Origin of the sequence: Pseudomonas sp. WP18, assembly GCF_036689585.1 — a bacterium.
GTDB classification, from domain to species: Bacteria; Pseudomonadota; Gammaproteobacteria; order Pseudomonadales; family Pseudomonadaceae; genus Aquipseudomonas; species Aquipseudomonas chlororaphis_E.
Map to the genome: position 1 here is coordinate 4504781 of NZ_CP144758.1, position 112424 is coordinate 4617204.

Below are 112424 nucleotides of genomic sequence, written 5' to 3' on the forward strand. Positions count from 1 at the left end.
TGGTCATCGGGATCGCCTGGCTGGCCCATCGGCGCACCGCCCCGTTGCCCGCACTGGGCATCGTCGCGGTCTACCTGCTGGCCATGGGCATTTTCAGCCACGCCCCCGGGTGGCTGATGCTGGTTCTGTGGGTGATGCTCGCCGCCGTCGCGGCTCCCCTGCTGCTGCCAGACCTGCGTCGCCGGTATTTCAGCGCGCCGATGTTCGACTGGTTCCAGAAAACCCTGCCGCCCATGTCCCAGACCGAACGCGACGCCATCGACGCCGGCACGGTGTGGTGGGATGGCGAACTGTTCAGCGGTCGCCCGGACTGGGACCTGCTGCTGTCCTACCCCAAGGTGCAGTTGACCGAGGAAGAACAGGCGTTCCTCGACGGCCCGACGGAAGAACTCTGCGCGATGGTCAGTGACTGGCAGATCGGCCAGGCCATGGACCTGCCGCCCGAAGCCTGGGCCCATATCAAGACGCACGGTTTCTTCGCCCTCATCATTCCCAAGGAATACGGCGGCAAGGGCTTCTCCGCCTACGCCCACTCCCAGGTGGCGATGAAGCTGGCGACCCGCAGCGGCGACCTGGCGTCCACGGTAATGGTCCCCAACTCCCTCGGCCCGGCGGAACTGCTGCTGCACTACGGCACCGATGAACAACGCGACCACTACCTGCCACGGCTGGCCCGGGGCGACGATATCCCCTGCTTTGCCCTGACCGGGCCGCTGGCCGGCTCCGACGCCGGGGCGATGCCCGACACCGGCATTATCTGCAAGGGCGAATGGCAAGGCCGGGAAACCCTGGGCCTGCGCCTGAACTGGGAAAAGCGCTACATCACCCTCGGCCCGGTGGCCACCCTCCTCGGCCTGGCCTTCAAGGCGTACGACCCCGACCACCTGCTGGGTGACGAAGAAGACCTGGGCATCAGCCTTGCGCTGATCCCCACCGACACCCCGGGCGTACACATCGGCCGCCGCCACCTGCCACTCGGCGCGGCGTTCATGAACGGGCCGAACTGGGGCAAGGACGTGTTCATCCCGCTGGACTTCCTCATTGGCGGCCAACCGATGCTCGGCAAAGGCTGGATGATGCTGATGAACTGCCTGTCGGTCGGGCGTTCGATTTCCCTGCCCGCGGTGGGCACCGGCGCCGCCAAGTTCACCAGCCTGGTGACGGGCCAGTACACCCAGGTGCGCGAGCAGTTCAACGTCCCGCTGTCAGCGTTCGAAGGCATCCAGGAAGCCATGGCGCGCATCGGCGGCAACGCCTGGCTGATGGACGCGGCCCGCATGCTGACCGCCAACGCCGTGGACCTGGGGGAGAAACCCTCGGTACTGTCGGCGATCCTCAAATACCACCTGACCGAGCGCGGTCGTGAATGCATCAGCCACGCCATGGACGTGCACGGTGGCAAGGGCATTATCATGGGCCCGAACAACTACCTGGGCCGCAGCTGGCAAGGGGCGCCGATCTTCATTACGGTCGAAGGCGCGAACATCCTCTCGCGCAACCTGATGATCTTCGGCCAAGGCGCCATCCGCTGCCATCCGTTCGTGCTCAAGGAAATGGCCCTGGCCACCCGTGAGGACAAGGACCAGGCCCTGGTGGAGTTCGACGACCTGTTGCTCAAGCACATTGGCTTCGCCATCAGCAATGCCGCCAGCACGCTGGTGTTGAACCTGGGCCTCGGCCGCTTTGAACACGCACCGGGCAATGCCTTGAGCCAGGGCTACTTCCGCGCCCTCAACCGGCAGGCGGCGGCATTCGCCCTGCTGGCGGACCTGAGCATGATGCTGCTGGGAGGCGAGCTCAAGCGTCGTGAACGACTGTCGGCACGCCTGGGGGATGTGTTGAGCAATCTTTACCTGGCGTCCGCGGCACTCAAGCGCTACCACGACCTGGATTCGCCGGACCACATGGCGCCGCTGTTCACCTGGGCCATGGAGGAAAGCCTCGGCCAGTCGGAACGTGCGCTGGACGAACTGCTGGCCAACTTCCCGAATCGGGTATTGGGTTGTCTGTTGCGTGGAGTGGTGTTTCCGTTCGGCCGTCGCCACAAGGGCCCGAGCGACAGGTTGGATGCCGAGGTGGCCGCGGTGATAGGCCGGGCCAAGGGTGATCCGACCCTCGAAGAACTGCTGCAGGGTTGCTACCGTCCACAATCGGCGGACGATCCGGTGGGTGCCCTGCAACACGCCGCCGACCTGCTGGGCGCCGCCCATCCGGCGCAGAAAAAACTCCACGTCGCGCTCAAGCAAGGTCAGCTCGACCCGGCGCCAGGCGAACCCCTCATCGATGCCGCCCTCGAAGCCGGGGTGCTGCAAGCCGGCGAAGCCGAGGCCCTGCGCGTGGCCGAAGCGGCGCGGCGCAAGGTCATCGACGTGGATGACTTCGACAAGGAGGCGCTGACACTGGCCGAAGCCAAGGTCCGCTGAGTCCGTGACGAGGGGCCTGCTGCACCGTCCCGCGGGAGCAGGCGCCCTCGCCGCGATGTCCCACTGATCCGCGGCCATGTAAAAGCCGGCGCGGGGGCTTTATACTCCTGCGCCCGTTTTGCTCTTGAGGACTTATCTCGTGTCCAATGTCGTTGCCGATCATCTTGTCCTGCTCGACCACTTGCGCAGCATCCTGGTCGCCGTAGGTGAGGCCGAACAGGTTCCCGAAGAAAGCCATGCCCTGTTCCTGGAGCGCTTCGACGAACTGCGTGCCCAGTTGCCAGTCGACCCGATCGAAAGCCAGTACCTGGGCCAGGACCTCTTGTGCCAGGTGATCGTGCGCTATCCACAGATCGCCCACCTGGTGCCACGCGACCTGCTCTGGTACTTCGGCGGTGATTGCCTGCACTACATGCCCGATGAAGAAATCGACCTGTACCAGGCCCTGGAGGAGCGTCGTTTCGAAGCCGAACAAAACGACGAGCCGTTCGACTGGAACCAGGAAAAGCAGTTGCTGGCAATGTCCGACCAGGACAGCAAGCATTGATTGCGCCGTGACACACAAAGGCCCGCCTGGATCACTCAGCGGGCCTTTTTTTATGGCTTGTCGGCGGCGATGGTCATGGGCCCGCTGGCGAGCAGGATCGCTCCCATAACCACTCGCCCCCCTGCTCGCGAAGCGCTCCCAAAGATCCCCACCTCACCAAAAAGACAGTTTATTGACGCGCAATCTGTCATGAATTTCACCACCGCCACTTTTCAGACGTTTTTTTCATTTTTGACGTGGCGCTTTGCCATAGGTGAACTACCGTCAACAGAACCGAGCACGGTGGCTGGCAAATTGCCCTTCAAGGGAGCCGTCCATTGCAGCCGTCCGCTCGTCCACCCGGCCTTGTCCCGGGTGATGCGATAGGGGGCAGCCCGGGCCCATCGATGATCCGAGGCAATTGGTTAAGCCTAGGGACGGCCAGTCTGTCGAGGATCATCCTATGAACCAGCGTACCGCGCTTGCTTTGAAACACGTTATCCATGGTCTGTTCTGGATGGGCTTCGGCCTGGAAACGGCGCAGGCCGTTGCCGCCGATTGTTCCCAGTTAGACAGCCTGCCAGCGACCTTCGAGGTCGGCCAGGGTTTGCAGAACGAACTGCGCATCCTCGCCCCCGTGACGAAGTTGGCGGTGGGTGACCCGAAAATTGCCGATGTACAACCCAGTGGCAGTGACGCTTTCATTCTCACCGGCCTGGCACCGGGCGCCACCAGCCTGATGGTCTGGACGGATTGCTCGAAAATACCCCGCCAGAGCATGGTTTTCGTCAAGGGTCGGGCCACGGCCGCGCTGACCAGCGTGGCGAGCGTGCCCTCCGAAGACCCGATGCTGCTTGCCCAGGTCCAGACCGACATCCGTTTCGTCGAGGTCAGCCGGACCAAGCTCAAGGAAGCCTCGACGTCGCTGTTCGGCACCCGTGGCAACTTCCTGTTCGGCTCGCCGAGGACCCTGCCCACCATCGGCGGGGTGGTGCGCCCTTCCCTGCCGGTCAACAACGACATGTTCAACTTGTCGTTCGCCACCGGTAAAACCCTGCTGATGATCAATGCCTTGGAGGGCAGCGGTTTTGCCTACACCCTGGCACGGCCGAGCCTGGTGGCCCTCAGCGGACAGAGCGCCAGTTTCCTGGCCGGCGGCGAAGTGCCGATCCCGGTGCCCAGTTCCGGCAGCGATAACGTGTCCATCGAGTACAAGGAGTTCGGTATTCGCCTGACCCTGACCCCCACTGTCATCGGCCAGAACCGCATCGCCCTGAAGGTCGCGCCGGAAGTCAGCGAGCTGGATTTCACCAATGCCGTGAACATCGCCGGGACCCTGGTGCCAGCGCTCACCGTGCGCCGTACCGATACCAGCATTGCCCTGGCCGACGGCGAAAGCTTTGTCATCAGCGGCCTGATCAGCACGCGCAACAGCTCACAGGTGAACAAGCTTCCGGGGCTGGGTGATATCCCGGTGCTGGGCGCGTTCTTCCGCGACCACTCTATCGACCGCGAGGAACGCGAGCTGTTGATGATCGTCACGCCGCACCTGGTCCAGCCCTTGGCCGCCAATGCACAACTGCCGACATTACCGGGCGAGCAACTGCGCAACTACGACCCGAATTTCTATCGCATGTATTTCCTCGAACATGGCGAGTTCGATAACCGCAGCGGGCTTTCCCAATGAGCCGGCGCCCTAAGTACCTAGCGCCTGGCGTCCAACCCATTGCGAGGGGATATTCCATGAAAGCAGCAATCGCGGTAGCCGCAACATTGATGCTGGCCGGCTGTTCCAGCCATGGCGTGGTGGCGTCGGACCCGTCCCATTGCGCCAAGCCCAGCGCCGATCAGGAGCTGGCCCTCAACATGGCCGACGACATGGCCAACGAGGGGCGCTTGTACGCCAGCCTGGCGAACCTGGAACGCCTGCCCGAGGACCTGGTCCAGGTGCGCCTGCGCAAGGCCCGGGTATTGCGCCTGATGGGGCGCAGCGAGGCGGAGCCCTTGTATAGAAGCCTGCTCGGAACCTGCCTGGCCGCCGACGGCGAACATGGCCTGGGCCAACTGGCCGCCGTCAAGAACGACAACGCGAGCGCCACGGAGCACCTGGAGCGGGCCGCGAAAATGGCCCCGACCGAAGGCAAGATCCGCAATGACCTGGGGGTCGTCTACCTCAATCAGAAACGCATTCCCCAAGCGCGCTTCGAGTTCATGACCGCCATGGAGCTCCAGCAATCCGACGCCCTGGCGGCGCTCAACATGGTGACCCTGTTGATCTACCAGGACAACTGGAAGCAGGCGGCCGAACTGGCAAGCATGGCCAAGCTCAGTCCCCAGCAGATCGCGGACGCCCAGGCCCGCGCCGAAAGAATCAGAGGCTCGGCCCCCAACGCAGCAACGTCGCAAGCGAACCGCCTGGAAGAGGTCGTCGATGCCTCATCCGGCGCGGTCAAGTAGAGCGTGACGAGGAGTCCATGAGATGAAAACCCAACAACTGATGATCGTGTGCACGCTGTGCCTGTCCACCCCGGCCTGGGCGATCGACCCGGGCCCCTCCTCGACAGCCCAGCAAGGTACCGAAAGCTGGATGCAACTGCAGATCCGCGGCGTGGTGGCGTCCACCCACTTGCAGACCGCCTCGGCCGCCGAGCGCGAACTGGCCATGCAGCGCTGGCTCAATAGCTTCAACTATCCCATTCCGGAATTCTTTGACCAGGACACAGGCGGGGACATCAGCAGCAGCAGCAAATGAAGTACGAGGTGGGTTGAACAAAGGTTTCAAACCGTACCGTGGCGAGGGCGCTTGCTCCCGCTCGGGTGCGCAGCAGCTGCCAAAAGCAAGGGCCGCTGCGCCGCCCGAGCGGGAGCAAGCGCCCTCGCCACATGTTGTGTTTAGCCGGGATAGGTCTGTTGTCACTCTACTTTGTAGCGAGGGGATTCATCCCCGTTGGGCGCGCAGCGGCCCTGAACCTGGGCGCTCGGGGTATCTGTTCGAAGGGGATTGGCATCGAGGGGTGGCTGCGCACCCCAGCGGGGATGAACCCCCTCGCCACGGGGGCATGCTGAGTCCTGGAAACAGGAGGTACGCCGTGGCGAGGGCGCTTGCCCCCTCGGGTGCGCAGCCGCCGCCAAGGAGCGAGGGCCGCTGCGCTGCCCGGCGGGAGCAAGCGCCCTCGCCACAACTGTTCGGCTAATGAAGGATCACCCGCCTACATGTTCCCGAACGCCCTGAACACGCCAATCATCGCAGGGCCGATGGCGACCAGGAAGAAGCTGGGCCACAGGCAGAAAATCAGTGGAAAGATCAGCTTGGTGCCAATTTTCGCCCCCATTTCCTCGGCGGCCTGGGTGCGCCGGTCGCGGAATTCGTCGGCATAGATGCGCAAGGTATCGGCCACGCTGGTGCCGAAGCGAATGCTCTGCGCCAACAGGCTGACCAACCCCTGGATGTCTTCAAGCCCAGTGCGCATGGCCAGTTGCCGGAGGGCCTCGGTGCTGGTGATGCCGGCGCGGATCTGCGCGTTGACCAAGGCCAGTTCTTCGGCCAGTTCGGCCTGGCTGACCGCCATTTCTTCGGCCACTCGCTCGATGGTCGTCGGCAAGGCCAGGCCTGATTCGACGCACACCACCATCAGGTCCAGTGCATCCGGGAACGCGGCACGCAGCCGGCCCTGGCGCGCCTGCTTGCGCTTGCCGACATACAGCGACGGCAGCAGCCAGCCGAGACCGGTCACCGTCGTCACCGCCAGCAGCACGACCACCCCGGACACCTTGATCAACGGCATCACCAGTACCGCCAGGCCGAGCAGCGCCAGCGGCATCATCAGGCGCACGGCCCAGTAGACCTGCACCGCCGATGCAGAGCGGTAACCGGCATGGGTCAGCAGGGTCTGGGTCGCCGAGGTACGGGCCGGGTCGGCCGAAGCGAAGCGCTGGCCCACCCGCTCCAGCAGCAGTTGCAGGTTACCCGGTGCCTCCTGCGCCGCCGAACTGCCCGAATAACCCCGCTTGATCAGCGCCAGGCGCCGCTGCACCGGGTCTTGCAGGCCCACCAGCAGCAGGAGCACGGCCACCGCCGCCAGCACGGTACTCACGCCAATCGCAGTAATGAACAACAGGCGCGCCAGTTCCTCGCTCCCGGTAAACCGACTGAACAACCCGAGCAAATAATCCATGACTGATACCTCGTGTCAGGGCAGCGATCAGACCTGGATCCGGATGATTTTGCGGATCCAGAAAATCCCGACCAGCATGGCGCAGAAGGCGCCGATGATCAGCTTGTGGCCGATCGGATCATTGAGCAGCACCGGCATGTAGCTGGGGCTGGTGAGCACGATGGCGATCGCCAGCACAAAGGGAATCGCCACCAGCACCCAGGCCGACATGCGACCTTCGGCCGACAACGTGCGGATCTTGCGCTGGAAGCGGAAGCGCCCGCGAATCAACCGACTCAGGCGTTCCAGCACTTCGGTGAGGTTGCCGCCGGTCTCGCGGTGGATGAGGATCGACGTCACCAGCATCATCACCGTCATGCTCGGCATGCGCTCCAGCAGGCCCAGCATCGCCCGGCGTACGTCGTTGCCATAGTTGATGTCGGCGAAGGTCAAGCCGAACTCCTGGGCGACCGGCCCTTTGTGCTCGTCGGCAACCAGGCGCAAGGTTTCGTTGAACGGATGGCCGGCGCGCAGGGCCCGGCACATGGCGTCCAGCGCGTCCGGCAGGCCTTCCTCGAACGCGTTGAAGCGCTTGCTGCGGTCACGCAGGATCTTCAGCACCGGCAACCAGGTGACGGCCAGCGTGGTCAGCAGCGCCACCCACCAGAGCGGCGTCACCATCAGCACCGACGCTCCCGCCACCGCACCCAGGACCAGGCCCAGCAGCATCACCCGGTAGGCGCGGTACTCGTGGCCGGCCTGCTCGATCAACTGCGTCAGGCTGGCCATGAACGGCAACTGCTCGAGTCGAGCTTCCAGGGGCGACAGGCGTGTCAGGTACTTGTGCCGCAACACGGTCTGCATATTGGGCAAATGGTTGGCCTTCTCCAGCACGTGCAAGCGCCCACGAATGCGTTTGCGCATCTTGCCGGCCTCGCCGAACACCGGCACCACCACGCCCTGGGACAGCAGAAAGACCGCGATGAAGACCATGCCAAGGAAAATCAGGATGAATTCGCCGGGAATACCGTTCATGACTGCCGCGCCTCCATCCATTCAGGGCGGAACAGGCTCAGTGGCAACTCGATGCCGCGCTTGGCCAACACCTCGCGGAACGCCGGGATCATGCCGCTGGGTCGATAATCGCCGAGCACTTCGCCGTGTTCACCGATGCCCTGGCGCACGAAAGAGAAAATCTCGGTCATGGTGATGACCTCCCCTTCCATGCCGTTGATCTCCTGCATGCTGACCACCCGTCGCTTGCCATCTTCTTGACGCTCCAGTTGGATCACCACGTCGATGGCCGAGGCAATTTGTTGACGCATCGCCTTGATCGGAAACGTAGCCCCGGTCATCGACACCATGTTCTCGATGCGCCCCAGGGCATCGCGAGCCGTATTGGCGTGGATGGTGGTCAGGGAGCCGTCGTGACCGGTGTTCATGGCCGTGAGCATGTCCAGCGCCTCGGCGCCGCGCACTTCACCGATCACGATGCGATCGGGGCGCATCCGCAGGCTGTTGCGCACCAGTTCACGCTGGCTCACCTCACCCCGCCCCTCGATGTTCGAAGGCCGGGTTTCCAGGCGGACCACGTGGGGTTGCTGCAGTTGCAGTTCGGCGGAGTCCTCGATGGTGACGATCCGTTCGTTGTGGGGAATGAAACTGGACAGCACGTTGAGCATGGTGGTCTTGCCACTGCCGGTTCCGCCGGAGATCAGCACGTTCAGGCGTCCACGGACGATGGCCTTGAGCAGCAAGGCAATGGCCGGGGTCATGGTGCCCACCTGGATCAGGCTGTCGGTGTTGAGCAGGTCCACCGCGAAACGCCGGATCGACATGCTCGGCCCGTCGATGGCCAACGGCGGGATGATCGCGTTGACCCGCGAGCCATCCTTGAGCCGGGCGTCCACCAGCGGCGAGGATTCGTCGATGCGCCGGCCAAGGCTGGAGACGATCCGGTCGATGATGTTCAGCAGATGCTGGTCATCGCGAAAGCGCACATCGGTGCGTTGCAATTTGCCGAAGCGCTCGACGTACACCGAGGCAAAGCCATTGACCAGGATGTCGGACACGCTGTGGTCGGCCAACAGCGGTTCCAGCGGGCCAAGGCCCAGCACCTCGTCGGTGATCTGCTTGATGATCAGTTGCCGGCTGGCGGAACTCACCGGCGCCGAATGTTCGTCCAGCAGGCGCTGGCAGATGTCGCGAATCTGCCGCGTGGCCTCGACCTGCTCGAGGGCATCGAGCAGTGACAGGTCCATCACCTTGAGCAACTGTTGGTAGATTTTTTCCCGCCACTCGGCTTCCACCGGTGTCACCTGGGTGCGGGTTTCGTAGAGCACGTCCGGGACGGCCTGTTCCCAGGCCATCAAGGCTTCGGCCGGCTCCGCGAGGCTGTCGCCGTGGACGCTGGAAGGGCCGGGTTTGGCGGGCTGTTTGCGCAAGCGGGTGCGGAAGTCGCTGATCATGGGTCATCCCCCGAAGAAACGGTTGAAGGCGCGTTTGAACAGGCCTTTGTTCGTGGCCATCTGGTGACCGACCAGGTCTTCGGTCAAATCGCGCAAGGCGGCGGTGATCGCAGCTTTCGGCGCATGCAGCCCCAACGGCACGCCAGTGTTCTGACTCTGGCTGACCAGGTTGAAGTCATTGGGTAATTTCGACAGGTTCGCGCAGCGCAGGGCCTCGCCGATATCCTTGAGGCTGATCGTCGTCGACTTGTCGTAGCGGTTGACCACGATCTGCAACTGGTCGCCGCGCACGCCCAGGTCCTCGCGAAGTATCCGCACCAGGGCGCTGGCATCGCGCAGGTGGCTGACGCTCTGCTGCACCACCACGTAGACCCGGTCCACCTGCTCCAGCACAGAGCCGGTGAGCGAGTCGATCTGGCGCGGCAGGTCCACCACGATCCAGTCGTAGCTGGCGCGGGCCAATTGCAGCAAGGCATCGAGTTGTTCGGGTTGGGCGTCCTGGGGCAGGCACAATTCGCCGGCCCGGCCACCGAGCACGTGCAAGGTCGGGCTGAAATGACTGCAGAAACCCCGCAGGGCAAGGCTGTCCAGATCTTCGACCTGTTGCAGCACTTCCAGGTGGCTATGGGTCTGTGCCACGTCCAGGTAATGGGTCACGCTGCCGAACTGCAGGTCCATGTCCAGCAACAGGGTATTGCCCGCCCGGGCGCTGAGTTGCTGGGCCAGGTTGCACGCCACCAACGTTGCGCCGGAACCGCCCTTGGCACTGATCACGGCGACCAGCTTGCCTTCGGCGCCGTTGCCCAGGCGCACCTCCGCCACCAGGCGATTCAGGGCGGCCACCAACTCCGTTTCGGCGACCGGTTCAGGCAGCACATCCCGGGCACCGGCCTGCATCGCCAGGCGCATGCCGTCCTGTTCGCCCAGCGGCCCGCACACCAGCATCGGTGGGCGTTCATGGGCCGGGCGTTGCAGCAAGGCCGCCAACTCCTCGCGCCACAGGTGGCTGACCCGCAACAGCAACAAGTCGGGCATCCGGTCCAGGCCGTAGAGTGGGTCGACATGCCCGTTGCTCACCAGCCGCGTGCTGACTTCCAGGCAGGGCATGCGTTGGCAGACACACTGCAGGTCGCGCAGAGACGTGGCGTCGCGGCTGCTGATCAGTAACCGCAGCCCGGCTTTGCCGGTAACGGTCGCAAGTGGGTTTTCCCTGGTACTCAGCATGGTGTGATCTCCGCGGAGTCGGAATGACGCCCAAGGCTTTCGCGTGGCAAGGTTGCCTGGAACGCAGGCAAGGTAATGGGCACGCCCAGCCCGGGAATGAACAGATTGAAAACGTAGTTCTGCACGCTCAACCGGACGTAGCGAATGGCCCGGAAGCCGGTGGCGCTGACCGTGTCGGCGGGGTTCGCCACCACGGCGCCGTTGACATCCAGGTAGGTCAGCGCCAGGTTCGAGGTCGCCAGGCTGCTGATCAGTTGGCTGGTGCCGGCGTCGGTCGCGGCATTGAAGATCGCCCGGCGCAGCACCACCGGGTCGCTGATGTTGCACACCGCTGCCAGGCGCGCACCGCGTCGCGCGGCCTCGTCCAGGGCATTGGCGGTGAAGTACAGCCGGCCCATCTCCACCACGCCGAACAGCAGGACGAACACCAGCAGGCCGACGAAGGAAAACTCCACGATGTATGTACCGCCCATGTGCTTGCCGTTCATCACAACGCCCTCATGACAGTGGTCGCCACCAGCGGGATGGCGGCGCCGAACAACCCCGGGATCGACCCGGTGCAGTTGCCCGCGCCAATCACCGGGCAGAAGGTGTAGGTGATGGTGACGCGCACGTGGTCGGTGCCGACGGCGGCGACCTGCACGTTGGCCGTGGTCAACCCCGACAGCACGGCGCTCCCGGCCTGGCTGGGCACGCCATACACCGCCACGTTCCGGGTCTGGGTCTGGAGCGTGTTGCTCAGGGCGACGCCACCAAGGGTGCCATTCCAGGCCTGGCTGGCGACGAAACGATCAGCATCGCGGCTGGCCTGCAGCAGCACGTTGTACTGGTAGAGCATCCGGCCGAACTCGCCGAAGGCCAACAGCAACAACAGCAACACCGGCAGCACCAGGGTGAACTCCACCAGCGCCACCCCTTGCTGGGCGCGGGGTGATTGAAATCGGGCAAGTCCCATGGCGCCTCCTACGAGTCGGTGCTCGGCGTGCCGCTGCCGTTGAGATAGGTCTTGTAGAGCTGGATGATCTGCGGCCCGGCATCGCTCGAAGGCGTGGGGCCCGGTACGCCGTCGCCTTCGCACTCCCGGACGAATTGACCGAACACCAGCGAGTCCGAGCCGCCGCCATCCACCGGCTGCACGACGAAATAGCAACCGAACCCCAGCACCGGGATCGACGTCGAACCACCCTGCTTGCCGGTGCAGTTGCCGACCACGATCTTCAGCATCCGGCGCTCGAACACGCCGTTGCTCTGGCAACCGCTCGCGCCACCGGCCACACAGGCGGCAACCTTGGTCCGCCAGTCGTTGTAGTCCTGGATCGCCTCGCCACCGGCCGAGAGATCGCCGTTGCTCGACGTCACAGGCTTGCCTTTGTATTGCGCCTGGGAGAGCGTGTCGTTGTAGGTCATCGCCGGGGTGCTCGAGGCGGTGACCAGGTCCGGTGGATAGTCCGACGCACTGACCGGGCCGTTGTAGATCCCAAAACGTGTATTCATGCCTTGGGACGTCGGGCCGGCCTTGTTACCGGGCGCGGTCTGGACGTTGTCCCCGACGCTGCGGCAGACCGAACCACCGCCCGCCAGGTCTTCGCGCACCGCGCTGCCGCCTGAGCCGAAATCGAGCAACTGGAAATTGCCGGGGCCGATGGGCGACGTGTTGCCTGCGGCCGTCTTCAAGACTTCCAGGTCACCGAAGTGATACCCCCAGAAATTGCCCGCCCCCGGGTTGTACTGCGTGGGGTCGCCGCAAACCATCAGCGGGGCCAGGTCGCAGGGCGCGGTGGGACTGGGGCCGGCAGTGGCGATGGCGGCCACGCTTTTGGCGCCCAGGCCGGCGCTGCCCATCGACTGCACGAAATTCCAGAAAAAACCATTCAGCTGATAGCTGGACACCGACACCCGCACGTACTTGGCATTCGCCGGGCCGGGATAGGAAAACGGTCCGTAGACACTGCTGGCCAGCTCCACCACGGCAAAGGCACCCGGATTACCGCCAACAGCGGTGGCCAGTTCAGCGTTGCCCGAGGCCTGGGCGTTCTTGTTCAAGGTGTCCAGGGCCGCTGTCCGGGTCGTGCTGGCCATGTTGAGGCCGCCGCTGACCTGGCTCAGGGTCTTGGCGCCGCTCAGGGCGGCGGCGTCCACCGCATTTTGCAGGCGCGTCTTGTTCAGCAACATGTGTCCGCCGTCCAGGGCCAGTGCCGCCATCATGGAAATCGCCACCAACGCGATCACCATCAACACACTCACCGCCCCTCCCTGGCGCCGAGGCACCGTGAAAGGCTGCCGGATACTGGGTTTCATCGTCGCATCCTCGCTGACTGAGGGAGAGGATCGGCATTGCCATCGCCTGGCCAGCCCGATGGCGCCGGGGCCTGCTAGCGAAGGTTGATGACGCTGCGCTCGACCCCACGGATCACCGTGATCGAACTGTCCTGCGCCTTGGCGATGCGTTGCACCACAGGCCTTGGAGCCAGTGCGGCCACCGCCACGACCGGTGCGGCCGGTGTCGGCGCCACGGCCACGGCTTTTTTCTCCAGGTTCAACGGGTTGCGCAGGGCCAGTTGCAGCTTGCCTTCGGTCTGCGCGGTCACCAATGCCTCGGCTTCAGTGGTCGTCATCTCCAGCGTCACCGCCCGCACCACCACCGGCTGGGTCTTGTCGGTGCCGGCCGTCTGGTCCACCGCCAGTACCCGCAGATTTTCCAGGAGCGTGCGGGACACGGCGTTGTTGCTGCCGGCCGCGGTGTTTTTCGTCGCCAGGACGTCGACCCGGTTACCCGGCAACAGGAAACCGCCCACGCCGACCACATCATCCACCCGTACCGAGATGGCACGCTTGTCGGGGGCGATCAGCGAGGCCAGGGTGCTGCCGCCCAGGTGCTCGCTCAAACGGGCACTGCGCACAATGTCGCCGCGCAGGATGTCGAACGTGGCGATCTTGCCTATGGCCTGCTCGCTGGAGTCGAAGGCGTCGTCCGGAATCGTGTCCATGGGCATTCGCACGGTCGTGACCTGCTGGGCCTCGACCATCTGCCCGAAGGGGATTTCCACCGTGGCCACCACCACGCTGCGCAAATGGTCATCGGGGGTGGCATTGAGTCGTGCGCTCAGCCAGGAATCGGCCATCCATGCGGCACCAAGGCCCATTACCAGAGAAACGCCTATCAGCGAAAGCGTACGGGAGCTCATGTCGGTATCTCCGAATCAAAGAAAGTCGAGCTGGACAAAATAGTTGTGCCAGGCCCATTCCAACTCCTGCGGCAACAGCGGTCCGGAACCGCCCAGGTAACGCTGGCGATCGAGCGCCATGTTCAGCAGATCGCGAGGATGGCAAGGCACCAGCGGCATGCCTTCACCGGCGTACAAACGCTGCAGCACATAGCGCACCAGCAACGGGTCATGGGCGATGCCCAGGCGCTCGCATTCCTGGCGCCAGATGCGCTCGTACTCCTCGGGCCTGAGGTAGCCGAACTGCACCTTGTAGCCAATGCGCCGCAGGAAGGCCTCGTCGGCCAGTTCCAAGGGATTGAGGTTGGTGGAAAACACCAGGACCAGGTCGAACGGCAGCTCACAGTGCCGGCCACCGCCCAGGTTGATGAAGTCGCGCTTCTCTTCCATGGGCACGATCCAGCGATTGAGCAGCTCGGCCGGCGCCATGCGCTGGCGGCCCATGTCATCGATGATGAACAACCCATTGCTGGCCTTGAGCTGCAAGGCCGCCTGGTACTGGCGGGTAAAGGGGTCATAGCGCACGTCCAGCTGTTCCATGCTCAACTCGCCGCCGGTGATGACGATCGGGCGTTTGCAGCAGAGCAACCGGCGGTCGATGCCCTCATTGAGCATCAGGTTGTTCGATTGACGATTGTCATCCAGGCGCTGGTGCACTTGCGGGTCGTAGATCTCGATCACCGACTCGTTGATGACGATGGCGCGGGGCACCCAGATCGCTTCGGCAAACAGACGGATCAGCCGGCTGCTGACATAGGTCTTGCCGGTGCCCGCCGGGCCATAGATCATGATCGCCCGGCCGGAATTGAGCGCCACGCCCAACTGGTCGAGCATCCCCTGGGTCAGCACCACGCCTGCCAGGGCGCGATTCATGTCAGTGACGGTGATGCGGCCGTGGTGAATGGTCTGGATCTTGATCAGCGAACGATAGGTGCTCACCGGAAACGGCGCCGCCCCGATGTAGCCGCTGCGCGCCAGGGCGTCACGGGCAAAATTGCGACCGCGCTCGGTCAGGCCGTAACGCAACGACTGCACACTGGCCTGGCCGACCTGGCCGAGGACTTCGACACGACCGTCCTTGCGCAGGAACGCCAGGACTTCTTCCAGCACGGCGCCCGTCAGGGCCAGGCGCTCTACCAGCCGAGGCAGGTCCAGCACGCCGGCGTCATGCAGGTGCTTGCACACCAACTCACCCAGGAAACTGTCGCTCAGGCCGGTGTCGCGGATGGTGCACGGCTGGGGTGCCAGGCGTTGCACCGCCTCCCGCTCGCTGGGGTAGGCATCACTATCATTGATGACGTGCATGACTACACTCCCCAGCCGCCGGCGACCAACTGCCAGTAAACGCTGTTCAAGGTGCCGATCAGGATCGCGATCGAGTAGGGAAACGGCTTGCCGGCCACCTCATCCGAGCCAGGCGCCAGGTACGCCTGGGCCCGCAGGATCAACCAGTAGCGCCCGAGGGTCTGCAACAACTGACCGCGGGCCAGCACCATCAGCAAGCCACACACGCCACCGGCAATCAGGCTGAACAGCGCGGCCCACAGGGCGTAATGAAAGGGCAGGAAACTGCCGACCATGGTCATCAGCTTGACGTCGCCGGCCGCCATGCCGCCGACGGCATACATGGGCAGGAACAGCGCGAAGCAGATCAACATGCCCAGCACACTGTCGCCCACTGCACCGAGCCCGCCTGCATTGGCCTGGCTCGCCAAACCCAGGGCCAACCCTGCCAGGACCAGCGCGTTGGGGATGCGATGGCGACGCAGGTCGCTCACCATCGCCAAACCCAGCAACCCCAGCAGCAGTAACGTCGACACCAGCAACTCCATGGACATGATGCGTCTCCCTCATCTAATGATCATTGGCAGGCGACACTGCACCTGAGGAAACCTATCAAGCGGTCATCCGCCGCGTGGGTCGGCGAAAACGAAAACCGGTGGCCTCGATAGGCTTCACTGCACGCTTGGTAGCAATGACGGTCAGCAAGCCGCACCTTTCACGGCGGCACACAGTGCAGTGATCCGGTCATTCACGGCTCCGCCCAGCAGGACGAACATGGCGGCCACCGCCACGGTGATCAGCCCGCCGGCGACGGCGTACTCGACGATGGTCAGGCCATCTTCATCCCTGGCGAACTTACTGATCGAAGTTCTGATTGTTTGAAGGGTCATGTCAGTTACCTCACATCAATCGCAACACATCGCGGGAAGGAGCGGCGTAAAACCCAGCAAGACGTCATCGAAGCTTCAACCCTCGACGAAACCAGCGCCTCGATGGGCTTCACCGCGCTTCCCGACCGGGGTGGCCGTTAGCACGCAGCGCCTTTGACCGCCGCACACAGGGCGGTGATCTTGGTGTTCACGGCGCTGCCCAGCAGGATGAACATCGCGGCCACGGCCACCGTGATCAACCCACCGGCCACGGCGTATTCCACAATGGTCAGGCCGTCTTCATCTTTGGCGAACTTCAGTACCGAAGCCTTGATTGTTTGAAGAGTCATTTCGCGCACCTCATCGGGTTGTTTTCGCAAGGGGGCAGCACATTGCGAACTGCCTGATGCAACCCTAGTCATGAGGGGTGGAGGGTCGTTAGGAGGATTTTGCACATCCCTAGGATTATTTTGCGCCCCAGGCCAGGTGTGGGTCGGCGGGGGGCGCAGGCGGTCCGCGGCCTGGCGCCAAGGGGGGCGGGCTTATGAAAATTTATTCGGCGAAGTGATAGCACATTGGCAATACTGCTAGCTAAAGGGCAGCAAGAACCGCTGGGTAGTCGTCCTATGGCGCCACATCTGACTGGAAAGCCAAAGCTGTTGTGGTTCGATCTGACGCACGATCGCTCCACCCGGGAACTGGTCGCCCAGTTCGAGGACGCTTGCGACTGCACGCTGGCCAAGAACGCCATGTTGCCCAGTGGCGAACAGGTCGACATGATCTGCATCCATTTCGACCGGCCCGACACGCCGGGGCTGCGCCGGCTGCTGGAGATCAAGCGCACCGCGCCCACGATTCCCATTACCATGTTCACCGTGCAGCACTCCGAAGAGCTTGCGGTCTGGGCGATGCGCTCCAGCGTCTGGGAATACATGGTGCTGCCCCTGCCCGCCAACGAGCGCAAGCGCTACCTGACGGCCGTGGTGCAATTGTGCGAATTGCGCCGTACTGCCAATGGCCGGGGCAAGACCTCGCAGATCGACCACGCCCCCACCCTGCCCGACAGCATTCGCCTGACCTCCGGACACCAGAAGCACCAGGCCCTGAGCCACATCATGCTGTACATCGACCAGCATTTTCGCGAAAGCATCGACCAGCGCGATCTTGCCAAACGTTGTGGCATGACCACCTTTCGCTTCAGCCGCCTGTTCAAGGAAGCCAACGGGCTGGGCTTCACCGATTACGTGCTGAACAAACGCATGAGTTTCGCCAAGGAACTGCTCGACAACAGCCAGATGCCGATCACCAGCATCGGCTACGAGGCCGGTTTCAAGGACCCGTCCTATTTCGCCCGGGCGTTCAAGCAATACGCCAGTTGCACCCCCAGCGAATACCGCTCGGCACAGCAACTGCGCGTCGCGAGCCCATCGCAAGCAGTGCCCGACGAGGCCAGCACAGCGGCGCTCGACAGCTTGGTGCAGAGCCTGGAGGGATGACCCCGGCACGCCCCAGGGCTCATTGGGTTATCCACAGTCGGCTCGATGACTTTTCTCCAGGCATAAAAAAACGCCGCTCAATGAGCGGCGTTTTCTTGAATTTGGAGCGGGAAACGAGACTCGAACTCGCGACCCCGACCTTGGCAAGGTCGTGCTCTACCAACTGAGCTATTCCCGCAAATGGCGTCCCCTAGGGGACTCGAACCCCTGTTACCGCCGTGAAAGGGCGGTGTCCTAGGCCACTAGACGAAGGGGACACGCTGCCCGGAACACATGGTGTGTGTTCCAGTGCCCAGACCCGCATCCGAAGATGACGTTTCTGGTTTCACTCAGCCCTGCCCGAAAGCAACGCTGTTTAAAATTGGAGCGGGAAACGAGACTCGAACTCGCGACCCCGACCTTGGCAAGGTCGTGCTCTACCAACTGAGCTATTCCCGCATTGGCGTCCCCTAGGGGACTCGAACCCCTGTTACCGCCGTGAAAGGGCGGTGTCCTAGGCCACTAGACGAAGGGGACACACGTACAACATTCACTGCTTATCGCGTTTCGCTGAGTGCTTTACGCTGTAAGTGGCGCGCATTCTATGGATGGATTGGAGGGTCGTCAACCCCCAGATATAAATTTATTTAAATCAATGACTTCCCAGGGTTTGAGGGCGATTTGCCGATTTTGCTCGCCCGGTCTCTGACGTCTATATTCTGTCGCCCGCCAAGGCGCTATAGTCGCATCCGGCAAATAGTGGCAATGTGCAGCCATTGAGCCGCATTCCCTATAAACAGCACGACGCCCGTCTAATCGCGCCGCTCAGGCCTATGCGCTTAAAAGCCAAGCCACTACACTCATGACATGCGTACCCCAATAAAGAGGTCTTACCGGTGACACCACTCATGATCACCCTGCTCGTCGTAGCCGGGATCGCACTGTTGATCGCCATTGGCTACATGAACCATGTGGTGGAAAACAACAAGCTGGAAAAGGTCCGCACCAAGGTTGAACTCAACGACCGGATGCGGCGCTGTGGCGAGCTCACCGAAACCTTCCCCGGGCAATTGATGACGCCGGCCTTGAAACTGCTGCTGACGCGCCTTGAGATGAACGTCTGCCAGCGCCTGCTGAACCTGGACAAGACCAATACCGCGGTCAAGGCACGCCTGGACGAACTGACCGCATTGGCAGCACAAGGTGAATCGATCCCGGTGGGCAATCCGCCGGCACCGATCCTGACCGAAGCCAAGGCCAAGGACGTTCGCTTCCTGCTCGAAGCCCTCCACGGCCAGATCACCCGTGCCGCCCAGGACGGCTTCCTGCCGCCCAACGAAGCCAAGCGCTGGGTCCGCGAAGTGCGGCATATCCTGGTCCTGCTGCACATCGAGTTCTTCAACAACCTCGGCCAGCAAGCCTTGCAACAGGAACAACCGGGCCAGGCCCGCCTGGCGTTCGAACGCGGCGTGCAGTATCTGCGCAAACAGCAGGAGCCCCAGGTCTACGCCGAACAGCTCGACTACCTCGAAAAGCTCCTGGCCCGCGCCAACGCAATGGTCCTGGCCAGCACCAAGCCGGTCGAAGGCGAGGTCAACCAGTTGACCGAAGGCTTGAAGGAAGACGAAATGAACGACGAGTGGAAGAAGAAGAAGGTCTACGACTGAGACCTCGTCGAACCTCAGGGTGACGAGGGGATTTATCCCCGCAGGGCTGCGCGGCAGCCCTGAAATGTACGAGCGCTGCGTGCTCGACAGTGGATCCCCTCCTCGCTACGTGCTCCTCCATCGGTGAGCCAGCTATGGCGGCTCACAGCCTGAAATGCCCCACCATCCCCTTCAACTCAACCCCCAACTGCGCCAGCTCGATGCTGGAAGCGGCATTGCCTTGCATCGCCAGGGACGATTGATCGGCGCTGGCACGGATACTGGTGACGCTGCGGTTGATCTCTTCGGCCACCGAACTCTGCTGTTCGGCGGCCGCCGCGATCTGCTGGTTCATCTGCTGAATCAACGACACCGCCGCGGCAATACTGCCCAAGGCACTTTCGGTTTGCAGCGCATCGCTGACAGCCATCTTCACCAGCTCGCCGCTGCTCTGGATCTGCTGCACGGAAGCCTGGGCCGCTGAACGCAATGCGCTCACCAACCGCTCGATCTCTTCGGTGGACTGCTGCGTGCGTCTGGCCAGGGCCCGCACCTCGTCAGCCACCACCGCAAACCCCCTACCCTGCTCGCCAGCGCGTGCGGCCTCGATGGCAGCGTTGAGCGCCAGCAGGTTGGTTTGTTCGGCGACGCTCTTGATCACGCTCAGCACCGTGCCGATGTTCTGGATCTCGGCACTGAGGCTTTCGATACTGGAACTGGCCGACGTGGCCGAGTCGGCCAACTGCTCGATACGCACCATGCTCTGGCGCACCACCTGCTGACCGCTCTCGACCTTGTCATCGGCCGTCTGCGCCGCCAGGGCCGCTTCCTCGGCATTGCGGGCCACGTCATGCACCGTGGCGGTCATCTGGTTCATGGCCGTGGCAACCTGCTCGGTCTCCTCTTTCTGGCTGCTGACTTCCAGGTTGGTCTGTTCGGTCACGGCCGACAGCGATTGCGCGGAGTTGGCGAGCTGTTCGATACCCGCCTGCAAGCCGCTGACGATGCCGCTCAGCCCCGCGCCCATCTGCTGCATGGCGAGCATCAACTGGCCGATCTCATCCCGGCGCGTCACCTGCACCGTGGCGCTCAGGTCCCCCGCCGCGATCTGCTGGGCCACGCGGATGACGCTGCGCAGCGGCGCAACGATCAGCCGGGTAATGACCCAGGCGGCAATCAACCCCACCAGCAGGGCAAGGGCCGACGAGCCGATGATCAACAGCGAGTTCTTTTTCAACTCCGCCTGCATGGCATGGTCTTCGGCGGCGTAGGCCTGGTTGACCCGCTCCACCACTTGGCCGGCACGCTCGTGAAGTTCCTGGTAGACGCCTTTTTCCTTCGCCAACAGGCCGGTGTACTCGGCCAGTTGCGTGTTGAAACCGGCAATGTGCCCGGCCACCTCGTTGAGCACGGTCTGGTAGCCCGGATCCTTGACCTGGGTCTTGAGCGCCTCGGCCTGCTTCATGGCTTGCTCGGCCTGCTCGATCGGGCCTTGCCCGGCGTCCTCGCTGCCTTTGCGGCTCTGGTCCAGGCGTACGCGCGCTTCGTTCATGGCCTGCAGCATCAACCGTGACACTTCGCTGACCTGGTTGGCCTGCTCGATGAACTCGGCGCCCTCCTTGCCCTCGGAATCCTTCAGGGTGTAGGCGCCGTCGTCCGCCAGACCGGCCTGCAACACGTCCAGGTTGTTGGCGACACTGGACACCGACCAACTGGCCATTTCCAGCGCCAGGTCCTTGCTCTGGCTCAACCCGACGAATTCATCGAACGCCTTGCGGTAATCCGCCAGCGCCTGTTGCACATCGTTCATCACCGACAGGTTTTCAGGTGTCTGGGCCTTGAGCGCATCGGCCTGGGCCACCAGGCCGTCGACCCCCTTGCGCAGGGTGTCGGCCGTCTTGGGGTCGGAGCGCAAGGCGTATTCCTGCTCGAGCAAGCGCACCTTCAGCAGTTCGCTGTTGAGGGAGGACATCTGCTTGAGTCCGTCGAAACGCAGGCTGATGGTGCGCAAGGACCACACGCCAATGGCCGCGACCACGGCCGTGAGCAACAATACCAGGACAAACCCGATACCCAGTTTCTTTGCCATACCCAGGTTGGCAAAACGTCCTTGCACGGCCGAAATCATTGCGCTCAGTCCTCTGCCAGTGTGTGTTGTTCGCAGATTCGCAACGAGACGCCCTGCAACACAAGATGCTGGCGTCGGAATAATGGCAAAAAGCTACAGCCGCGTCGTTTTCAGGACACTCGAGGTCGATCCAGGGCCGCGCCCCGGAAAAACGCCAACGCCCTCGGATCACAGGCATAAGCCACATTGATCCGCAGCCACTGGCTGTCGGCGCCTGAAGGGCTGAAGGCCGTGGGCGAAGACAGCTGCACACCGAACCGTTTGGCCAGACGCCGCACTCCAGCGTAGTCGCATAACGGTGGGCGTGCCCAGATGAACAGCCCCCCGGTCGGCTTGCCGAACACCTCCCAGTCGGCCTCCTCCAGCACCTGCAACACAGCCGCCATGTCGCCCCCCAAACGCTGCCGCTGGCGCTGCACCAGCTTGCGATAGGCACCGTTGGCCAGGAGATTGGCCAGCACCGCTTCGCTGAACCGTGAAACGCCCAGGCTCGTGACCTCCTTGACCTCACTGAGCCGGGCGATGATGGGCGCAGGCGCCACCACGAACCCGACTCGCAACGAACTGCTCAGGGTTTTTGAAAAACTGCCTACATAGATCACATCGGCGTCCAGGGCCGCCAGGCGGGTGCGTGTCGAACCCTGGAAATCGGCGTAGACATCGTCTTCGATCACCAGCATCCCGTGTTCCCGGGCCAGCGCCAACAAGCGTTGCGCCACCCCCAGGGACAGGCTGCTGCCGGTCGGGTTATGGCAGGCGCTGTTGACGAACAGCGCACGGGGCCGATGCGTCGCCAGCAGGGTCTGCAAAGCCTCGACGTCCGGACCTCGAGGGGTCCTGGGCAGTTCGAGCATGTCGATGCCGTGCAGCCTCAGCAGCTCGAACAGTTTCGGGTAGCCGGGGCTCTCCACCACCACGCAACTGCCCGGCGCCAGCTGTGTCCGCACGATCAGGTCCAACGCCTGGGTAGCGCCGTGGGTGGTCAGGATAAGGTCTTGCGCGGCCACGATATTGAGTTGCTTCAAGCGCCGGGACAGTTGCTCACGCAGGGCGGGCAAGCCCAACGACGTGCTGTAGCTGAACAGCCCCGCCATGTCGGTGCGGGTGACCTGGCGGATCGCATAGCCCAGGTCGTCGCTTTCGCGCCAGCGCTCAGGCAGCCCGCCGGCCCCCAGCTTCAGCGCCCACGCCGAGTTGTCGGCAAGGCCGCCGCGTGCCAGCGGCGGGTGTTCCGGGCTGGTTCCGTCGTTGGATGCGAGGCCGAGGGAAGGCGGTGGCGCGACGAAGAAGCTTGAGCCATGCCGAGACGCCAACACCCCTTGGGCGACCAGACGCTCACAGGCCTCGTTGACACTCGACTGGCTGAGCAGGTTCTGCCGTGCCAGTTGCCGGATAGACGGCAAGCGCGTGCCCGGTTGCACGGCGTCCTGGCGGATCCAGCCGGTCAGCGCGTCGACAATTTGCTGCACGACAGGCACCAGGGCCTGTCGGTCGATTCTCAATTCCATGAGTGACCAGACTCCTAAGCGTTTGTTTATTTCCGGAAACAGTTAAGCACAGGCGGCCCTGCGGCGATGTACGACAAACCCGCCAAAGCAGCCGTTTCACACCCTTTGAAATACTTTGATGGACCGCGTCGGTGCTTTTTCGACCAACCAAGAAAAAGCCCGCAACCAGTGCGGGCTTTTTCCTACAAGCCAGGTGACACGTCCTCAGAACGCCGTGACACCGCCGTCCACCGCCAGGGAATGGCCGGTGGTAAAGGCCGCGCCATCGCTGCACAGGTACAGCACGGCGCTGGCAATCTCTTCGACTTTACCGATCCGTCCCACCGGGTGCATGGCATTAGCAAAGTCAGCTTTCTTCGGGTCCGCTTCATAGGCTCGCCGGAACATGTCGGTGTCGATCACGGCCGGGCACACCGCATTCACGCGGATTTTTTTCTTGGCGTACTCGATGGCCGCCGATTTGGTCAGGCCGATCACCGCATGCTTGGAGGCCGCATAGATGCTCATTTTCGGTGCCGCACCCAGGCCCGCCACCGAGGCCGTATTGACGATGGCCCCGCCGCCCTGGGCCAGCAGCAACGGCAACTGGTATTTCATGCACAGCCAGACGCCCTTCACGTTGACCCCCATGATGGCGTCGAACTCATCGACGGTGCCGTCGGCCAGCTTGCCCTTCTCGATCTCGATCCCGGCGTTGTTGAAGGCGTAGTCGAGACGACCGTAGGCTTGGATCACCTCATTCATCAGGTTCTGCACATCGCTTTCCTGCGTCACGTCACAACGCACGAACACCGCCTCGCCGCCCGCCTCGCGAATCGCCTGCACCGTGCCCTCGCCGCCCGCCACATCCAGGTCGGCCGCCACCACCTTCAAGCCTTGCGCGGCGAAGGCCTGGGCGGTCGCCCGGCCAATGCCTGCGGCAGCGCCCGTGACCACGGCGACCTGCCCGGAAAACGTCATGCTCATTGTCAGTTCCTCGAAGAATGCGATGTTTCGCCAGTGTAGCCACGGCCCCGTGCAGCGCGGCAGCACTATCCAGGCGCCGGTGGGTGGCTCATGGGCGCCAGTGATAACGAGCCCGGCGCCACTATCACTGCGTTGGATCGAAGTGCATTCGCTGGGCCGGCAAACCTTGCGGCAATCGTCTCGAAGGGCTATCAACAAGGCTTCATTCATCGTGAGTGCCAGCCATGACTGCCCAGACCAATCGCCAATTCCTGCTCGCCAAGCGCCCGGTGGGCGCGGCGACCCGCGAGACGTTCACTTATCAGCAAGTACCGGTCGGCGAACCGGCCGCCGGCCAGATCCTGGTGAAAAACGAATACCTGTCCCTGGACCCGGCCATGCGCGGCTGGATGAACGAGGGCAAGTCCTACATCGCGCCGGTGGGCATCGGTGAGGTGATGCGGGCCCTGGGGGTTGGCCAGGTGATTGCGTCGAACAACCCGGGGTTTGCGGTGGGGGACTACGTCAACGGCGCGCTGGGGGTGCAGGATTACTTCCTCGGCGAGCCACGGGGTTTCTACAAAGTCGATCCGAAACTGGCCCCGCTGCCGCGCTACCTGTCAGCGCTGGGCATGACCGGCATGACGGCCTATTTCGCCCTGCTGGATGTGGGCGCGCCAAAGGCCGGCGAGACGGTCGTGCTGTCGGGCGCCGCCGGTGCGGTAGGCAGCATTGCCGGGCAGATCGCCAAGCTCAAGGGCTGCCGCGTGGTGGGGATCGCCGGCGGGGCCGACAAATGCAGGTTCCTGATCGATGAACTGGGCTTCGACGGGGCCATCGACTACAAGAGCGAAGACGTCCAGGCTGGCCTCAAGCGCGAATGCCCCAAGGGCGTGGACGTGTATTTCGACAACGTCGGCGGCGACATCCTCGATGCCGTGCTCAGCCGCTTGAACCTCAAGGCCCGCGTGGTGATCTGCGGCGCCATCAGCCAGTACAACAACAAGGAAGCGGTCAAGGGCCCTGCCAACTACCTGTCGCTGCTGGTCAACCGGGCACGCATGGAGGGCTTCGTGGTCATGGACCATGCCGCGCAATTCGCCGCCGCCGGCCAGGAAATGGCGGGCTGGATAGCCAAGGGGCAACTCAAGAGCAAGGAAGATATCGTCGAAGGCCTGGAGACGTTCCCCGAAACCCTGACCAAACTGTTCAGCGGGGAGAACTTCGGAAAGTTGGTACTCAAGGTCTGACACAAAACACCTGATGTGGGAGCGGTCTTGCTCGCGAAGGGGCCCTGTCAGTCAACATTGATATTGACTGACATACCGCTATCGCGAGCAAGCTCGCTCTCACATCAGGGATCTTCGGTATCAGGTCAGGCCAGTTCGGCCACGACCGCCGCCAGCGCCTGGGCCGGATCGACGGCCTGGCTGATCGGACGGCCGATCACCAGATAGTCGGAACCGGCGTCCAGCGCCTGGCGCGGGGTCAGGATACGGCGCTGGTCGTCCTGGGCGCTGCCCGCCGGGCGAATCCCCGGGGTCACCAGTTGCAGCGACGGGTGCGCGGTCTTCAGTGCATTGGCTTCCAGGGCCGAGCAGACCAAACCGTCCAGACCCGCTTTCTGGGCCAGCGCTGCCAGGCGCAGCACTTGTTCCTGAGGCTCGATGTCCAGGCCGATCCCGGCCAGGTCCTCGCGCTCCATGCTGGTCAGCACGGTTACGCCGATCAACAGCGGTTGCGGGCCACTGCGCTGGTCCAGCACTTCGCGGCAGGCCGCCATCATGCGCAGGCCGCCGGAACAGTGCACGTTGACCATCCAGACGCCCATCTCGGCCGCGGCCTTCACGGCCATGGCGGTGGTGTTGGGAATGTCGTGGAATTTCAGGTCCAGGAACACCTCGAACCCCTTGTCACGCAGGGTGCCGACGATTTCAGACGCGCAACTGGTGAACAGTTCCTTGCCGACTTTGACCCGGCAGAGCTTGGGGTCCAACTGGTCGGCCAGCTTAAGGGCGGCGTCACGGGTAGGGAAATCCAGGGCGACGATGATGGGCGTCTGGCAGGCGGACATGAGCGGGCTCTCAGGCAAGTCGAAATCGGCGCGCATTGTAGCGGAACCAGCGCCGCTGGGGGACCCGATGATCGGTAAATCTCACCGCGTCCACCCCGAGCATGGACGATCCCGGCCTTTGTGTCGAAGTCGATACAGGGCTGATACGCCCCCAATACGCCGGCACGCTACCGTCTGCCGCCGCACCCCGTCCTTTCAGCGCTTCACGCCTCACGGTCCGAAGCCTATGCTGAAGCCTCAACCTTGCCGCCTCCTTTGCGATTGGCAGCTTACCTGGCAGATGATGCATCCATGCAGAACACCCCTGTTGCAAATGCCGATGATCACAAAGCGTGCGACGACGACAAGCGCTGGAACACCCGGGCGCTGATCGTCGACGACGATGTGCCGATCCGCGAACTGCTGATCGATTACCTGGCCCGCTTCGGCATACGCGCCAGCGGTGTGACCGATGGCGCGGCCATGCGCCAGGCGTTGCAGGCCGAGCACTTCGACGTGGTCGTGCTCGACCTGATGCTGCCCGGTGAAGACGGCCTGCAATTGTGCCGCTGGCTGCGGGCCGAATCGGACATCCCGATCCTGATGCTCACTGCCCGCTGCGAACCCACCGACCGCATCATCGGCCTGGAACTGGGTGCCGATGACTACATGGCAAAACCGTTCGAGCCCAGGGAGCTGGTGGCCCGTATCCAGACCATCCTGCGCCGGGTACGCGACGACCGCAGCGAACAACGGGCCAACATCCGCTTCGATAACTGGCGGCTCAACAGCGTGCTGCGCCAACTGATTTCCCTCGACGGGCTGGTGGTGCCGCTGTCCAACGCCGAGTTCCGCCTGCTATGGGTGTTCATCGAACGACCGCGCCGGGTGCTCAGCCGCGAACAACTGCTGGACGCCGCCCGTGGACGCTCCATCGAGGCGTTCGACCGCAGCATCGACCTGCTGGTCTCGCGCCTGCGCCAGAAACTGGGCGACGACCCGAAGGCCCCGCAATTGATCAAGACCGTGCGTGGCGAGGGCTATCTGTTCGACGCCCGGGACATCGGTTGATGCGGCTGCGCCTCGACTCCCTGTTCGGCCGGCTGTTTGGCGTCCTGCTGCTGGCGATTGTCCTGGCGCACCTGTTGGCCTTTGCCTGGTTTTCCGTCTACGACAAACCGCCGCCCGGACCGCCACCCGGGTTTACCCAGCATGGCGACGGCCCTCCGCCCTTCGGCCCACCGCCCGAGCATGCCGAGCGTCCGTGGTTCGGCGGCCCGGTGGTGCCGCTGACGTTGCAGTTCGTGTTCCTGATCGTGGCCGCCTGGTATGGCGCCAAGCTGTTGACCCGGCCGATCCAGCGCCTGAGCAACGCCGCCGAACGCCTGAGCGAAGACCTCGACAGCCCGCCGCTGGCCGAAGACGGCCCACGCGAGGCGCGCCAGGCCGCCCATACGTTCAACCTGATGCAGCAACGGATTCGCGAGCAGGTGCAGCAGCGTTCACGCATGCTCGGCGCGGTGTCCCACGACCTGCGCACGCCGCTGTCGCGGCTCAAGCTGCGCCTGGAGCAGATCGACGACGTAAAGCTGCAAGGCCAGATGCGCCAGGACCTGGACGACATGATCGGCATGCTCGATGCCACCCTCACCTACCTGCATGAACAGCGCACCAGCGAAGCCTTGCAATGGATGGACGTGCAGGCCCTGGTGGAATCGCTGAGCGAAAACGCTCAGGACCAGGGCGCCGACGTACAGGCCAGTGGCGCGTGCGCGCCGCTGCACGTGCAGCCGATGGCGCTGCGCTCGTGCGTCAACAACCTGATGGACAATGCCCTGCGCTATGCGGGCCACGCCTTGATCACCCTGGACGACCAGGGCGACCGGGTGCTGATCCGGGTCATCGACCACGGCCCCGGCATTGCCCCAGACAAGCGTGAAGCGGTGTTCGAACCCTTCTATCGCCTGGAAGGCTCGCGCAACCGCAACTCCGGCGGCGTCGGCCTGGGCATGACCATCGCCCGGGAAGCCGCCGAACGCCTCGGCGGGCAGTTGAACCTGGAAGAAACACCGGGCGGCGGATTGACGGCCGTCATCCACCTGCCACGCACCTGAGCCCCCAGCTCCCACAGGGTTCAAGGGTGAGCCGGGGCTGTGTATGGCCTGCGATACAAACGCCACACACCCACGACAACTGGCCCGCCGACGCTGCTTGAGCCGGTGCACCCGCCGGCAACACCAGCCCAAGGAGAGTGCCCATGATCGGCAGCGTCAGCGCCAGCAATTACGCGTCATACACCAGCACCAGCAATACCTCGACCCACAGTGCCCACGGCCAGTCATTCCAGAAGGAACTGCTTGGCCGGCTCGACAGCAACGACGACGGTTCGATCGACCAGGATGAACTGAGCAGCGCCCTGTCGCAAAAAAGCGACGACGGTATCCTGGTCAGCCTGAGCGACAACTTCGACGACCTGGACAGTGACGGCAGCGGTGACTTGAGCAGCGAGGAAATGGCGGCGATGGCCCCGCCACCACCGCCACCGCGGAGCCAGGCGCCCGATACCGAACTGGCCGATGCGTTGCTCAGCGCCCTGGACACCGACGGTGACGGCGTGGTCAGCAGCGACGAATTGAGCAGCGGTCTGGCCAGTGCCGGCAGCAATGCCGACAGCCAACAGGTGTTCTCGGCCCTGGACAAGAATGAGGACGGCACCGTCAGCGCCGACGAACTCGCCGCCAGCCTCGCCCCACCGCCGCCCCCTCAACAGGCCTCCAGCGACGAGCTGTTCAGCCAGCTCGATGCCGATGACGACGGCAGCATCACCGCCAGCGAACTGACCAGCGCCTTGCAGGCGAACCGCGACAGCGACAGCACCACCGACCAGGACAGTGCCAGCGAGGCCTTGGGCAGGATGATCGCCAACCTCAGCCGGCAGTACTCGCTGGACAGCGTCGCGACCGTGGGCAAGCACCTGAACGTGGCGACCTGAGACGACGGCGAACCTGGCGGCGAGGGCGTCAGGCTACGCGTCGACCTCAGGGCTTAGAAGACTCCGTGGCGAGGGCGCCGGCGCCCGCTGGGCCGCCCGATTCGCCACGGTTTTGGGTTCCGGAAGGTGCTGTTCAAGCTAGCGTGCCTGGCTTTTGCTCCAGTCCGTCAACAGGCTGTACGCCACCGCCAGCAAGGTCGGGCCGATGAACAGGCCGATGAAGCCGAAGGCAATCAACCCGCCGAACACGCCCAGCAGCACGATGACCAACGGCAGGTTCCCGCCCCGGCTGATCAGGTAGGGCTTGAGCACGTTGTCCACGCCGCTGATGATGAACGTGCCCCAGATGCCGAGGAACACCGCCATCCCGTACTCGCCTTTCCACGCCAGCCAGGCCGTGGCCGGAATCCAGACCAGCGGCGGGCCCATGGGGATCAGGCTCAGCAGGAACGTGACGATCCCCAGCACCAGCGCGCCCGGCACGCCAGCGATCAGGAAGCCGATCAAGGCCAGCAGGGCCTGGGCCGCCGCAGTGCCGATCACGCCATTGACCACCCGTTGTACCGTCCCGGCCACCAACTCGATGTAGTAACCGGCGCGGTCGCCGATCAGGCGCTCCAGCAATCCATGGACGAACGCCGCAAGGCGCGGGCCATCGCGATAGAAGAAAAATACGAACACGATGCTCAGGGTCAGTTCGAGCATGCCGCCACCAATCTGCTTGCTGCGGGCCAACAACCAGTTGCCGACCTGTCCCAGGTACGGCTTGAGGGTGACCATCATCGCCGCGCCCTGCTGGTCGATGCTGTTCCAGATCGCCACCAGCCGCCCACCCACCAGCGGCAAGCCGCCCAGCCAGGCCGGTGCGTCGGGCAGGCCATCGACCTGCACGTCGCGGATGAACGCCGTGGCATCGCGCACATGATCGGCCAGGTTGAACCCCAGCCACACCAGCGGCCCCGCCACCAACAGCATCCACCCCACCGTCAACAGCCCCGCCGCGAGGGACTCGCGACCATTGACCCAGCGGGTCAGCAGGCGCATCAACGGCCAACTGGCAAACGCCAGCACCGCCCCCCAGAACAGCGCCGACCAGAACGGCGCCATCACCCAGAGGCTTGCGCCGAACAACACCAGGAGCAGAATCTGCACCAACAGCCGATCGTTATTGAGCATGTAAGGTCTCGAAAAATGTCCAGGGCGGGCCACGGCGTGAGGCCCGCGACCCGCCACAGCTTATCGCAGCAGTTCCAGGTGCAGGCCCGCCGCGTCGCCACTGGCGGTTTCCAGGCGCGCGGCCCGCACCCCCTGGCCCGCCAGCGCCTGCCGCCACGCTTCGGCCCGAGGGCCGGCAATACTGACCCGCAGCCCCGTATCCAGGTTCAATGCCCGGGACAACAGGCGCAGCCAGGTATCGTCCGGCTCACCGCCAAGGCGCGGCAAGTCGAGCACCCCGGTGTCCTTGAGCTGGCGCAGCAGGGTCGCCGAGGTGGGCAGCAAATCCCCCAGCGCGGCATTCGCCGCAAACTGTTCGACGTGCAGGTAGGCCTTGCGATTGCCGCGGGTGATGCCATAGAGCGCAATCAAGGTGTTGTCCGCCGGGGGCGCCAGGCGCAACAGCAGGTAGGCCTGGCCGTTGTCGGCACCGTAGAGCTTGGCGTTGCCGAAGACCTCGTTGGCCCACAGGCTGCTTTCTCCGCAATCGCGGGCCTGGCACCAGAACAACAGCTCGGCACCCTGCTTCTGCAACGCTTCGCGCGCCGCCGTGAAGGCCTGGGTCGCGGAATGTTCGGGCGGCAGTTCGTAGGTGACCGAGGTCACGTTGCCCCGGGCGTCGACTTGGCCGTCGAAACGCAACTGGCCACTGATTCGGCGGATCGAGCCCATGGGATAGACGCGTTCCAGGTCATTGGTTTGCCGGTAATCGACGATCTGGGCATCGGGCATGCGTGGCACGCCCTCCAGGTCGCGACTGCCCGGCACATCGGCAGCGAACGATGCCGGGCCCAAGCAGGCCAGCGCCAGCAGGACGAGTGAATGGACGGATGATTTCATCGGATCGACGTGGCCTGGAGCGCCCGGACGCGACAAGCGTCGTCGGTGCACCACGGGGCGGGTAAGCAGCGGTCTGTCATGGTTGTCTCCCTTTCAACCCGCCCAGCCTCGACAGTTGCCCGGCGCAAGTCAAGAAACGCTGAAGAACCGATTGAAACAGTCTGCTACAAGCGCGGCGCCGCCTTCGTCATTCAGGTGCAAATGATGGCCGCCCGGCAACTGCTCATGACTGAAGGGTAGACGCTCCAGCAACTCCGGGTGCCGGGCCAGCATGCCGTCGGCCGCCACCACCAGGTGCGCGGGACAGGCGACCCGTGCCACGAACGCCATGGCCTGCTCGTCGGTCAGGCGCAGCGGCGATGGCAAGGTCAGGCGGTTGTCGGTGCGCCACGTGTAGCCACCAGGCACCGGCATCAGTCCGCGCTGGGCCAGCAGCTCGGCCGCCTCGCGACTGACCGCCACCAGGCCTTTCATGCGTGCCTCGATGGCCCGGTCGAGGGTTTTGTAGACCGGTTTGCGTTTGTGCTGCAAATCCATTTGCGCTTGCAGGGCCATGCCCATGCGTTCGGCCGCGCCATCGCCCTGGGCGGTGGGCGGGATGACGCCGTCGATCAGCCCCAGGTGCGTCACCCGCTCCGGCAAGGCGCCGGCCAGCACCAGCGAAACAATGGCGCCCATGGAGTGCCCCAACAGGGCGAAACGTTTCAAGCCCAGTTGTTCGGCGACGTGCAGCACGTCATGGGCATAGTCCCAGAGCGCGTAACCGGCACCGGCCGGCCGATGCCCGGAATGACCATGGCCGGCCATGTCCAGGGCGATGACCCGCAAGCCCGCCAGCCGCGGGGCCAGCCGGGCGAAACTGTTGGCGTTGTCCAGCCAGCCGTGCAGGGCGATCACCGGACGGCCCTCTTCCGGGCCGAACAGGTGGGCTGCCAACTCGATATGCGGCAGGCTCAGGCGGACCTCTTCGACCGTGCTCATGGGCGATGCCCCTGCCAACGCTGGAACAGGTCCTTGAGCAGGTTGGCCGTGTCTTGCGGCCGCTCCAGGGGGAACATATGGCCGCCGGGCATGCTCAGGGCTTCGCCATGGGGCATGCGCCGCACCGATCGAGTGTGATGGCGCATCACCACGCGACTCTGCCGGCCACGCACCACTGCCAGCGGCACCTGGAGCGTGCGGGGCCGGCCCGGGCTGGTGTGCGGCACGCCGCGATAGATGCTGATTTCCGTGGCCGGGTCGAAGCGCAGCCGCAAGCGGTCGCCCACCGGCTGCAGGCCGTGTTGCAGGTAAGCGTCAAAGCAATCCGGGTCGAAGCCGCGGAACAGCGTCTTGCCGGCGAAATACTGCCGCGCCGAGGCCAGGTCGGCGAACTCCTCGCGCCGGCCCAGGGTCCGGCCGGCTGGGGTCAGGCGATCGATGAAGCCCAGGCGCTTGGCGGCCAGGATCACCCACCGGTCGGTGCGGGTCAGCACCGGCGAATCGAGCATGACCACGCCTCGGTACAAGTGCGGGCATCGCAACGCCGCGTGCAGGTGCAGCACGCCACCCAGAGAATGGCCGACACCCCATACCGGCGCCGGTTGGCGTTCCAGGTGATGGATCAATTCGTCCACCAGGTTGTGCCAGTTGTCGTCCACCGGAAAGCGCGGATCGTGGCCGTGCAGCTCCAGGTGCGCGACCTCGTACTGCGGCGCCAGCGCGGCGAACAGCTTGCCGTAGGTGGCCGAGGGGAAACCGTTGGCGTGGGCGAAAAATACCTGTTGCGACATGACAGCCGATCCATTGGGGGAACTGGCACCGATTCTGCGCACAAGCCCCCGACGCGGCAATGACCGTAACTGCCAGGAATGATGACAGTCGAGCTTGGGCTATAGACAGAAGCTGCAAGCCTCAAGTTGATAGCTTGCAGCTCCCAGCGCTTCACCGCGCCGGCGGTTGCTCGCCGAGCGGCACCACCGCCATGGTCAGGCGCGATACGCAGTTGAGCTTGCCGTCGTCGTTGGTCAAGCGGATGTCCCAGACCTGCGTGGTGCGGCCCAGGTGGACCATCCGTGCCGTGGCGGTGACCCGTCCGCTGCGCACGCCACGCAGGTGGTTGGCGTTGATCTCCAGGCCCACGCAGTAGAACTTGCTGGTGTCCACGCACAGGTAAGCGGCCATGGACCCGACCGTCTCGGCCAACACCACCGACGCGCCGCCATGCAGCAGGCCGAAGGGTTGGTGGGTGCGGTGATCGACCACCATGCTCGCGGTCAGGGACTCGTCGTCGAACGACTCGAAACGAATGTCGAGCACTTCGCTGATGGTGTTTTTACCGGCGGCGTTGAGTTGTTCGAGGTTGGGGGTGTTGCGCCACAGACTCATCGTGTTCATTCCTTTATCGTTGTTATTGTGGCCGCTTGCATTTCGTACACAGCCTAGGCTCTGTCTGAAAAGCCTTGATACTCGTTCATGCTGCGTTGAAAACCGGCTCGGAATGCTCATTTACTCCAGTAAAGTCGAGCGCGACCCCGGCCGTTCCTCGCCGGTTTTCGCCTTGCCTGACCTTCGTCTCAAGACTTTTCAAACACAGCCTAGGGGTGCCGCAGGGCCTTGAGCGTCATCGCCCCGGCCAGCGGCAGGTCGCCTTCCAGTTCGGCCAGGCCGGCGGTCTGCACCTGTTCGGGTTGTTGCAGGTGGCCGTGTTGCAGCAGGCCCAGCAGGCTGCCCACCAGCGGGTTGTGGCTGACCAGCAGCACCGGGGCCTGGTCCGCCAGGTGTTCCAAAACCTTTTGCGGCCGTGTCTCCGGCGTGAGCCAGTTGACCGTGATCAGCTGCGGCTCGAACCCCAGCGCTTGGCGCACCAGTTGCGCGGTCTGCTGGGCACGCCGGTACGGGCTGACGTAAATGGCCGCCAACGGCTGGCCGATCAGGTGCGCGGCACTGTGCAGCACTTGCTCGCGCCCGTGTTCGGTCAGGGCCCGCTCGGGATCGGGACAGTTGCCGTAGGGCTCGGCCTCGCCATGACGCAATACCCAGAGTTTCATAGCTTGGGCTCTTCGTCCCGGACCGGATGCGCGGCCGGCGCCACGACGTGCGGCGCTTCACCTTCGGGCGTGCGCGGAGTGGGCCAATCGGCGAACGGCCATGGCTTCTGGTCGCTGTGGAAAGTGCCAAAACGGCCGATCTGCGCCAGGAACTGGCTCAGGCTGTCACCGAAATTCATCAGGCTGGCGCTGGGCGCGCCGTAGATCAGCCGATAGATCAACTGCACCAGCACCACGGCGCCCAGGATGAACTGCGCCACCTGCCAGACCAGCAGGTAGATCACCATCCACAGCACACGCAGCAGGATGGATTCGTATTGGGGTTGTCCTTTCGGATCGTTCATGGCTCGCTCCTGCTTGCGGTCAAAAGACTCAGTTGAAACCGCTGGTGGAAATGAAATCGACGTCGGTCTTCGGCTCGCCGCGCATCAGCAATTCGATCACCTGTTCCAGCGTACGCCCCTCGAACAGAATTGCATGCAACCCGGCCACCAGCGGCATGTACACCCCGGCCTCCTGGGCCTTGGCCTTGAGCACCTTGAGGGTGTTGACCCCCTCGGCCACTTCGCCCAGGCGCGAGACGGCTTCTTCAAGGCTCAGGCCCTGGCCAAGGGCAAACCCGACCTGATAGTTGCGGCTCTTGGGTGACGAACAGGTGACGATCAGATCGCCGACCCCGGCCAAGCCCAAAAACGTCATCGGGTTGGCGCCCTGGCTGACGGCAAAGCGGGTCATTTCCGCCAGCGCCCGGGTGATCAGCATGCTCTTGGTGTTCTCGCCCATGCCCAGCGCCACCGCCATGCCGGCGATGATCGCATAGACGTTCTTCAGCGCCCCGCCCAGCTCCACGCCAAAGCGATCGGCACTGGCATAGACGCGAAAGGTGCGGCCATGGAGCGCAGCCTGGACCTGCTGGCACAGCGCTTCGTCTTCACTGGCCACCACCGTCGCGGTGAGCGCGTGTTCGGCGATCTCGCGCGCCAGGTTCGGCCCGGAAATCACCCCGATGCGGGCCTTGGGGGCGATGTCTTCGAGAATCTCGCTCATCAGCTTGAACGTCTGCGCCTCGATGCCCTTGGTCAGGCTCACCAACGACTTGCCGCTCAGGCGTTCAGCGTGGGGCGCCAGGACCGCGCGCAAGGCGCTGGACGGCAAGGCGACGAAAAACAGCTCGCTGTCGTCGAGGGTCGCCTGCAAGTCGGTGACCGGTTCCACTTCCGGGCGGATCTTGATGCCCTTGAGGTAACGCGGGTTCTCGCGGTTGACCCGGATGGCCTCGGCCTGCTCCGGGTCACGCATCCATTGGCGCACCGGGTGGCCATTCTCGGCCAGCAGGTTGGCCACGGCGGTTCCGAAGCTCCCGCCTCCCAGGACCGCAATCGGGCGCTGATCAGTCATATGCAATCCGTTCATCCATACCAAGTGGCAATGCGGGGCATTATACGGAGCGGCCGCAGCGCGACCAGCCCCGGCAACAATTACCGACGACTGTAGGAAGCTGACCATCAATTCCTAGGAAAATGCTGTCAACGTGAATGGAAAAGTCGTTCAGCTCAGTTACCATGCGCGCCATTCTCCTATTATCAAAGGCTGCACCGTGCCCGTTGGCCCTTCCCGCTCCGGTTCGACCCTGCTATTGGCGCTGATCATCAGCCCGCCAGTGCTGGGCGACGACCTGTTCGTGGACAGCCAGCCCCTGCCCCAGGTGCTGACGGCCACCCGGCTCAAGCAATCGCCGGCGGCCGTGCCCGGCAGCATGACCGTGCTCGACAGCGAATTGATCAAGGCCAGCGGCGCCCGCGATATCAGCGAGCTGCTGCGGCTGGTGCCGGGCATGATGGTCGGCAACATCAGCGGCAACCAGGCCGCCGTGAACTACCACGGCACCAACGCCAGCGAAGCCCGGCGCATGCAGGTGCTGATCGACGGCCGCTCGGTGTACCGCGCCGGCCTGGCCACCGTGGACTGGAGCGACATTCCGGTGGCCATGGAAGACATCGAGCGGATCGAAGTCTTCCGGGGGCCCAACACCGTCAGCTACGGCGCCAACGCGCTGATGGCCGTGGTCAACATCATCACCCGCGCCCCGGCCGACAGCCACGGCACCCGCCTGAAGATCACGCGCGGCCAGCGCGGCATCAGCGACTGGTACGCCAGCCAGGGCAGCGGTTGGGAAGGCGGCGACCTGCGCCTGTCGTTGTCCGGCCAGGAAGACGACGGTTTCGACAGTGACCGCAACGGGGCCGACTACCGCGACAGCCGTCGCCTGGAGCGCTTCAACCTGTCGGTCAGCCAGACCCTGGACGAACGACAGAGCATCGACTGGCAATTGAACGCCAAGGACGGCACCAACCAGCGGCCCTACACCTACCACCCGGTGTTTGCCGGGATCACCGCCGCTGGGGATAACTCCGACGTCATCGCCAAGGACTACGCCGGTTCGCTGCGCTGGAACCTCGACTTGGACCCCGACCACAGCCTTTATGTACAAGGCTCGATCCAGCACTGGGATCGCCAGCAGACCTGGCGGGCCTGTGACGCCGAAGTCTCCTTCAGCCCGCAACTGACCGACCTGTGGCAGCTCAACCCCAACTACGCCGAGAAGCTGGCGCGCAACATGCCGTCCTTCACCCGCACCGGCGCGCCACCCGGCGGCACGCCGCAGGAACAGGCACTGGCCAACCAGGTGATCGACCAGTGGCGCAACGGCGCCTCGCAAACCCTGTGCGGGGACATCGACCAGAGCACCCGTGAATCGCGCTACGACCTGGAAATCCAGGACACCCTGAGCCTGTCCGACAGCCTGCGACTGGTGACCGGGGCGAATTACCGCTACGACCGGGCCGACTCCGAGACGTACTTCAACGGCACGCTGGACGACACCACCTGGCGCCTGTTCGGCCAACTCGAATGGCGGGCCAGCGAACACTGGCTGCTGCAGGGCGGCGCCATGTTCGAGGACGCGCGCCTGACCGGCAGCTCGCTGACGCCCCGGGTGGCCGTCAACTACCTGATCACCCCGCGCCATGGCCTGCGCGCGGTCTACTCCGAAGCCGTGCGCTCGCCGGACATGTTCGAGAACAACGTCAACTGGAGCTACCAGGTCACCAATCTGCAGCCGTCCGCCTTCGGCCAGCGCAGCGCCCGCTATTTCGTCGTGACCCGTGGCCCGGGCAACCTGGAACAGGAACACATGCGTTCCCGGGAGCTGGGCTACAACGGCTATTTCATGGACCTGGGCCTGACTGTCGACGTCAAGCTGTTCCACGACGAAATCACCGGCATGATCAGCGAACCGCTGCGCAACAACCAATACATCGCCAGCAACAGCAACCAGTCACAGTTCTCCGGGGCTGAAACCCAGTTCGACTGGCGCATGACCGGCGCCGACCGCTTGCGTCTGACCTACGCCTACGTCGACGCCCAGGCGAGCAACCCCCTCGATGAGCAACTGACCGCCCGCAACAGCGGTTCGGCCGGCTGGCTGCGGGACTGGGGCCAGGGCTGGAACAGCGCGGTGTTCTATTACGCCGCCAACGCCCTGGACGGCTACCGCTTCGAACGGGTCGACACGCGGGTCGCCCGGCGCATTCCCCTGGGCAAGGCCAGCCTGGAATTGGCGGGCACCCTGCAACAGCGCCTGGACGACGAACCGACCACGTTCGTCGACAACCGCTACGATTCCCGCCATGTGCTGTATTTCAGCGCAGAGTTGTCCTTCTAAATGTGCCGGGCCCCTGCACGAAGGACGCCATTGCGTGGCTGCCGAAGGCTGGCGCTGGGGCTGTTGCTCATGGTCGGGCTGACGGCGATCCAGGCCCGGGCCGCCGAGATCGTGCTCACCGGCGCCGAGGACAGCCCCGGCGTGCAGTCCTTTACCCAGGCCCTGAAAGCCCTGCGTCCGGAAGACAGTGTGCGATTCACGCCGCTGGCCAGCCTGCCGACGCCCGATAAGCTGCCCGCCAATGTCCGCCTGGTCCTGCTCGACCTGCCCAGCCTGGACTGGCGCCTGCAAGACACCCGCGGGCCGGCCACACTGGTTCTGCGCATCAGCCGGCTGCAAGCCCGCGACCGCCTGGGCGAGGCAACGCCCAATCACCTGAGCCTGCTATGGAGCGACCCGCCGGTGGCGCGGCAGTTGCGCCTGATCCGCGCGATCCTGCCGCAGTTGCGTCGGGTCGGCGTGCTGTACGACGGGCACAGCGAGTTTTTGCTCAACGACATCCGCCAGGCCGCCGCGCCGCTGGGCCTGGAGATCGTCACCGAACGCTGGGACGACACCGCTGACAGCCGCCCCCTGCAAAACCTGCTGGGCCAGAGCGACGTGCTGCTGGGCCTCGACGACCCCGACCTGTACAACCCCAAGACCGTGAAAAACCTGTTGCTCAGCAGCTACGCCCGGCAACGACCGTTGATCGGCCCCAGCGCCGCCTTCGTCAAGGCCGGCAGCCTGGCGAGCACCTACAGCGACCAGGACGACTGGCTGGCGATCCTCGACGAACTGCTCGATCGCCCCGCCACGACCTGGCCGCGCACGTTGTACCCGGCCCGTTTCAAAGTCCTGGGCAACCGCCAGGTCACCCGCTCGCTGGGGATCGAACCGATTGATGCCGAATCCGTCGCTGCAACGTTGGCCGAAGGAGAACACCGCCCATGACCTTGCGTCGCCGTTGGGACATCAACACCCGCACCCAGCTCATCGCCCTCGGCCCGGCGTTGCTGCTGACCGTCCTGTTGATCAGCTTCTTCACCTTCGTGCGGATCCAGGACTTGCGCCAGGAACTCAATCACACCGGGCAACTGATCGCCAACCAACTGGCGCCGGCCACGGAGTATGGCGTCATTTCCGGTAACAACGATGTCCTCGAAAGCTTGCTCACGGCGACCCTGGCGACGCCCCACGTGCGCTTTCTCGAAGTGCAGGACAGCACCGGCAAGGTGCTGGTGTACGTCGAACAACCCGAGCAGGCCCGCAGCCACTCCCAGCAGATCGAGGTCTTCCAGTCCCCGGTGCGCCTGCAACGCATCACACTGAACAATGACTTCCTGCAGGGCAACAGCACATCCGTCGAGGCGCCGGTGGAGGATTACCTGGGCCGAGTGATCGTCGGCATGTCCAGCGACGCCTTCAGCCAGCGGCAACAGGAGATCCTGTTCAAGGCGGCGATCCTGGCGCTGTTCGCCCTGCTGTTCACCTTCCTGGTGGCACGCCGCCTGGCGACCGACCTGTCGCAGCCGATCCGTGACATCGGCAACGCGGTCAAAGCCATCCAGCAAGGGGACTACAGCACCCCGCTGCCCGTCGTCGACGACGCGGAACTGGGGGCCTTGTCACGGCACATCAACAACCTGGCCGACGGCCTGGAGCAAGCCAGCCGGGAACAGCACCAGACCATCGCGCAACTGATCCAGACCCGTGAGGAAGCGGAAAAAGCCAACAGCGCCAAGTCCGAGTTCCTGGCGATGATGAGCCATGAATTGCGCACGCCCATGAACGGCGTGCTGGGCATGCTGCAACTGTTGGAAACCACCCGCCTGAGCGACGAGCAGCACGAGTACACGACCCTGGCGTCGGAGTCCACCGAGCACCTGCTCAAGGTGATCAACGACATCCTCGACTTCTCGCGCATCGAACGCTCGGCCCTGGAACTGGAACACATTGCGTTCAACCTGGCGGAACTGGTGGGCAGTTGCGCCCAGTCGTTCCAGCACAGCGCCGCACAACGCCAGCTGGGCCTGGAGTTGCTGATTCCCGAGGACATGCAGGCCTTGCAGGTCCAGGGCGATCCGACGCGCATACGCCAGATCCTGGTGAACCTGATCGGCAATGCCCTGAAGTTCACCGAGCAAGGCCAAGTGACCGTGCAATGCCAGTGGCAGGCCCTCGACCACGAGCTGCTGTGGTTCACCTGCACCGTGCGCGACAGCGGCATCGGGATTGCCGCCGAGACCCTGGAGCGCATGTTCGACGCCTTCCAGCAGGCCGACAGCTCGATTTCCCGGCGCTACGGCGGCACCGGCCTCGGTCTGCCGATCGCCCGCACCCTGGCCGAACGCATGGGCGGGACGCTGCGCGCCCAGAGCGAGGAAGGCCACGGCTCGGTGTTCACCCTGGAGATCCCGCTGGCGCTGTCGCGGCAGACGCCGCCGGTGCTGGCGGCGCAGCAGCCGGCCGACAAAGGCGACGGCGCGGGCCGCAACATCCTGCTGGTGGAGGACAACCCGGTGAACCAGACCGTCACCCAGGCCATGCTGCGCAGCCTGGGCTTCACCGTCAGTGTCGCCACCGACGGCGCCCAGGCCGTGCGCAGTGCCGAAAGCCAGGCATTCGAGGCGATCCTCATGGATTGCCGGCTGCCGATCATCGATGGCTACGAGGCCACGCGCCAGATCCGCCGGTTGCCGGGGCGCGACGCAGTACCGATCATCGCCCTGACCGCCAACGCCTTGCAGGGCGACCGCGAAGCCTGCCTGGCCGCCGGCATGAACGACTACCTGGCCAAGCCGTTCAAACGGATTGACCTGCAGCAGATTCTGCAGCGCTGGGTGGGCTAGGACCATCTGCGACTGGCGTGAAAGGCGAAAGTGCGGCAGTCTTAGGCACCCGAACATGCCTCGATTGGGGCTTGAATAAAAATTTCAGTGCACAGGTGTACATTCATTTCCCGTGTGCTGTGACTTTCACTACAACGCAATAGTCTATGAGTAGGCTGTCGATTCGAGGCATGACCGCTTCGATCGACCGGGAAGATTTGCCCCACCCTGCCGCAGGGGACTATTGAGGAGCTCGCATGACCAAACAAAACGCCTTTACCCGGGAAGATCTGCTGCGCTGCAGTCGCGGTGAGCTGTTCGGCCCAGGTAACGCGCAACTGCCCGCCCCGAACATGCTGATGGTGGATCGCATCACCCATATCAGCGAAGAGGGTGGCAAGTACGGCAAAGGTGAATTGGTCGCCGAGCTGGATATCACTCCGGACCTGTGGTTCTTCGCCTGCCATTTCGAAGGCGATCCGGTGATGCCGGGCTGCCTGGGCCTCGATGCCATGTGGCAACTGGTCGGTTTCTTCCTCGGCTGGCAGGGTCTGCCGGGCCGTGGTCGCGCCCTGGGTTCGGGCGAAGTGAAGTTCTTTGGTCAGGTCCTGCCGACCGCGAAGAAAATCACCTATAACATTCATATCAAACGCGTCCTCAAGGGCAAGCTGAACATGGCCATTGCCGATGGTTCGGTGGCCGTGGACGGGCGCGAGATCTACACCGCCGAAGGCCTCCGGGTTGGCGTTTTCACCTCCACTGACAACTTCTAAGGGTTATCCGCATGCGCCGCGTCGTTATCACTGGTCTGGGCATCGTTTCGTGCCTGGGCAATGACAAAGAGACCGTCACCGCTAACCTGCGTGCAAGTCGCCCTGGCATCCGGTTCAACCCGGAATACGCCGAAATGGGTCTGCGTAGCCAGGTTTCCGGCTCCATTGACCTCAATCTCGAAGAACTGATCGATCGCAAGATCTACCGTTTCGTCGGCCACGCGGCGGCCTACGCCTACCTGGCCATGAAGGACGCCATCGCTGACTCCGGACTGACCGACGAGCAGGTGTCCAACGTGCGTACCGGCCTGATCGCCGGCTCCGGCGGTGCATCGACCCTGAACCAGATGGAAGCGCTGGACATCCTGCGCGAAAAAGGCGTCAAGCGCGTGGGCCCGTACCGCGTCACCCGCACCATGGGCAGCACCGTTTCGGCGTGCCTGGCCACCCCGTTCAAGATCAAGGGCCTGAACTACTCGATCTCCTCGGCCTGCGCCACCAGTGCCCACTGCATCGGCACCGCCATGGAGCAGATCCAGATGGGCAAGCAGGACATCGTGTTCGCCGGCGGCGGTGAAGAAGAACATTGGAGCCAGTCGTTCCTGTTCGACGCCATGGGCGCCCTGTCCAGCCAGTACAACGACACGCCGGACAAAGCCTCCCGCGCCTACGACGCCAAGCGTGACGGTTTCGTCATCGCCGGCGGTGGCGGCATGGTGGTGGTCGAGGAGCTGGAACACGCCCTGGCCCGTGGCGCGAAGATCTACGCCGAAATCGTGGGCTACGGCGCCACGTCCGACGGCTACGACATGGTCGCGCCAAGCGGTGAAGGCGCCATCCGCTGCATGCAGATGGCCATGTCCACCGTAGACACGCCAATCGACTACCTGAACACCCACGGCACCTCGACCCCGGTCGGCGACGTCGCGGAAATGAAAGGTGTGCGCGAAGTGTTCGGCGACAAGGCCCCGGCCATCAGCTCCACCAAGAGCCTGTCGGGTCACTCCCTGGGCGCCGCTGGCGTTCACGAAGCGATCTACTGCCTGCTGATGATGGAAGGCAAATTCATGGCCGGCTCGGCCAACATCGACGAACTGGATCCGGAAGTGGCCGACATGCCAATCCTGACCAAGACGCGCGAAGACGCCACCATCGACACCGTGATGAGCAACAGCTTCGGCTTCGGCGGCACCAACGCCACCCTGGTCCTCAAGCGCTGGCAGGGCAAGTAAGCCCCACCGCTACATCACACAGGAAAACGCCCCGACTGGTTCGGGGCGTTTTTTTATGCCGGCTGAACGCAGCGCAGTCCCGCTGTGGGAAGGGTGCATTCACAGCGATTCCCTGTGGGAGCGGGCTTGCTCGCGAAAGCGGTGCATCAGCTACAGACAGGCTGGCTGACACTCCGCCTTCGCGAGCAAGCCCGCTCCCACACTCCAATAGATGAATGGGTATCAGCGCACCACGAACCGCTGCTGGGTCAACAACCGATCCCCTTGGAACACCATGAACCGCCACTCCCCCGGCACCACCTCATGGCTTTCGGTGAACTCATAGGCCATAACATCCTGTGGCGCACCAGGCACCAGCTTCTGCACGACTTCGAATTTGTCGTGACGCACGCCATCGGGGGTGCGGATCCCCGGAGTGAAGTACAGGAGCGTCAATGGCTGGTCATCCGCGACCTTGCCCGCCAACTGGTAACGCATGCCGAACTTGGTGCCCAGCTTGGCCGGTACGCTCTCGGTCTGGCGGATCTGCTCGTTGCTGCGACGCAGGACCCGCTCCCCCGATTGCAGTTCGGCCTTGGGCCCTTCGAACACGCCGTATTCCACCGGGCCTTCGACACGGACTTCGGCCTGCGCCAGGCCGCAGGTCAACAACAGCGCGACCAGTGCGCTTGAACGGGTGAGGTGCATAGTGCGCTCCTTGATTGAGATGAGCGCGAGGGTATGACGCCGTGGTGACAGGCTGATGACAAAAAGTCATTCTCCATTGCTACAACGCTTGCTCATTTGGGGACGGAGCGCGGCAACACCGCCAGGAAATTATCCCGCGCCACCTTCCTGGCCACGTCTTCCGGCAAGGCATCCAGGAACGGGTCGAAACTGCGCAGCTCCTTGCCCACCTTGTTGAAACGGCCCACCACGTCCGACCCCACCATGAACCGCTCTGGAAAACGCTCTACCAGCTCCACCCAGGCCTGACGGGGCTTGCCTGTCTCGTCCAGCAGATACGGCGTGAGCAGGCTCCAGGACAAGTCGATGTACAGGTTCGGGTAGGATTCCAGCAGCCGGGTCAGGGTCGGCAGGAGAAAATCCAACTGCTTCTGGTGTCGATGGATTTCCTTGCTGGTGCCGGCGTGGGCCCAGATGAAGCGCGTGTGCGGGTGATTGCGCAGCGGCTCTTCGATTTCGGCCAGGTAAAGCGGATTTTTCTCACGCTTGGAGGTGATGTTCGAATGCAGCATCACCGGCAGGTCGTTCTCGGCCGCCAGATGATAGATCCGTGTCATGGCCTCGTTGTTGGCGCGCGGCGTGTCGCCCGAGGTCAATGCCGTGAGGTCGTCATGGCGGGTGAACACTTCGCCGATGCCCTGCCACAGCCCCGGGTACAGGTCGAGCATGCGTTGGATGTGGGCGTCGGAATTCTTGTCGTTGGGGTTGAAGCCCGACAGGAACGGATGGAAATGCGGGCGTTGCTCGGCGGTCAGCTTGCTCACCGCCGCGGCCACGATCACATCGGTGGCGCTGTACCAGTAGGCGTCCGCATCGTCACCGGCGTAGTAGCGCGGGCGCTTGGGCTCGTCTTCGTGCCATTTCTTGGCCACCGGAATGCCGGAGATCATCACATGTTCGATGCGATTGTCGGCCATCGCCTGGAGCAGCTTGGGCATCCCGGCGGTTTCCTGGAAAAAATCGACATAGTGCAGGTGCGCATCGCTGTAGGCGTATTCGCGGGCCAAGACGGCGTTGCTGGACACCGCCAGCAACCCGGCAACCATCAGGCGGGACAAGGACACAGGCAGACTCCAAAGGCCATGAACAGCATAGACCCCTCTCGTCCCGCTCGGGTTCAGCCGCCTGTGCCGTGGAAGGCGATGGCGGGTTATGCTGCGAGCCTCCATTGCTCAACCTGGAAGCCCCATGACCGCCCCCTTGATCGTTCGCCCCCGCGCCGAAGATGTCGAAGGCCAGCCGATCCTGCGTCCGCTGCCGTCCGCCCAATGCCGCAGCGTCGGGCCCTTCGTGTTTTTCGACCACATGCTGCAGACCCACTACCCGGCCGGTACAGGCATGAACATTCGCCAACATCCCCACATCGGCCTGTCCACCCTCACCTACCTGTTCGAGGGCCAGTTACAGCACAAGGACAGCCTTGGCTCCGACCAGGTGGTGAACGCCGGGGATGTCAGCTGGATGACCGCCGGCAGCGCCATCGCCCATGTCGAACGCACTCCCGCCCCGTTGCTGGCCAGTGGTTTCAGCCTCCACGGCCTGCAAGTCTGGCTGGCTTCGCCCAAGGCCCACGAACAGGGCCCCGGGCACTACAGCCATCATCCGGCGCACAGCCTGCCGGTCAGCGACAACCTGGGTGTGCGCATCCGCATGATCGCCGGCTCGGGTTTCTGCCTGGAGTCGCCAGTGCCGGTGCTGTCACCGACGCTGTATGCCGAACTGAACCTGCAAACCGCGACGACCCTGCTGATCCCCACCGAACATGAGGAGCGGGCACTGTATGTGTTGAGCGGCGAGGCGCTGCTGGACGGCGAGCCGCTGGAGCCCCATGCGCTGGTGATCCTGCCGGCCGGGCAAACAATGACCCTGTTCGCCGACAGCGACTGTCATGCCGTGCTGTTCGGCGGCACGCCGCTGGACGGGCCGCGACGGATGAACTGGAATTTCGTCTCCAGCGACCCGGCCCGCATCGATGAAGCCCGCCGGCGCTGGGCGGCCGGGGACTGGCCGACAGTGCCAGGGGAAAACGAGCGGATCGAGTTGCCCTGAATCCCATGTTGGATGTCAGGCCCCCTTCGCGAGCAAGCCCGCTCCCACAATGATCGAGCTACCCATACCGTGTGGGTAAGCACAGATCCAATGTGGGAGCGGGCTTGCTCGCGAAGGGGCCAGCCTTGACACTAAAAACGTGCCAAGCCGGGCACAACATCAGCCCTTGAACACTTCGTCCAGCAGGTTATGCATCGACCTGAACGCGCGAGCGGCAACCTTGGCGTTGTACATCATCTTACCCGGGACGTTGGCGTGAGGGTCGGTGAACGAATGCACCGCGCCGCCGTAGCTCAGCAGTTGCCAATCCACACCGGCAGCGGTCATTTCGTCTTCGAAGGCCGGCAGTTGCTCTTTCGGCACCAACGGATCGGCCGCGCCGTGCATCACCAGGACCGCGCCCTTGATATTGTGCGCATCCGCCGGGTTAGGCGTATCCAATGAGCCATGGAACGAGACGGCGGCCTTGAGCGGTGCACCGCTGCGGGCCAGTTCCAGGGCGCAGCAGCCACCGAAGCAGAAGCCGAACGCAGCCAGCCTGGACGTGTCGACCTGCGCCTCGCCCTGGCTTTGCAGTTGCTCGAACGCCGCTTGCATGCGCTTGCGCAGCAGGGCGCGATCATTCTTGAGGGGCATCATCGCCGCCCCGGCCTCGTCGGCATTGCCCGGGCGCACCGTCTGCCCATACAGGTCGGCAATCAATACCACGTAGCCATTGGCCGCCACCGACCGGGCGATCTCTTCGGCCCCTGCCCCCACGCCCATCCAATTGGGCGCCATCAACAACCCCGGACGCGAACCCTGTTGGCTGACGTCGAAGGCCAGGCGACCTTCATAGGTTTGGCCTTCGATCTGATAGACCAGCGGACGAACCGTTACCTGACTCATGATCCACTCCTTTCTAAATGGAACACCAGAAATGAAAAAACCCGCCGAAGCGGGTTTTTCCTGCACTGCTTAAGCTGACAACTCAACCAACAGCTTGTTCAGGCGGCGCACATAGGCCGCCGGGTCCTTCAGACTGTCGCCCGCCGCCAGGGCGGCCTGGTCGAACAGGATGTGGGAAAGGTCGCCGAAGCGCTCTTCGCTCTGTTCGTTGTCGAGCTTCTCCACAAGCGGGTGGGCCGGGTTGAATTCGAAGATCGGCTTGGAGTCCGGGACTTTCTGGCCGCTGGCTTCGAGGATCTGGCGCATCTGCAGGCCGAGGTCCTGCTCGCCGATGGCCAGGATCGCCGGGGAGTCGGTCAGGCGGTGCGAGACTCGCACTTCGCTGACGGCATCGCCCAGGGCGGTCTTGATCCGCTCGACTAGGCCCTCCTTGCTCTTGGCGACTTCCTCGGCGGCTTTCTTGTCTTCTTCCGAATCCAGGTTGCCGAGGTCCAGGTCGCCCCGCGCCACGTCCACGAAGCTCTTGCCGTCGAACTCGCTGAGGTAGCTCATCAGCCATTCGTCGATGCGGTCGGTCAGCAGCAGCACTTCGATGCCTTTCTTGCGGAAGACTTCCAGGTGCGGGCTGTTCTTGACCTGTGCATAAGTCTCGCCGGTCAGGTAGTAGATCTTGTCCTGCCCTTCCTTGGCGCGAGCCAGGTAATCGGCCAGGCCCACGATCTGCTCGCCGTCGTCACCCTGGGTCGAGGCAAAGCGCAGCAGGCCGGCGATTTTTTCCTTGTTGGCGAAGTCCTCGGCCGGGCCTTCCTTCATCACCTGGCCGAAGTTCTTCCAGAAGCTCTTGTACTGCTCCGGCTCGTTCTTCGCCAGCTTCTCCAGCATGTCCAGGACACGCTTGGTCAGCGCCGACTTCATCGAGTCGATGATCGGATCTTTCTGCAGGATTTCCCGCGAGACGTTCAGCGACAGGTCGTTGGAATCCACCACGCCCTTGATGAAGCGCAGGTACAGCGGCAGGAACGATTCGGCCTGGTCCATCACGAACACACGCTGCACGTACAGCTTCAGGCCGCGTGGCGCTTCGCGCTGGTACAGGTCGAACGGCGCGCGGGCCGGCACGTACAGCAGCGAGTTGTATTCCAACTTGCCTTCGACCTTGTTATGGCTCCAGCTCAGCGGGTTTTCGTAGTCGTGGGCGATGTGCTTGTAGAACTCCTGGTATTCCTCATCCTTCACCTCGGTGCGTGGACGGGTCCACAGGGCACTGGCGCGGTTGACGGTTTCCCACTCCACTTCAGGCTTCTCTTCGCCCTCGGCGGCGGTGACTTCCTTCGGCAGCTCGATGGGCAGCGCGATATGGTCGGAGTACTTCTTGATGATGTTGCGCAGGCGCCAGCCATCGGCGAATTCGTCTTCGCCGGACTTGAGGTGCAGCACGATGCGGGTGCCGCGATCAGCCTTGTCGACGGTGGCGACTTCGAACTCGCCCTCGCCCTTGGACGACCAGTGCACGCCTTCGCTCGCGGCGAGGCCGGCACGGCGGCTGAACACTTCCACACGATCGGCAACGATGAACGCCGAGTAGAAACCGACGCCGAACTGGCCGATCAGGTGGGAATCCTTCTTCTGGTCGCCCGACAGGTTCTTCATGAAGTCGGCGGTGCCGGACTTGGCGATGGTGCCCAGGTGCGTGATCACCTCTTCGCGGCTCATGCCGATGCCGTTGTCTTCGAGGGTGACGGTCTTGGCGTCCTTGTCGAAGCTCACACGGATTTTCAGTTCGGCGCCACCTTCAAGCAGCTCAGGCTTGGACAGGGCTTCGAAACGTAACTTGTCGACGGCGTCAGAGGCGTTCGAGATCAGCTCGCGAAGGAAAATTTCCTTATTCGAATACAGCGAGTGAATCATCAGGTGCAGCAGTTGCTTCACCTCGGTCTGGAAGCCCAGGGTTTCCTTTTGAGTTTCCACGCTCATGGTCATCAAACTCCAAGTGGATGGTGGTGTCCGCCTCGCTGAGATTGGCGGCGGGATGTCCACAAGGTGGGGGCAACCCGGATGATTTCAAGGGCGATCGGCTTTCCCGGGCTCCTGGATCTTGAAATGCGCCCGAGCGGTGGCGATCGGTTCGGCCTCGACGTCCTGCCAGGCCGTGATCGCGACGTTGGCAACCCGGCGCCCCTGGCGCCAGACCTGGCACCGGGCGTACGTGTCGCGAAACTGGCCGGCGCGCAGGTAATCCAGGGAAAAATCGATGATCTTCGGCACGCTCGGCACGCCGGTGGCGATCAGCAGATGAACGGCCGCCGCCAGCTCCATGAAGCCGGCGATGACCCCACCATGGATCGCCGGGAGTAAAGGGTTACCAATGTTGTCCTGGTTGGCTGGCAGGCGAAACAGCAACCCGTCGCCCTCGCGCGAGCATTCGACGCCAATCAGCTGTGCGTAAGGGATCGAGGCCAGCAGCAGCGCGTAGTCGCCCTGCTCGCAGGCCTGGCGCAGGTGTTCGCGGGTGATCTCGCTCATGGCGTGCCCACCGCGACGGACGGGCTGCGCGGGGGGATGCCCCTGGCATGCTGGCCCAGGCGCATGAACGTGCCCACCACATGGGCGATGGGTTGCTCGGGATCGTCCTGGTAGGCGATTCCACGGGTGAAGATCACATCCGGCGTCACCCGATAGCATTGGGCAAAACCGTAGACGTCCTTGTGGGGTTCGGCGGCGTGCATATAGTCGATGCGCAGGTCCAGGGTCGGGCAGACCTCGAATTGCGGGAGCACGCACAGGGTCGACATGCCGCACGCGGTGTCCATCAGAGACGTCAATGCGCCACCGTGGATGATGCCGGTCAGGGGATTTCCGACGATTCGGGGGCTGAACGGCAGGATCACCGTCAAACCTTCAGGGCTGGCACTGTGGAGTTTCAAACCCAATACCTGGCAATGCCGCAGCGCCGACAAAAAACGTGTCGCACGCTCAAAAACGGGGTCTTCGGCCATGTGATTAATGCTCGGATAAGTGACGAAAGCTGATATCAGCCGTGACCGATAAAGTTCCATTGCACGGCAACGTTATATATCTGTGACAACGCTGGAACTTAATCTCCGGGGCTGTGCTCAAAAGGCCAGTAGTTATTTCCATAAGGAGAAACACCCCATGCGTAAGACTTTAGCTATTGCCTTGATGTTGGCCGCCTCCCTGGGTCTCGCTGCCTGCGATAAAAAATCCGAGGACAAAGCTCAAGATGCCAACCAACACGCTGAGCAAGCTCAGCAAGACATGAACAAAGCACAGGATAAAGTGAACGACGCCGCGAAAGAAAACGCCGAAGCAGCCAAAGATCAGGCCGAAGCGAACAAAGCCGCCGCGCAGGAACAAGCCCCCGCTACAGCGCCTAAAACCAACTGATCCGGTTTTAGCGGCAAAAGAAAACCCGCCTGGTGCGGGTTTTTCTTTGCCTGCCGTTCAGCGAACGAAACCGTTATGCCACGTCCTTGAGGACTTCCGGGGCCGGGACTTCAGTCGGCGTATAGACCATGACATCCAGTACATCGGAGTGAAACTCACGCTGATACAGCACAAACACCACGCCCGCACTCATCAACATGAATAACCAGGGGCTGACGAACCAGGCCAACATGGTCATGCCGAAATAATAAGAGCGCAGGCCGAAGTTGAACTGGTTGGCGGCCATCGAAATAACCCGCGCAGCCCGAAGGGCGAAGGCCTTGCGCTCCTGCTCCGACACATGGCGCTCGCCGATCATCGGCGCCGACCCTACCAAAACCGCCGCGAAGTTGTATTGGCGCATGCACCAGCTGAACGTGAAGAACGCATACACGAACACCAGCGCCAGGCACAGCAACTTGACTTCCGCCATGCCCTGGGACGCCTGCTGCACCATCGGCAGGTCCGCCAGCAACGACACCGCTCGGTCAGACGCCCCCAGGACAGTCAGGATGCCGGCGAGGATGATCAACGTGCTGGAGGCGAAGAAGGACGCGTTGCGCTCCAGGTTGCCGATCACGCTGGCATCGGCGATGCGGTTCTCGCGCAGCAGCATGCGGCGCATCCAGTCCTCGCGGTACAAGTGCATCACACTGGCCAGGCACGCGGTGTCGCGGGCCTTCCAGGTGGCATAGCGGGTATAGCCGGCCCAGCAGATGATGAACCAGGCGGCGGCAAGCAGATGGATCAGGTTGGCTTGGATGAATGACATTCGATTTCCTGTGTGTCCAAAAACATGACGTCTAAAGCCAGACGTATCTTGAAATGCCGACCTTGTGGGAGCGAGCTTGCTCGCGATTGCGGTCCATCAGACACATTGATGTTGGCTGATCTGGCGCTATCGCGAGCAAGCTCGCTCCCACAAGGTTGTGTGCAAGCCTTTCGAGACACTGCTTCGACGTTAGCCCACGAAAAAAGACACCGCACACAAAAAAAATGCCCCGTATCGATTGATACGGGGCATTTCGTCATTGGCGCAAGAGCCGGGTCAGGCCAGCGCTTCGCTGCGCTTGCCCAGCAGCCGGTCGCAAACCACGGCCACCGCCAGGGTCATCACCGACGGCACCAGCCAGGCCAGGCCCTGCTCGCTCAGCGGCAGGTGGGCCAGTTGGGCCGGCATCCAGTCCGCCAGCCCGGCGCCCTTGAGGGCGTCGATCAGGCCAAACAGGAACGACACCAGCATCACCGGGCCAACGATGCGCCCTTGCTCGTGCCAGAAGTCCTTGCAGAAGCTCAGCGCCACCAGCGCGATGCACGGCGGGTAGATCGCCGTGAGCACCGGGATCGAGAATGCGATCAGCTTGGTCAGGCCCAAGTTGGACACCAGCAGCGAAAACGCCGCCAGGATCACCACCAGGGTCTTGTAGGACAGTGGCAGGACGCGGCTGAAATACTCGGCACAAGCGCAGGTCAGGCCAACCGCCGTCACCAGGCATGCCAGGGAGATCAGCACCGCGAGGAAACCGCTGCCCAGGCTGCCGAACGTATGTTGCACGTAGGCATGCAGCACCGCCGCACCGTTGGTCGCCCCCACCGCCACCTCATGGCTGCCGGAACCCAGGCGGAACAGGCTGACGTAGACCAGCGCCAGGCCCACCCCGGCGATCAACCCGGCAATGATGGCATAGCGGGTGATCAGGGCCGGGGACTCGACACCCCGGGAACGGATCGCGTTGACGATGACAATGCCGAACACCAGCGCACCCAGGGTATCCATGGTCAGGTAGCCATTGATGAACCCTTGGGAGAACGGTGCCGCGACGTACTCAGGGGTCGCCACGCCGATGTCGCCCGCCGGCAAGGCGAACGCGGCGATGCCCAGCACGGCCAGGGCAATGATCTTCAGCGGCGCGAGAAAGCGCCCTACGGTGTCCAGCAGGCGGCCCGGGTAGAGCGAGATGAAGAACACCAGCAGGAAATACACGGCGCTGTAGAGGAACAACGCCAATGGGCTTTCGCCGGTCAGCGGCGCCAGGCCGACTTCGAACGAAACGGTGGCGGTACGCGGCGTGGCGAACAGCGGACCGACGGCCAGGTAGCACACCGCTGCCAGCAAGCCTCCGGCGATCTTGCCGATGGGGCTGCTCAAGGCATCCATCGCGCCGCCGACCTTGGCCAGGGCAACGACGGTGATGACCGGCAAGCCGACTGCCGTGATCAGAAAGCCCAGCGCCGCCATCCAGACATGAGGCCCGGACTGCAAACCGACGATAGGTGGGAAGATGATGTTGCCAGCCCCGACGAACAGGGCAAATGTCATGAAACCAAGCGCCAGGATATCCTGGCCTTTCAACACTTTCATTTAAGGAAACCACACTACTGAATCGGAATTTAGAGAGGGATTTCCCTTAGGGGTAGAGGGAAATGCTGCCGATCCGCATCAGACCGACCCGTTTAGCGCGTCGCTGCCTTGTGGGCCGCGAGCGCAAAAATGGCTGCTAGCCTAACGAATTTGCCTGACAAACGCACTGTTACGGGGCGAAGTATCCGATACACGACATTTTTGTGTCGCGTTTACGTATCTATTTATCCCACACTGCCTCTCTGGAAAGCAGATGACCTGTGGCGAGGGGATTTATCCCCGCTGGGCTGCGAAGCAGCCCCAACCAGGCAACCGCGTCCCTCCAGACAAATTGCGGTCAATTATTTTGGGGCTGCTTCGCAGCCCAACGGGGATAAATCCCCTCGCCACAAGAAGCCCTACAGCCACAAATACGACGGCCGAAAACGACAAAGGCCACCCGAAGGTGGCCTTTGTTGCTGGAACGAATCAGTCAGCCGAAGCTTACTTCTTCATTTCCCAGCCAGTCAGCTCGGCCAGGGCCTTGCCGATGTCTGCCAGCGAACGCACGGTTTTCACGCCTGCGTCTTGCAGCGCAGCGAATTTCTCGTCTGCAGTGCCTTTGCCGCCAGAGATGATTGCGCCAGCATGGCCCATGCGCTTGCCCGGAGGAGCAGTCACACCAGCGATGTAGGAAACAACCGGCTTGGTCACGTTTGCCTTGATGTAGGCAGCCGCTTCTTCTTCGGCCGAGCCGCCGATCTCACCGATCATGACGATCGCTTCGGTCTTCGGGTCTTCCTGGAACAGCTTCAGGATGTCGATGAAGTTCGAGCCTGGGATCGGGTCACCGCCGATGCCGACGCAAGTCGACTGACCGAAACCGGCGTCAGTGGTCTGCTTGACCGCTTCGTAGGTCAGGGTGCCGGAACGGGAAACGATACCGACCTTGCCTGGCAAGTGAATGTGACCTGGCATGATGCCGATCTTGCATTCGCCTGGAGTGATCACGCCTGGGCAGTTAGGGCCGATCAGGGTGATACCCAGCTCGTCGCACTTGACCTTGGCTTCCAGCATGTCGATGGTCGGGATGCCTTCGGTGATGCAAACGATCAGCTTGATGCCGCCGAACGCTGCTTCAAGGATGGAGTCCTTGCAGAAAGGAGCTGGAACGTAGATCACGCTGGCGGTGGCGCCAGTCGCGGCTACAGCGTCCTTCACGGTGTTGAACACTGGCAGGCCCAGGTGCTCGGTGCCGCCTTTGCCTGGCGTTACGCCGCCAACCATCTTGGTGCCGTATTCGATGGCTTGCTGGGTGTGGAAACTACCTTGCGAACCGGTAATACCCTGGCAGATAACCTTGGTGTCTTTATTGATCAGGACGCTCATTATTTGCCCTCCGCAGCTTTGACAACTTGTTGAGCAGCGTCGGTCAGGCTGGTAGCAGCGATGATGTTCAAACCGCTTTCTGCCAGTACTTTAGCGCCCAGCTCAGCGTTGTTGCCTTCGAGGCGAACAACAACCGGGATTTTCACGCCCACTTCCTTCACGGCGCCGATGATGCCTTCGGCAATCATGTCGCAACGAACGATGCCGCCGAAGATGTTGACCAGTACTGCAGCGACGTTGGTGTCGGACAGGATGATCTTGAACGCTTCGGTTACGCGTTCCTTGGTAGCACCACCGCCTACGTCGAGGAAGTTGGCTGGCTTGCCGCCATGCAGGTTGACGATGTCCATGGTACCCATGGCCAGGCCGGCACCGTTGACCATGCAGCCGATGTTACCTTCCAGGGCCACGTAGTTCAGTTCGAACTTGGCAGCGTGCGCTTCGCGCGGATCGTCCTGGGACGGATCGTGGAAAGTCTTCAGCTTAGGCTGACGGTACATGGCGTTGGCGTCGATGTTGATCTTGGCATCGAGGCAATGCAGGTCGCCGTCAGCCTTGATCACCAGCGGGTTCACTTCCAGCAGCGCCAGGTCGTGGTCCTGGAACAGCTTGGCCAGGCCAACGAAGATCTTGGCGAACTGAGTGACTTGCTTGCCTTCCAGGCCCAGCTGGAAAGCCAGCTCGCGACCCTGGAATGGCTGTGCGCCAACCAGTGGATCGATGGTGGCCTTGAGGATTTTCTCAGGGGTGTCGTGCGCGATCTTCTCGATGTCCACGCCACCTTCGGTGGAGGCCATGAACACGATGCGACGGCTCGAACGGTCAACGACAGCGCCCAGGTACAGCTCTTTAGCGATATCAGTGCACGACTCGACCAGGATCTTGGTGACTGGCTGACCGTTGGCGTCAGTCTGGTAAGTCACCAGACGCTTGCCCAGCCACTGCTGTGCGAAGGCTTTGGCGTCTTCTTTGCTGCGAACCAGCTTGACGCCGCCCGCTTTACCGCGACCACCGGCGTGAACCTGGGCTTTGACAACCCATTCGCTGCCGCCGATTTTGTCGCAAGCTTCTGCTGCCGCTTCCGGGGTGTCTACCGCGTAGCCTGTGGATACTGGCAGGCCGTACTCAGCGAACAGCTGCTTACCCTGATACTCGTGAAGATTCATGCTTATTACCGTCTTCGTTAGGTACTGCGCATTCGGTGCTGCACCATTGAGTGCCGCACCACCTGTGACTGCTGCTTGCGTAGCGTTCCGGTCGCCCGGTTCGGCTACGCAAGACTGCGTCCAGCGGACATTCCGCGGTGAGTCTTGCTCGCAAGGCTCACGACGGGCCGAACCGCCGTGGTTTCTTATTGTTTATTAACGCTTCTTGCGGTTGGCCACGTGGATGGCGCCGCCATTCACGGCCAGGGCCGCTTCGTGCAAGGCTTCGGACAGGGTCGGATGGGAGAAGACCATCATGCCCAGGTCTTCAGCGCTGGTGCCGAATTCCATACCGATCGCGCCTTGCTGTACCAGCTCGGCAGCGCTTGGGCCAATGACGTGAACGCCCAATACGCGGTCCGTCTTGGCATCGGCGATGACTTTCACGAAACCGCCGGTGTCGTTGGCAGCCATGGCACGGCCACTGGCGGCGAACGGGAAGGTGCCGACGTTAACTTCAACGCCTTCGGCTTTCAAGGCCTGCTCGGTTTTACCGACCCATGCGATTTCCGGGTGGGTGTAGATAACCGACGGGATCAGGTCGTAGTTCATCTGGGCCTTGTGGCCCTTGATGCGCTCGACAACCATGATGCCTTCCTCGGACGCCTTGTGCGCCAGCATCATGCCGCGAACCACGTCACCGATGGCGTAGACGCCCGGTACGGTAGTGGCGCAGAAATCGTCAACCTGGATGAAACCACGCTCATCGATTTCAACGCCGCTATCGGCAGCCAGCAGATCGGTGGTCACCGGACGACGGCCGACCGCAACGATCAGTTTGTCGAAAGTGATGGTCTGTTCGCCATTGGCGTCGGTGTAGTTGACAACGACTTCTTCGCCGTTGACTTTCGAACCGGTCACGCGAGCGCCCAGCTTGATGTCCAGGCCTTGCTTGGTCAGGGTCTTCAGCGCTTCCTTGGAGACTGCGGTGTCGGCAGCCATCAGGAAGGTGTCGAGGGCTTCCAGCACGGTCACTTGCGCGCCCAGGCGCGACCATACCGAACCCAGCTCGAGGCCGATCACGCCGGCACCGATGACGCCCAGGCGCTTAGGCACGGACTGGAACTCCAGGGCGCCGGTGGAATCGACGATCACGTTCTGATCGACCGGGGCTGGCGGGATGTCGATCGGGCGCGAGCCCGGTGCCAGGATGACGTTCTCGGCTTCGATGACTTCAACCGAACCGTCTGGCTTGGTCACTTCGACCTTCTTGCCCAGCAGCAGCTTGCCGTGGCCCTGGATCGAGGTTACGCCGTTGGCCTTGAACAGGGTGGCAACACCGCTGGTCAGGTTCTTGACGATGCCAGCCTTGCGGCCAACCATCGCGGCGACGTCCATCTTGACTTCGCCGGTGGAGATGCCGTGGACGTTGAAGCTTTCTTTCGCTTCCTTGTATTTCCAGGAACTGTCCAGCAGCGCCTTGGAAGGAATGCAGCCGACGTTCAGGCAAGTACCGCCGAGGGCCTGTTTGCCCTCCGCGTCGGTGTATTTCTCGATGCAGGCAGTGCTAAGGCCAAGTTGTGCAGCCTTGATGGCCGCTACATAGCCGCCAGGGCCCGCACCAATCACTACCACGTCGAATTTCTGAGTCATGAGTCATTCCTTTTCGAATCAAACCGGACGGCCGCTTGTGGCGACCGTCGTGGGACGAGACCGATTGTTTCAGCAAGAGGCCGGTCGACAGACCGGCCCTCGCGGCGAGATCAGATGTCCAGCAGCAGACGAGCCGGATCTTCAAGCAGGTTCTTGATGGTTACCAGGAAAGTCACGGCTTCTTTACCGTCGATCAGGCGGTGATCGTAGGACAGCGCCAGGTACATCATCGGACGAATCACAACCTGGCCATTGACCGCCATCGGACGCTGGATGATGTTGTGCATACCCAGGATCGCCGCTTGCGGTGGGTTGACGATCGGGGTCGACATCATCGAACCGAATGTACCACCGTTGGTGATGGTGAATGTACCGCCGGTCATCTCGTCGATGGACAGCTTGCCGTCACGGGCCTTCTTGCCGAAGGTGGCGATGCCGCCTTCGATTTCGGCCAGGCTCATCAGCTCGGCGTTACGCAGCACCGGAACCACCAGGCCACGGTCGCTGGAGACCGCGACACCGATGTCGGCATAGCCGTGGTAGACGATGTCGGAACCGTCGATCGACGCGTTGACGGCAGGGAAGCGTTTCAGCGCTTCGGTGGCTGCCTTGACGAAGAACGACATGAAGCCCAGGCGCACGCCGTTGTGGGACTTCTCGAACAGGTCCTTGTACTTCGAACGCAGGGCCATGACTTCGGTCATGTCGACTTCGTTGAAGGTGGTCAGCATGGCCATGTTCGACTGGGCTTCGACCAGGCGCTTGGCCACGGTGGCGCGAACGCGGGTCATCGGTACACGCTTCTCGGTGCGGTCGCCGGCGGCGAAGACAGGCGCAGCGGCGGCCGGAGCGGCAGCCTTGGCCGGAGCAGCAGCCGCTGGAGCGGCTTTCTTCGCGGCAACGGCAGCCACGACGTCTTCCTTGGTCACGCGACCGCCTTTGCCGGTGCCGGCAACGGAAGCGATGTTGATGCCGTTTTCTTCAGCGATCTTGCGGGCAGCCGGCGCAGCGACTGGATCGTCTTCGCCGTCGGCAGCCGGAGCAGCAGCCTGGGCGGCGGCCGGCGCGGCAGCAGCGGCCGGAGCAGCGGCGGCAGCGCCACCTTCAACGATCGAGCCCAGCACTTCGTCGGACAGAACGGTGTCGCCTTCGTTCTTGACGATCTCGCCCAGCACGCCGTCGGCGGTCGCCAGGACTTCCAGCACGACCTTGTCGGTCTCGATGTCGACGATCAGTTCGTCACGCTTGATGGCCTCGCCCGGTTTTTTGTGCCAGGTGGCAACGGTGCCATCGGCAACCGATTCCGGGAAAGTGGGGGCTTTGATCTCGATAGCCATTATCTGTGGTTCCTTAAATTCGGTTTCAGGTGCGCGAAGGCATTAAACAGTGAAGGCATCTTGCAGCAGTTTTTCCTGCTGCTCGGCGTGCATCGACGCATAACCACACGCAGGTGCAGCAGAAGCATCACGGCCGGCATATTCCAGGCCCAGGGCCTTGTTATGGTTGCCGATGCTGCGACGCAGGTGATGCTGGCTGCTGTACCACGCGCCCTGGTTCATCGGTTCTTCCTGGCACCACACCACGTGGGTGAGGTTGGTGTAAGGCGCGATGGCCTCCATCAGGTCTTCTTCCGGGAACGGATAGAGCTGCTCGATACGCACGATGGCGATGTCTTCGCGGCCTTCGGCACGACGTTTTTCCAGAAGGTCATAGTAGACCTTGCCGCTGCACAGGATCAGGCGAGTCACCTTGGCCGCGTCCAGCGTGTCGATTTCTGAAATAACGGTCTGGAACGAGCCTTCGGCCAGGTCCTCGAGCGTGGAGATCGCCAGTTTGTGGCGCAACAGCGACTTGGGCGTCAGCACGATCAGCGGCTTGCGCAGCGGACGGATGACCTGGCGACGCAGCAGGTGGTAGATCTGCGCCGGGGTCGTCGGTACGCACACTTGCACGTTGTGCTCGGCGCACAGTTGCAGGTAACGCTCCAGACGTGCCGAGGAGTGCTCCGGCCCCTGCCCTTCATAACCGTGTGGCAACAGCATGGTCAGGCCGCAGAGACGACCCCACTTGTGCTCGCCGCTGGTGATGAACTGGTCGACAACCACCTGGGCACCGTTGGCGAAGTCGCCGAACTGGGCTTCCCAGATCACCAGCGCATTCGGCTCGGTGGTGGAATAACCGTATTCGAACGCCAGGACGGCTTCCTCGGACAGCAGCGAATCGTACAGGTCGAAACGTGGCTGGCCCTTGTACAGGTGTTGCAGCGGAATGTAGGTGCTGGCGTCTTTCTGGTTGTGCAGCGCCGCATGGCGGTGCGAGAAAGTACCGCGGCCTACGTCCTGGCCGGTGATGCGGATCGGGTGACCTTCGAACGCCAGGGTCGCGTACGCCATGGTTTCGGCATAGCCCCAGTTGATCGGCAGGCCGCCGGCTTGCATCTTCTGACGGTCTTCGTAGATCTTGGCGACCTGGCGCTGGACCACGAAGCCTTCCGGGATTTCCAGCAGCTTGGCGGACAGTTCCTGCAAGGTCTTGAGGTCGAAACGCGTGTCGTGACGAGCGGTCCAGGCGTGGCCCAGGTAAGGACGCCAGTCCACGAACAACTCTTTGTTCGGTTCCTTGACCAGGCTTTTCACCACGTGCAGGCCGTTGTCCAGGGCGTTGCGATATTCATCGACTTTTTCCTGGACGCGCTCGGCGTTCAGCACACCGGCCTGGGTCAGGCGCTCGGCATACAGTTCACGGGTGGTGCGCTGCTTGGCGATCTGTTGGTACATCAGCGGCTGGGTGCCACTTGGCTCGTCGGCCTCGTTGTGGCCACGACGACGGTAGCAGACCAGGTCGATCACCACGTCGCGCTTGTACTGCATGCGGTAGTCGATGGCCAGCTGGGTCACGAACAGCACGGCTTCCGGATCATCACCATTCACATGGAGGATCGGCGCCTGGATCATTTTCGCGACGTCGGTGGCGTACTCGGTGGAACGCGAGTCCAGCGGGTTGCTGATGGTGAAACCGACCTGGTTGTTGATCACGATGTGCACGGTGCCGCCGGTCTTGAAACCGCGGGTCTGCGACATCTGGAAGGTTTCCATGACCACGCCCTGACCGGCGAATGCCGCGTCACCGTGGATGGAAATCGGCAACACCTTCTCGCCGGTCGGATCGTTGCGACGATCCTGGCGGGCGCGAACCGAACCCTCGACCACCGGGGAAACGATTTCCAGGTGGGACGGGTTGAACGCCATCGCCAGGTGGACTTCGCCACCGGTGGTCATCACGTTGGACGAGAAGCCCTGGTGGTACTTCACGTCGCCGGAACCCAGCTCGACCTTCTTCTTGCCTTCGAACTCGTCGAACAGCTCGCGCGGGTTCTTGCCGAAGGTGTTGACCAGTACGTTCAGGCGACCACGGTGGGCCATGCCGATGACGACTTCCTTGGTGCCGTAGGAACCGGAACGCTGGATCAGCTCGTCGAGCATCGGGATCAGGCTTTCACCGCCTTCCAGGCCGAAACGCTTGGTACCTGGGTACTTGGTGCCCAGGTATTTCTCCAGGCCTTCACCGGCCGTGACGCGCTCGAGCAGGTGGCTCTTGATGTCGGCGGAGTAGGTCGGACGGCCACGAACGCTTTCCAGACGCTGCTGGAACCACTGGCGCTGCTCGGAGTCGGTGATGTGCGTGAACTCAGCGCCGATGGTGCGGCAATATGTCTGCTGCAACGCTTCGTGAATTTCGCGTAGGCTCGCTTCCTCTTTGCCGATGAACAGGTCGCCGGCACGGAAGGTCGTATCAAGATCGGCATTGGTCAAGCCGTAATGAGTGATCGACAGGTCTGCAGGTGCAGGACGCTGCCACAGCCCCAGCGGGTCCAGCTGGGCTGCCTGGTGGCCGCGCATCCGGTAGGCCTGGATCAGTCGCAGCACTTCGACTTGCTTCTTCTCGTGCTCACTGCTCACGCTACCGGCAGATACCGGTTGGGCGCGGCGCTGGTTCTTCGCCAGCAGCACGAAATGATCGCGAATCGTCGAGTGCGAAACATCAGTGGCAGAGTTACCGTCAGCCGGCAACTTCTGAAAGTAGGTGCGCCATTCTTCTGGCACAGCGTTAGGGTCGTGCAGGTAGAGCTCGTAGAGCTCTTCCACATAGGCAGCGTTACCACCGGAGAGGTGGGCACTGTTCCACATGCGCTGCATCACGCTTTCTTGCATGCTTGGTCACCCTCGATTAGGGGAACACCACCGGCGAAAACACCGAGCAAACTTGCAGAAGTCCGAGTGCAGCGACTAAAACAAGCCACTTAGGATCACGCTGATAGTCCGGGTACCAGCCCGGATGCCCCTGCTTGTCTCATTTCTTCAAAATAAGAACCGCCGCTTTGTGAGCGGCTGTTCTGGTTATGCTACGACGCGGGTTGAAGCCCGCGCCCTAGCCTCTACGGGTACAGCGGTTCTACGGGTACAGCAGCTGAATCACACGCCGTTTTGCAGCAGCATGTTACGTACGTGACCGATGGCCTTAGTCGGGTTCAGGCCTTTCGGGCAGACGTTGACGCAGTTCATGATCCCGCGGCAGCGGAATACGCTGAACGGGTCATCCAGTGCGGCCAGACGCTCGGACGTCTTGGTGTCACGGCTGTCTGCCAGGAAGCGGTACGCTTGCAGCAGGGCGGCCGGGCCCAGGAATTTGTCCGGGTTCCACCAGAAGGATGGGCACGAGGTCGAGCAGCAGGCGCACAGGATGCACTCGTACAGACCGTCGAGCTTCTCACGCTCTTCCGGGGACTGCAGACGCTCGATGGCCGGAGCCGGCGTGTCGTTCTGCAGGAATGGCTTCACCTTCTCGTATTGCTTGTAGAAGATGCTCATATCGACGACCAGGTCACGGATCACCGGCAAACCTGGCAGCGGACGAACGATCAGCTTGTTGCCCTTCACAACGGCCGACAACGGCGTGATGCAGGCCAGGCCGTTCTTGCCGTTGATGTTCATGCCGTCGGAGCCGCAAACGCCCTCGCGGCAGGAGCGACGGTAGGAGAAGCCCTCGTCCTGTTCCTTGATCAGGGCCAGCACGTCCAGCACCATCAGGTCCTTACCACCGGTATCGACCTGGAAATCCTGCATGAACGGCGCAGCGTCCTGATCAGGGTTGTAGCGATAAACACTGACTTGCAACATAGCGGTCACCCTTAATAAGTCCGGACTTTTGGTTCGAAAGTCGGAACAGTCTTCGGCGAGAAGTTCACGGCACGCTTAGCGACGCGTTTTTCACCCGGGAAGTACAAGGTGTGGCACAGCCAGTTTTCGTCGTCTCGGTCTTCGTAGTCTTCGCGGGCGTGGGCGCCACGGGACTCTTTACGCACTTCTGCGGCGATGGCGGTGGCTTCGGCCACTTCCAGCAGGTTCTGCAACTCCAGCGCTTCGATACGGGCGGTGTTGAACGCCTGCGATTTATCGTTGATCTTCACGTTGGCGATTCGTTCACGCAATTGCGCCAGCTGGGCAATACCCTTCTGCATGTATTCGCCGGTACGGAATACACCGAAGTAGTTCTGCATGCAGCTTTGCAGCTCGCGACGCAGGGTGGCGACGTCTTCGCCATCGGTGCGCTCGTTCAGGGCGGACAGACGGGCCAGGGCCGCGTTGATGTCGGCGTCGGTGGCGTCGTCGTATTCGATACCGTCGCTCAGCGCCTTCTCCAGGTGCAGGCCGGCGGCACGACCGAAGACCACCAGGTCGAGCAGCGAGTTGCCGCCCAGGCGGTTGGCACCGTGAACCGATACGCACGCCACTTCACCGACTGCGAACAGGCCAGGGATGATCTGGTCGACGCCTTCGGCGTTCTGGGTGATTGCCTGGCCATGGATGTTGGTGGCAACGCCGCCCATCATATAGTGGCAGGTTGGAACGACCGGCACCGGCGCGACGACCGGGTCGACGTGGGCGAAGGTCTTGGACAGCTCGCAGATGCCTGGCAGGCGGCTGTGCAGCACTTCCTCGCCCAGGTGATCGAGCTTGAGCATCACGTGGTCGCCATTCGGGCCGCAACCGTTGCCGGCGATGATTTCCTTGACCATCGAACGGGCAACCACGTCACGACCGGCCAGGTCCTTGGCGTTCGGAGCATAACGCTCCATGAAACGCTCACCGTGCTTGTTGATCAGGTAGCCGCCTTCACCACGGCAGCCTTCGGTGACCAGCACACCGGCGCCGGCGATGCCGGTCGGGTGGAACTGCCACATTTCGATGTCTTGTACCGGCACGCCAGCACGCAGGGCCATGCCAACGCCGTCACCGGTGTTGATCAGGGCGTTGGTGGTGGAGGCGTAGATACGGCCTGCACCGCCGGTCGCCAGCACGGTGGCCTTGGAACGGATGTAGGTGGTTTCGCCGGTTTCGATGCAGATCGCGATCACGCCGACGAAGGCGCCGTCCTGGTTTTTCACCAGGTCAACGGCGTAGTACTCGTTCAGGAACGTGGTGCCGGCCTTCAGGTTGCCCTGATAAAGGGTGTGCAGCAGCGCGTGACCGGTACGGTCGGAGGCCGCGCAAGTACGGGCAGCCTGCCCGCCCTTGCCGTAGTCCTTGGACTGGCCACCGAACGGACGCTGGTAGATGCGGCCGGTTTCGGTACGGGAGAACGGCAGGCCCATGTGGTCCAGCTCGAACACCGCGGCCGGGCCTTCCTGACACATGTATTCGATAGCGTCCTGGTCACCGATGTAGTCGGAACCCTTGACGGTATCGTACATGTGCCAGCGCCAGTCATCGTTCGGGTCGGCCGAAGCGATGGCGCAGGTGATGCCGCCCTGGGCGGAAACAGTGTGCGAACGAGTCGGGAAAACCTTGGTGATCACGGCAGTCTTGTGACCGCCCTGCGCCAGTTGCAGCGCTGCGCGCATGCCGGCACCGCCGCCACCAATGATGATGGCGTCGAAAGAAATCGTAGGAATGTTAGCCATGAATCAGATACCCCAAAGAATCTGCACACCCCAGACGAAGTACGCGAACATCGCGACGCCGCATACCGCCTGGAAAAGGAAACGTATGGCAGTCGCCGACTTGCCGAACGCCATTTGCGTCAGGTAGTCGGTGGCGATGGTCCACATGCCGACCCAGGCGTGAGCGCCCAGTGCGACAAGGGCCAGCAGACTGAAGATACGCATCCAGTTGTTTGCGAACAGTTCGTGCCATTGGGCATAGCCAAGGCCAGGGTTTGCCACGACATATCCGATCAGGAAAATGAAGTAAGCCGCGAGAACGACCGCAGACACACGCTGCGCCATCCAGTCATAAAGGCCCGAACGCGAGAGGTTCGTAACGTTGGTTACCATATCCAGACTCCTGCCAGAACAATCACCACCACGGAAACGGCGATAACGATTTTCGAGCCCAGCTTGCCGCCTTCCAGCGTTTCACCGATGCCCATATCCATGATCAAGTGGCGCACACCGGCAACCAGGTGATACAGCAAGGCGGACAGGATGCCCCAAATCACTAGCTTGGCTAGCGGACTGGTCAGACACGCTTTCACCTGACCGAAGCCTTCTTCCGAGTCGAGCGACTTGTCCAATGCGTAAAGCATGATGGCCAGGCTGACGAAGAGGATGACACCGGAGATACGGTGAAGAATGGACGTGTAAGCAGTGACTGGGAGTTTGATGGTCCTTAGGTCTAGGTTTACAGGTCGTTGGCTTTTCACGGCTTTTTTTTCACACTGAAGAGCCCCTAACAATCAGGGCAAAGTTGTTGCGGCGCGCACTGGTCAGGTACTCACCACCCAGGGAGTGACGACCCCCAAGAAAGCAGGCCCAAAAGCCCCTGGCGGTCGGTGGCCGAGTATAGACAGTTAGGCTACTAATGACAACGCGTTCACCTTCCCCTAATAGCGCATTGCACATACCAGACAAAAGGCGTAAACGGCAGGTAATTTCGCGGAAAAAGTCCGGTTAAAGCCTTCTGGAGCAAGACTTTAGGCAAATTGACTTTCGGATTTATCTCACTATAGTGGTGCGGGCCCTGCGTGGGGGGTCTGTCTGATGATTCCAAGCATTAATAGGAGGCCACATGGCTGACAAAAAAGCGCAGTTGATCATCGAGGGCGCAGCCCCCGTCGAGCTGCCCATTTTAACCGGCACCGTTGGTCCCGATGTAATCGACGTACGGGGCCTGACGGCCACGGGCCGTTTCACCTTTGACCCAGGTTTCATGTCGACCGCCTCGTGCGAGTCGAAAATCACCTACATCGACGGCGACAACGGCATCCTGCTGCACCGCGGCTACCCGATCGAGCAACTGGCTGAAAAATCGGACTACCTGGAAACCTGCTACCTGCTGCTCAACGGCGAGCTGCCAACCACAGAGCAAAAGGCCCAGTTCGTCAGCACCGTGAAGAACCACACCATGGTTCACGAGCAGCTGAAGACCTTCTTCAACGGCTTCCGTCGCGATGCCCACCCGATGGCCGTCATGTGCGGCGTTGTCGGCGCCCTCTCGGCCTTCTACCACGACTCCCTGGACATCAATAACCCCCAGCATCGCGAAATCTCCGCGATCCGCCTGGTGGCCAAGATGCCGACCTTGGCGGCCATGGTCTACAAGTACTCCATGGGCCAGCCCATGATGTACCCGCGCAACGACCTGAACTATGCAGAAAACTTCCTGCACATGATGTTCAACACCCCGTGCGAGATCAAACCGATCAGCCCGGTGCTCGCCAAGGCCATGGACCGGATCTTCATCCTCCACGCCGACCACGAGCAGAACGCCTCCACGTCCACCGTACGCCTGGCCGGCTCGTCGGGTGCCAACCCGTTCGCCTGTATCGCCGCCGGTATCGCGGCACTCTGGGGCCCGGCCCACGGCGGTGCCAACGAAGCGGTACTGACCATGCTCGATGAAATCGGCGATGTCTCGAACATCGACAAGTTCATCGCCAAGGCCAAGGACAAGAACGATCCGTTCAAGCTGATGGGCTTCGGTCACCGGGTCTACAAGAACCGCGACCCGCGCGCCACCGTCATGAAGCAGACCTGCGACGAAGTGCTCAAGGAACTGGGGATCAAGAACGATCCGCAACTCGAACTGGCCATGCGCCTGGAAGAGATCGCCCTGACCGACCCGTACTTCATCGAGCGCTCGCTGTACCCGAACGTCGACTTCTACTCGGGGATCATCCTCAAGGCGATCGGCATTCCAACCAGCATGTTCACCGTGATCTTCGCCCTGGCGCGGACCGTCGGCTGGATCTCCCACTGGAAGGAAATGCTCTCCAGCCCGTACAAGATCGGCCGCCCGCGCCAGCTGTACACCGGCTACGAGTCGCGTGACATCACCAAGCTGGAAGATCGCAAGTAAGACGCTGATCCTGCACTAGCCTCACGCTGCATCGGAACGGCCCCTGCTTCTTGATACAAGAGCGGGGGCCGTTTTGTTTATGCCTCTTTCACTCCCCTTCGAGTCCTCAGTGACAGGCCTGGCGTCTTCGCGAGCAAGCCCGCTCCCAAATAGGACCGCGGCCCCTCGTGGGAGCGGGTTTACCCGCGAAGACGATTGATCTGCCCCCCCTCGAAACCCGCACACAAAAAAATACCCCAGCCTCTCGACCGGGGTATTTCTCTTGCAGTTGAAGCGGGTCGTTAGACCTTAGTGGTTAACCGCCCCACTCGCCCCCAGGCCCGTCTGCGAACGCACGAACTGCGGGAAGAACAGCGCCCGCTCGTTGGCCGCTTCAGCCGACTTGTCGGTGATGGAGAAGAACCAGATGCCCACGAAGGCAATGGCCATCGAGAACAGCGCCGGGTACTCGTACGGGTAGATCGGCTTCTCGTGACCCATGATCTGCACCCAGATGGTCGGGCCCAGGATCATCAGGCCCACGGCACTGACCAGGCCCAGCCAGCCGCCGATCATGGCGCCACGGGTGGTCAGCTTCTTCCAGTACATCGAAAGCAGCAGCACCGGGAAGTTGCAGCTCGCCGCGATGGAGAACGCCAGGCCCACCATGAACGCGATGTTCTGCTTCTCGAACAGGATACCCAGGGCGATTGCCAGCACCGCCAGGGCGATGGTGGTGATCTTCGAGACGCGAATCTCGTCCTTTTCGTTGGCCTTGCCCTTCTTGATCACACTGGCGTACAGGTCGTGGGACACCGCCGAAGCGCCTGCCAGGGTCAAGCCGGCCACCACCGCCAGGATGGTCGCGAAGGCGACCGCCGAGATAAAGCCGAGGAAAATACTGCCACCCACCGCGTCGGCCAGGTGCACCGCCGCCATGTTGTTGCCACCGAGCAAGGCACCTGCCGCGTCCTTGAAGGCCGGGTTGGTGCTGACCAGCAGGATCGCGCCGAAGCCGATGATGAAGGTCAGGATGTAGAAGTAGCCGATGAAGCCTGTGGCGTACAGTACGCTCTTGCGCGCTTCCTTGGCGTCACTCACGGTGAAGAAGCGCATCAGGATATGCGGCAGGCCAGCGGTACCGAACATCAGCGCCAGACCCAGGGAGAAGGCCGAAACCGGATCCTTCACCAGGCCGCCCGGGCTCATGATCGCTTCACCTTTAGGGTGAACCTTGACCGCTTCGGAGAACAGCATGTTGAAGTCGAAGTTCACGTGCTTCATGACCATCAAGGCCATGAACGAAGCACCCGACAGCAACAGCACTGCCTTGATGATCTGTACCCAGGTGGTGGCCAGCATGCCGCCGAACAGCACGTAGAGGCACATCAGGATGCCCACCAGGATCACCGCGACGTGGTAGTCCAGGCCGAACAGCAGCTGGATCAGCTTGCCGGCGCCCACCATCTGCGCGATCAGGTAGAACGCCACGACCACCAGCGAGCCGCTGGCCGACAGGGTCCGGATCTGCTTCTGCCCCAGGCGATAGGACGCCACGTCGGCGAAGGTGTATTTACCCAGGTTACGCAGGCGCTCGGCGATCAGGAACAGAATGATCGGCCAGCCCACCAGGAAGCCGATCGAGTAGATCAGGCCGTCGTAGCCGGAAGCGAATACCAGGGCGGAAATCCCCAGGAAGGACGCCGCCGACATGTAGTCACCGGCAATCGCCAGGCCGTTCTGGAAACCGGTGATCCGGCCGCCAGCGGCGTAGTAGTCACTGGCCGACTTGCTGCGCTTGGACGCCCAGTAAGTGATGCACAGGGTCAGGCCGACGAAGGCCACGAACATGATGATGGCCGAGACGTTGAGCGGTTGTTTCTGCACGGCCCCGGTCAGGGCCTCAGCCGCCCAGGCACCCGGGGCGAACGCTGCAATGCTCGAGAGAGCCAGTAGACGCCGGATCATTGCTGAGCCTCCTTGAGAATCGCATTGTTCAGGTCGTCGAACTCGCCATTGGCACGTCGCACGTAGATACCGGTCAGGATGAAAGCCGAGATAATCAGGCCGACACCGATGGGAATGCCCCAGGTGATCGTCGACTCGGGCGCGATCTTGGCCCCGAGCACGTGTGGCCCGTAGGCAATCAGTAGGATGAATCCGGCGTACAGCCCTAGCATGATCGCCGAGAGAATCCAGGCGAACCTTTCCCTTTTTCTCACCAGCTCCTTGAAGCGCGGGCTGTTTTGAATCGAGAGGTAAATGCTGTCGTTCATTGTTTTTATCCTCGCAGCACAATTTAAGTTGGAACGACTCTACTCTATGCGGCCCAAGGCCAGGTTCCAGACGACCTTAGTATTAGAACGACATGACGGTTTTGCCAGTTTCCCGCAAACTTTTGCCATGGCTCTTCTGTGGGAGCGAGCTTGCTCGCGATTGCGGTCGCACATTCAATATAAATGCAAGCAGATATACCGCTATCGCGAGCAAGCTCGCTCCCACTGGAAATTGGCAAGACCGAAAGGTTGCAGACATAAAAAAACCGCATGACACGACGTCATGCGGCTTTCGGGATTACTGGATCAGGCGGATTACTTGCCAGTCCAATCCTTGACGCGGTCCGGGTGCTTGGCGACCCAGTCCTTGGCAGCGGCTTCAGGCTTGGCACCCTCCTGGATGGCCAGCATGACTTCGCCGATTTCGTCTTTCGAAGCCCACTGGAATTTCTTCAGGAAGGCAGCCACTTCCGGCGCTTTGGTGTCCAGTTCCTTGCTACCGATGCTGTTCACGGTCTCAGCCGCGCCGTAGACGCCTTTCGGGTCTTCCAGGAAGCGCAGTTTCCACTTGGCGAACATCCAGTGCGGTACCCAGCCGGTCACGGCGATGGATTCGTTCTTCTTCTCGGCACGGGTCAGCTCGGCGATCATGCCGGCGCCGGAACTGGCCTTGAGTTGGTAGCCGGTCAGGTCGTAGTCCTTGATGGCCTGTTCGGTCTTGAGCATCACGCCTGAACCGGCGTCGATGCCGACGATGCGTTTCTTGAAGGAGTCGTCGGTCTTCAGGTCCTCGAGGGACTTGGCCTTGACGTATTCAGGCACGATCAGGCCGATCTTGGCGTCCTTGAAGTTGGGACCGTAGTCGACCACCTGGTCTTTGTTCTTGGCCCAGTAGTCGCCGTGCGTCACCGGCAGCCAGGCCGAGAGCATGGCGTCGAGCTTGCCGGTAGCCACGCCTTGCCACATGATCCCGGTCGCCACCGCTTGCAGCTTCACGTCGTAGCCCAGCTTCTGCTTGATGACTTCGGCCGCGACGTGCGTGGTCGCGACGCTGTCGGACCAGCCGTCAACGTAGCCGATGCTCAGGGTTTTGGTTTCGGCACTGGCCAGTGTGGAGCTGATCGCCAGTACCAGTGCGGCACCTGCGCCCAAGAGTCGTCGCATCTTCATCGTTACTTCCCCGAAAGTGCTGCGCCCGACGGATGCCGAGCAGCGTCAACGTGTTGTTATGGTCACAGCGCCCCCATCACGCTCGCTCACCCAAACCGGTTCGAACGCCAGTGGAGTACTGACGCGTCGATCATCAACCTGCGCCGATCCGTATCCTGCTCTGTCAGCGACCTCGATAAACCGAGAAACGACATCAGAACGCCAGCTGCGACACGCAGCGCCCAACTAGCCATCACCGGGGCCGAACGTGTATCGTCCCGCTACTATTGCACCCACTGCGCGCCTGTTTCGTGCCGATCATGGCACTTGGCTTCGCTTCGGTGGTCATAGGCTGCGAACCTCATTCGGCACCTTCCTCTTAGGGATCTCGTCATGCTCCGTTCCTTGCGCTTCGCTGCCCTCTTCGGCGGCCTTATCCTGAGTGCGTCCGCGCTGGCGGCAGATATTGACGCCGCCAGTTATGGCTACCCCTTGACCAACCCGTTCGAGGCGACCATTGCCACCACCCCGCCGGACCTGCGCCCGGAGTTGCCGCTGATCGAGGACATCAATCAGTCCGACCACAGCCTGAAACTGCGCCCGGAACGCGAGTTCATCCTGCCGGACAACTTCTGGCCGGTGAAAAGCCTCACCTACCGCCTGGCCACCCAGGACAAGCCGGCACCGCTGATCTTCCTGATCGCCGGCACCGGCGCGCGCTACGACAGCAGCCTCAACGAATACCTCAAGCGCCTCTACTACAAGGCCGGCTACCACGTGGTGCAGCTGTCATCGCCCACCAGCTTCGACTTCATGAGCGCGGCTTCACGCTTCGCCACACCGGGCATTTCCAAGGAAGACGCCGAGGACATGTACCGGGTGATGCAGGCCGTGCGTGCGCAAAACCCCAAGCTGCCGGTGACCGAGTATTACCTCACCGGTTATAGCCTGGGCGCACTGGATGCGGCCTTCGTCGCGCACCTGGACGAAACCCGGCGCAGCTTCAACTTCAAGAAAGTCCTGTTGCTCAACCCGCCGGTGAACCTCTACACCTCGATCACCAACCTGGACAAGCTGGTGCAGACCCAGGTCAAGGGCATCAACAGCACCACCACCTTTTATGAGCTGGTGCTGAACAAGCTGACCCGCTACTTCCAGCAAAAAGGCTACATCGACCTCAACGACGCCCTGCTCTACGACTTCCAGCAATCCAAGCAACACCTGAGCAACGAGCAGATGGCGATGCTGATCGGCACGTCGTTCCGCTTCTCGGCGGCCGACATCGCGTTCACGTCGGACCTGATCAACCGTCGCGGCCTGATCATCCCGCCCAAGTTCCCGATCACCGAAAGCACCAGCCTGACGCCGTTCCTCAAGCGCGCACTGCAATGCGACTTCGACTGCTACCTCACCGAGCAGGTGATCCCGATGTGGCGCGCGCGCACCGACGGCGGCAGCCTGTTGCAACTGGTCGACCAGGTCAGCCTGTATGCATTGAAGGACTACCTGCAGGCCAGTTCGAAGATCGCTGTCATGCACAACGCCGACGACGTCATCCTTGGCCCGGGCGACCTGGGCTTCCTGCGCAAGACCTTTGGCGATCGCCTGACGGTTTATCCATTGGGCGGCCACTGCGGCAACCTTAACTACCGCGTCAACAGCGACGCCATGCTGGAGTTCTTCCGTGGCTAAATATCTCCTGCTTATTGCGGCGCTCCTGGGGGCGGGCATGGTGCACGCCGACGACGGCAAGACCGCTGCGCCAGCGGTGGTGGACCCGGATGGCTTCAAGGAACCACTGACCAAGCTCAAGTTCAACCCGGGGCTGGACCAGCGCGAATTCGAGCGCTCGACCCTCAACGCCCTGAACGTGTACGACCCGCTGGAATCCTGGAACCGCCGGGTCTACCACTTCAACTACCGCTTCGACCAATGGGTGTTCCTGCCCGTCGTCGATGGCTACCGCTACATCACCCCGAGCTTCGTGCGCACCGGGGTCAGCAACTTCTTCAACAACCTGGGCGACGTGCCGAACCTGATGAACAGCCTGCTGCAGTTCAAGGGCAAGCGTTCGATGGAAACCACCGCGCGGCTGCTGCTCAACACCACCGTCGGCATTGCCGGCCTGTGGGACCCGGCCACCGCCATGGGCCTGCCGCGCCAGAGCGAAGACTTCGGCCAGACCCTGGGCTTCTACGGCGTGCCGGCCGGCGCGTATTTCGTGCTGCCGATCTTCGGCCCGTCGAACCTGCGCGACACCTCGGGCTTGCTGGTGGACTACACCGCCGAATCGGCGATCAACTTCCTGAACGTCGCCGAAGTCAGCGCCAACCACCCGGAACTGCTGCTCCTGCGGGGCGTGGACAAGCGTTACCAGACCAGCTTCCGCTACGGCCAGCTGAACTCGCCGTTCGAGTATGAAAAAGTCCGCTACGTGTACACGGAGTCGCGCAAGTTGCAGATTGCCGAGTAAATCCCGGTACACCTAAAACTACTGTGGGAGCGAGCTTGCTCGCGAAGGCGGTGTGTCAGGTAACCTATGTGCTAACTGACACACCGCCTTCGCGAGCAAGCCCGCTCCCACAGTTTTTTTGCGTTGCCAGGGCTAGCCCTTCAACGCTTTCCAGATCTTGCCCACTGCCATCACCCCCGCCAACACCACCGCACCCGCCACGATCCCCGCCACCGCATTGAGCAACATCGGCACGATGAACCCCGCGCCGCCGGCGCTGGCCGCCACACCTTCGATCCAGTGGTGCACCACCGGCACACCGTGGGTGAGGATGCCGCCGCCCACCAAGAACATCGCCGCCGTGCCGATCACCGACAGGCTTTTCATCATGTAGGGCGCGGCGCGCAGGATGGCGCCGCCGATACGCTGGGCGGCCTGCCCCGGCTTTTGTGTCAGCCAGAGCCCCAGGTCGTCGAGCTTGACGATCCCCGCCACCAGGCCATAGACGCCGGCGGTCATGACAATGGCGATGCCGGAAAGCACGATCACCTGCTGGGTCAGCGTGGCATCGACCACCGTACCCAGGGTGATGGCGATGATTTCCGCCGAGAGGATGAAATCGGTGCGCACCGCGCCCTTGATCTTGTCCTTTTCGAAAGCCACCAGGTCGACCGCCGGGTCAGCCACTGCCTGGGCCAACTGCGCGTGTCCGGCCTGGTCCTCGGCCGGGCTGTGAAGAAACTTGTGGGCCAACTTTTCAAAGCCCTCGAAGCACAGGTAGGCACCGCCCACCATCAGCAGCGGCGTCACCAGCCAGGGCACGAAGGCACTGATCGCCAACGCCGAGGGCACCAGGATCAACTTGTTGATGAACGAGCCCTTGGCCACGGCCCAGACCACCGGCAGTTCCCGCTCGGCACGCACGCCAGAGACTTGCTGGGCGTTGAGCGCCAGGTCGTCGCCCAGCACACCGGCGGTTTTCTTGGCGGCCATCTTGGTCATCAACGCTACGTCGTCGAGCACGGTGGCGATGTCGTCGATCAGTACCAGCAAACTGCTTCCAGCCATGGAGGGGCTCCTTGAACAATAATGCCGCGCAGCATACCGCGAGCCGCGGCCCTCGGGGCATTCTTGAGCGCCGCGCGAGGCCGGTGCTACCATGCGCCACCGCCAGAACAGGCAAGGAACCCCTGGGTTTATGAGCACTATCCGCGAGCGCAACAAAGAACTGATCCTGCGTGCCGCCAGCGAGGAATTTGCCGACAAGGGCTTCGCCGCGACCAAGACCAGCGACATCGCGGCCAAGGCCGGCCTGCCCAAACCCAACGTCTACTACTATTTCAAATCCAAGGAAAACCTCTACCGCGAGGTCCTGGAAAGCATCATCGAGCCGATCCTCCAGGCGTCCACCCCTTTCAATGCCGACGGCGTACCGAGTGAAGTGCTCAGCCACTACATTCGCTCCAAGATCCGCATCTCCCGCGACCTGCCCTTCGCCTCGAAGGTCTTCGCCAGCGAAATCATGCACGGCGCACCCCACCTGAGCCCCGACCTGGTGGAACAACTCAACGCCCAGGCCCGGCACAACATCGACTGCATCCAGACCTGGATCAACCGCGGCCAGATCGCCCCCATCGACCCCAACCACCTGATGTTCAGCATCTGGGCCGCCACCCAGACCTACGCTGATTTCGACTGGCAGATCACCGCCATCACCGGCAAGGCGAAGCTGGATGAAGCCGATTACGAAGCGGCGGCGCAGACGATTACCCGGTTGGTGTTGAAAGGGTGTGAGGTGGGCTGATACATCGAGTCGCTGCCTATTCGCGAGCAAGCCCGCTCCCACAGGTGCTGATGGTTGATACGAAAGATATGGACACCGCAACCCCCTGTGGGAGCGGGCTTGCTCGCGAATGGGCCGACTCGATTCAAGCTCAAACCCAGATCGCATCCCACAAAGGATAGTCGCCAAACCGTTTGACCAAACCGGCCCGCAATGGGTTGGCCACGACATACCGGGCAAGCTTGACCAGATTTTCTTCCCGTCGCAGCGCCCGGTCATGGTAGCCCTGCTGCCAGAGACTCCCCGTTCTCCCAGACTTCTCGTTGACGCCCCTGACACTTAAAGATTTCACCTGACACATCAACTGCCCTAAAGAGCCGCGATGCAGTTGGATCAACCAATGAAAATGGTCAGGCATTACGACGAAAGCCAACGAGTCTGCAATGCCACATTTCTCTATTGCCCTGAACTGGTGGATAACTATTCTGCCCAGACCGTAGTCCCTGAAAACAGGTTCGCGCTCCAACGTGTTGGCTGTCAGCAGATAGATGCGATTTGGCTCTGCCCATCGACCGATGCGCAGGCGATGCGAAGCTGAACGTGCAGGCATTCCATCGAGTCCTTTCCTGGATGAAGTCCTGAAAGGCTAGCTTTGGAATTGGAGAATCCTGGGGCCAACCTTTAGCCGGATGTGTCTGGTCGATCACCTTCGCGAGCAAGCCCGCTCCCACAGGGGGTTTCTGGTGTTCATACATTTTGTGTCCACTAACCTGTGGGAGCGGGCTTGCTCGCGAAGGCGTTCGTCAACTCACCACCGCATCAAGCGCTCATCCCCACATCCGCTCCCAACCCCAACGCCTCGACAGCTCTCACCGCGCACTGCTCGTCCACGTCCGACAGATCGCCACTGACGCCAATCGCACCCAGCACTTTTCCAGCCGAATCCCTGATCAACACCCCACCCGGAACCGGTACCACGCTGCCCTGCCCCAGGCTGTTCAGCGCGGCAATGAAGGCCGGGCGTTGTTGGGCGTCCTGGGCCAGCAGGCGCGAGCCCTTGCCCAGGGCGATGGCGCCCCAGGCCTTGCCGATGGCGATGTGGGGACGAAGCAGGCTCGCGCCGTCTTCGCGTTGCAGGGCGATCAGGTGGCCGCCGCTGTCGAGGATGGCGACGGTCAGGGGGGCGGCACTGATTTCGCGGCCGGCGGCAAGGGCTTGGCCGGCCAGGTTGACGGCGACGTTCAAGGTTAGAGCGCTCATGGGTGCTGTCCTTTTTTTTGTGATGGGAGAGCCTTTCGGATTTCACTTCAAGCAAAACCGAACATCACAAATAGAACACAACAAAACATATTTTTGTATACAATAATTATCACAAAGCCCCTACACTGACGAAAAACACCCTTCCCTGTGGGCTTTCGACGAATAAAACAGGCGCTTGAGAAAATGGATTGACCTGCGCCGCTCAGCGTGAATACACTCGATACACAGCCACTTGTATACAATTACAAAACGTAAGAGGCACAAAACAATGAGCAAAATGAGAGCAATCGAAGCCGCCGTCCTGGTGATGCGCCGCGAAGGCGTGGACACCGCCTTCGGCATCCCGGGTGCGGCGATCAACCCGCTGTACTCTGCCCTGCAAAAAGTGGGTGGCATCGATCACGTCCTCGCTCGCCATGTGGAAGGTGCCTCGCACATGGCCGAGGGCTACACCCGCACCAAAGCGGGCAACATCGGCGTGTGCATCGGCACCTCGGGCCCGGCCGGTACCGACATGGTCACCGGTCTCTACAGCGCCAGCGCCGACTCCATCCCGATCCTGTGCATCACCGGCCAGGCCCCCCGCGCCCGCCTGCACAAGGAAGACTTCCAGGCCGTGGACATCACCAGCATCGTCAAGCCGGTGACCAAGTGGGCGACCACCGTCCTGGAGCCTGGCCAGGTGCCCTACGCGTTCCAGAAAGCCTTCTATGAAATGCGTTCCGGTCGCCCGGGCCCGGTGCTGATCGACCTGCCCTTCGACGTGCAGATGGCCGAGATCGAATTCGACATCGACGCCTACCAACCACTGCCCCTGGCCAAGCCTGCCGCCAACCGCGTGCAGATCGAGAAGGCGCTGAGCCTGCTGAACCAGGCCGAGCGGCCATTGCTGGTAGCGGGCGGCGGCATCATCAACGCCGATGCCAGTGAGCTGCTGGTGGAGTTCGCCGAGCTGACCGGCATCCCGGTCATCCCGACCTTGATGGGCTGGGGCACGATCCCCGACGATCACCCGCTGATGGTCGGCATGGTCGGCCTGCAGACATCCCACCGCTACGGCAACGCGACGCTGCTCAAGTCCGACGTGGTGCTGGGCGTCGGCAACCGCTGGGCCAACCGTCACACCGGCTCGGTGGATGTCTACACCGAGGGCCGCACCTTCATTCACGTGGACATCGAGCCCACGCAGATCGGCCGGGTGTTCACACCTGACCTGGGCATCGTTTCCGACGCAGCCTCGGCCCTGACCTTGTTCATCGAAGTCGCCCGCCAGTGGCAAGCCGCCGGCAAGTTGAAGGACCGCAGCGCCTGGGTGCAGGACTGCCAGCAACGCAAGGCAAGCCTGCAGCGCAAGACCCACTTCGACAACGTGCCGGTCAAGCCCCAGCGCGTGTACGAGGAAATGAACCAGGTGTTCGGCAAGGACACCTGCTACGTCAGCACCATCGGCCTGTCGCAGATCGCCGGCGCGCAATTCCTGCACGTCTACAAGCCGCGCCACTGGATCAACTGCGGCCAGGCAGGCCCCTTGGGCTGGACCATTCCGGCCGCGCTGGGGGTGGTCAAGGCTGATCCGAGCCGCAAGGTCGTGGCGCTGTCGGGCGACTATGATTTCCAGTTCATGATCGAAGAGCTGGCGGTGGGCGCGCAGTTCAAGCTGCCGTACATCCATGTGGTGGTGAACAACTCTTACCTGGGCCTGATTCGCCAGGCGCAACGCGGGTTCGACATGGACTACTGCGTGCAGCTGTCCTTCGATAACCTCAACGCGCCAGAGCTCAACGGTTATGGCGTGGACCACATCGCCGTGGCCGAGGGCCTGGGGTGCAAGGCGTTGCGGGTGTTCGAGCCGTCCGGCATCCAGCCGGCGCTGCGCCAGGCCCAGGCCATGATCGAGGAGTTCAAGGTGCCGGTGATTGTCGAGGTTATCCTGGAGCGGGTGACCAACATTTCCATGGGCACCGAGATCAACGCCGTCAACGAATTCGAAGACCTGGCGCTGGTGGGCAACGATGCGCCGACGGCCATTTCGTTGCTTGACTGACACTGACGCCTCCACAGGCACTGCTGTTCATGAAGGACATCACCGGACCTGTGGCGAGGGAGCTTGCTCCCGCTGGCTGCGCAGCAGCCCATTTTGTGAGTGCTTTGCACTCAAGCGGGAGCAAGCTCCCTCGCCACAAGGGTCCCTACACCTCTACAGGAGATTGTCATGCCGCGTTTCACCGCCAACCTGTCCATGCTGTTCACCGAGCAGGATTTCCTCGCCCGTTTCGAAGCGGCCGCCAAGGCCGGTTTCAGCGGGGTCGAGTACCTGTTCCCCTACGACTACAGCAGCGCCGAACTCAAGGCGCAGCTTGACGCCCATGGCCTGACCCAAGTGCTGTTCAACCTGCCGGCCGGTGACTGGGCCAAGGGCGAACGCGGCATTGCCTGCCTGCCGGACCGGGTCGAGGAGTTCCGCGCCGGTGTCGACCTGGCGATTGCCTATGCCCAGGTGCTGGGCAACACCCAGGTCAATTGCCTGGCCGGGATCCGCCCGCAGAACTGTGACGAGGCCCTGGTGCAGAAAACCTTCGTCGCCAACCTCAAGTACGCGGCCGAGAAGCTGCAAGCCAAGGGCATCAAGCTGGTGATGGAAGCCATCAACACCCGCGACATCCCCGGCTTCTACCTGAACAACACCGCCCAGGCCCTGTCGATCCGCGAGCAGGTGGGCAGCGCCAACCTGTTCCTGCAATACGACATCTATCACATGCAAATCATGGAAGGCGACCTGGCCCGGACCCTGGCCGCGCACCTGGGCGAGATCAACCACGTGCAACTGGCGGACAACCCGGGACGCCATGAGCCGGGCACCGGCGAGATCAACTATCGCTTCCTGTTCGAACACCTGGACAGCATCGGTTATGCCGGTTGGGTCGGCTGCGAATACAAGCCCCTGACCACCACCGAAGCGGGACTGGGCTGGCTGAAAACCCATAACGCGATCTGATGCCGCGCGAGCTTTTGTGGCGAGGGAGCTTGCTCCCGCTCGGCTGCGAAGCAGACGCATGATTTTACCCGGCACGATTTCTGGGGCCGCTTCGCGACCCAGCGGGAGCAAGCTCCCTCGCCACAGAAACACCGGGCCCTAGACAACAAGAGGATTTTCCCCATGGCTAAAATCGGATTCATCGGCACCGGCATCATGGGCCACCCCATGGCATTGAACCTGCAAAAGGCCGGTCACAGCCTGTTGCTGTCCCAGCACCACGACGCGGCCCCGGCCGACCTGCTGGCCGGCGGCGCGGTGGCGCTGGCCAACCCACGGGAAGTGGCCCAGGAAGCCGAGTTCATCATCGTGATGGTCCCGGACACCCCTCAGGTCGAGGACGTGCTGTTCCGCGCCGATGGCGTGGCGGCTGGCGTCGGCGCGGGCAAGGTGGTGATCGACATGAGCTCGATCTCCCCCACCGCCACCAAGGTGTTCGCGGCGAAGATCAATGAAAAAGGCGCGCAGTACCTCGATGCGCCAGTGTCCGGCGGCGAAGTCGGCGCCAAGGCGGCTACCCTGAGCATCATGGTCGGCGGCGACAGCGCGGCGTTCGAACGCGCCCTGCCGCTGTTCCAGGCCATGGGCAAGAACATCACCCTGGTGGGCGGCAACGGCGACGGCCAGACCGCCAAGGTGGCGAACCAGATCATCGTCGCCCTGAACATCCAGGCCGTGGCCGAGGCGCTGCTGTTCGCCGCGAAGAACGGCGCGGACCCGGCCAAGGTGCGCGAGGCCCTGATGGGCGGCTTCGCCTCGTCGAAGATCCTGGAAGTGCACGGCGAACGCATGATCAAGGGCACCTTCGACCCAGGCTTCCGCATCAGCCTGCACCAGAAGGACCTGAACCTGGCCCTGCAAGGCGCCCGGGAGTTGAACATCAACCTGCCCAACACCGCCAACGCCCAGCAAGTGTTCAGCACCTGCGCGGCCCTCGGCGGCGGCAACTGGGATCACTCGGCGCTGATCAAGGGCCTGGAGCACATGGCGAATTTCTCGATCCGCGATAACTGATCCACCACAAAACCCTGTGGGAGCGGGCTTGCTCGCGATGGCTATTTCACATTCAACAATGATGTTGTCTGAATTACCGCTATCGCGAGCAAGCTCGCTCCCACAAGGCCTGCATCAACTTCAAAACAATAAGAACCCGGGAGCCCGCCATGTCGGTCGATCCGCAACAATTGCTGCGCGAGCTGTTTGCCACGGCCATCGACGCGGCGCATCCGCAGCACGTCCTTGAACAATACCTGCCCCGCGACCGCAGCGGCCGGGTGATCGTCATCGGTGCCGGCAAGGCTGCCGCCGCCATGGCCCAGGTGGTCGAGCGCTGCTGGGAGGGCGAGGTCTCGGGCCTGGTGGTAACCCGCTACGGCCATGGCGCTCCCTGCGAGAAAATCGAAGTGGTGGAAGCCGCCCACCCGGTGCCCGATGCAGCCGGCCTGGCGGTTGCCCGGCGAGTGCTGGAACTGGTCAGTCACCTGACCGAGGACGACCGGGTGATTCTCCTGCTGTCCGGTGGAGGCTCGGCATTGCTGGCACTGCCCGCGGCCGGCATCACCCTGGCCGACAAGCAATCGATCAACAAGGCCCTGCTCAAGTCCGGCGCCACCATCGGCGAGATGAACTGCGTGCGCAAGCACCTCTCGGCGATCAAGGGCGGGCGCCTGGGCAAGGCCTGCTGGCCGGCAACGGTCTACACCTATGCGATTTCCGATGTGCCCGGGGACCTCGCCACGGTCATCGCCTCCGGCCCTACCGTGGCCGACCCGAGCACCTCGGCCGAGGCCCTAGCGATCCTCAAGCGTTACCACCTCGAGGTCCCCGCCTCCGTGCGCGCCTGGCTGCAAAGCCCGGAATCGGAAACCGTCAAGCCTGGCGACCCGAGCCTGGCCCGCAGCCATTTCCAGCTGATCGCCCGGCCCCAGCAGTCCCTCGAAGCGGCTGCCGTGAAAGCCCGTCAGGCCGGCTTCAGCCCGTTGGTCCTCGGCGACCTGGAAGGCGAATCCCGGGAGGTGGCGAAGGTCCATGCCGGCATCGCCCGGCAGATCGCCCTGCACGGCCAGCCCTTGCCGGCCCCGTGCGTGATCCTGTCCGGCGGCGAAACCACGGTCACCGTGCGCGGCCATGGCCGGGGTGGCCGCAATGCCGAATTCCTCCTGAGCCTGACCGACAGCCTCAAGGGGTATCCCGGCATCTATGCCCTGGCCGGCGACACCGACGGCATCGACGGCTCCGAGGACAACGCCGGCGCCCTCATGACCCCGGACAGCTATCGCCGCGCCGCCGAACTGGGCCTGAACGCCAGCGATGAATTGGACGACAACAACGGCTACGGCTACTTCGCCGCACTGGACGGGCTGATCATCACCGAGCCGACCCGCACCAACGTCAACGACTTTCGCGCCATCCTGATTCTCGAGGCCCCCAAACATGACGCCTGACAAGAAGGTCAAGATCCTCGCCACACTCGGCCCCGCGACCCGTGGCATCGATGACATCCGCGACCTGGTGCAGGCCGGCGTGAACATCTTCCGCCTGAACTTCAGCCACGGCGACCACGCCGATCACGCCCAGCGCTACCGCTGGATTCGTGACGTCGAACAGCAGTTGAACTACCCGCTGGGTATCCTGATGGACCTGCAAGGCCCGAAACTGCGGGTCGGCCGGTTTGCCGACGGCAAGGTGCTGCTGCAACGCGGCCAGGCCCTGCGCCTGGACCTGGACCCGACGCCGGGCGATCAACGCCGGGTCAACCTGCCCCACCCGGAAATCATCGCGGCCCTGGAGCCCGGCATGGACCTGCTGCTGGACGACGGCAAGTTGCGCCTGCGGGTGACGGCACGGCACAGCGACGCCATCGACACCGAGGTGCTCAACGGCGGCGAGCTGTCCGACCGCAAGGGCGTGAACGTGCCCCAGGCCGTGCTCGACCTGAGTCCGCTGACCCAAAAGGACCGGCGCGACTTGAGCTTCGGCCTGGAGCTGGGCGTGGACTGGGTGGCACTGTCGTTCGTCCAGCGTCCCGACGACATCCGCGAAGCCCGGGCCCTGATCGGGGACAAGGCGTTCCTGATGGCGAAGATCGAGAAACCATCGGCGGTGAACCAACTGCGGGAAATCGCTGAACTGTGCGACGCGATCATGGTTGCCCGCGGTGACCTGGGCGTCGAAGTGCCGGCCGAAAGCGTGCCGCAGATCCAGAAAAGCATCATCGGCACTTGCCGCGCCCTCGGCAAACCGGTGGTGGTCGCCACGCAGATGCTCGAGTCGATGCGGTTCTCGCCGGCGCCGACCCGCGCCGAGGTCACCGATGTGGCCAACGCCGTGGCCGAAGGGGCCGACGCGGTGATGCTCTCGGCGGAAACCGCGTCGGGCGACTACCCCCTCGAGGCGGTGCAGATGATGAGCAAGATCATCCGCCAGGTGGAAAACGGCCCCGACTACCCGGCGCAACTGGACGTCAGCCGGCCGAAAGCCGAGGCCACGGTGTCGGACGCCATCAGTTGTGCCATCCGCCGCATCAGCAGCATCCTGCCGGTGGCGGTGCTGGTGAACTACAGCGAGTCGGGCGCCTCCAGCCTGCGGGCGGCGCGGGAGCGGCCAACGGTGCCGATCCTCAACCTCACGCCGAATCTCGCCGCCGCGCGCCGCCTGACGGTGGCCTGGGGCGTGCACTCGGTGGTCAACGACCGGTTGCGGCAAGTGGACGAGGTGTGCTCCACCGCCCTGGAAATCGCCCAGGCCCAAGGCATGGCCCAGCGTGGCGACACCCTGCTGATCACCGCAGGCGTGCCGTTCGGGCAACCGGGGTCGACCAATTCGTTGCGTATCGAGACATTGATCTAGCGCCTGTACTGGCCTCTTCGCGAGCAAGCCCGCTCCCACAAGGACGTCACCGCCCCGTGGTAAGTGATGGACCTTGAGTAAACAGCGTTACGCTCCGATAGGGGCTTGGTGAACGCTGCGAGTTCAATGTGGGAGCGGGCTTGTTCGCGAAGGGATCACCCTGGTTTATCAGACACACAACCATGCCCAACACCCACTGCCCCGACTGGGCCACCGCCCTGCTCAACGGCTTCAGCCAGATTTTCCTCCAGCGCCATCCGCTGTGCGGCCTGTTGTGCCTGCTGGCGATCCTGCTTGGCGCCCCGGCCCTGTTCGCAGGGGCATTGCTCGGCGGCGTGGCCGGGTTGCTCACGGCCCAGCGGCGCGGCTACCCCAAGGCGGATCGCCAGGCCGGGCTGTTCAGCTACAACGGCATCCTGCTGGGGTTGTTGTTGGGCCTCACCTTGCCCGGGTCCATCCTGTTGCCGCCGTTGGTCATCGCCGGCGGTGGTCTCGGCGCGATGCTGACCCAGCAATGGCTCAAGCGAACCCGCAGCCCCCGCAGCCTGCCCGCCTACACAGCGCCGTTCGTGGGACTGGGCTGGCTGCTGCTGGCGTTCGCCACGCCGCCAGCGTCGCCACCCCCGGCGGCCCTGACGTTGCCCAACCTGCTGGCCGCGCCGTTGAACGGATTGAGCCAGGTCATGCTGCTCGACGGCCCATGGGCCGGGGCACTGATTGCCCTGGGCCTGTTGCTCGCCAACCGACGCGCCGCAGGCTGGGCCCTGTTCGGTTCGGTCGCCGGCCTGGGCGTCGCCCTGCTGCACCCTGACCACGCCGCCGCCCTGTCCGGCCTGGCCGGCTACAACCCGGCGCTGGTGGCTTTGGCCCTCAGCCCGCAACGCCGCCGGCCGTGGCTGCCGTTGACGGGCATCCTGCTGGCGACCCTGCTCACGCCGGGCTTCGGCGCCCTCGGCCTGGCGCCGCTGACGGCCCCCTTCATCCTGGCCTGCTGGCTGGTCCAGGCCAGCCGTCGCACCTGGCACCAGGCCCGTCTCGATGCTGCGCCTTGCGCTCTGCGGGGCAATCACCCTAGGCTTCGCTGATTCCGAGATCAGGCGATGGGTATGGACAGTAACAACAATTGGCGTGAACGCCTCTACATCATGATTTTCCAGACCGATACCGTGGCCGGCCGGCGTTTCGACAGCACCTTGTTGTTGATCATCCTCGCCAGTCTGGTGATCGTGATGCTCGACAGTATCGACAGCGTGCATCAGGACTATGCGTCCGTGCTGGCCGGCATCGAATGGGGCTTTACCTTCATCTTCATCGTCGAGTACGGCTTGCGCCTGTACTGCTCGCCCAAGCCACTGCGCTATGCCTTCAGTTTCTATGGGCTGGTGGATCTGCTGGCGATCGTGCCGGGGATCCTGGCGCTGTACTACAGCGATGCCCAGTACCTGCTGATCATTCGTATCATCCGCATGCTGCGGATCTTCCGCGTGCTCAAGCTCAGCCCCTACCTCAAGCAGGCCAACTACCTGATGGCGGCATTGCGGGGCAGCAAGCAGAAGATCATCGTCTTTTTGGTCAGCGTCTCGACCCTGGTGACGGTGTTCGGCACCTTGATGTATGTCATCGAAGGCCCCGAGCACGGCTTCACCAGCATTCCCAAGGGCATCTATTGGGCTATCGTGACACTGACCACCGTGGGCTTCGGCGACATCGTGCCCAAGACGCCGCTGGGCCAGGTGGTGTCCTCCATGGTGATGATCACCGGTTACTCGATCATCGCCGTGCCCACCGGCATTTTCACCGCCGAACTGGCCACCGCCATGCGCGGCGATCAGCTCAAGCATGACTGCCCGGTGTGCAACAAGAACAGCCATGAACAGGCGGCGGCCTTTTGTGCCCGTTGTGGCAACGCGCTGTTCAAGAAATTGGAATAAGCAAAGTACTTTTAAATGCTTGAAGACCTATGCGCTTGCGGCTAGTTTGCCCGGCACTCCCCGTCCCAATAAAAAGGAATTCGCAGTGAAGAACTTCTTTGGCGCCTCCCTTCTCGCCGCCGGCCTGGCCTTCGGCAACCTGGCCCATGCCGCCCCGACCCTGCTCAACGTTTCCTACGACGTGATGCGCGATTTCTACAAGGACTACAACGCGGCCTTCCAGAAACACTGGCAAGCCGAGCACAACGAAAACATCGCCGTGCAGATGTCCTTCGGCGGCTCCAGCAAGCAGGCGCGCTCAGTGATCGACGGGTTGCCGGCGGATGTCATCACCATGAACATGGCCACCGACATCAACGCCCTGGCGGACAACGGCAAGCTGGTCCCGGACAACTGGGTCACCCGCCTGCCGAACAACAGCGCCCCGTTCACCTCGGCCACGGTGTTCATCGTGCGCAAGGGCAACCCCAAGGCGCTGAAAGACTGGCCCGACCTGCTCAAGGACGGCGTGCAGGTGATCGTGCCCAACCCGAAAACCTCCGGCAACGGCCGCTACACCTACCTGTCGGCCTGGGGCTATGTCCTCAAGAACGGCGGTGACGAGAACAAGGCCAAGGACTTCGTCGGCAAGCTGTTCAAGCAGGCACCGGTGCTGGATACCGGCGGCCGCGCCGCCACCACCACGTTCATGACCAACCAGATCGGCGATGTGCTGGTGACCTTTGAAAACGAAGCGGAAATGATCGCCCGGGAGTTCGGCCGCGACCAGTTCGAAGTGGTCTACCCCAGTGTCTCCGCCGAAGCCGAGCCACCGGTGAGCGTGGTGGACAAAGTGGTCGAGAAGAAAGGCTCCCGCGCCGCGGCCGAGGCCTACCTCAAGTACCTCTGGTCGCCGGAAGGCCAGGAAATCGCCGCCGCCAACTACCTGCGCCCACGGGACCCGGCCGTGTTGGCCAAGTACACCGACCGCTTCCCGAAAGTGGATTTCCTGTCGGTGGAAAAGACCTTCGGCGACTGGCGCACCGTGCAGAAGACCCACTTCAATGACGGCGGGATTTTCGACCAGATCTACAGCGGCCAGTAAGAAAAAAATGAGTCATGCGCGGTCCTGTGGCGAGGGGATTTATCCCCGCTGGGCTGCGCAGCAGTCCTGGAATCGGACACCGCTGTGTTTCAGACAAAACGCGTCGGCTGCATTTTGGGGGCTGCTTCGCAGCCCAACGGGGATAAATCCCCTCGCCACAAAGACAGCGCAAGCGCTCTCTCGATGAGCTCATCATCAAGCGCAAGCATGTCTGTTATCAGCCCTAAAGCCTGTCCTCGAGCGCCATAACGCTTTAGCCTCTCGCCATCCCACCTGTTGACTGACGAGTTTGCCATGAGTGCCCATCCCCCCACCCTGCACGCCGGCGCCAGCCTGACGCGAGGCATGGTCCTGCTCTTTGCCTTCTGCTGTGGCGCTATCGTCGCCAACCTCTACTACGCCCAACCCATCATCGAACTGATCGCCCCCGACGTGGGCCTGAGCAGCACCATGGCCAGCCTGATCGTCTCGCTGACCCAGATCGGTTATGCCCTGGGGTTGTTTTTCCTGGTGCCACTGGGCGACCTGGTGGAAAACCGCCGCCTGATGATCGTCACCACCTTCGTATCGATTGCCAGCCTGCTGGGCGCGGCGTTCACCGACCAGCCCAACGTGTTCCTGCTGGTCTCGCTGCTGGTGGGCTTCAGTTCGGTGTCGGTGCAGGTACTGATCCCCCTGGCGGCGCACCTGGCCCCGGAGCAAACCCGCGGGCGCGTCGTGGGCAGCATCATGGGCGGCTTGCTGCTGGGGATACTGCTGGCGCGGCCGGTGGCGAGCGTGGTGGCCGACCACTTCGGCTGGCGCGCGATGTTCATGATCGCGGCTGCCTTGATGGCAGCCATCAGCATCGTCCTGGCGCTGACGGTGCCCAAGCGCCAGCCCGACCATCGTGCCTCCTATGGTCAGTTGCTGCGCTCGCTCGGCACCCTGCTGCGCCAGCAACCGCTGTTGCGCCAGCGCGCGCTTTACCAGGCCGGCATGTTCGCCACTTTCAGCCTGTTCTGGACCGCCGCGCCGTTGGAGCTGGCACGCAACCATGGCTTGTCCCAGTCCGAAATCGCCTTGTTCGCCCTCGTCGGTGCCCTGGGTGCGATCGCTGCGCCCATCGCCGGTCGCCTGGCGGATGCCGGCCATACCCGCGTGGCTTCGCTGCTGGCGATGCTGTTCGCCAGCCTGAGCTTCCTGCCGGCGTTCATCCATCCGCTCTACAGTGTCATCGGCCTGGCCGTCACCGGCGTGGTCCTGGATTTCTGCGTGCAAATGAACATGGTGCTGGGCCAACGCACCATCTACACCCTCGACGCCAAAAGCCGCAGCCGTCTGAACGCGCTGTACATGACCAGCATCTTCGTCGGTGGCGCGTTCGGTTCATCGATTGCCAGCGCGGTGTACGAACACGGTGGCTGGCTGTGGGTGGTGATTGTCGGCAGTGCATTCCCGCTGCTGGTGCTGCTGAGCTTCTTGAGTGCTTCGCGCAAGGCATCCCTGGCGACGGCTTGAGGATCGAGCGGCAAAAAAAATGCCCGGGCGCCATCGCGACCGGGCATTTTTCATCGAGGGTCAGACCCGTACATTGCCACGCGGCCCGGCGATCGCCCAGATGATCAGGCCCAGCACTGGCAACAGCAGGATCAGCAGCACCCACAGGACTTTCATCCCCACTTCAGCACCGCTCTTGAGCACATTGATGATCGCCCAGATATCGAGCGCCAGGATAATCAGGCCGATCAGGCCATTGAAGGTGGAACCCATGGTGTCGCTCCCTAATAGTGATAGCCACACTTAGGATAGCTGGGCCGCGCCAAGGGTTCCGTTTATTGCCTCAGACGTGGACCGCGACCTTGAGGGCTTCCAGGGCCGGCGCAGCGGCGATGCCCACTTGCGCGCACAATTGCAGCACCCGCGGCACGTCGTCGCCGAACACCAGCACCATCTGCAACTCATCGTCCAGCAGTTGGCTGAAGTTCATCAGCACATAGCCGCCGCTTTCCTTGCTCAGGCTGCTCATCTGGATCTGGATGCGGTTGAGGGCGGTCAGCGCCTCGGTTTTCGCCAGTTGCTTGGGCTTGAGGTTGAACGCCACGCCAGGGCCGAACGAGGCGACGATCTGTTCGAACAGTTCGACGTAGGTGTCGGCCTGGAACAGCACGGTATCCGGCAGGCTGCCCACCACGACCCACTCACCCAGCGGAATCGGGAAGGTGTCGTCGTAGTTGACGTCCGGATTGGCCGCCAGGAAAGCCGCCGGATCGGCGTAGGCCTGGGCCGCTTCGTCGGCGATTCGCGCAATGTCAGCCTCGCCGAGGCAGCCAGAGCTGATTTTGCTGATGAGTTCGACGAGGGCGGCTTTCATGGGGTGGATCCTGTGGATAAGGGGATGCGAGGGCGCGCAGGATACTCCATCTGTCCAGGATTGAAATGGAGCTGCTGCATCACACTTTTTGTGGCGAGGGGATTTATCCCCGCTGGGCTGCGAAGCAGCCCCAAAATAGTTCTGATGCACCGAGTTATCAGGTTAGGGCCGCTTCGCGCCCCAACGGGGATAAATCCCCTCGCCACAAAGTCGTGCAAGGGCTCAAGCCTCACCGGTAGAGATCAGCCCAACAACTTCTCCAACTGCGCCGTCGTGTCCACCGCGCCCATGGTCCGGGCGGCGTCCAGGGCCGAGGCGCCGTTGGCGTCCTTGGCTCGCGGATCGGCCCCCTTGCTGATCAGGTAGTCGACGATTTCCACTCGATTGAACATCGCCGCCATCATCAACGCGGTGCGACCGTCGAAGGATGAGCCCTCCACCTGCGCGCCACCGTCCACCAGCGCCGACACCACGGCCAGGTCGCCCTTGAACGCCGCGCCGGCAATCGGGCTCTGGCCGTTGTCGTTGCGCACTTCCGGGTCGGCCTTGTGTTCCAGCAAGACTTTTACCGTTTCCACATGCCCGTGGTAGGCGGCCAGCATCAGCAAGGTGTCGCCCTTGTGGTTGCGCAGGTTGGGCGGCAGGCCCTTGCTCAGCAACGCAGCCATCATGGCGGCGTCACCCTGGCGGGCGACGTTGAACACCTGCTCGGCAAACTCCGCAGCCTCTTCCGGGGTCATCTGGCGGCTTGTATCGGACATGGGTCACTCCCTTTGGGCATTCGCAAAGCGGCTAGTTTCCCGACGGACCCGGACCCTGTCATCCCTTTTTTCTCTGTACCGCCGATAGCCAGGATCAATAGCGCCATTGCCCGCCCTGGATCTGGTCGGCCAGCGACCGGTCCACCCGCACGTAGGTCGTGGTGCCGGGCAGCCACGCATAGACCGGCTCGTCACCGGTGACGCAAGGGTCGAACGCTTCGGCCTTGAGGCGGGTCTTCTGGTACTTGAAGGTGCAGGTGGTGTCCATTTTCACCTTGATGCGCAGGAACAGTGGCACCGCGTACGCCGGCAACTTGCCGTGCAGGAATTGCAGCAGCTCACTGAAATCCAGGGTCGCCAGGGATTCGGACGGGGTAATCGCCGCCATGCCGGCCCGGCCGTTGGTGCCCTGGATCTCCACGCCATAGGCCACCGCCTCGGCCACTTGCGGATGTTGCAGCAGCACGTTTTCCACTTCCGTGGTGGAGACATTTTCGCCCTTCCAGCGGTACGTGTCGCCGAGGCGATCGACGAACTGCCCATGGCCGAAGCCGATGTTGCGCAGCAGGTCGCCGGTGTTGAGGTAACGATCGCCAGGCGCGAAAACATCCCGGTAGATGATCTTCTCGGTCTTGGCCGGGTCGGTGTAGCCGTCCAGCGGTGCCTTGTCGTCGATCCGTGCCAGCAACAGGCCCGGCTGGCCCCTGGGGACTTTCTGCATGCGCCCTTGCAGGTTACGCAAAGGCAGGCCGCTGTCGTGGTCGTATTGCACCAGCTCCCAGCCCATCAGCGAGAAGCCGACCGTGTTGTCGAAATTCAGGACATTGGTGAAGCCGATGTTGCCGTCGCTGGCCGCGTACAGCTCGCAGACGTGTTCGACACCAAAGCGCGACTTGAAGGTTGACCAGGCCCCCGGTCGCAAGCCGTTGCCGACCATTTTCTTCACCCCGTGCCGGCGGTCCTCGCTGCCGGCAGGCTGGTCGATCAGGTAACGGCACAGCTCGCCGACATAGCCCAGGGTGGTCGCCCGGTAACGACGCACATCGTTCCAGAACTGGCTGGCGCTGAACTTGCGCCGGATCGCCAGGGCCGAGGCTCCGCAGATCGCCGCGCCCCAGCACACGCACAGGCCCGTGGCGTGGTACAGCGGCAAGGTGCAATACAGGACATCGTCGGGCTGCATGTCCAGGGCAATCAAACCGAAGCTGGTGGAGGTGCGCATCCAGCGCCCATGGCGAAACACCCCGGCCTTCGGCAAGCCCGTGGTGCCCGAGGTGTAGAGATAGAAGCAAGGGTCGTTGAAGAACACCTGTCGGCTGCACGCCGGGTTTTCGGCGCACGCGTCATTGCTGCCAGTCATCAGGTCGACGAACCCGGGCGCAACACCGTCGCGGCCCTCGTCCGCCACCCACCAGGTTCGAGCCTGCGGCAGCCCGACACGGCGCCGCACGTCGTCGAACGCCGCGACCCGTTCCTCGCCCACCACGATGGCGACGGGCGCAACGAGGGCCAGGCTGTGCACCAGGGCGTCTCCCACCTGGGCGGTATTGACCATGGCGCTGACCGCGCCGACCTTCGCCACCGCCAGCACGGTGATCAACAACTGGGGCCGGTTCTCGATGAACACCGCCACGCAGTCGCCCTTCCCGATGCCCTGCGCCAACAGGTAGTGGGCGATGCGATTGGCCTGCTCATTGACCTGTGCATAACTCAACACGGTATCGCCATACAGCAGCGCCGCGCCCCGGGGGTTGCGTTGGGCGGCCTGTTCGAAGCACCAGCCCAGGCCGCAAGGCTGGGTCGGGTCCTGGACGTTGGCCAGCTTCATGCCCTTGACGATTCGCGGCACGACCCTGGCAATGGCGGGCAACTTGCGCAACATCATGCCCCAGGTGATGGCATCGCCGGTTGTCCGACTCATGGTGTTCTTCCCTGTCCGACCCTGTGGGCCTGTTTTTGTGTTGGCGGGGACTGCAGCTCGATTGCGCTCGAAAGTACGCCTGGGCTAGCGACGCTGTACATGCGGTTTTTGCAATGTTTTGTATCCGCAAACAGCCGCAGGCGAAGCGGGAGCGCCGGGAGGGCAATTGGTTCCCAAAAAGTTGGTTCCACCCCGCAAAATGCAGGATGCACGATGGCCATTCATGCAAGATGCACGAAACCAAAAATCGTATATTTTTTTAAGCTGTTGTTTTTAAATGATTTTTTAGATAAAGCGAGGCTGGCACAGACACTGCAACTACCCCTCCACGGTTTGCTAACAAGACCATGGAGCAGTCAAATATGAACATGATTCAAGAGAAGTTCGCGTCCCTGTTTTCCAACTATGAAGTGACCACCCAAGCCCGCCCGGATGGCGGCATCCTGCTGACCTTGCGCAACAGCGAAGGCAAACTGTTCAAGCGCACGATTTCCTATGCCCAGCTGCATGCCGGCGACCAGCTGTCTTGGGCCATCAGCGCAATCCGCCGCGACCTGGCCGAACAAGCCAGCGAGTTGCCACAGATTGCCATGCTGCAAAGCCAGCACCGTTTCGCCCTGCCGACCTATCACAGCGCCTGATCCTGGCCCCTCAGGACCCAGCAGAAACACCCCTTTGTGGGAGCGATCCCGCTCGCGAAGACGGAACATCAGCCAGCCTATCCGCCGACTGACCCACCGCTTTCAAGCAGGCTCGCTCCCACGGTTTTTTAGTCTTCCAGGCGCGGGAACCGGCCGGCAATGTCGTTGCCGGTGAATTGCGCATCGGCGCACTCGGCGTTCGCCAGGCGAAGCGCAATGAAATGCGGTTGCTCGCCCATGTCGAACCAGCGCGGCATTCCAGCCGGCAAGGTAATCAGGTCATTCTTTTCGCACAGCACGGCGTAGACGTAATCGTCGATGTGCAGAGCGAACAGCCCACGACCCGCGACGAAAAATCGTACTTCCTCTTCAGCCTGGCTGTGCTCTTCAAGGAAGCGGGCGTGCAGCTCGGCGTTTTGCCGATCCTCACGGGTCACGCGCATGACCTGCACCGAGGCGTAGCCGCGCTCGGTCATCAGGGCATCGATCGAGTGGCTGTAGGCCGCGATGATGTCTTCCTGGCGAGCGCCGGGGGGAATGCTCGCCGCAGGCTGCCACCGATCGAAGCGAACGCCCTGTTCGGCCAGGGTCGCGACGATGTCTTCGAAGTGAGTCAGCACCTTGTTCGGCAGATCGGGGGTCGAGACGTGGTAGACGGACAGGCTGCTCATGACAATGGCTCCAGGAAAATAATGGTTCGAAGGCTCATGGCCGGTGCTCTTGCATGCGTGTCGCAATGATAACGGCAGCAGCAAGGGCAGCTAGGCTGGCCAGGCTGAATGTCCAACTGGCGCCCAGGGCGTTCCAGCTGTAGCCGGAATACAGGGCGCCCAATGCCCCGCCGGTGCCGGCCAACGCCGCATACAGCGCCTGGCCCTGGCCCTGCTGGCGAGGGCCGAAACTGCGTTGCACGAAATGGATGGCCGCGGCGTGGAAACTGCCGAAGGTCGCCGCGTGCAGCACCTGGGCGAACAACAGCACCCAGAGAAACTCCGCCAACGAACCCAGCAGCAACCAGCGCAACGCCGCCAACAGGAAACTGGCCAGCAGCACACGGCGCACCGAAAATCGCGCCAGGATCCGGCTCATCAGCAGGAACACCAGCACTTCCGCCACCACGCCGACCGCCCAGAGCAGGCCAATCAGCCCACGGCTGTAGCCCAACTGCTCCAGGTGCAATGTCAGGAAGGTGTAATACGGCCCATGGCTGACCTGCATCAGGCCCACGCAGACGTAGAACGCCAGCACGCCGGGGTTGCGCAATTGCCGCACGAAGCCCTCCCCCGCCACCCGCGGCCCCTGCAACGGCTGGGCGTTGGGGACCCAGAAGCTGGCGAGCACGATACCGGCCATGATCAGCACCAGCGCCACCGGGTAGATGTCCAGGCTCAGCCATTGAAACAACCGCCCCAGCAACACCACCGTGATGATGAAGCCGATGGAACCCCACAGGCGGATCTGGCTATAGCGCGAAGCCTGCCCGCTCAAGTGCGCAAGGGTGATGACTTCGAACTGCGGCAGCACCGCGTGCCAGAAGAACGCATGCAACGCCATCACCATCGCCAGCCAGGCGTAGCTTTTGTCGATGAAGATCAGCGAAAAGGCCAACAACGTGCAGAGGGCGCCAAAGCGCACGATGGCCAGGCGTCGGCCGGTGTAATCTCCCAGCCAACCCCAGATATTCGGCGCCACGCAGCGCATCAGCATGGGGATCGCCACCAGTTCGCCAATGCGCGCCGCGTTGAACCCCAGGTGATCGAAGTACAGCGCCAGGAACGGCGCCGTCGAACCGAGCAACGCGAAATAGAACAGGTAGAAACTGGAGAGCCGCCAGTACGGCACTGCCGCCATGGTCGTCAGGCCACGGCGGCCGGCAGGTCAGCCATCAAAGCTGACCCAGCACCGGGGTGCTCACCCGTACATCGGCGTTCTGGCCACGATGGCGCAGCAGGTGATCCATCAGCACGATCGCCATCATGGCCTCGGCGATCGGCGTGGCACGGATGCCGACACAGGGGTCATGACGGCCCTTGGTGATGACGTCCACGGGGTTGCCCTGGGTGTCGATGGAGCGGCCCGGCGTGGTGATGCTGGACGTGGGCTTCAACGCCAGGTGCGCGACGATCGGCTGGCCCGAGGAAATGCCGCCGAGGATCCCGCCGGCGTTGTTGCTGAGGAAGCCCTGCGGGGTCAGCTCATCGCGGTGCTCCGTGCCCCGTTGGGCGACGCAGGCGAAACCGGCGCCGATCTCTACGCCTTTCACCGCGTTGATGCTCATCAGCGCGTGGGCCAACTCGGCGTCGAGGCGGTCGAAGATCGGCTCGCCGAGGCCGGGCATGACCCCTTCGGCCACCACGGTGATCTTCGCGCCCACCGAATCCTGGTCACGACGCAGTTGGTCCATGTAGGCCTCCAGTTCCGGCACCTTGTCCGGGTCGGGGCAGAAGAACGCGTTCTGCTCCACCGAGTCCCAGGTCTTGAACGGGATTTCGATCGGGCCCAACTGGCTCATGTAGCCGCGGATGACGATGCCCTGGCTGGCCAGGTATTTCTTGGCGATGGCCCCGGCCGCCACACGCATGGCGGTTTCCCGGGCCGAACTGCGGCCGCCGCCACGGTAGTCGCGCTCACCGTACTTGTGATGGTAGGTGTAGTCGGCATGGGCCGGGCGAAACAGGTCCTTGATGGCCGAGTAGTCCTTGGACTTCTGGTCGGTGTTGCGGATCAGCAGGCCGATGGCGCAGCCGGTGGTGCGCCCTTCGAAGACGCCAGACAAGATTTCGACCTCATCGGCTTCCTGGCGCTGGGTGGTGTGGCGGCTGGTGCCGGGCTTGCGGCGGTCGAGGTCACGCTGCAGGTCCTCCAGGGCAATCTCCAGGCCCGGCGGGCAGCCGTCGACAATGGCGACCAACGCCGGGCCATGGCTTTCGCCCGCGGTGGTGACGGTGAACAGCTTGCCGTAGGTATTGCCGGACATGCAGGGTGCTCCGTGAAATCGCTGAGAAACTCAACCTTGGATTCGTAGTGGACGCCAGTATACGCAGGCTCCCCGCGTAGTTCATCCTCGAACCTTCTCGGTCGGCGCCAGTCCAACCGGCACCTTCGCAACTAATGGCGTGATGATGTTAAACCTGCTTGTCTTGAGCGTTACCCTGTTCATCGGCCTGTTTTCCGGCCTGGCCCAGGCCACGGTGCTGCAACGTCCGATCAGCATCGATACGGGCAACGGCGAACTGTTCGGCTCGCTGCTGCTGCCCAAGTCCGACACGCCGGTGCCGGTGGTCCTGATCATTTCCGGGTCCGGCCCGACCGATCGCGACGGCAACAACCCGGAGGGCGGGCGCAACGACAGCCTCAAGCGCCTGGCCTGGCTCCTGGCCAGGCACGACATTGCCAGCGTGCGCTACGACAAGCGGGGGGTGGCCGCCAGCCTGGCCGCAACGCCGGACGAGCGTAACCTGAGCGTCGAAGCCTACGTGGCCGATGCCTTGGCCTGGAGCCGCAAGCTGGCCGCCGATCCGCGAATGGGCCCGGTGATTCTGCTAGGTCACAGCGAAGGCGCCTTGATCGCCAGCCTCGCCGCGCCCCAGGCCAACGCCGCGGGCGTGATTTCGTTGTCCGGCAGCGCCCGGCCCATCGACCAGCTCCTGCGCCAACAACTGGCCAGCCGCCTGCCGGCACCTTTGATGTTGCGCAGCAACGAGTTGCTCGACAGCCTCAAGGCCGGCCAGCCCGACGCGAACGTGCCGCCTGCGTTGCAAGTGATTTTCCGCCCCAGCGTGCAGCCGTACCTGATCTCGCTGTTCCGCCAGGACCCGGCCCAGGCGTTCGCGGCGCTGAAGGTGCCCGCCCTGATCATCCAGGGCAGCCATGACATTCAGGTCAGTGTCGACGATGCCCGGCAGTTGAAAGCCGCCAAGCCCGACGCCGAACTGGCGCTGGTCGAGGGCATGAATCATGTCCTGCGCATCGTGCCCAAGGACGTGAAACAACAACTGGCTTCCTACAAGGACCCCAACCGTCCCCTGGCCGCTGAACTGGGCACGCGCATCCCGGCGTTCATTCGCTCGATCGCTACCCGTTAAACGCTTTTAGCCCTCCAGTCCCGGCGAAAACGGCCGATAAACCGGTGTCGGGCAGCGCAATCGCTGCCGACCCGCCGGCCAGGACAGGATTTGCCGTTATGACTGAAACACCCACTTCACCCGATACCGAAGCCCCTACCGAAGCGACCGCCACGCCTGCGGAGCAGTTGCCTTGGGCGGACGTGCAAGCCGAGCATCACAAAATGCTCCGGCTGGCCCCGCTCAAGACCGACCGCGCCACCGGTGCGCGCCCGCTGCGCTTCGTCGAATTCAGCTATGCCGAACGCCACAGCAAGGAGCGCAGCCTGTTGCGCTTGAGCATCAAGTTGCCCGGCCAGCGCGTGCGCAAGGAACAGAATCACCTAGATGTCTGGGCCGATCACGTCGAAAAGCGCCTGACCTTTTCCCCGGACAACCTGCAGATCGAGCCGATGAACCGTGGCATCGGCCGCTTCCTCGCCGCCCAGGGCATCACCTGGGCGAAGAAACGCTGGTCGGGCTACCGGGTCGAAGGCAGCGACCTGAACAACAAGGACGCGCTGAACGAAGACACCCGCCTGCGCCGTGACCGTTTTCTCAAGGCCCAGGGTTTCGAAGTGGTCTACGCCGACGCCCAGCACCTCAAGGGCAGCGTCAAGGCGACCCACGTCGGCGACCTGGTGGGAGACTGGAATACCGAGAAGCTGCAGTTCGTGGAGATTCTCGAAGCCGCGCAGATGTTGCAACAAGCCGAGCAGAACTTGGCGGAACAGGAAGTCCGGCTCAAGCAGCAGGAAGAGAAGGTCAACAAGTTCAAGCGCGAAGACACCGGCCTGCGCTTCACCATCACCTGCCTGGTGGCATTTGCCATGTTCCAGGCGGGATTATTGATTTGGATTGCGACGCGGCATTGATGACCGGCTGGGAGGGGGCTGGCAAGCTCCCTCGCCACAAAAAGCGATCGGCAATCCAGAAGATCAAACCCGTGAAGCGAACAGCCCCTGGTGCTGGCGGCACTGCTCGGCGCTGAGCATGAACACGCCATGGCCGCCCCGCTCGAAGTCCAGCCAGGCAAAATCGACCTCAGGGTACAGCGCCTCGACGTGGACCTGGCTGTTGCCCACCTCGACAATCAGCAAGCCCTTCTCGGTCAGGTGATCAGCCGCCTCGGCCAGCATCCGCCGGACCAGGTTCAAGCCATCCTCGCCACAGGCCAGGCCCAGCGCCGGCTCGTGCTGGTATTCCTGGGGCATGTCGGCGAAATCCTGCGCGTCGACGTAAGGCGGATTCGACACGATCAGGTCGAAACGTTGCCCCGGCAGGCCGTCGAAGCCATCGCCCTGGACCGTGAACACCCGCTCGTCGACGCCATGGCGCTCGATGTTCTGGTTCGCCACCTCCAGCGCTTCGAACGACAGGTCGGCCAGCACCACTTCGGCTTCCGGAAACTCGTAGGCGCAGGCGATCCCGATGCAGCCGGAGCCGGTGCACAGGTCGAGGATTCGCGCAGGCGCCTGGCCCAACCAGGGCTCGAAACGTTTTTCGATCAGCTCGCCAATCGGCGAGCGCGGGACGAGTACGCGCTCGTCGACAATGAACGACATCCCGCAGAACCAGGCCTCGCCCAGCAGGTAGGCCGCCGGGATGCGCTCGTCGATACGCCGGCGCAGCAGGCGCTGCACGTGGACCAGTTCCTCGTCTTCGAGGCGGCAATCCAGGTAGCTATCGGCAATTTCCCACGGCAGGTGGAGTGCGCCCAACACCAGTTGGCGGGCTTCATCCCAGGCGTTGTCGGTGCCATGGCCGAAAAACAGATCCTCCCCATGGAAACGGCTGACGGCCCAACGGATATGGTCGCGCAGGGTGCGAAGGCGGGAAGTGATCACGGCGGCAAACTCCAGAAAAATCGACGGGCGAGTCTACCAGTCAAACGCGCCCCACCCAAACACGCCTCAAGGACGAAAGAAAAACTCCGAGGCATTCGTAGGATCTATCCGTTTTTTGCGCAACCTATTGAACAAGACGAGCATCTTGACAAGGCTGTAGGCCAGCAACGGCGCCGCTTGCAATCGAAGCGATTCACAGAACCGCTCAGCCAGAGGACAATGTCGCAAAAGCCCCACCCGAAGGAGCCCCAGAATGTCCGTTCCAAAAACGATGTTTCAACTCAGCGGCCGCGGCTACGCAGCAGCCAACCTGAGTCAAGCGACCCTGATCATCATCGATGCCCAGAAGGAATACCTCGCCGGCCCCTTGGCCCTGAGCGGCATGGATGAAGCAGTCGCGAACATCAAGCAGCTACTCGGCGCGGCCCGGGCAGCCGGTCGGCCGATCGTGCATGTGCGCCACCTGGGCACCCATGGCGGGCTGTTCGATCCACAAGGCGAACGCGGCGAGTTCATTCCGGGCCTCGAACCCCAGGACGACGAAACCATCATCGGCAAGCTGCTGCCCAGCGCCTTCCACGGCACCGAACTGAAGAAGCGCCTGGAAGAGTTCGGCCCCCTGGACCTGATCGTCTGCGGCTTCATGAGCCACTCCAGCGTCAGTACCACCGTGCGCGCGGCCAAGAACCTGGGCTTTCGCTGCACCCTGGTGGAAGATGCTTGCGCCACCCGCGACCTGCCGCACAAGGGCGGCGTGCTCAGCGCCGAGCATGTGCACCAGACCGAAATGGCGATCATGGCGGACAACTTCGCCACCCTGGCCCTGACCCGGGACTTCATCTGATCGATCCTTCGATGAGCGGCCACTTTCGCCGCTCATCCGTAAAAGCCTCTCATTTGCCGCAATTGCCCTGGTGTCAGGAACAACCCGAACATCTTCCGGTCGAAGGGCCGATACCCATTGAGGAAGATCGGAATGAAGTTATCCGATGGTTTTGACGCACGTCGCTTGCGGCCCAAAGGCCCGAGCAACTGGCGATTTCGTATTGGCGCGGCAATCGCTGCGCTGCTGGCAACACTTGGTGTCCTGCTGGCCATGGCCGGTGCCGCCAGCCTGCTGGGCCGTCCGCCCGCGCTGGGCGACTTGAACGCCACCCCGCTCGGTTCGGCCATCATCCTGGCGGTCGGCCTGCTCGTTCTGTGGCTGGGCGTCTGGCTCTGGCGCCGCTGCCGCCGTCGCGCCCGTCAATCCCTGGAGCTGGCCATGGCTCCGCACCTGATGAAAAAACACGACTGAGCCGCCATCCGACGTTTTGTCGCGCCTGATCCCGCCAGAGTTGGGTAAACTGGCCGGCTTCGCGGAGGCTGACATGCAAGACGACGACTTTTCCCTGTTCAAAAGTGCGATCCAGGGCGTAAAACCGATCAAACACGACCGTGCCGAGACCGGCAAGCCCAAGGCCGATCGCGCCCAGATCGCCAAGCTGCGCCAAGCCGCCACCGTGCGCACCGATGCCACGACCGTGGACGGCCTGTCCGATCAGTTCGTGATCGACGTCGGCCCCGAAGACGAACTGATGTGGGCGCGCGACGGCGTCCAGGAAAGCCAGATGCGCAAGCTGAAGGTCGGCCAGATCCCTTTCGAGGGCAGCCTCGACCTGCACGGCATGAGCGTCGAAAAGGCCCGGGAAACCCTCTGGGCCTTCCTGGCCGAAGCCACCCGGTTCGAAATCCGCTGCGTGCGCGTCACCCACGGCAAGGCCGTGCGCCTGGACGGCAAGCGGCCGATGATCAAGAGTCACGTCAACACCTGGCTGCGCCAGCACCCGCAAGTGCTGGGTTTCACCTCCTGCCAGGCGAAACATGGCGGTGCCGGGGCGGTCTACGTGATGCTCAAGCGCACCATGATGGAAGGTCGCGACGAGTAGCCCTCGATTGCCGAGCTTGCAGCGCCGTGTCCGCCACCGTACCCTTGCCCTTTGCGTAAAATCCCACAGGTAGTTTCATGTCTCTGGAACAGAATTACACCGCTATGCGGGGTGGGTTCTTCTAAGACGCACGGAGCAATGAAAACGGGAGTTCTGCACTCAGTACCACCTGCTTAATTACTCCAAAACACGTACAGTGGTACGGAAATTGGTACGAGCGGTCTTCCTAGGACGGCTTCTTTTGCGGCACTCATCAACGAGCAGGGACTATAAGCTCACATGACATCTAACAAAGCATACGAAGAGCCTCGACCAGCTATCCCAGCAGACCTCCGCCGGTCTGTTGAAGTCGAATCAGGCCACTGCTGCGCTATTAAAGGGTGCAATGAGCATACCTACCTAGAAATTCACCACATCGACCAGAACCGTAACAATAACATTCTTGAAAACCTTATTTTGCTATGCGTTAAACACCATAAAATGTCTCATACCAACGCCATTGATCGAAAGGCATTAAAACAATATAAGGCGCTGCTTGCTGACTCTTTCAGTAATTTGATAACTGATAAATTCGAAGAACTAAAGGCTTTAATCACCGGCGACAAACCCTCAACCCTCGCACCAATAAACTCCGCTGACCAGCCTGCCAATCATCAAGTTGAAAAGCGCGCTGCATCCAGATCCGACATACTAAACTTTGCTCTTATCCATGTAGCTATAGCCCACTATGAAAAAGAGAATAATCTGTACTTTGAGCATCAAGTAGAATTTCGCCAAGGGGATACTTCACTAACGCTAGATGCTTTACGCCAAGACGATGATTTACAAGAGGACATCATTCTTGATGTCCATTACCTACGTAAACCTTATCTGGATGCGCCTGTTTACGGCCCTTGGCTCGCTAAGAAAATCGAGATCTACGAGCTTCTCACTGGACGTCCCGCCAAAGGTGTTCTTATCGCAGTGGTAGGTCGCGAGCGTATGCTTGAGGGGAGTTACTTAGATCTTACTAAACAAGGTATCAAGTCGTGCAAGGACAAAGTTATACTTCAGATTTATAGCTGCGAGCAGGTAGGCTTTTACCCCGGGCCAATAAGCGCCGCCATGTACGACTCGAATCTTAAGAGCTCAACATAACCATCGGGCTAGTAATATATCACCTAAGTCCTGTGTAAGTTTATCAGCATGCTCACCGAATTGACCCCATATCGCCATGCAGCGCAATCGAATGACCATGGCATGAGTATCTTCCGACTCGCCTTCATGCTGACAAGAATGGTATTCGCCTCTAAAAACATTACAAGCCGTGTGGTCGGTATCTCTGAAGAGCTTTATTAATAGCTGATCTAACCGTGCAGGCTCATTTCGGTGCCCTACGGCATTACGGAGCGCGTTTAACGATGTAACCGCTTTCCATAAGTCAACATCTCCGCAGAACCTATGATTGCCTGGGCAAGCTTGGCTGCAATGCCGAAGGTAAATAAGTCGTTTTCTTTGAAAGTGCGGCTATAAATGGCTACACCCGATATCACATCAAACAGCCTTTCCTCGACCATCATGTGCCCTCGAAGTACTGCTGTGAGCAAACTAGCGGGACCATCAAAAGCCTTATGAAACCGTGCAATTTTCGCGTCTAGATCTGTAGCAAATAAGTCATTCATTATGCCCCTCCTTAAATACCCCCTATTTATCCCACTCGCTGCTCAATAGTACGCAACTGACTATATTCCGCGACATGTTGCCTGATAAATCGACCAATCACCTCTCCCAATGTTACAGGTACCGCATTGCCTATTAACCTACCAACCTTAGCAAAGGAAACAGGCTCTCCATCGGGGAGAAACGAGTAATCACGTGGAAACCCTTGCAGCATTGCTGCTTCGCGAAGGCTTATAGCTCTGTCCTGTTCAGGATGTCCAAAACGCCCGTTTCCATAGCCAAAACATTGCGTTGTAATAGTGGGAGCTGGAGAATCCCACTCCATCCGTCCGTAAACTGAAGGGTAAGTTGCACCAGTTTCCTTTGTGTGGCATGAGGAAAGAAGTTCTTCAGGCCAGTCCCTCCAAGTACCACCGGGAACCGAAGAGCGTATCCGCCTCATATTCAGAGCACTGAGTCGACTAGCTTTATGAAGTTTATCGTTCGGATCTCCTCCTCCCGCTACTATCTTAGGAAGACCACCAATTGTGTCCTGCACTGTTTTCCTAGGCAAATCGAAATCAGGAATTTCGATTGGACCCAACTTCGAAGCAACTAATACTAGTCGTTTTCTAGTTTGGGGAAGACCGATCGAATTACATTCGATAACCTTCCAATCCACCCAATAACCTTCAAGCTTTTCTAAAAAAATTTTAAACACGTCCTGCTGTGCCAATGGAGGGACGTTCTCCATTGTCACGATATCAGGCTGCACCTCACGTATAACATTTCCGAAGTGCTCCGCAAGACGCCAATCCTCGCTTCGCCCATCACCCGCACCAACTCCATGCCTCTGTTTTGCGGCACGTGAATATGTGGAGAAAGGCTGGCAGGGCGCGCAGCCTGCAAGAAGTGTAAAATCACCGCCCGACAGCGCCTTCTTAACTTCCGCGACGTCCAACGAAGCAACGTCGGCTTGCAGAAACCTGGCATTTGAATTTGCTTCAATAGCATGAGCACAGTTCGGGTCTATATCAACCCCAAGGGTCACTGAAATACCGGAGCTCTCCAACCCGTAAGTAAGACCACCGGCCCCACAAAACAAATCGACCGCCATAATTTTTTCTGTATTGCGCATCAAACGGCCGCCACATAATGTTTATCGTCTACAAACTTCTGAAATGCATCCACAGCATGCTCCATGTACTCAATAGTTACATCAGCAAGATCCTGTATACTCTGCAAACTCAATTCACGCGCACCGTCTTCAAACGAGCGCCTTCCATGTGCAATCGCATTTCTTCTATCAGCCAAAAACTCTAACGGGGTTTTATCTGCATATGTCGAGCTCTTGGCCATCTTTACCGCCAACGCCGCCGTAAACCTAAAATCCACTTTCAGTCGTTGCGAAAAAGTATAAATCACCTTATCCGACCACGTTCCAGATGGCTTCTTAAAAGTAAGCTCTCGAATTGGCTCTTTGGTTAACAGCTTTAAGGCAGCCTTGTGAACAACGTCCAGGCGGGTGTCTTCATTCCCATCTCCTCCTGAAGCCGCATAGTACCGAAGCCATTCTTTCAAAGTTTCCGTTGTCCATTCAGAAGGACGAGCGCCCTGAACTGCCTCTCCAACCTCCTGAATCGTTCGTGTCATTACTGACTCAACTATGTTATACAAATGGACTATCAGGCCTGACTTAATTGTCAGCAAGTGCCGCACCGTTACCGCCGTCTCTCCAATCGAAACCGGATCTCCGGAGATAAGTCTGCGGTCTAAAGCATGCGCCAGGGCCATATGGACAGAAAACTCTTCTTTCCGCTCTGCCAAAGCCGCTCTTAGAGTAGTCATTCGTTAACCAACATACGTACAACAACGTCAATCCGACCCTCTAGCTTGGAGCGCACGTTCGCTCCATCGGAGACAACGACACTGTCGAAATGCTCGGTTTTCATTCGTTCTGAAATCACCTTCGGGTCAACTTCAAGATCAGGAACCTTCCTCAAGGCAAGTGCTGAGCCCACCGCTATAGCTTCAAACCTGACGCGCGGCACCGTGTTAGCAGTTCCATTTTTTCTGAAGCCCAACTCGAATGTTTTTCGAACAAAATCCAACATCCGAAAGAATTCTTCACCCATCTGCTCGATAATTTTCGGATTATCCTTTGCAGCCGAGTTAGCGTCTTTCAGATAATCATATATAAATTTCTTTGGACGATCTCTATAACCAGGAAACCGACCATCGGGGGTATCATTTCTATTCAGGTACGCAAAGAAACGAGTAACGAGTTCTTCGCGCTCCCGTGAGCTTATCGCTTTAGCAGTTAGTGGAGTCATCGCCACAAACCTGCGATCCTCGGCTAACTTGGTTATCATTTCGGTCACTGCACCTGGCAGTGATCCTCGGCGAATTTCTGCTTCGTTTGCGGTCGTTCCCATCCGATTGATACGTGCAAACATCTCCGCTCGTGTAGACGGGTCAGTATCCGTATCAAGAATAATTGTACGTATAGTTATATCTTCTAGCTTATTAACTCTGTCAGCATGAAGATCTTCAACCGAGAAACCGTTCAGCTCAGGGACCAAAACCAAGTCACGCAGACGGAGCCCTTCTTTGAGGAACGACCTCATAGCTCTCATTCTCTGAGACCCGTCCACAATTTCCATCCTACCGTCCCCTGTTTGATAAAAAAACATAAATGGGATAGGCAACCCTATTATTAACGATTCAATAAATTGCGATTTCTGCTCATCGTTCCACGCAAGGTTTCGCTGGTATGATGGGACAAAGTATCGATCATCTATATCGTTTTTAAATCTGTCGACATACATGGAAACGGGATACTCAGCGACGTTAAACTTGACCTGACGCGCTACAACAGAAACGGCAGCCTCAGCCTCACGCTTCGACTCTTCAGTTGGCTTAGCGCCCCTGCTTTTCTTGACCATTTGTATTGCAACTCCCGGGCTGAGTAACATAGCTGTTTTAAACCATCGTAAAATCAATCACTTGCTGAGCAATCAAAAGGCTCGCATGATATCACGCCTGAAATGGCCAATGCGCCTGCCTTGGCGTTGACGGGGCATTATCGACACGTAACCTGCCAAAGCTGACCCAGCTTGGTGGTGTAACTCCGACTCATCATTTCTCTACGCATCTCCCAGTCCGGTGCTGCAGGCACCCCGGCCGTGCGTAACGTTCCTCTCCCCCACCGACTATTGATCTCATCCAGTACGGTCATTAGCTTCGTGGCGTCAGGTGGCTGGGATAGTGCGAACAGATCGCTGGTATATTCTCCCGGTTGACAGAGGTTCATCAACAACACTTCCGCCTTGCTGTACTTGAAGCCCGGCCGAAACACCCGATCAAGCGAATCCACGGCCGCCTTCGTCAGCAATCGTACATCGTCAGTCGGATACGGCAGGTCAATCAGTACCCCATTGGCATACTTCGCCTCCTCGGGGTTAAACATGCCGGTGCGGATGCTGACGCGGATCTTCTTGCATAGCGAGTTCTGCGACCTGAGCTTCTCCGAGGCCCGCATCATGTACGTGGCTACCGCCTCCTTGATGGAAGCCAATTCCGTGAGCCGCTTACCAAACATTCGGCTACAGCAGATCTCCTGCTTCGGCGGGTCCGGCTCGTCCAGCTCCAGGCACGGCGTGCCGGCCAGCTCCCGGGCGGTCTTCTCGATCACCACGCTGAATTTCTTGCGTAGCGTCCACGGGTCGGCCTTTGCCAGGTCCATCGCGGTCTTGATACCCATGGTGTCCAAGTGAAGTTTCATCTTGCGACCGATTCCCCAGACTTCAGACACGTCGGTGTTGCGCAACACCCAGTCGCGCTTAAATGGGTCGCAGATGTCGACCACGCCGCCTGTTTGCACCTGCAGGCGCTTGGCCGTGTGATTCGCCAACTTTGCCAGGGTTTTCGTGTGAGCGATCCCTACCCCAACCGGAATACCGGTGCAGCGCAACACGTGGCTGCGGATCTTGCGGCCAAGGGCATCCCGGCCGTCGATGCCAGTGAGATCCGCGAAGGCTTCGTCGATGCTATACACCTCGACAGCAGGCACCATCGATTCAATGAGCGTCATCACACGCTCGCTCATATCCCCGTAGAGCGCGTAGTTCGAGGAGAACGGGACGATGCCGTGTTTCTGCAGCATGTGCTTGATCTGGAAATACGGTTCGCCCATTTTCACGTAGGGCTTGGCGTCGTAGCTGCGGGCGATCACGCAGCCGTCGTTGTTGCTCAGCACCACAATGGGCACGCGGGCCAGGTCAGGGCGGAACACTCTTTCGCAACTGGCATAGAAGCTGTTGCAATCGATCAGAGCGAAAACAGGCTGGGCTTTAGACATGGCTGCGCACGCTGCAGGTGATGACGCCCCAGATGACCAGCTCGTCGCCCTCAAGCACGTACCTCGGTGGGTACTTTGTGTTCTCCGACAGGAGAATCACCTCCTTCCCACGTATGCAAAGGCGCTTGCACACGGGTTCATTGTTCAGCAGCGCCACGACGATGTGGCCATGCGCAGGTTCCAACGCACGATCCACAACGGCTAGGTCCCCTTCAAAGATCCCAGCGCCCTGCATGCTCTCCCCGGCAATGGAAACCAGGTAGACATGCGGAGCGCGAATGTTCAGAACCTCATCCAATGAGATGTGCGCTTCGATGTGGTCCGCCGCCGGAGACGGAAACCCGGCGGGTACTCGAAACGAACACAAGGGCAGCTTCAAGCCACCCTCGGCAATAGGGCCTAGAATTGAATAGCTCATGACGCACGATCCGAAATACTGTACGAACATACAGTTAACTTTGTACAAGGTTTGCGGTCAATTTTGTATAGGAAAAATCTGACAGGCGGGACGACTCATGTGCGGGAGATTCGTGCAGTACGAAGGAATGGCGGTGTTTATGGAGGAACTGGGCCCTCAACTGCCATTGTTCGGCGGGTACGATGCGGAGCCAATCAGCCGATACAACGTGGCTCCGACAACCCGCGTGCAGATCCTGCATAGCACGGAGGCAGGCGTTCACATCACGCCAGTAAGATGGGGCTGGGCGCCCTTTTGGGCGAAGGGGAAACGTCCGGACCCAATCAACGCCAGGATCGAGACTGTTACGACGGGAAAGTTTTTTAAACAACTTTGGCCGGCCGGGCGCGCACTGGTGCCCAGCGAGGGCTGGTATGAGTGGGTCAAAGACTCAAATGACCCGAAGAAAAAGCAACCCTACTTCATCAGGTTGAAGGATCAGAAGCCGATGTTCTTTGGAGCGCTCGCACAGGCCCGCCCAGGGCTGGAGGAGCAAGACGGTGAGGGTTTCGTAATCATTACCGCGTCATGCGACCAGGGCATGGTGGACATCCATGATCGCAGACCGCTGGTGTTAGCACCTGAACAAGCACGTGAATGGCTGGATCCGGATCTCAGTCCAGCACAAGCGGAGGAGATAGCGAGGGACCGTTCCCGGTCGGAGGCCGAATTCGAATGGTATGCCGTTGGCAAGGAGGTGGGTAACGTCAAAAACCAGGGAGCACAGCTGCTGCTCCCCTGGCGTTCAGAAGAAAGCTAAGCCTGACTACGTTGATCCAGGAGGCGGGCCGCCTCAGGAAATCCCACCCAGCGTGCATTCTGGTCCAACCCTCGCCCAGCTAGCAAAACGCCGGCCCAGTGGTTGAGATCGACCTCACCGCGTGCCACCGCTGCCAGCAGTTGGGAAGGAAAGATGCTCAAGTATTTGTCGGCGGTTTCGGTTTCCATGGGCTTGGTCCTTCGTTTGTGTGACCACAGTAACGCTCCGGCGTAATCACATAGCAAGCGGATCTGATCAAGAGCGATAACCATCAAAACAACCCTCCCAACGCTGCCGGCTCCCAGCTCATGATCACCAGTTCGCCGCTGACATCGGCCTTGCCCTGACGCTGGTTCGTATTGCTATACCGAATGTCCAACGTCTCGAAGTGAAAGCCCTCGAACACCCGCCGAATGTCCGGGTGATCGTTGATGCTGACCATGACCTTGCCCTTGCAGCGGCGCATAAAGTCAGCCATCCGCTCGTAATTCTCGAACGGGAAATCCACGCCATATCCAGCGGTCTGCCAGTACGGCGGGTCCATGTAGTGAAACGTATGAGCGCGGTCGTAGCGCTCAGCGCAATCAAGCCAGGGGAGATTTTCGACGTAGGTACCGGACAGTCGCTGCCACGCGGCCGAGAGGTTCTCCTCGATCCGTAGCAGGTTGATGGCCGGGCCAGTGGTCGCGGTGCCGAACGTCTGCCCAGTGACCTTGCCGGCGAAGGCATGGTGCTGCAGGTAGAAGAACCGCGCGGCGCGCTGGATGTCGGTGAGGGTTTCGGGACGGATCATTTTCTGCCACTCGAACACCTGGCGAGAGCTGAGCGCCCATTTGAACTGGCGCACGAATTCTTCCAGGTGGTTCTGCACGACGCGATAGAGCGTCACCAGGTCGCCGTTGATATCGTTCAGGACTTCGACGGGGGCGGCCTGGGGTCGCATGAAGTAAAGCGCGGCGCCGCCGGCAAAGACTTCGACATAGCATTCGTGAGGCGGGAAAAGCGGGATGAGGCGTTCGGCTAGGCGGCGCTTGCCGCCCATCCAAGGGATGATGGGAGAAGACATTGAAAGCAAGACCTTTACTGTATGGATAAACAGGTGCTAGGCTCGCCGCGCTTTGTGCACGGAGCAGGAGCCTTGGCTGGACTTGCAGGGACATCTGCAGGGACGGCGACTGGTCCGGATGTTGGCGCATCCGGTCCGGTCGCTCCTTTTCATTTCGGTGTTGAAACTTCTTTGGCGTAGGCCTGGCAAGCTGCCAGGGCTATCAGCCCCCGGTCGCCGGCATCGGTGATGCCGATAATTCGTTGAGCATGCGCCGGGTCAAGTCGGGCGCGTGTGGCTCCATGAACCACGCCGCCGGCGCTGGCGGTGGCTGGCACTGCACAGCCGTTGGCGGCATCGGTGGCGTCGAGTAGGACTGACAGCCGGACATCAGCAGTAGCAAGGCGATCACGCAGACGATCCTGATCACGTTGGGCATGGGTAAGGGCTCGATAGTGGGTTTGGTCATTGGCGGCCAACTGCTGTTCCAAGGCAAGGCGCTTGTCCTGCTCGGCGCGCTGCAGCGCGGTGGAGGCCAGGGTTATTTGGCTGAGGGTTTCGGTGTGGAGTCGGGACTGTTTTTCAAGCTGCAGGCCGTATCGCCAGTCTTGAACCTTCCAGGCGACGGCCGTCGAAACGGCGACCAAAGCGAACAACAGAGCCCCGGCAGCCAGCACGCGGTATTGCAGCGGAATCAGGTCGGCGAGACGCATAGCACCGCCCTCGCCCGCTCCCAAAGCTGCAGACGATCCTGCAGGCCATTGAGCCCGCCGTTGATTTTCCGGGTGATCGTTTCGAACTCATCACGATCAGCCAGCACGTTCAACTCCCTGACCCACCAGAACCATGCAGCCGACTCAGCCGCCCACTGGGGCAGCTCCAGCAGTTCGGGAGTGCGCAACAGACGCTCGTCGCCGAACAGCGCCAAGCTGCAGCGCAGGTAGTTGTTACGACCCGTTACCTGGATCAGGCCGCGACCGCGATAGCGCTGGCCATCTCCGTCGGGCTCGGGGGTGTTCCCGAGTTTCGAAGCCAGCGAACCGGTGTCGTATTTGCTGAGGTATTGATCGCCACCCAGCTCCCGCACGTACTGCAGTTGGCCGGACTCATGCCCAACCTGGGCCAGGAATGCCGCCTGCCGTTTGGGTGTATCAATCTGTCGGTGGGCCATGGCGGCGTTCAGCGCCGATACAAAAACGCCCACTTGGCGGCGGGCGTTGGGCATGATCCGTTGTAATTGCTGCTCGGTGATAGACATGGGGGGCTCCAAAAAAAGCCCGCTCGATGGCGGGTTGTGGTTGTGTTTGAGAGTGATGCTGGATGCGCCTAAAGTTGGACGACCTTGACCGGCTTGGCTTCCTTCTTCTTTTTCTTACCCTTGGCGTTGGCCTTGCCCTTCTTGCCGCCGTTGCACTCGACCGTGGTGGTCCAGCCACTGGAGGTGAACAGTTGCTCCACCGCCTCAGCCAGGTATTCACCATCAAGCCCGGGCTTGATTCCCTGGACGATGATGGACCGTTCGGCAAATACATCGGTACGCCCGGCCATTTCCAGGCGAACCCCGGCGCTGCTGCGATTAAACGCGGCCAGGCGCGCCTTGGCGGCCTGCTCGGCGGCTGACTTGTTGGGGTAGATATGCCGATCGGTATGGACCGCTGGCAGGCCGTTCGGCAGGTCGTCGTTGTCCAGTTCAACCACCTTAAGGGCTCCAGACTTTTTGTCTTGGTGCTTTGTGCGGACCGCCTTTTGCGTATTGCGGTCGCCGAGGCGGAATTGATAACGGCTCAAATCAGCGCGCCTCAGAACCACAGGGCTCAGATTCTTGCCGCTAGCGGTCTGGCCGCCCTGCCGAGGCATGACCAACAGCTTGCCGTCGGCCAGCTTGGCCGTGCAGTCATATTGTTTGGCAAGACGTGTGATGAAGTTGTAATCCGACTCGTTGAGCTGGTCGACTCGAGGCACCTTGGTTTGCACCGGGCACACCGGCTGCCAACCATTGCGGGCTGCCACGTCGCGGACAATCTGCTGCAGAGGCACGTTTTCCCAGGACCCGCTGCGCACGGTCTTGCCGCTGCCGCGCATGTCACTGGCTTTACCCCGGATCACCAACGTATCAGGCGGCCCCGACAACTCGATCTCGTCGACGGTGTAGCGCCCCAAGCGGGTCAGGGCCTGGCCGGTATACCCCAGGTAAATCTCGATACCCGCCCCACGTGTGGGCAGCGCAACCGCTTGATCACGATCATCAATCCGCAACTCGAAGTCGTCCGAATCCATGCCCGGCTTATCCGAGGTGCGCAGACTCAATAACCGGTCATTGATCAACGCGGTGATGTCCTTGCCGTCCGCCACAATGCGAAAGGTCGGCTTCATGGCGACACTCCAGAAAAAAGAAACCCCGCACGGGGCGGGGTTTGTAAGGTGCGACGGTGCGGGTTAATCCCACAGTTGGATATCCTCCAGCGTCTGTGCCGGCAGATCCGGCAGCAGGATGATCACACCAGCGCGAAACGGTTGAGGCTCATCGGCCAGACCTTGATTGGCGGCAAGCACGGCCTCCACCGTGCCATTCAGATGGCCGTAGTAGTGATGACAGACGGTGTCCAACAGATCCCCGTCAGACGTTCTGCAGGTCGTCGCCATAGCTCACAAACTCCAGTGAAAAGGATTGCTTACGCGGAATGCCACCCGCGAGCAGGTTGCTTTGTTCTTCCTCGATGTTGAGCAGGCACCAGGTGCCGAGCACTTCGCCGTAGCCGGTGGTCAGATTCACCGGCTGCAGACGGCGCCCGATGGCGCGCAATGTGTCCAGCTGTTTGAGCCCGCCTTTAAAGCCTGGAAAAATCACACCCTTGAGGCTGATCTTGTCCTCTCCCTGGCCGACAGCCTGCTGGGCGATGCTGCGTGTCAGACGTTCCTGGCCTGCCCAACGAAACGACGTCTGCCGACGTAACTCCTCGAATGCCGCCGTATCCAGGTTGAAGTAATACGGCTGCACGTTCGGCTCCAGGGGCTGCATGATCAGCAGGTGCGGAAACGGCTTCACTGCCTCGGCCGCTGGTGTCAGTTGGGGAGCAAATGAACCCGTGGGCATGATGTTGCTCAACGATGGGCTTACCTGGCCGGCGATGCGATTGATCGCTGCTCCCGCTTTGCCCGCCTGCTCCTTGAGCGAACCCAGCCGTTCCTGAATCTGGCCGGCTGCGGTGACGGCTTGGTTGTACTTGGCCGCCACCTGGCCCACCGTGGACTGTGCCGCGTTGATTGCTCGCATGGTCCGTTGCACCTTGGCGCCGATGGCAGGCCCGATGAAGGGCACCCCCTCCAGCTCCGAGGCGGCGCCCGTCATGTCGCTGATTGCACCATTAAGCGGGCCCAGCATGCCGTCGAGACTGGTACGGCCAGCCTCACCCGCTGCAAGCAGTGATTTGAGCACCGATTGCAGTTGCTCCATGTAGGCCATGGCACCTCCTTAAACGTGAGGGGAATCGAACAGTTGATTCGATGCTTGGCGGGCGGCCACGTCCCGGGAGAAGGACTCCATCAACTGACGCAGATGCGGCTCCAGCTCCCGGACCAACTGTGCCGGGTCTTTCACATCCCCTTGCACGGTGATGGAAAGGTGCGGCGCAAAGCTGAAAGCCTGCTCAACTTTTGGCGGCACTGGCGGCGTCGGTTCTGCCACCTTCGCAACTTCGGGCTGCTTGGTCGGCGCTTCAGTAGATGCCGCAGGCTTGTCGGCCTTTGCGTCCTCAGCCTTGTCATCACGGCCAAACCAAGACTTACCCAAGAAGCCGCCGATACTCTCGCCACCCAAACCGCCCAAAGCGGCACCGATTGCTCCCCCAATGGCGGTGCCGATGATCGGCACCACCGAACCAATAGCGGCACCGGCAGCACCTCCAGCGAGCGCGCCCGCAAGACCGCCAGCGGCCCCGCCGTATCCTTCGGCTTTCTCGTCCTGAGTCGTGGCATTGAGTGCGGTGTCCAAGACCCCCACTCCCGCATCGAGTACCGAACCACCTGGGATACGCTTGGAGAGACGCGTCACCCCTCTTATCGACTTCACCACCTGACCAAGTGAACCGCTAGGAACGGCCTCTGCCACGGCAGCCATTGGGAGTGCGGCCACCGCTGCGGCCTTGGGTAAGGCGGACACTGCAGACGCTTTGGGCAAAGATGGCATTGCCGGTGCAGCCACTGCCGGGGCACTCGGCGCCCGAGCGGTTATCAGCCTGCGCGACATGGTCCCCACGCCTGAACGACGACCACGGCGGCCACGTGGACGCCTACGTGTAGCGCCACCAGGGTCCGTGCCCGGGCCACTGGAACTGGCCCTGCCGATAGCATCCGCATTGACGACAAAGACCCGCTGCGGCTCGCTGCCAGCGCCTGTACCAGCGTCCGGGCTGCCTCCCATGAGTTTGCCGAGCACACCCAGCCCCTTGTCCACCGTTTTGATACCGGTTTTCGGAGCCTTGGTAGCGGCATCACCGAGGGCACCCACGCCTCGTTCCATCACCCGGCCGCGCGATATGTTGTACAGCCCCTTGCCAATTTTCACCGCGCTGGCAGCCGTCTTGAGGGCCAACAGGCCGGCGGTGATGCCCGCAATGCCAAGCACCACCGGTTGCGAGCCATCCGAAAGCTTGGTCAGCCCACGCACAATTGAAGTCAGGCCCTGGGCGACCGCGTCGGTCGCCGGGCGGATGGCGTCACCCACACTGCGCATGCCATCGCTAACCGCCTGGCCCAGCTCGTCCCACATTTGTCTCGACGTTTCGCGCCGCTCGGCCAGGTTCTTATCGAGGATCCCGCCAGAGGACTGCGAATCCTTTTTCAACTGCTCGTACAGCGACTTGTTTTGCGAGTAGGCCGTGAGTGCCGCCTTGACCTGCATGTCAGCAAACAGGTCACCGGTACGCAGGGATTTCTCCAGCGCATCGAGCGCCGCCTTGGCCTTCTCCGGATCTGTTTCCTTGCTGATCTTGGCCTGGGCCTCGGCCATCTTCGCGGCCTTCGCCGGGTCGGTCGCCTGGATGTATTTCATCGCCAGGGCAAAGCTGGATTCTAGGGTCGACATGCCCTTCTGAATGCCAGTGTTCAGGGAGCCTTGATAGTCGATTCCGGCGTCTTTGTACGCCTTGACCACGTCGCCCGAACCGATTTTCTCCATCCAGTTCTTGAGGTTGTTGGCCGCTTCGTCCGAGCCGCCAGCAGTTTTCATCTGGACTTGAAGCATCGCACCCAAGGAGCTGACCGCCTCCATGCCGGTGCTGCCGTTCTTCTCCATGCTCGCCAGCAGTTGAGGAAACCAGCGGGCCATGTCGCTGGCCTCAAAGCTCCCCGCCTGCCCTTGATAGGCGATGGCCTCCAGGGCCTGCTGCATCACCTTCGGGTCGGTGATTTTGGCGTTCTGCTGCAGCGCCATGATCATGCTGGCCGTGTCGACGCCGGACGCGCCCTGGCCGATGGCAAACTTCGCCGCCGTCGGTGCATAGGCCATGGCCTGCTTGAGGTCCATACCGGCACCGACTAGCTGGTTTACCAGGTCCGCCACGTCGTTACGGGCCATGCCCGTATCGCGAGAGGTCTGGATTACTGTCTGGCTAAGCTGTGTTTCTTGCGGCTTATTGACCACGTCCGCCTTGATCGCGATGTCGCGGATGATCGCTTGATAATCCGCACTGACCTTGGTCGGTATCGCGGCCAGGCCTGTGGCGACAACACCCTGACCAATGCTCGACGTGAGTCCTTTCTTGCCGGCATCGAGCTGTTGGTGACCTTTGAGCTGCAGATCAGCGGCTTTGGCTGCACGGCCCAGGCGCTGGTACTCCTGCCCCAGCCTGCCCACCTCCACGCCCTGCTTGCGTAGGGCATCAAGGTTGCCGTTGAGCTTGCGCAACAGCCCATCCGCCGAAGCCGCGCCGCTGTCGTGAGCCCGCTTCCATTCATCGCGCAGGCGGATGGTTTCGCTGATGGTGCTCTTGAGCACCTTGGCCTTGTTACCTTTGTCCTCCAGCTTTTTGATGTGACCTTCAACCGTGCGGAAGGCAGACCCCATCGTCGAACTGACGGCGCCGCCAATCACCAGCGATAACGCCAGTTTGCTAGCCATCGTCTACCCCTTGTTTCAGTCTGAGAGCCACCAGACCATGTCGGAAAATGGCATGGCGAGGATTTCAGCGGCGGAAAAATTCAACTCGGTGGCTAGACGCTTAGCCAGTTGCTTTTGCACCTTCGGGTTGAAGTTCATCATCTCGCACCAGGCGAAAATAGC

Annotated in this window: 109 protein-coding genes and 4 tRNA genes (2 of these 113 running past the window's edge); 39 read left to right on the forward strand and 74 right to left on the reverse strand. The window is 62.0% G+C overall.

Going from position 1 to position 112424, the window contains the following annotated elements:
* The 5 genes from V5F23_RS19820 to V5F23_RS19840 form a co-directional block, all read left to right on the forward strand.
* Positions 1–2423: the 3' portion of an acyl-CoA dehydrogenase gene (locus tag V5F23_RS19820; protein ID WP_123578345.1), read on the forward strand. Its footprint begins 25 nt before the window's first position; the window shows 2423 of its 2448 coding nt (coding positions 26–2448); its start codon lies off the left edge, out of view; the stop codon is at positions 2421–2423.
* Between the two features lie 139 nt (positions 2424–2562).
* Positions 2563–2970 (forward strand): PA2817 family protein, encoded by a 408-nt coding sequence (locus V5F23_RS19825; RefSeq protein ID WP_024776930.1) that lies wholly within the window; start codon positions 2563–2565, stop codon positions 2968–2970.
* Between the two features lie 442 nt (positions 2971–3412).
* Complete coding sequence (locus V5F23_RS19830; protein ID WP_042732920.1) at positions 3413–4636, forward strand: type II and III secretion system protein family protein; 1224 nt, start codon at positions 3413–3415, stop codon at positions 4634–4636.
* Positions 4637–4692: 56 nt separating this feature from the next.
* Entirely contained in the window at positions 4693–5406 is a 714-nt protein-coding gene (locus tag V5F23_RS19835) for a tetratricopeptide repeat protein (RefSeq protein WP_123578347.1), read from the forward strand.
* 22 nt (positions 5407–5428) lie between these two features.
* On the forward strand, positions 5429–5701 hold the full coding sequence (locus V5F23_RS19840; RefSeq protein ID WP_338496221.1) for a DUF3613 domain-containing protein: 273 nt from the start codon (positions 5429–5431) through the stop codon (positions 5699–5701).
* A gap of 457 nt (positions 5702–6158) precedes the next feature.
* On the opposite strand, the gene V5F23_RS19845 is transcribed toward V5F23_RS19840, so the two are convergent.
* The 12 genes from V5F23_RS19845 to V5F23_RS19900 all read right to left on the reverse strand — a co-directional run bounded on the left by V5F23_RS19845 (position 6159) and on the right by V5F23_RS19900 (position 16522).
* Complete coding sequence (locus tag V5F23_RS19845) at positions 6159–7124, reverse strand: type II secretion system F family protein (RefSeq protein WP_042732752.1); 966 nt, start codon at positions 7122–7124, stop codon at positions 6159–6161.
* Between the two features lie 27 nt (positions 7125–7151).
* Positions 7152–8138, reverse strand: a complete 987-nt coding sequence (locus tag V5F23_RS19850) for a type II secretion system F family protein (RefSeq protein WP_042732753.1) — start codon at positions 8136–8138, stop codon at positions 7152–7154.
* Positions 8135–9571: a CpaF family protein gene (locus V5F23_RS19855; RefSeq protein ID WP_047736440.1), complete on the reverse strand. Its 1437-nt coding sequence runs from the start codon at positions 9569–9571 to the stop codon at positions 8135–8137. The genes V5F23_RS19850 and V5F23_RS19855 overlap by 4 nt, the downstream gene beginning before the upstream one ends.
* Before the next feature lie 3 nt (positions 9572–9574).
* Positions 9575–10795 carry an AAA family ATPase gene (locus tag V5F23_RS19860; RefSeq protein ID WP_042729927.1) on the reverse strand — a complete coding sequence of 407 codons (1221 nt, stop codon included), beginning with the start codon at positions 10793–10795 and terminating at the stop codon, positions 9575–9577.
* The gene (locus V5F23_RS19865; RefSeq protein ID WP_047736441.1) at positions 10789–11283 is read right to left on the reverse strand and encodes a TadE/TadG family type IV pilus assembly protein; all 495 of its coding nucleotides are present in this window, start codon (positions 11281–11283) and stop codon (positions 10789–10791) included. The genes V5F23_RS19860 and V5F23_RS19865 overlap by 7 nt, the downstream gene beginning before the upstream one ends.
* The gene (locus tag V5F23_RS19870) at positions 11283–11750 is read right to left on the reverse strand and encodes a TadE/TadG family type IV pilus assembly protein (protein WP_338496223.1); all 468 of its coding nucleotides are present in this window, start codon (positions 11748–11750) and stop codon (positions 11283–11285) included. Before V5F23_RS19870 ends, V5F23_RS19865 begins: the two co-directional genes overlap by 1 nt.
* Positions 11751–11758: 8 nt before the next feature.
* Positions 11759–13093 (reverse strand): TadE/TadG family type IV pilus assembly protein, encoded by a 1335-nt coding sequence (locus V5F23_RS19875; protein ID WP_338473769.1) that lies wholly within the window; start codon positions 13091–13093, stop codon positions 11759–11761.
* Positions 13094–13167: 74 nt separating this feature from the next.
* Positions 13168–13980, reverse strand: a complete 813-nt coding sequence (cpaB, locus tag V5F23_RS19880; protein WP_338496225.1) for a Flp pilus assembly protein CpaB — start codon at positions 13978–13980, stop codon at positions 13168–13170.
* Between the two features lie 15 nt (positions 13981–13995).
* Positions 13996–15324, reverse strand: coding sequence for an AAA family ATPase (locus V5F23_RS19885; protein WP_338496228.1), 1329 nt, complete (start codon positions 15322–15324; stop codon positions 13996–13998).
* A gap of 2 nt (positions 15325–15326) precedes the next feature.
* Positions 15327–15857 carry a prepilin peptidase gene (locus V5F23_RS19890; RefSeq protein WP_338496231.1) on the reverse strand — a complete coding sequence of 177 codons (531 nt, stop codon included), beginning with the start codon at positions 15855–15857 and terminating at the stop codon, positions 15327–15329.
* A 144-nt stretch (positions 15858–16001) separates the two neighbouring features.
* Complete coding sequence (locus V5F23_RS19895) at positions 16002–16193, reverse strand: Flp family type IVb pilin (protein WP_042729934.1); 192 nt, start codon at positions 16191–16193, stop codon at positions 16002–16004.
* A 137-nt stretch (positions 16194–16330) separates the two neighbouring features.
* Positions 16331–16522, reverse strand: a complete 192-nt coding sequence (locus V5F23_RS19900) for a pilus assembly protein PilA (RefSeq protein WP_042729935.1) — start codon at positions 16520–16522, stop codon at positions 16331–16333.
* A 276-nt stretch (positions 16523–16798) separates the two neighbouring features.
* On the opposite strand from V5F23_RS19900, the gene V5F23_RS19905 reads away from it, so the two are divergent.
* Positions 16799–17668 carry a response regulator transcription factor gene (locus tag V5F23_RS19905; RefSeq protein ID WP_042729936.1) on the forward strand — a complete coding sequence of 290 codons (870 nt, stop codon included), beginning with the start codon at positions 16799–16801 and terminating at the stop codon, positions 17666–17668.
* Between the two features lie 102 nt (positions 17669–17770).
* On the opposite strand, the gene V5F23_RS19910 is transcribed toward V5F23_RS19905, so the two are convergent.
* From V5F23_RS19910 to V5F23_RS19925, 4 genes are all read right to left on the reverse strand, one after another.
* Positions 17771–17846, reverse strand: a tRNA-Gly gene (locus tag V5F23_RS19910).
* A gap of 3 nt (positions 17847–17849) precedes the next feature.
* Positions 17850–17925, reverse strand: a tRNA-Glu gene (locus V5F23_RS19915).
* Positions 17926–18030: 105 nt separating this feature from the next.
* Positions 18031–18106, reverse strand: a tRNA-Gly gene (locus tag V5F23_RS19920).
* A 2-nt stretch (positions 18107–18108) separates the two neighbouring features.
* Positions 18109–18184: transfer RNA gene (locus V5F23_RS19925), tRNA-Glu, on the reverse strand.
* 371 nt (positions 18185–18555) lie between these two features.
* Between V5F23_RS19925 and V5F23_RS19930 the strand changes: the two genes are divergently transcribed.
* Positions 18556–19314 (forward strand): hypothetical protein, encoded by a 759-nt coding sequence (locus tag V5F23_RS19930; protein WP_042729937.1) that lies wholly within the window; start codon positions 18556–18558, stop codon positions 19312–19314.
* A gap of 142 nt (positions 19315–19456) precedes the next feature.
* Here the strand turns inward: V5F23_RS19930 and V5F23_RS19935 are convergent, their stop codons facing one another.
* The 3 genes from V5F23_RS19935 to V5F23_RS19945 all read right to left on the reverse strand — a co-directional run bounded on the left by V5F23_RS19935 (position 19457) and on the right by V5F23_RS19945 (position 23895).
* A complete protein-coding gene (locus V5F23_RS19935; RefSeq protein ID WP_042729938.1) occupies positions 19457–21421 on the reverse strand; it encodes a methyl-accepting chemotaxis protein in 1965 nt (654 codons plus the stop codon).
* 110 nt (positions 21422–21531) lie between these two features.
* On the reverse strand, positions 21532–22929 hold the full coding sequence (locus V5F23_RS19940) for a PLP-dependent aminotransferase family protein (protein WP_338496234.1): 1398 nt from the start codon (positions 22927–22929) through the stop codon (positions 21532–21534).
* A gap of 204 nt (positions 22930–23133) precedes the next feature.
* Positions 23134–23895, reverse strand: a complete 762-nt coding sequence (locus V5F23_RS19945; protein ID WP_338496238.1) for an SDR family oxidoreductase — start codon at positions 23893–23895, stop codon at positions 23134–23136.
* A 224-nt stretch (positions 23896–24119) separates the two neighbouring features.
* Between V5F23_RS19945 and V5F23_RS19950 the strand changes: the two genes are divergently transcribed.
* Positions 24120–25124 (forward strand): NADP-dependent oxidoreductase, encoded by a 1005-nt coding sequence (locus V5F23_RS19950; RefSeq protein ID WP_042729941.1) that lies wholly within the window; start codon positions 24120–24122, stop codon positions 25122–25124.
* A 125-nt stretch (positions 25125–25249) separates the two neighbouring features.
* Here V5F23_RS19950 and pyrF read toward each other — a convergent pair whose 3' ends face one another.
* A complete protein-coding gene (gene pyrF, locus V5F23_RS19955) occupies positions 25250–25948 on the reverse strand; it encodes an orotidine-5'-phosphate decarboxylase (protein ID WP_161796108.1) in 699 nt (232 codons plus the stop codon).
* 291 nt (positions 25949–26239) lie between these two features.
* Here pyrF and V5F23_RS19960 point away from each other — a divergent pair, with 291 nt between their 5' ends.
* From V5F23_RS19960 to V5F23_RS19970, 3 genes are all read left to right on the forward strand, one after another.
* Positions 26240–26998 (forward strand): response regulator, encoded by a 759-nt coding sequence (locus V5F23_RS19960; RefSeq protein WP_042729943.1) that lies wholly within the window; start codon positions 26240–26242, stop codon positions 26996–26998.
* Positions 26998–28041 carry a HAMP domain-containing sensor histidine kinase gene (locus V5F23_RS19965; protein WP_042729944.1) on the forward strand — a complete coding sequence of 348 codons (1044 nt, stop codon included), beginning with the start codon at positions 26998–27000 and terminating at the stop codon, positions 28039–28041. The genes V5F23_RS19960 and V5F23_RS19965 overlap by 1 nt, the downstream gene beginning before the upstream one ends.
* A 143-nt stretch (positions 28042–28184) precedes the next feature.
* The gene (locus V5F23_RS19970) at positions 28185–28919 is read left to right on the forward strand and encodes an EF-hand domain-containing protein (RefSeq protein ID WP_042729945.1); all 735 of its coding nucleotides are present in this window, start codon (positions 28185–28187) and stop codon (positions 28917–28919) included.
* 138 nt (positions 28920–29057) lie between these two features.
* Here V5F23_RS19970 and V5F23_RS19975 read toward each other — a convergent pair whose 3' ends face one another.
* The 8 genes from V5F23_RS19975 to V5F23_RS20010 form a co-directional block, all read right to left on the reverse strand.
* A complete protein-coding gene (locus V5F23_RS19975; RefSeq protein ID WP_047736447.1) occupies positions 29058–30095 on the reverse strand; it encodes an AI-2E family transporter in 1038 nt (345 codons plus the stop codon).
* Positions 30096–30155: 60 nt separating this feature from the next.
* The gene (locus V5F23_RS19980) at positions 30156–30974 is read right to left on the reverse strand and encodes a DUF4892 domain-containing protein (RefSeq protein ID WP_042732566.1); all 819 of its coding nucleotides are present in this window, start codon (positions 30972–30974) and stop codon (positions 30156–30158) included.
* Between the two features lie 129 nt (positions 30975–31103).
* On the reverse strand, positions 31104–31955 hold the full coding sequence (locus tag V5F23_RS19985; RefSeq protein WP_042732567.1) for an alpha/beta hydrolase: 852 nt from the start codon (positions 31953–31955) through the stop codon (positions 31104–31106).
* Positions 31952–32746, reverse strand: a complete 795-nt coding sequence (locus V5F23_RS19990) for an alpha/beta hydrolase (protein ID WP_042732568.1) — start codon at positions 32744–32746, stop codon at positions 31952–31954. Before V5F23_RS19990 ends, V5F23_RS19985 begins: the two co-directional genes overlap by 4 nt.
* 151 nt (positions 32747–32897) lie before the next feature.
* The gene (locus V5F23_RS19995; protein WP_042732569.1) at positions 32898–33341 is read right to left on the reverse strand and encodes a hotdog fold thioesterase; all 444 of its coding nucleotides are present in this window, start codon (positions 33339–33341) and stop codon (positions 32898–32900) included.
* 209 nt (positions 33342–33550) lie between these two features.
* Positions 33551–34003 (reverse strand): phosphohistidine phosphatase SixA, encoded by a 453-nt coding sequence (sixA, locus tag V5F23_RS20000; RefSeq protein ID WP_042732570.1) that lies wholly within the window; start codon positions 34001–34003, stop codon positions 33551–33553.
* Positions 34000–34347, reverse strand: coding sequence for a DUF4389 domain-containing protein (locus V5F23_RS20005; RefSeq protein ID WP_042732571.1), 348 nt, complete (start codon positions 34345–34347; stop codon positions 34000–34002). The genes sixA and V5F23_RS20005 overlap by 4 nt, the downstream gene beginning before the upstream one ends.
* Before the next feature lie 28 nt (positions 34348–34375).
* Positions 34376–35401: an NAD(P)H-dependent glycerol-3-phosphate dehydrogenase gene (locus V5F23_RS20010; RefSeq protein ID WP_047736449.1), complete on the reverse strand. Its 1026-nt coding sequence runs from the start codon at positions 35399–35401 to the stop codon at positions 34376–34378.
* 199 nt (positions 35402–35600) lie between these two features.
* Between V5F23_RS20010 and V5F23_RS20015 the strand changes: the two genes are divergently transcribed.
* The 5 genes from V5F23_RS20015 to fabB all read left to right on the forward strand — a co-directional run bounded on the left by V5F23_RS20015 (position 35601) and on the right by fabB (position 42542).
* A complete protein-coding gene (locus tag V5F23_RS20015; protein ID WP_042732865.1) occupies positions 35601–37727 on the forward strand; it encodes a TonB-dependent receptor in 2127 nt (708 codons plus the stop codon).
* On the forward strand, positions 37728–38660 hold the full coding sequence (locus V5F23_RS20020; RefSeq protein ID WP_047736450.1) for an ABC transporter substrate-binding protein: 933 nt from the start codon (positions 37728–37730) through the stop codon (positions 38658–38660).
* A complete protein-coding gene (locus tag V5F23_RS20025) occupies positions 38657–40558 on the forward strand; it encodes an ATP-binding protein (protein ID WP_338496245.1) in 1902 nt (633 codons plus the stop codon). Before V5F23_RS20020 ends, V5F23_RS20025 begins: the two co-directional genes overlap by 4 nt.
* Positions 40559–40794: 236 nt before the next feature.
* Complete coding sequence (gene fabA, locus V5F23_RS20030; RefSeq protein ID WP_003204400.1) at positions 40795–41310, forward strand: 3-hydroxyacyl-[acyl-carrier-protein] dehydratase FabA; 516 nt, start codon at positions 40795–40797, stop codon at positions 41308–41310.
* An 11-nt stretch (positions 41311–41321) separates the two neighbouring features.
* On the forward strand, positions 41322–42542 hold the full coding sequence (fabB, locus tag V5F23_RS20035) for a beta-ketoacyl-ACP synthase I (RefSeq protein ID WP_042732937.1): 1221 nt from the start codon (positions 41322–41324) through the stop codon (positions 42540–42542).
* Between the two features lie 222 nt (positions 42543–42764).
* Here fabB and V5F23_RS20040 read toward each other — a convergent pair whose 3' ends face one another.
* Positions 42765–43229 (reverse strand): DUF3859 domain-containing protein, encoded by a 465-nt coding sequence (locus V5F23_RS20040; RefSeq protein ID WP_042732938.1) that lies wholly within the window; start codon positions 43227–43229, stop codon positions 42765–42767.
* A 92-nt stretch (positions 43230–43321) separates the two neighbouring features.
* Entirely contained in the window at positions 43322–44314 is a 993-nt protein-coding gene (locus tag V5F23_RS20045; protein WP_162489264.1) for an amidohydrolase family protein, read from the reverse strand.
* Positions 44315–44456: 142 nt separating this feature from the next.
* Here V5F23_RS20045 and V5F23_RS20050 point away from each other — a divergent pair, with 142 nt between their 5' ends.
* The gene (locus V5F23_RS20050; RefSeq protein WP_338496247.1) at positions 44457–45317 is read left to right on the forward strand and encodes a pirin family protein; all 861 of its coding nucleotides are present in this window, start codon (positions 44457–44459) and stop codon (positions 45315–45317) included.
* A 159-nt stretch (positions 45318–45476) separates the two neighbouring features.
* Here the strand turns inward: V5F23_RS20050 and V5F23_RS20055 are convergent, their stop codons facing one another.
* The 4 genes from V5F23_RS20055 to V5F23_RS20070 all read right to left on the reverse strand — a co-directional run bounded on the left by V5F23_RS20055 (position 45477) and on the right by V5F23_RS20070 (position 49201).
* A complete protein-coding gene (locus tag V5F23_RS20055) occupies positions 45477–46205 on the reverse strand; it encodes a dienelactone hydrolase family protein (protein WP_042732021.1) in 729 nt (242 codons plus the stop codon).
* Between the two features lie 69 nt (positions 46206–46274).
* The gene (gene htpG / locus V5F23_RS20060; RefSeq protein WP_042732024.1) at positions 46275–48179 is read right to left on the reverse strand and encodes a molecular chaperone HtpG; all 1905 of its coding nucleotides are present in this window, start codon (positions 48177–48179) and stop codon (positions 46275–46277) included.
* 87 nt (positions 48180–48266) lie between these two features.
* Complete coding sequence (locus V5F23_RS20065; RefSeq protein WP_042732020.1) at positions 48267–48728, reverse strand: PaaI family thioesterase; 462 nt, start codon at positions 48726–48728, stop codon at positions 48267–48269.
* On the reverse strand, positions 48725–49201 hold the full coding sequence (locus tag V5F23_RS20070) for a PaaI family thioesterase (RefSeq protein ID WP_042732019.1): 477 nt from the start codon (positions 49199–49201) through the stop codon (positions 48725–48727). The genes V5F23_RS20065 and V5F23_RS20070 overlap by 4 nt, the downstream gene beginning before the upstream one ends.
* Positions 49202–49358: 157 nt before the next feature.
* Here V5F23_RS20070 and V5F23_RS20075 point away from each other — a divergent pair, with 157 nt between their 5' ends.
* A complete protein-coding gene (locus tag V5F23_RS20075) occupies positions 49359–49610 on the forward strand; it encodes a hypothetical protein (RefSeq protein ID WP_041024944.1) in 252 nt (83 codons plus the stop codon).
* A 73-nt stretch (positions 49611–49683) separates the two neighbouring features.
* Here the strand turns inward: V5F23_RS20075 and V5F23_RS20080 are convergent, their stop codons facing one another.
* The 11 genes from V5F23_RS20080 to sdhC all read right to left on the reverse strand — a co-directional run bounded on the left by V5F23_RS20080 (position 49684) and on the right by sdhC (position 63878).
* Positions 49684–50421: a DUF599 family protein gene (locus tag V5F23_RS20080; RefSeq protein ID WP_042732018.1), complete on the reverse strand. Its 738-nt coding sequence runs from the start codon at positions 50419–50421 to the stop codon at positions 49684–49686.
* Between the two features lie 276 nt (positions 50422–50697).
* Positions 50698–52011, reverse strand: coding sequence for a branched-chain amino acid transport system II carrier protein (brnQ, locus tag V5F23_RS20085; protein ID WP_030138333.1), 1314 nt, complete (start codon positions 52009–52011; stop codon positions 50698–50700).
* 483 nt (positions 52012–52494) lie between these two features.
* Entirely contained in the window at positions 52495–53379 is an 885-nt protein-coding gene (gene sucD, locus V5F23_RS20090) for a succinate--CoA ligase subunit alpha (RefSeq protein ID WP_003179236.1), read from the reverse strand.
* Positions 53379–54545: an ADP-forming succinate--CoA ligase subunit beta gene (gene sucC, locus V5F23_RS20095; protein WP_003179235.1), complete on the reverse strand. Its 1167-nt coding sequence runs from the start codon at positions 54543–54545 to the stop codon at positions 53379–53381. The genes sucD and sucC overlap by 1 nt, the downstream gene beginning before the upstream one ends.
* A 195-nt stretch (positions 54546–54740) precedes the next feature.
* Positions 54741–56177, reverse strand: coding sequence for a dihydrolipoyl dehydrogenase (gene lpdA / locus V5F23_RS20100; RefSeq protein ID WP_042731938.1), 1437 nt, complete (start codon positions 56175–56177; stop codon positions 54741–54743).
* A 110-nt stretch (positions 56178–56287) separates the two neighbouring features.
* The gene (gene odhB / locus V5F23_RS20105; protein WP_042731939.1) at positions 56288–57514 is read right to left on the reverse strand and encodes a 2-oxoglutarate dehydrogenase complex dihydrolipoyllysine-residue succinyltransferase; all 1227 of its coding nucleotides are present in this window, start codon (positions 57512–57514) and stop codon (positions 56288–56290) included.
* Between the two features lie 42 nt (positions 57515–57556).
* Complete coding sequence (locus V5F23_RS20110) at positions 57557–60388, reverse strand: 2-oxoglutarate dehydrogenase E1 component (protein WP_042731940.1); 2832 nt, start codon at positions 60386–60388, stop codon at positions 57557–57559.
* A 261-nt stretch (positions 60389–60649) separates the two neighbouring features.
* The gene (locus tag V5F23_RS20115; RefSeq protein ID WP_039594133.1) at positions 60650–61354 is read right to left on the reverse strand and encodes a succinate dehydrogenase iron-sulfur subunit; all 705 of its coding nucleotides are present in this window, start codon (positions 61352–61354) and stop codon (positions 60650–60652) included.
* Between the two features lie 11 nt (positions 61355–61365).
* Positions 61366–63138 carry a succinate dehydrogenase flavoprotein subunit gene (gene sdhA / locus V5F23_RS20120; RefSeq protein WP_042731479.1) on the reverse strand — a complete coding sequence of 591 codons (1773 nt, stop codon included), beginning with the start codon at positions 63136–63138 and terminating at the stop codon, positions 61366–61368.
* Positions 63139–63141: 3 nt separating this feature from the next.
* Positions 63142–63510 (reverse strand): succinate dehydrogenase, hydrophobic membrane anchor protein, encoded by a 369-nt coding sequence (gene sdhD / locus V5F23_RS20125; RefSeq protein ID WP_042731480.1) that lies wholly within the window; start codon positions 63508–63510, stop codon positions 63142–63144.
* The gene (sdhC, locus tag V5F23_RS20130; RefSeq protein ID WP_024780620.1) at positions 63504–63878 is read right to left on the reverse strand and encodes a succinate dehydrogenase, cytochrome b556 subunit; all 375 of its coding nucleotides are present in this window, start codon (positions 63876–63878) and stop codon (positions 63504–63506) included. The genes sdhD and sdhC overlap by 7 nt, the downstream gene beginning before the upstream one ends.
* Before the next feature lie 365 nt (positions 63879–64243).
* Between sdhC and gltA the strand changes: the two genes are divergently transcribed.
* Complete coding sequence (gene gltA, locus V5F23_RS20135) at positions 64244–65533, forward strand: citrate synthase (RefSeq protein ID WP_338496255.1); 1290 nt, start codon at positions 64244–64246, stop codon at positions 65531–65533.
* 288 nt (positions 65534–65821) lie between these two features.
* Here gltA and V5F23_RS20140 read toward each other — a convergent pair whose 3' ends face one another.
* From V5F23_RS20140 to V5F23_RS20150, 3 genes are all read right to left on the reverse strand, one after another.
* Entirely contained in the window at positions 65822–67480 is a 1659-nt protein-coding gene (locus V5F23_RS20140) for a cation acetate symporter (RefSeq protein WP_042731482.1), read from the reverse strand.
* A complete protein-coding gene (locus tag V5F23_RS20145) occupies positions 67477–67788 on the reverse strand; it encodes a DUF485 domain-containing protein (RefSeq protein ID WP_042731483.1) in 312 nt (103 codons plus the stop codon). Before V5F23_RS20145 ends, V5F23_RS20140 begins: the two co-directional genes overlap by 4 nt.
* A gap of 315 nt (positions 67789–68103) precedes the next feature.
* On the reverse strand, positions 68104–68958 hold the full coding sequence (locus V5F23_RS20150) for a glycine betaine ABC transporter substrate-binding protein (protein WP_042731484.1): 855 nt from the start codon (positions 68956–68958) through the stop codon (positions 68104–68106).
* A gap of 372 nt (positions 68959–69330) precedes the next feature.
* Between V5F23_RS20150 and V5F23_RS20155 the strand changes: the two genes are divergently transcribed.
* Positions 69331–70629 carry a serine/threonine protein kinase gene (locus tag V5F23_RS20155; RefSeq protein WP_042731485.1) on the forward strand — a complete coding sequence of 433 codons (1299 nt, stop codon included), beginning with the start codon at positions 69331–69333 and terminating at the stop codon, positions 70627–70629.
* Complete coding sequence (locus V5F23_RS20160; protein ID WP_042731486.1) at positions 70622–71410, forward strand: VacJ family lipoprotein; 789 nt, start codon at positions 70622–70624, stop codon at positions 71408–71410. The genes V5F23_RS20155 and V5F23_RS20160 overlap by 8 nt, the downstream gene beginning before the upstream one ends.
* A 132-nt stretch (positions 71411–71542) precedes the next feature.
* Here the strand turns inward: V5F23_RS20160 and V5F23_RS20165 are convergent, their stop codons facing one another.
* A complete protein-coding gene (locus tag V5F23_RS20165) occupies positions 71543–72457 on the reverse strand; it encodes a DUF808 domain-containing protein (protein ID WP_053146073.1) in 915 nt (304 codons plus the stop codon).
* A gap of 130 nt (positions 72458–72587) precedes the next feature.
* On the opposite strand from V5F23_RS20165, the gene V5F23_RS20170 reads away from it, so the two are divergent.
* Positions 72588–73193, forward strand: coding sequence for a TetR/AcrR family transcriptional regulator (locus V5F23_RS20170; RefSeq protein ID WP_042732390.1), 606 nt, complete (start codon positions 72588–72590; stop codon positions 73191–73193).
* Positions 73194–73323: 130 nt separating this feature from the next.
* Here the strand turns inward: V5F23_RS20170 and V5F23_RS20175 are convergent, their stop codons facing one another.
* The gene (locus tag V5F23_RS20175) at positions 73324–73782 is read right to left on the reverse strand and encodes a transposase (RefSeq protein ID WP_042732391.1); all 459 of its coding nucleotides are present in this window, start codon (positions 73780–73782) and stop codon (positions 73324–73326) included.
* 209 nt (positions 73783–73991) lie between these two features.
* Entirely contained in the window at positions 73992–74432 is a 441-nt protein-coding gene (locus tag V5F23_RS20180) for a heme-binding protein (protein WP_338496258.1), read from the reverse strand.
* Positions 74433–74700: 268 nt separating this feature from the next.
* Between V5F23_RS20180 and gcl the strand changes: the two genes are divergently transcribed.
* From gcl to V5F23_RS20225, 9 genes are all read left to right on the forward strand, one after another.
* Positions 74701–76476 carry a glyoxylate carboligase gene (gene gcl, locus V5F23_RS20185; protein ID WP_042732393.1) on the forward strand — a complete coding sequence of 592 codons (1776 nt, stop codon included), beginning with the start codon at positions 74701–74703 and terminating at the stop codon, positions 76474–76476.
* A gap of 168 nt (positions 76477–76644) precedes the next feature.
* Complete coding sequence (hyi, locus tag V5F23_RS20190; protein ID WP_338496260.1) at positions 76645–77427, forward strand: hydroxypyruvate isomerase; 783 nt, start codon at positions 76645–76647, stop codon at positions 77425–77427.
* Positions 77428–77589: 162 nt separating this feature from the next.
* The gene (locus tag V5F23_RS20195; RefSeq protein WP_338496263.1) at positions 77590–78480 is read left to right on the forward strand and encodes a 2-hydroxy-3-oxopropionate reductase; all 891 of its coding nucleotides are present in this window, start codon (positions 77590–77592) and stop codon (positions 78478–78480) included.
* A 149-nt stretch (positions 78481–78629) separates the two neighbouring features.
* Complete coding sequence (locus tag V5F23_RS20200; protein ID WP_338496265.1) at positions 78630–79910, forward strand: glycerate kinase; 1281 nt, start codon at positions 78630–78632, stop codon at positions 79908–79910.
* Positions 79900–81315: a pyruvate kinase gene (pyk, locus tag V5F23_RS20205; RefSeq protein WP_042731745.1), complete on the forward strand. Its 1416-nt coding sequence runs from the start codon at positions 79900–79902 to the stop codon at positions 81313–81315. The genes V5F23_RS20200 and pyk overlap by 11 nt, the downstream gene beginning before the upstream one ends.
* 182 nt (positions 81316–81497) lie before the next feature.
* Positions 81498–82400: an urea transporter gene (locus V5F23_RS20210; RefSeq protein WP_338496269.1), complete on the forward strand. Its 903-nt coding sequence runs from the start codon at positions 81498–81500 to the stop codon at positions 82398–82400.
* 21 nt (positions 82401–82421) lie between these two features.
* Complete coding sequence (locus V5F23_RS20215; protein ID WP_042731743.1) at positions 82422–83246, forward strand: ion transporter; 825 nt, start codon at positions 82422–82424, stop codon at positions 83244–83246.
* A gap of 85 nt (positions 83247–83331) precedes the next feature.
* On the forward strand, positions 83332–84330 hold the full coding sequence (locus V5F23_RS20220) for a sulfate ABC transporter substrate-binding protein (RefSeq protein ID WP_042731742.1): 999 nt from the start codon (positions 83332–83334) through the stop codon (positions 84328–84330).
* 294 nt (positions 84331–84624) lie between these two features.
* Entirely contained in the window at positions 84625–85830 is a 1206-nt protein-coding gene (locus V5F23_RS20225; protein ID WP_338496275.1) for an MFS transporter, read from the forward strand.
* Positions 85831–85890: 60 nt separating this feature from the next.
* Here V5F23_RS20225 and V5F23_RS20230 read toward each other — a convergent pair whose 3' ends face one another.
* From V5F23_RS20230 to V5F23_RS20245, 4 genes are all read right to left on the reverse strand, one after another.
* Positions 85891–86082, reverse strand: coding sequence for a PLDc N-terminal domain-containing protein (locus V5F23_RS20230; RefSeq protein ID WP_042731740.1), 192 nt, complete (start codon positions 86080–86082; stop codon positions 85891–85893).
* Between the two features lie 70 nt (positions 86083–86152).
* Positions 86153–86683 (reverse strand): hypothetical protein, encoded by a 531-nt coding sequence (locus V5F23_RS20235; protein WP_047736468.1) that lies wholly within the window; start codon positions 86681–86683, stop codon positions 86153–86155.
* 242 nt (positions 86684–86925) lie between these two features.
* Positions 86926–87444, reverse strand: a complete 519-nt coding sequence (locus tag V5F23_RS20240; RefSeq protein ID WP_042732340.1) for an ankyrin repeat domain-containing protein — start codon at positions 87442–87444, stop codon at positions 86926–86928.
* Positions 87445–87538: 94 nt separating this feature from the next.
* The gene (locus V5F23_RS20245; protein WP_338496277.1) at positions 87539–89365 is read right to left on the reverse strand and encodes a long-chain-acyl-CoA synthetase; all 1827 of its coding nucleotides are present in this window, start codon (positions 89363–89365) and stop codon (positions 87539–87541) included.
* Positions 89366–89727: 362 nt separating this feature from the next.
* Here V5F23_RS20245 and V5F23_RS20250 point away from each other — a divergent pair, with 362 nt between their 5' ends.
* A complete protein-coding gene (locus tag V5F23_RS20250) occupies positions 89728–90006 on the forward strand; it encodes a DUF3509 domain-containing protein (protein WP_042732342.1) in 279 nt (92 codons plus the stop codon).
* Between the two features lie 128 nt (positions 90007–90134).
* Here the strand turns inward: V5F23_RS20250 and V5F23_RS20255 are convergent, their stop codons facing one another.
* The 3 genes from V5F23_RS20255 to aroC are packed head-to-tail and all read right to left on the reverse strand — an operon-like array spanning position 90135 to position 92983.
* Complete coding sequence (locus V5F23_RS20255; protein ID WP_338496279.1) at positions 90135–90677, reverse strand: acireductone dioxygenase; 543 nt, start codon at positions 90675–90677, stop codon at positions 90135–90137.
* Between the two features lie 34 nt (positions 90678–90711).
* Positions 90712–91857 carry an MFS transporter gene (locus tag V5F23_RS20260; RefSeq protein ID WP_212802903.1) on the reverse strand — a complete coding sequence of 382 codons (1146 nt, stop codon included), beginning with the start codon at positions 91855–91857 and terminating at the stop codon, positions 90712–90714.
* A gap of 34 nt (positions 91858–91891) precedes the next feature.
* Positions 91892–92983 carry a chorismate synthase gene (gene aroC / locus V5F23_RS20265; RefSeq protein WP_047736471.1) on the reverse strand — a complete coding sequence of 364 codons (1092 nt, stop codon included), beginning with the start codon at positions 92981–92983 and terminating at the stop codon, positions 91892–91894.
* Between the two features lie 142 nt (positions 92984–93125).
* Here aroC and V5F23_RS20270 point away from each other — a divergent pair, with 142 nt between their 5' ends.
* Together V5F23_RS20270 and V5F23_RS20275 are read left to right on the forward strand one after the other, a co-directional pair.
* The gene (locus V5F23_RS20270) at positions 93126–94091 is read left to right on the forward strand and encodes an alpha/beta fold hydrolase (RefSeq protein ID WP_212802904.1); all 966 of its coding nucleotides are present in this window, start codon (positions 93126–93128) and stop codon (positions 94089–94091) included.
* Between the two features lie 98 nt (positions 94092–94189).
* Complete coding sequence (locus tag V5F23_RS20275; RefSeq protein WP_042732307.1) at positions 94190–94984, forward strand: hypothetical protein; 795 nt, start codon at positions 94190–94192, stop codon at positions 94982–94984.
* 63 nt (positions 94985–95047) lie between these two features.
* Here the strand turns inward: V5F23_RS20275 and prmB are convergent, their stop codons facing one another.
* Positions 95048–95956, reverse strand: coding sequence for a 50S ribosomal protein L3 N(5)-glutamine methyltransferase (gene prmB, locus V5F23_RS20280; RefSeq protein WP_042732308.1), 909 nt, complete (start codon positions 95954–95956; stop codon positions 95048–95050).
* A gap of 253 nt (positions 95957–96209) precedes the next feature.
* Between prmB and V5F23_RS20285 the strand changes: the two genes are divergently transcribed.
* The 4 genes from V5F23_RS20285 (at position 96210) to V5F23_RS20300 (ending at position 99021) form a co-directional block, all read left to right on the forward strand.
* On the forward strand, positions 96210–96800 hold the full coding sequence (locus tag V5F23_RS20285) for a cysteine hydrolase family protein (RefSeq protein ID WP_042732309.1): 591 nt from the start codon (positions 96210–96212) through the stop codon (positions 96798–96800).
* 132 nt (positions 96801–96932) lie between these two features.
* Entirely contained in the window at positions 96933–97253 is a 321-nt protein-coding gene (locus tag V5F23_RS20290; RefSeq protein WP_042732310.1) for a hypothetical protein, read from the forward strand.
* A 73-nt stretch (positions 97254–97326) separates the two neighbouring features.
* Positions 97327–97884 carry a Smr/MutS family protein gene (locus tag V5F23_RS20295; RefSeq protein WP_053146321.1) on the forward strand — a complete coding sequence of 186 codons (558 nt, stop codon included), beginning with the start codon at positions 97327–97329 and terminating at the stop codon, positions 97882–97884.
* A gap of 279 nt (positions 97885–98163) precedes the next feature.
* Positions 98164–99021, forward strand: coding sequence for an HNH endonuclease (locus tag V5F23_RS20300; protein ID WP_338496288.1), 858 nt, complete (start codon positions 98164–98166; stop codon positions 99019–99021).
* 257 nt (positions 99022–99278) lie between these two features.
* On the opposite strand, the gene V5F23_RS20305 is transcribed toward V5F23_RS20300, so the two are convergent.
* The 6 genes from V5F23_RS20305 to V5F23_RS20330 form a co-directional block, all read right to left on the reverse strand.
* The gene (locus tag V5F23_RS20305) at positions 99279–99545 is read right to left on the reverse strand and encodes a hypothetical protein (protein WP_338496290.1); all 267 of its coding nucleotides are present in this window, start codon (positions 99543–99545) and stop codon (positions 99279–99281) included.
* 26 nt (positions 99546–99571) lie between these two features.
* A complete protein-coding gene (locus tag V5F23_RS20310) occupies positions 99572–100660 on the reverse strand; it encodes a DNA cytosine methyltransferase (RefSeq protein WP_338496292.1) in 1089 nt (362 codons plus the stop codon).
* Positions 100660–101370 carry an MAE_28990/MAE_18760 family HEPN-like nuclease gene (locus V5F23_RS20315; protein WP_338496294.1) on the reverse strand — a complete coding sequence of 237 codons (711 nt, stop codon included), beginning with the start codon at positions 101368–101370 and terminating at the stop codon, positions 100660–100662. The genes V5F23_RS20310 and V5F23_RS20315 overlap by 1 nt, the downstream gene beginning before the upstream one ends.
* Positions 101367–102467: a DUF262 domain-containing protein gene (locus V5F23_RS20320; RefSeq protein ID WP_338496297.1), complete on the reverse strand. Its 1101-nt coding sequence runs from the start codon at positions 102465–102467 to the stop codon at positions 101367–101369. Before V5F23_RS20320 ends, V5F23_RS20315 begins: the two co-directional genes overlap by 4 nt.
* 137 nt (positions 102468–102604) lie before the next feature.
* On the reverse strand, positions 102605–103882 hold the full coding sequence (umuC, locus tag V5F23_RS20325; RefSeq protein ID WP_338496300.1) for a translesion error-prone DNA polymerase V subunit UmuC: 1278 nt from the start codon (positions 103880–103882) through the stop codon (positions 102605–102607).
* Positions 103875–104300 carry a S24 family peptidase gene (locus tag V5F23_RS20330; RefSeq protein ID WP_338496303.1) on the reverse strand — a complete coding sequence of 142 codons (426 nt, stop codon included), beginning with the start codon at positions 104298–104300 and terminating at the stop codon, positions 103875–103877. The genes umuC and V5F23_RS20330 overlap by 8 nt, the downstream gene beginning before the upstream one ends.
* A gap of 97 nt (positions 104301–104397) precedes the next feature.
* On the opposite strand from V5F23_RS20330, the gene V5F23_RS20335 reads away from it, so the two are divergent.
* Entirely contained in the window at positions 104398–105099 is a 702-nt protein-coding gene (locus V5F23_RS20335; RefSeq protein WP_338496306.1) for an SOS response-associated peptidase family protein, read from the forward strand.
* Here the strand turns inward: V5F23_RS20335 and V5F23_RS20340 are convergent.
* The 9 genes from V5F23_RS20340 to V5F23_RS20380 all read right to left on the reverse strand — a co-directional run.
* Positions 105096–105287 (reverse strand): hypothetical protein, encoded by a 192-nt coding sequence (locus V5F23_RS20340; RefSeq protein ID WP_338496309.1) that lies wholly within the window; start codon positions 105285–105287, stop codon positions 105096–105098. The genes V5F23_RS20335 and V5F23_RS20340 overlap by 4 nt on opposite strands.
* An 83-nt stretch (positions 105288–105370) precedes the next feature.
* Entirely contained in the window at positions 105371–106165 is a 795-nt protein-coding gene (locus tag V5F23_RS20345; protein WP_338496311.1) for a DNA adenine methylase, read from the reverse strand.
* 149 nt (positions 106166–106314) lie between these two features.
* Complete coding sequence (locus V5F23_RS20350; protein WP_338496313.1) at positions 106315–106857, reverse strand: lysis system i-spanin subunit Rz; 543 nt, start codon at positions 106855–106857, stop codon at positions 106315–106317.
* The gene (locus V5F23_RS20355; RefSeq protein ID WP_338496315.1) at positions 106839–107402 is read right to left on the reverse strand and encodes a glycoside hydrolase family 19 protein; all 564 of its coding nucleotides are present in this window, start codon (positions 107400–107402) and stop codon (positions 106839–106841) included. The genes V5F23_RS20350 and V5F23_RS20355 overlap by 19 nt, the downstream gene beginning before the upstream one ends.
* A 68-nt stretch (positions 107403–107470) precedes the next feature.
* Positions 107471–108517 (reverse strand): contractile injection system protein, VgrG/Pvc8 family, encoded by a 1047-nt coding sequence (locus V5F23_RS20360; protein ID WP_338496318.1) that lies wholly within the window; start codon positions 108515–108517, stop codon positions 107471–107473.
* A gap of 63 nt (positions 108518–108580) precedes the next feature.
* Positions 108581–108787, reverse strand: coding sequence for a tail protein X (locus tag V5F23_RS20365; protein ID WP_053124044.1), 207 nt, complete (start codon positions 108785–108787; stop codon positions 108581–108583).
* On the reverse strand, positions 108762–109607 hold the full coding sequence (locus tag V5F23_RS20370) for a phage tail protein (protein WP_338496320.1): 846 nt from the start codon (positions 109605–109607) through the stop codon (positions 108762–108764). The genes V5F23_RS20365 and V5F23_RS20370 overlap by 26 nt, the downstream gene beginning before the upstream one ends.
* A 9-nt stretch (positions 109608–109616) precedes the next feature.
* Positions 109617–112262, reverse strand: a complete 2646-nt coding sequence (locus V5F23_RS20375; protein ID WP_338496322.1) for a phage tail tape measure protein — start codon at positions 112260–112262, stop codon at positions 109617–109619.
* Between the two features lie 100 nt (positions 112263–112362).
* A protein-coding gene (locus tag V5F23_RS20380; protein WP_338496324.1) for a phage tail assembly protein crosses the window boundary here: on the reverse strand, positions 112363–112424 show its end. Its footprint extends 265 nt past the window's final position; the window shows 62 of its 327 coding nt (coding positions 266–327); its start codon lies off the right edge, out of view; it ends in the stop codon at positions 112363–112365.

Excerpts from the sequence above, each read along its gene's own strand:
- V5F23_RS19830 (WP_042732920.1), top strand. The coding sequence starts at position 3,413 with ATGAACCAGCGTACCGCGCTTGCTTTGAAACACGTTATCCATGGTCTG.
- V5F23_RS19835 (WP_123578347.1), top strand. The coding sequence starts at position 4,693 with ATGAAAGCAGCAATCGCGGTAGCCGCAACATTGATGCTGGCCGGCTGT.
- V5F23_RS19840 (WP_338496221.1), top strand. The coding sequence starts at position 5,429 with ATGAAAACCCAACAACTGATGATCGTGTGCACGCTGTGCCTGTCCACC.
- V5F23_RS19845 (WP_042732752.1), bottom strand. The coding sequence starts at position 7,124 with ATGGATTATTTGCTCGGGTTGTTCAGTCGGTTTACCGGGAGCGAGGAA.
- V5F23_RS19850 (WP_042732753.1), bottom strand. The coding sequence starts at position 8,138 with ATGAACGGTATTCCCGGCGAATTCATCCTGATTTTCCTTGGCATGGTC.
- V5F23_RS19855 (WP_047736440.1), bottom strand. The coding sequence starts at position 9,571 with ATGATCAGCGACTTCCGCACCCGCTTGCGCAAACAGCCCGCCAAACCC.
- V5F23_RS19860 (WP_042729927.1), bottom strand. The coding sequence starts at position 10,795 with ATGCTGAGTACCAGGGAAAACCCACTTGCGACCGTTACCGGCAAAGCC.
- V5F23_RS19865 (WP_047736441.1), bottom strand. The coding sequence starts at position 11,283 with ATGAACGGCAAGCACATGGGCGGTACATACATCGTGGAGTTTTCCTTC.
- V5F23_RS19870 (WP_338496223.1), bottom strand. The coding sequence starts at position 11,750 with ATGGGACTTGCCCGATTTCAATCACCCCGCGCCCAGCAAGGGGTGGCG.
- V5F23_RS19875 (WP_338473769.1), bottom strand. The coding sequence starts at position 13,093 with ATGAAACCCAGTATCCGGCAGCCTTTCACGGTGCCTCGGCGCCAGGGA.
- cpaB (WP_338496225.1), bottom strand. The coding sequence starts at position 13,980 with ATGAGCTCCCGTACGCTTTCGCTGATAGGCGTTTCTCTGGTAATGGGC.
- V5F23_RS19885 (WP_338496228.1), bottom strand. The coding sequence starts at position 15,324 with ATGCACGTCATCAATGATAGTGATGCCTACCCCAGCGAGCGGGAGGCG.
- V5F23_RS19890 (WP_338496231.1), bottom strand. The coding sequence starts at position 15,857 with ATGTCCATGGAGTTGCTGGTGTCGACGTTACTGCTGCTGGGGTTGCTG.
- V5F23_RS19895 (WP_042729934.1), bottom strand. The coding sequence starts at position 16,193 with ATGACCCTTCAAACAATCAGAACTTCGATCAGTAAGTTCGCCAGGGAT.
- V5F23_RS19900 (WP_042729935.1), bottom strand. The coding sequence starts at position 16,522 with ATGACTCTTCAAACAATCAAGGCTTCGGTACTGAAGTTCGCCAAAGAT.
- V5F23_RS19905 (WP_042729936.1), top strand. The coding sequence starts at position 16,799 with ATGGCGCCACATCTGACTGGAAAGCCAAAGCTGTTGTGGTTCGATCTG.
- V5F23_RS19930 (WP_042729937.1), top strand. The coding sequence starts at position 18,556 with ATGATCACCCTGCTCGTCGTAGCCGGGATCGCACTGTTGATCGCCATT.
- V5F23_RS19935 (WP_042729938.1), bottom strand. The coding sequence starts at position 21,421 with ATGATTTCGGCCGTGCAAGGACGTTTTGCCAACCTGGGTATGGCAAAG.
- V5F23_RS19940 (WP_338496234.1), bottom strand. The coding sequence starts at position 22,929 with ATGGAATTGAGAATCGACCGACAGGCCCTGGTGCCTGTCGTGCAGCAA.
- V5F23_RS19945 (WP_338496238.1), bottom strand. The coding sequence starts at position 23,895 with ATGAGCATGACGTTTTCCGGGCAGGTCGCCGTGGTCACGGGCGCTGCC.
- V5F23_RS19950 (WP_042729941.1), top strand. The coding sequence starts at position 24,120 with ATGACTGCCCAGACCAATCGCCAATTCCTGCTCGCCAAGCGCCCGGTG.
- pyrF (WP_161796108.1), bottom strand. The coding sequence starts at position 25,948 with ATGTCCGCCTGCCAGACGCCCATCATCGTCGCCCTGGATTTCCCTACC.
- V5F23_RS19960 (WP_042729943.1), top strand. The coding sequence starts at position 26,240 with ATGCAGAACACCCCTGTTGCAAATGCCGATGATCACAAAGCGTGCGAC.
- V5F23_RS19965 (WP_042729944.1), top strand. The coding sequence starts at position 26,998 with ATGCGGCTGCGCCTCGACTCCCTGTTCGGCCGGCTGTTTGGCGTCCTG.
- V5F23_RS19970 (WP_042729945.1), top strand. The coding sequence starts at position 28,185 with ATGATCGGCAGCGTCAGCGCCAGCAATTACGCGTCATACACCAGCACC.
- V5F23_RS19975 (WP_047736447.1), bottom strand. The coding sequence starts at position 30,095 with ATGCTCAATAACGATCGGCTGTTGGTGCAGATTCTGCTCCTGGTGTTG.
- V5F23_RS19980 (WP_042732566.1), bottom strand. The coding sequence starts at position 30,974 with ATGAAATCATCCGTCCATTCACTCGTCCTGCTGGCGCTGGCCTGCTTG.
- V5F23_RS19985 (WP_042732567.1), bottom strand. The coding sequence starts at position 31,955 with ATGAGCACGGTCGAAGAGGTCCGCCTGAGCCTGCCGCATATCGAGTTG.
- V5F23_RS19990 (WP_042732568.1), bottom strand. The coding sequence starts at position 32,746 with ATGTCGCAACAGGTATTTTTCGCCCACGCCAACGGTTTCCCCTCGGCC.
- V5F23_RS19995 (WP_042732569.1), bottom strand. The coding sequence starts at position 33,341 with ATGAGTCTGTGGCGCAACACCCCCAACCTCGAACAACTCAACGCCGCC.
- sixA (WP_042732570.1), bottom strand. The coding sequence starts at position 34,003 with ATGAAACTCTGGGTATTGCGTCATGGCGAGGCCGAGCCCTACGGCAAC.
- V5F23_RS20005 (WP_042732571.1), bottom strand. The coding sequence starts at position 34,347 with ATGAACGATCCGAAAGGACAACCCCAATACGAATCCATCCTGCTGCGT.
- V5F23_RS20010 (WP_047736449.1), bottom strand. The coding sequence starts at position 35,401 with ATGACTGATCAGCGCCCGATTGCGGTCCTGGGAGGCGGGAGCTTCGGA.
- V5F23_RS20020 (WP_047736450.1), top strand. The coding sequence starts at position 37,728 with ATGTGCCGGGCCCCTGCACGAAGGACGCCATTGCGTGGCTGCCGAAGG.
- V5F23_RS20025 (WP_338496245.1), top strand. The coding sequence starts at position 38,657 with ATGACCTTGCGTCGCCGTTGGGACATCAACACCCGCACCCAGCTCATC.
- fabA (WP_003204400.1), top strand. The coding sequence starts at position 40,795 with ATGACCAAACAAAACGCCTTTACCCGGGAAGATCTGCTGCGCTGCAGT.
- fabB (WP_042732937.1), top strand. The coding sequence starts at position 41,322 with ATGCGCCGCGTCGTTATCACTGGTCTGGGCATCGTTTCGTGCCTGGGC.
- V5F23_RS20040 (WP_042732938.1), bottom strand. The coding sequence starts at position 43,229 with ATGCACCTCACCCGTTCAAGCGCACTGGTCGCGCTGTTGTTGACCTGC.
- V5F23_RS20045 (WP_162489264.1), bottom strand. The coding sequence starts at position 44,314 with ATGGTTGCCGGGTTGCTGGCGGTGTCCAGCAACGCCGTCTTGGCCCGC.
- V5F23_RS20050 (WP_338496247.1), top strand. The coding sequence starts at position 44,457 with ATGACCGCCCCCTTGATCGTTCGCCCCCGCGCCGAAGATGTCGAAGGC.
- V5F23_RS20055 (WP_042732021.1), bottom strand. The coding sequence starts at position 46,205 with ATGAGTCAGGTAACGGTTCGTCCGCTGGTCTATCAGATCGAAGGCCAA.
- htpG (WP_042732024.1), bottom strand. The coding sequence starts at position 48,179 with ATGAGCGTGGAAACTCAAAAGGAAACCCTGGGCTTCCAGACCGAGGTG.
- V5F23_RS20065 (WP_042732020.1), bottom strand. The coding sequence starts at position 48,728 with ATGAGCGAGATCACCCGCGAACACCTGCGCCAGGCCTGCGAGCAGGGC.
- V5F23_RS20070 (WP_042732019.1), bottom strand. The coding sequence starts at position 49,201 with ATGGCCGAAGACCCCGTTTTTGAGCGTGCGACACGTTTTTTGTCGGCG.
- V5F23_RS20075 (WP_041024944.1), top strand. The coding sequence starts at position 49,359 with ATGCGTAAGACTTTAGCTATTGCCTTGATGTTGGCCGCCTCCCTGGGT.
- V5F23_RS20080 (WP_042732018.1), bottom strand. The coding sequence starts at position 50,421 with ATGTCATTCATCCAAGCCAACCTGATCCATCTGCTTGCCGCCGCCTGG.
- brnQ (WP_030138333.1), bottom strand. The coding sequence starts at position 52,011 with ATGAAAGTGTTGAAAGGCCAGGATATCCTGGCGCTTGGTTTCATGACA.
- sucD (WP_003179236.1), bottom strand. The coding sequence starts at position 53,379 with ATGAGCGTCCTGATCAATAAAGACACCAAGGTTATCTGCCAGGGTATT.
- sucC (WP_003179235.1), bottom strand. The coding sequence starts at position 54,545 with ATGAATCTTCACGAGTATCAGGGTAAGCAGCTGTTCGCTGAGTACGGC.
- lpdA (WP_042731938.1), bottom strand. The coding sequence starts at position 56,177 with ATGACTCAGAAATTCGACGTGGTAGTGATTGGTGCGGGCCCTGGCGGC.
- odhB (WP_042731939.1), bottom strand. The coding sequence starts at position 57,514 with ATGGCTATCGAGATCAAAGCCCCCACTTTCCCGGAATCGGTTGCCGAT.
- V5F23_RS20110 (WP_042731940.1), bottom strand. The coding sequence starts at position 60,388 with ATGCAAGAAAGCGTGATGCAGCGCATGTGGAACAGTGCCCACCTCTCC.
- V5F23_RS20115 (WP_039594133.1), bottom strand. The coding sequence starts at position 61,354 with ATGTTGCAAGTCAGTGTTTATCGCTACAACCCTGATCAGGACGCTGCG.
- sdhA (WP_042731479.1), bottom strand. The coding sequence starts at position 63,138 with ATGGCTAACATTCCTACGATTTCTTTCGACGCCATCATCATTGGTGGC.
- sdhD (WP_042731480.1), bottom strand. The coding sequence starts at position 63,510 with ATGGTAACCAACGTTACGAACCTCTCGCGTTCGGGCCTTTATGACTGG.
- gltA (WP_338496255.1), top strand. The coding sequence starts at position 64,244 with ATGGCTGACAAAAAAGCGCAGTTGATCATCGAGGGCGCAGCCCCCGTC.
- V5F23_RS20140 (WP_042731482.1), bottom strand. The coding sequence starts at position 67,480 with ATGATCCGGCGTCTACTGGCTCTCTCGAGCATTGCAGCGTTCGCCCCG.
- V5F23_RS20145 (WP_042731483.1), bottom strand. The coding sequence starts at position 67,788 with ATGAACGACAGCATTTACCTCTCGATTCAAAACAGCCCGCGCTTCAAG.
- V5F23_RS20150 (WP_042731484.1), bottom strand. The coding sequence starts at position 68,958 with ATGAAGATGCGACGACTCTTGGGCGCAGGTGCCGCACTGGTACTGGCG.
- V5F23_RS20155 (WP_042731485.1), top strand. The coding sequence starts at position 69,331 with ATGCTCCGTTCCTTGCGCTTCGCTGCCCTCTTCGGCGGCCTTATCCTG.
- V5F23_RS20165 (WP_053146073.1), bottom strand. The coding sequence starts at position 72,457 with ATGGCTGGAAGCAGTTTGCTGGTACTGATCGACGACATCGCCACCGTG.
- V5F23_RS20170 (WP_042732390.1), top strand. The coding sequence starts at position 72,588 with ATGAGCACTATCCGCGAGCGCAACAAAGAACTGATCCTGCGTGCCGCC.
- V5F23_RS20175 (WP_042732391.1), bottom strand. The coding sequence starts at position 73,782 with ATGCCTGCACGTTCAGCTTCGCATCGCCTGCGCATCGGTCGATGGGCA.
- V5F23_RS20180 (WP_338496258.1), bottom strand. The coding sequence starts at position 74,432 with ATGAGCGCTCTAACCTTGAACGTCGCCGTCAACCTGGCCGGCCAAGCC.
- gcl (WP_042732393.1), top strand. The coding sequence starts at position 74,701 with ATGAGCAAAATGAGAGCAATCGAAGCCGCCGTCCTGGTGATGCGCCGC.
- hyi (WP_338496260.1), top strand. The coding sequence starts at position 76,645 with ATGCCGCGTTTCACCGCCAACCTGTCCATGCTGTTCACCGAGCAGGAT.
- V5F23_RS20195 (WP_338496263.1), top strand. The coding sequence starts at position 77,590 with ATGGCTAAAATCGGATTCATCGGCACCGGCATCATGGGCCACCCCATG.
- V5F23_RS20200 (WP_338496265.1), top strand. The coding sequence starts at position 78,630 with ATGTCGGTCGATCCGCAACAATTGCTGCGCGAGCTGTTTGCCACGGCC.
- pyk (WP_042731745.1), top strand. The coding sequence starts at position 79,900 with ATGACGCCTGACAAGAAGGTCAAGATCCTCGCCACACTCGGCCCCGCG.
- V5F23_RS20210 (WP_338496269.1), top strand. The coding sequence starts at position 81,498 with ATGCCCAACACCCACTGCCCCGACTGGGCCACCGCCCTGCTCAACGGC.
- V5F23_RS20215 (WP_042731743.1), top strand. The coding sequence starts at position 82,422 with ATGGACAGTAACAACAATTGGCGTGAACGCCTCTACATCATGATTTTC.
- V5F23_RS20225 (WP_338496275.1), top strand. The coding sequence starts at position 84,625 with ATGAGTGCCCATCCCCCCACCCTGCACGCCGGCGCCAGCCTGACGCGA.
- V5F23_RS20230 (WP_042731740.1), bottom strand. The coding sequence starts at position 86,082 with ATGGGTTCCACCTTCAATGGCCTGATCGGCCTGATTATCCTGGCGCTC.
- V5F23_RS20235 (WP_047736468.1), bottom strand. The coding sequence starts at position 86,683 with ATGAAAGCCGCCCTCGTCGAACTCATCAGCAAAATCAGCTCTGGCTGC.
- V5F23_RS20240 (WP_042732340.1), bottom strand. The coding sequence starts at position 87,444 with ATGTCCGATACAAGCCGCCAGATGACCCCGGAAGAGGCTGCGGAGTTT.
- V5F23_RS20245 (WP_338496277.1), bottom strand. The coding sequence starts at position 89,365 with ATGAGTCGGACAACCGGCGATGCCATCACCTGGGGCATGATGTTGCGC.
- V5F23_RS20250 (WP_042732342.1), top strand. The coding sequence starts at position 89,728 with ATGAACATGATTCAAGAGAAGTTCGCGTCCCTGTTTTCCAACTATGAA.
- V5F23_RS20255 (WP_338496279.1), bottom strand. The coding sequence starts at position 90,677 with ATGAGCAGCCTGTCCGTCTACCACGTCTCGACCCCCGATCTGCCGAAC.
- V5F23_RS20260 (WP_212802903.1), bottom strand. The coding sequence starts at position 91,857 with ATGGCGGCAGTGCCGTACTGGCGGCTCTCCAGTTTCTACCTGTTCTAT.
- aroC (WP_047736471.1), bottom strand. The coding sequence starts at position 92,983 with ATGTCCGGCAATACCTACGGCAAGCTGTTCACCGTCACCACCGCGGGC.
- V5F23_RS20270 (WP_212802904.1), top strand. The coding sequence starts at position 93,126 with ATGATGTTAAACCTGCTTGTCTTGAGCGTTACCCTGTTCATCGGCCTG.
- V5F23_RS20275 (WP_042732307.1), top strand. The coding sequence starts at position 94,190 with ATGACTGAAACACCCACTTCACCCGATACCGAAGCCCCTACCGAAGCG.
- V5F23_RS20285 (WP_042732309.1), top strand. The coding sequence starts at position 96,210 with ATGTCCGTTCCAAAAACGATGTTTCAACTCAGCGGCCGCGGCTACGCA.
- V5F23_RS20290 (WP_042732310.1), top strand. The coding sequence starts at position 96,933 with ATGAAGTTATCCGATGGTTTTGACGCACGTCGCTTGCGGCCCAAAGGC.
- V5F23_RS20295 (WP_053146321.1), top strand. The coding sequence starts at position 97,327 with ATGCAAGACGACGACTTTTCCCTGTTCAAAAGTGCGATCCAGGGCGTA.
- V5F23_RS20300 (WP_338496288.1), top strand. The coding sequence starts at position 98,164 with ATGACATCTAACAAAGCATACGAAGAGCCTCGACCAGCTATCCCAGCA.
- V5F23_RS20305 (WP_338496290.1), bottom strand. The coding sequence starts at position 99,545 with ATGAATGACTTATTTGCTACAGATCTAGACGCGAAAATTGCACGGTTT.
- V5F23_RS20310 (WP_338496292.1), bottom strand. The coding sequence starts at position 100,660 with ATGCGCAATACAGAAAAAATTATGGCGGTCGATTTGTTTTGTGGGGCC.
- V5F23_RS20315 (WP_338496294.1), bottom strand. The coding sequence starts at position 101,370 with ATGACTACTCTAAGAGCGGCTTTGGCAGAGCGGAAAGAAGAGTTTTCT.
- V5F23_RS20320 (WP_338496297.1), bottom strand. The coding sequence starts at position 102,467 with ATGGTCAAGAAAAGCAGGGGCGCTAAGCCAACTGAAGAGTCGAAGCGT.
- umuC (WP_338496300.1), bottom strand. The coding sequence starts at position 103,882 with ATGTCTAAAGCCCAGCCTGTTTTCGCTCTGATCGATTGCAACAGCTTC.
- V5F23_RS20330 (WP_338496303.1), bottom strand. The coding sequence starts at position 104,300 with ATGAGCTATTCAATTCTAGGCCCTATTGCCGAGGGTGGCTTGAAGCTG.
- V5F23_RS20335 (WP_338496306.1), top strand. The coding sequence starts at position 104,398 with ATGTGCGGGAGATTCGTGCAGTACGAAGGAATGGCGGTGTTTATGGAG.
- V5F23_RS20340 (WP_338496309.1), bottom strand. The coding sequence starts at position 105,287 with ATGGAAACCGAAACCGCCGACAAATACTTGAGCATCTTTCCTTCCCAA.
- V5F23_RS20345 (WP_338496311.1), bottom strand. The coding sequence starts at position 106,165 with ATGTCTTCTCCCATCATCCCTTGGATGGGCGGCAAGCGCCGCCTAGCC.
- V5F23_RS20350 (WP_338496313.1), bottom strand. The coding sequence starts at position 106,857 with ATGCGTCTCGCCGACCTGATTCCGCTGCAATACCGCGTGCTGGCTGCC.
- V5F23_RS20355 (WP_338496315.1), bottom strand. The coding sequence starts at position 107,402 with ATGTCTATCACCGAGCAGCAATTACAACGGATCATGCCCAACGCCCGC.
- V5F23_RS20360 (WP_338496318.1), bottom strand. The coding sequence starts at position 108,517 with ATGAAGCCGACCTTTCGCATTGTGGCGGACGGCAAGGACATCACCGCG.
- V5F23_RS20365 (WP_053124044.1), bottom strand. The coding sequence starts at position 108,787 with ATGGCGACGACCTGCAGAACGTCTGACGGGGATCTGTTGGACACCGTC.
- V5F23_RS20370 (WP_338496320.1), bottom strand. The coding sequence starts at position 109,607 with ATGGCCTACATGGAGCAACTGCAATCGGTGCTCAAATCACTGCTTGCA.
- V5F23_RS20375 (WP_338496322.1), bottom strand. The coding sequence starts at position 112,262 with ATGGCTAGCAAACTGGCGTTATCGCTGGTGATTGGCGGCGCCGTCAGT.